The following is a 115,343-nucleotide window of genomic DNA, read 5'->3' as shown; positions in this document are numbered from 1 at the left end:
TCCGGAGGCGGCAGCGAATCGTATCGCCGCCGTCAACGCCGACGACGGAGTTCTGCGAACGTACGGGTATGGTCTCCCCGACGCCGAACTCGCTTTCGAATCGGGAGATCGCCGGGCTACGTTGATTGCACAGGGGAGAATTCAGATCGACACGCTCCTCCTCTACGAAATACCCATTCCGACGGTGCTCCGCGCCGCGCCAGGCGGGAAGAGGATCATCGTTTCTCTAGCGTTCGACCCGCCCGTGAGGCGCCGGCGTGCGGATTACCTCGGAGTGGAGATGGGAATGCACCTCTTCCGCGGAAAGACCCCGGAGGAAATAGTAGCGGCTTATCGTTTCGTGACGAAAGGGGAGCGGAAGACGGCTCCAAAGTCGCTTCAGAGCCCGTTCAAGTGCCCGCTCGAGCCAAATGCAGAGGTAGTTGAGACCAGCACGTTGCAGCGCCGGGAGTGGGCATTCAGGACTACCGCCGACAGATACGGCGAAACGTATTACCTCATGGTCCAGGCCAGAAGAAACTGGGCGCCGGAAGAAATTGGCCATCAGGACTTTGGCATCGCCGTAACCGTGACCGCGGACGAGCCGCGTCTGTACAATCAGGTGCAGCAGCGCGTGCGCGCTCGTGAGCGAGTACGCAGGCGGGTCTAGTGAAATCAGTTTTCACGCCGGCACCCTCGTTGCTGAAGGGGAAAAGGGACGTCCTGGTCTGTCACTCTCGATTTGCCTACATTTATTTCCAGACCATACACTCCAGTATTCGGCTCGGTGCGACCACTTCCGATTACACTGTCTCCGCCTCATTCACGATCTGGTTCTCACTACCTCAGCGAGCCTCGCCGTGGCCGGCTGTCCGGACACCTTCGCCCAAAGCATCGCCGCTGGTGCTGGCATTTCCTCCCGAAACGCCTAATCCCCAAACGGCTGACCAGAGTATGTCGCACGGCGCAGTGCGTTTACTCGCCTTCCATTTCCGGTCCATTCAACAAGCCCGCCGAGGCTGAAGCGGCGCCCGCCGTGCGCCAGAACGACATGCCCGCAATCCGCGAGGGATCCTCCCCTGACAGATGAGCCTCAGCGCTGGACCATTCGTGGCACCGCGGGTCTTTCACTAAGCCGGCCCAATAGGGCTCACTTCCACCTGCCCCAACGCCGCCCACAGACGCGATGCGCCCAACGGGCATGCAGTGAACCGGTTCTGCTCAAGGTGCCCACAACATCCCCGGCGATCGTTCAAATACTGTGCGTGCCGGCCATGCACATGCTGCATCACTTCGGCCAGGACCGGTACCTCGGCACGGCAATCAGATGGATATCATTGGACATAAGGCAGTAAGTCAGAATCGGGAATTTGCTGGCGGCAGCCTGTTCGCGTAACAAGCGCAGGTATGTCAGCAGGTCACGGCGGGGCTGGAACACCGATTGGCGGTCGGCACCAGGTTGGGCAGTGTGATGCGCTACACCTGACGCAATGAGTCGAGCGGACCGAGGCATTCTAGTCAATCTATTCGCTATAGAATGATTTGTGCTCACCCAAATGCGAGAGTGACGTGCCAGGACGTCCACCTGTCATTCTGAAAAGAATACTATTCGGGATCTTCGTTGCGCTGGCCAGGCACTTCTCCAGCTAAGATAAGAACGATGCCAATGCTGTGGAGAACGCGATTTGAATGGCTCCAAAAACTAGGCCTCGTTTCTTTGGTCGGGATGGTTCTATTGATAGCGGCTGCATTGGCAAGCGACCGCGTTCAGGGAATCCTGCTCCTTATCGGGATACTGACAACCTTGCCTGGTTTTTTCTATCTTTTTATTTGTACGATTTGGCACTGGAAGAGCCGCTATCGCGGGAGCCATAGCGACCTCTGGGGAGCGTTGCTGCTGATCGAGGCCTCTGGGTGGTTCAAGTTGGTCTACCTGTTCCGCCACATCATACCGGATGCGCGCCAAGTTGGCCGCTACGGGGCTGACAATGCAACTCCACGTCCGTCAATGGACGATTCACGGCCGCGCCAATCATAGCATCGGATTGTTCACATTCGATAGGATTCCAGAGCACTGGATCGGACTTTGTGCTTCTGATAGTGCTGGAATCCCGGGAGAGGACTGCGTCTTCCATGAGCAAAACGAAGTTCATCCATGTGGGGACGGGAGACCACGTGTCTGATCTGCCCGGATTTGCGGCCCTCTCGATGGATTACTCCCGAGAAACGCCCTTATGTCCTGGAATGCCCCTGGCCGGTTAGTCGGCATCTCGTAAAAGGTCCCGCTTCGGGCGAGTCACGCGCCATCCGGAAGTTGAGTCAGTCCGGTTCACGTCAACGCACTCGTCAACACCAGTCATTTGCCAGCTTTTCCCAGCCGTCGCTCCGATTGGGAACGATGATCGCCCACTTCGCCCCCCGGCACCTGAACGCCTGCCTTCGACGGCGTGACGGTCCACAACCCAGGCGAGGACACATGAGTGCCACGCCAGTTCGATGTCGAAATCGAACGGGACTCAGATGGCAACTACGTCGCCTCGGTTCTCCAACTGCCCGGATGCCACACGCAAGCGAGGTCCCTCGATGAGGTCACCGAGCGGATCCGCGAAGCGATAGAGCACTGTCTGGAAGGGGAAGGCGCTCCGGAGGGAGATTTGGAGTTCGTTGGCATTCAGCGCGTGACAATCGCGGCATGAGCCGGAGCCACCCGCATCACCGGCACAGATCTCACTGCCGCCCTCGCCCATGCCGGTTCCCGCGCTCTCCGTGTCAAAGGCAGCCATCATTTGATGCGCAACGAGGATGGGCGAGGCACGGTGCTACCCGGACACGCAGGTGGGATCCCCAGTCCGGGCCTCCTTCACAAGATCCTTCGGGATTCCCAAATGACTGGAGACCTGCCAGAGTACGCGCACTCGGCCGCCCTTATGCTCTCGTGATGAGAGGGACTCCGGATGATATGGCTGTCCGAGCCATACGGCACGCTGAGCCATTTGTGCGCGTCAGTCACCAGGGAGTCACCGGGATAGCCCCGGCTGCCCGCTCCGGCCTGCGCTCCCCACCTTTCGCCGGGTAAACCTCGGACTCGTCACGGCCAGTCCGGATTTATTTCTCTTTTTATCTCAATTATTTAGCGCCCAAGCCCCCAGCCTCCCCCGGCTCGCCATGCATCCTGGGGCCGACGGAGCAGGCGATCACCCCGCACGCTCCTCTTGATCTTTGACTCGAAAACCGCCTCCCGCTGCGGCCGCGCCTTCTCCCGCGGCCGCCACTGTTCGTGTGTGCCGCGCCTCCACATCTATATAAGGAGGAGCAGCCAATCGCAATCCACCGCGCTTGAGCGATCAAACCCAAGTCTTCGCCCAGGGGCGAAAGTTCCCTTTCCTCTCCCACTGAGCGCTCAAACCCAACTCTTCGCCCCCAGGCGGAAGTCCTCTTTCCTCTCTCCTTGAGCGATCAAACCCACTTCTTCGCCCCAAGGCGAAAGTCGCCTTTCCTCTCTCACTGAGCGATCAAACCCAACCCTTCGCCTCCAGGCGAAACTTCCCTTTCCTCTCTCACTGAGTGATCAAACCCGACTCTTCGCCTCCAGGCGAAAGTCCCCCGATCCTCGCCTTTTGAGCGATCAAACCCAACTCTTCGCCTCCAGGCGAAAGTCCGCAGCACCGCCGCAACAGCAACCACCGCCCCCCCCAGCATTACCCCCGGCGCCAGCCGGGGGCCCATCCCAACATCAACGGCACCCCAGCCAACCAGCACCCGCCCCCAGAACAAGCCACCCCAACCCGGCAAACCGGTCCGCCGCTCCCCCCTTGACTCCGCCCGCCCTCAGGCGTAACCCATTACCAGCCATCTAGCTCATTCGAAAGGCTGCGTCATGGTATCCGCCAAACTGATCCACCAGATCGAAGACCATTGGGAAGCCATCAGCGGCCGGTTCCTGCGGCTCCTCCGCTCCAGCCACGGCCTCTCCCACATCAGCCAACTCCCTGAATCCGAGATCACCGAAACCTGCCGGCGCCTCCTCCACAACCTCGGCAGTTACCTCGTCTCCGCCCAGCACGAAGACGAACTCGGCCTCCACTACGAAAAAGTCGGCCGCGACCGCTACCACGCCGGAGTCCCCCTCAGCCAGGCCCTCCGCACGGTACAATTGATGAAGGACGCCACTCTCGATTTCACCCGGGACGAGATGGACGTTCTGTCCGGCGTGGATCTCTACGCCGAAGAGGAGCTCGAACACCGGCTCGGCCGGTTCTTCGACCTGCTCATCTACCATCTCGCGCGCGGCTACGAAGAAGCGTGCGGCCGGAAGTAGTCACACGAACTGTGCTACTCTGAAATGGTACAGAAAACGAACGTAATGATGAGGAGTGTGTTTTAAATAATGGCACTGGCGGCTGAAGCCAAAACAAATACGATTACCAAGTATCGCGTCCACAAGACGGATACGGGGTCGCCGGAAGTGCAGATCGCTCTTCTGAGCCAGAACATTCTGCTGCTCACTGAGCACTTTAAGACCCACAAGAAGGACCACCACAGCCGCCGCGGCCTGTTCATCATGATTGCTCGCCGCCGCCGCCTGCTGGACTATCTGAAGAGCCGGAACCCCGAGCGCTACAAATCTCTGATTCTCAGCCTCGGTATCCGCCGCTAACTTCAGGCTCCTTCTGCGGTCTACCCCGCCTTCCCGGTGGGGCTCCGCACTGCGGACCTTCCCGACATGGCACGAGCCTTTCGGTTGGACGTCTCTCCACGGGAGACGTTCGTCCGAAAGGCTCTGCGCATTCCCACGGTCTGCCCCGCGATGATGCCCCGCCCCTTCTCAAGTTCCTACCAAATCAAAAATCGAATGGCTCGCCGGCCTGAGATGCCGGCAGCCCTGGGAGAATTGTAATGACTCATTCCGTTGAAATCGACCTGGGTGGTCGACTCCTGACCCTGGAAACAGGCAAACTCGCTAAGCAAGCTCACGGCGCTGTTGTCGTGAAGTCCGGTGATACAGTGGTGCTCTGCACCGCGTGCTCCAATTCTGAACCGAAGCCGAACGCGGCTTTCTTCCCCCTCACGGTCGACTACCGCGAGTACACCTATGCGGCCGGCCGGATTCCTGGCGGCTACCTCAAACGCGAGGGCCGTCCCAGTGATCGCGAAATCCTCACCTCTCGCCTCATCGATCGCCCCATCCGTCCGCTGTTCCCCGAAGGCTACACCTGCGAAACCCAGGTCATCGGCATGGTCCTGTCGGCCGCGCCGGATACTGACCCGGCTACCATGGCCATCACCGGCGCCGCCGCCGCCCTCGCCATCTCCAACATCCCCTTCGAACACGTCCTGGCCGGCCTCCGCGTCGCCAATGTGAACGGCGAGTTCATCCCTTACCCCTCCTACGAACAGCAGAAGGCCGCCAAGCTCAACATCGTCGTCGCCGGCACTGAATCCGGCATCGTCATGGTCGAAGCCGGCGCCACCGAAGCCTCCGAAGAGGAAGTCCTCGCCGCCATCGAGTTCGGCCACGACTGCTGCCGCAAGATCATCGCCGGCATCAAGGAACTCGTCTCCAAGTGCGGCCAGACCAAGCGCGTCTTCACCCCGGCCGCCCGCAACGCCGAGGTCTACTCCAAGATCGAAGCCCTCGTGAAGGATCGCCTCTCCGACGCCCTCGATACCAAGAAGTACGGCAAAACCGAGAGCTACTCCAAGATCCACGACCTCGCCGCCGAAGCCATCGGCCTCTTCACCGAGGACGCCGAGAAGTCGGAAGCCAAGATCTGCTTCGAGACCCTCCGCGAGAAGATCTTCCGCTACGAGATGCTCGAACTCCGCCAGCGGCCCGACCGCCGCGCCATGGACGAGATCCGCAACATCTATATCGAAGTCGGTGTCCTGCCCCGCGTTCACGGCTCCGCGCTCTTCACCCGTGGTGAAACCCAGGCCCTGGTCAACACCACCCTCGGCACCAAGGAAGACGAACAGCGCATGGAGAGCCTGAACCTCCAGGAAACCTCCAAGAAGCTGATGCTCCACTACAACTTCCCCCCGTTCAGCGTGGGCGAAGTCGGCTTCATGCGCGGCCCCGGCCGCCGCGAAGTCGGTCACGGCGCATTGGCCGAACGCTCCATCATCCCAGTCATCCCCGCTGAAGCCGACTTCCCCTACACCCTCCGCATCGTCAGTGACATCCTGGAATCCAACGGCTCCAGCTCGATGGCCACCGTCTGCGGCGCGTCCCTCTCCCTGATGGACGCCGGCGTCAAGCTCAAGGCCCCAGTGGCCGGCATCGCCATGGGTCTGGTCAAGGAAGACGAGAAGTACGCCATCCTCACCGACATCGCCGGTGCAGAAGACCACTACGGCGACATGGACTTCAAGGTCGCTGGTACGCGCGCCGGCATCACCGGCCTCCAGATGGATATCAAGGTGCCCAACGTCAGCACCGCCATCATGAAGGAAGCGCTCGCCCAGGCCCGCGAAGCCCGCCTGTTCATCCTCGGCAAGATGGAAGAGGCTCTGCCGGAGCCCCGCTCCGAGATGAGCATCTACGCTCCTCGCATCTACACCGTCACCGTGCCCACCGACAAGATCCGCGAGATCATCGGACCGGGCGGCAAGGTCATCCGCGGCATCATCGAGCAGACCGGCGTCAAGATCGACGTCCACGACGATGGCACCGTCAACATCTTCGCCTCCGACGGTGAGTCCGCCAAAAAGGCCATCCAGATGGTCACCGATATCGCCGCCGTGGCCGAAATCGGCAAGACCTACCTCGGCAAAGTCGTTCGCATCGCGGAGTTCGGCGCCTTCGTCGAAATCTTCCCCGGCACCGACGGCCTGCTCCACATCAGCGAGATCAGCGAAAATCGCGTCGCCAACGTCCGCGACGAGCTCAACGAGGGCGACCAGATCCTCGTCAAAGTGCTCGCCCAGGAAGGCAACAAGATCAAGCTCAGCCGCAAAGCCGTACTTCGCGAACAGCGCGAAAAGCTCAAGGGCCCCGGCGCTGATGGCGCCGCACCCGCCGCTGAAGGCGCTCCCGTCGCGGCCGCTCCTTCCGGCGACCGTCCGCCCCGCACAGACCGTGGTGGTGACCGTGGCGATCGCGGCCCTCGCCGCGACCGTGGCGACCGCCGCCGCTAACTCGCTAAACTACAACTGACTTGAGGAATAAGGCCCGGCCCCCAAGCCGGGCCTTATCTTATCTATGCCAACTTCACCCAAGCTCACCAGGCGCCACTGCCTCGCCGGCCTTCTGGCCGCCCCTGCCCTCACTGCCGCCCCTGACCCCATCGCCAAGACCACGGTCTTCCAGGCGGGTGACGATGGCTACAACACCTTCCGCATCCCTGCCCTGCTCGCCACCCGCAAAGGCACCCTCCTCGCCTTCGCCGAAGGCCGCAAAGGCGGTCGCGGTGATAGCGGAGACATCGATATCGTCCTCAAGCGCAGCACCGATCAGGGCCGCACCTGGTCCGGTCTCGAACTCGTCGCCGATCGCGGCCCCGACACCGTCGGCAACCCCTGCCCCGTTCAGGACGCCAAAACCGGCCGCATCTTCCTGCCGCTCACCGTCAACCCCGGCAATGTCACCGAACGCCAGATGATCGACCGTACCGTCCCCGACCGCCGCACCGTCTTCATGACCACCAGCGACGACGACGGCCTCACCTGGGCCATCCTCAACGAGATCACCAGCTTTACCCGCAAGGACAATTGGACCTGGTACGCCACCGGCCCCGGCGTCGGCATCCAAACCCATACCGGCCGCCTCATCATTCCCTGTGACCACGCCGTCGAAGGCACCCGCGCTACCCTCTCCCACGTCATCTATAGCGACGACCACGGCCGCACCTGGCAGATCGGCGGCTCCTCCGAACCCGGCACCAACGAGTGCCAGGTCGTCGAACTCCGCAACGGCTCCCTCATGCTCAACATGCGGAACTACCACAAGCAGAACCGCCGCGCCGTCAGCATCAGCCGCGATGCCGGCCTCACCTGGGACCCCATTACCCACGACCCCGCCCTCATCGAATCCGTCTGCCAGGCCAGCCTCATCGCCCGCGACGGCATCCTCTACTTCTCCAACCCCGCCTCCACCCAGCGCGAAAAACTCACCGTCCGCGCCTCCCGCGATAACGGCCGAACCTGGTCCGCCGGCCAGGTTCTTCACCCCGGCTACGCCGCCTACTCCTGCCTCGCTCCCCTCAAACGGGAACGCATCGGCTGCCTCTACGAATGCGGCGAAGCCTCACCCTACGACCGCATCGCCTTCGCCAGCTTGCCTCAATCTTCATTGACTTCGTCGTAAGGTATTAGACCGACGAAAACCTGACGAATCCACCTGAGAGTCATCCGATTTCTGACGCTTGCCCCGTCCCAGATACCTGTTTGGGCGCATAGTTGGAATGGCGACCCACGTGCTAAGCAGTATCAGGAACGTTATGTTTACGACGTTGTTGATCAGCTCCAGCCCGGCCAGATGCGAGTCTTTGAACAAGCTCGCCGTGGAATGCGGCAAGCTCACGATCGCTCGCCAAACCACCGGCTACCCCGCAATACAGTGGCTGGGTAGCGCATGCCGCCAGTTCGAGCCCGACCTCGTTCTGATGGATCTCGAAGACTCGGTTTCGGCCCTCGCCTGCCTCCGCGAAGTGCAGGCCCGCTGCCCTCTCACGCCAATCATTGGCGCTGGGGGCACCTCAGCCCAGCAGGAGCTCTTCCGGTCCCACGGCATCACCCAGTTCCTCATCTACCCGCCGCAGCGCGAAGCCCTCGAAATCGCCATCGTTACCGCCATCCGCGGCCGCGATCACCAGCCCATCGCCAATCTCTTCTGCTTCGTGCCGGCCAAAGCCGGTTCGGGCGCCAGTACTCTTGCTCTGGGCACGGCCACCGTGCTCGCCGCCGCTCCTTCCCAGCGGGTCCTGTGCCTGGAGGCCGATCTCCGCTCCGGCATGCTCGGCGAAATGGCTGGCGTCCCGGCTCGCGGCAGTACGCAGAGCGCCCTCGCTCACTCGTCCGAACTCGACCCCCTGCGCTGGCACAACTTCGTTTCGCGCCGCCATGGAGTCGACTTCCTCCTGGCCTCGGCCGAACTGCACGCCAAGCTGCCGCAGTGGACTCACTACTACCTGCTGCTGCGCTTCCTCCAGACCCGCTACGAGAGCATCGTCGTCGATCTGCCGGAACTCGTGAACGACGCCACTGAAGAGGTGCTGCGCCGCGCCCAGGCCGTCTTCGTCGTCACCACCCAGGAACCCTGCGCCCTGCAGCTCGCCAAACGCCGCTGCCAGGAGATGGCGCGCCGCGGCGTCGAGCCCGGCAAGATCAAAACCATCGTCAACTCGTGGAACCGCAACGACCTCAGCCTGGAAGATATCAAGCAATATCTCGGCACCGGCGTCGTCGCCAACATTCCCGAGGACCAGCGCGGAATCCGCGCGGCGATGACCGACTATAAGTTCCCCTTCCCTGCCTCAATGGCGGCAGGACGTGCCATACGGCACTTTGCCGAACGCCTGGCGTCGGGCAATCCGGATCACGCGGCCAATTTGGAAGCGCCACGTTGGTCAGGACTGCGCCGCCTCCTGGCGCACGGTGCCTAAAAAAGAGGCTTAGCGTGCCCACGCCAAGCCTCTTATTCTTTAACGGACTTCTACGCCAACTACTTCCGCGCGGCCTGGATCTCGGCCACACGCGCCTGGAAATGCCGCGTCAGGTGCGGCACAATCCCGATCATCCGCTGCATCAGCATCAACTGGCCCCGGTGGTGCATCTCGTGCTCCTTGGTGCTCAGCAGCATCTCAAAACGGGTCTTGAACGCCGGCTCCATGCCGGGCGGATACGTGATCGTCTCCGCCAGCACTTCGTCCGTCACGCCATCCAGCAGCTGCGCAAAGCGCTCGCCGTTCACCGTCAGCATCTCGATGATCTCGGCCTTCGTCCGCGGCACCTTCTCCTCGGCATAATGGGCGCCCATCACACCGAAGAAGTCGAAGCCCACGAACGTGTCGATCTTGTCGTTGAAGTGGATCCGCTCGCCGAATGTCGGGATCACCGCCATGTGAACGAGCGTCTCGGCCACGCTGCGCGTGTCAGGCGTCGCCCGGAATCCGTACTGCTCTTCCGGAATCTCCTGGGCCGTGATGATCGTGTTCTTGCGAACCGTACGAAAACTTCTAGCCAGCTCGCTGGCTCCGTAAATAGACATAGGAAAACCTCCTCTGTTGGTGCTTTCCAGTGTAGCGGGCCGGGCGCCGGAACGCCCGCTTTTCCCAGTAAAAGTGATGTTTGTCGCCGTCGCGTGAACCTCCCCTACTTCTGTGACATGATCTTTCGGATAAACTCCGTCTCTTCTGGCCTATAGGGCGTTCCGTCGGTCTTGAATACCTCGTGGAACCAGATCGCCGGCTCGCGGCCCACATACGGCTTCTGCCACGAATCCCACGGCAGGAATGTCTGCGACTTGCCCGCCACCAGGCCCCAGTTCATGGCCGCCACCTTATACTTCTTCGCCACCGGCAGCGTGCCCTGGAACGTGCTGCCATTGCCTCTCGCCATGTACTCCGTGCACAGGATGGGCCGGTTCAGCGGCTTCAGCCACTGGATCCGCTTCTCAAACTCGGCCGGGCCGTCGTAGTTGTGGAACGAGATCACGTCCGACAGCTCCAACTGCGCCTTGGCCATCGGCGTCAGCTTGGCGGCCACCGACCAGTCGCCCTGCCAGACACCGGCCGTCAGCGGCTGCTTCGGATGCACCGCCCGCGCCCAGGCGAACGACTGCTTCATCAGCGGCAGCACCAGGTCCACCTTGTTGGCCGGCTCCAGCTTGCCGTAGCTCGACCCGTTCGTGTTGTCCGGCTCGTTCCAGATATCCCAGGCCAGCACGCGGTCATCGTTCGCAAAAGCGCCCACCACGCCCTTCACATACGCTTCCAGCCGCGCCGCCTGCTTCGGATCCTGCAAGGCCGCCGCACCCGGGCTCTGCATCCAGCCCGAGTTGTGGACGCCCGGCTTCGGCGCCCGCTGCTTGCCCAGCTTGGGAGCCGGATCCCAGCACGAATCGAACAGCACAAACATGGGGCGAATATTGTGTTTGGCCGCGATCGCCAGAAACTGGTCCAGCCTCTGCTTGTACCCCGCCGGATCCTGCTGCCACGGTAGATCGTGCAGGAAGACGCGCATCGTATTCATGCCGATGCCCTGCGCCCACCCCAGCTCCAGGTCGATGCGAGCCGGGTCGAACGTCTCCTTCTGCCACATCTCCAGCTCGTTGATGGCGTTGGCGGGATTGTAGTTCGCCCCCACCAGCCAGGGCTGCTTCGCATACCAGTCATTCGCCTGCTTCTCAGACCAGCGGGCGGGCTGGGCCAAGGCGGCGGCGGCCATCAGTGAGACAAGGAAAAGTCGTTTCATGGAACTCCCGGAAGCGACCATCCTATCCGACCCGCGCCCGCCGCCGCCAGCCTCGGTCAAGCTACGACTCTGACGGTCTTCTCCTCGCTCTTCGAGGTAGCGCTGTTGACGACCACAACCTTAAGCTCGTCGCCCACCTGCTTCGCCGGGTCCAGCACAGCCGAAAGCTCAGTGGCGCTGACGACGGTGGTCGCCTGCGCGGTCCCATTCAGGTGCAGCTTCGAGGCGGCGGTGAAGTTCTGTCCGGTCACCACGACCTTGCCGCTGGCCAGGGAGGCCACCACCGCTTTGATGATTGGGGCCGGAGGCGCCGCGGCCGTCGCATCCTCGTGCTTCATCTTATCCATGCGCGGCTCCGACATCTGGAGGAACCGGTCCACGAAGTCCTTCAGCTTGCCCAGCACATCATCGGCGAACAGGCCCACGATGCCCCCGATGAAAGCCGCATTGGCCGGGTCCATCGGATTCGAGTCGACCGCCTGGTTGAACGCGCCCATCCTGTACCCGAAGTGAACCAGCAGCGCGAGGCCGGCTCCAAAAATGGGCCGCGACAGGTAGAAAATGCCCCAACTGGAGACGAACTTGCGATTGCCCACAAACCCGACCAACGACCGCAGCGCGCCCAGCAGGGCGCCCAGCCCGCCCATCAGGAAGGCGATCCACATACCCGCCACATTGCGATCCTCCGCCCGCGACGCATTCACGCTTCCGCCGTTCAGGATCACCACGGCACTCGCCTTCCGCATGGGTTTCTCCGGATCGAGCGCTGTCACCACCGCGCGCCCCGAGGCCGATTGCGCCGGAACCGTCAGGACCCCGCTCCTGGCATCGATCACGCCCTCCGTCGTCATCCATGTGAGCCCGGCCACCGGTTTTTCTCCATTGCCACGCGCCTCCAGCTTCAGGTTGGAACCGGCAGCCATGTGCGCCGCCGGCACCACGGACCGCGTCATCACCAACTGCTCCGGCGCACCGGTCACCTGCGCCACCGCACTCTGCTTGCCGTCGGCCGCGCGCGTCGCCGTGATCGTGACAGTGGCGTCCGTTTTCAGGTCGGTGGGCGCCGTAAACAACCCCGCCGGCGTAATGCTGCCCGCCGAAGACGTCCACGTCACGGCCTGCCCCGGCACGCCCGAGATGGTGGCTTCGAACTGCAGCGCCTTGCCCGGCGACAAAGTGACGGCCGGAGGAAACACCTCCACCGCGATCGGCGCCGGCGGCGGCGGCCAGACCCAGAACAGCAGGCCAATCGCCAGGCCGAACATCGCCACATAGACGATGCTCAGGGCCAGCAGCCAATTCGGAGTCGCCGACAGAGTGATGATAGCCTCCCCTCCGGCGTGCTCGTCATCCTTCACTTTCGCCGTCAATTTCACATCCATGCTGCTCCAATGGAACAGCGGCGCCTTATAAACGGCCTTACCCGGATGCCGGGCCACTTTGACGATGCGGCCCAACGCCGGTTCCAGGGACCACTCCACCGCCCCCTGGCTTTCCACCTCGAACTCCTGCTCCCCCCGCGGAAGCACAACTGCCGATTCAGGCTTAACCATGGAATCATCCTCCAAGAGCGGCTGCCGAACGATACAGCGCTCAATCCTCCTAGCGGAATCGGCCGGGGGGAGGGGACAAAGACCGGTCGCTTCCCCCCGTAAACCGGCTCCGGCTCAATTGCCCGGCCAGGGCTGGAATGCCATCCCAAAATGCCGCCTTCGATGGTGACACTTCGCGCGGCCAATGCAAGGCCATTTACGCAACAATGTTCAGGAGGGGGTGCGCCATTGAGTGATCTATTGCCGGCGGAATCGACAGCCCAGGAGTGCGCCGCGGCCGACCCGGCCCGCGTCCTCGAGACCTATCCGGCCCACGAGACGGACCTGGGCCGCATCCGCATCCGCCGCATCCTGCCCGTGCGCCAGCGGCGCCTGATTGGCCCATGGTGTTTCCTCGACCGCTATGGCCCGTTGAGCTTCACGAATGAGAAGCCCATGGATGTCGCTCCGCACCCGCACATCGGCCTGCAGACTGTCTCGTGGCTGCTCTCCGGCGAGATCGTTCATCACGACAGCCTGGGCACCGAGGCCCTGCTGCGGCCCGGACAACTTGGCGTCATGACGGCCGGCGGCGGGATCACGCACACCGAGGAGACTCCGGTCGAGAACAGCGGCCAGCTGAGTGGAGTGCAGCTCTGGGTCGCCCTACCGGAAGCCCAGCGCAACGGGCCGCCGGCTTTCGGCCACCACCCCGCGCCGCCGGTGCTGGAAGAGCCAGGCGCGCTGATTCGCGTCATCCTCGGAGATTGGATGGGACGCCGCTCGGACGGCGCGGCTTACTCGCCCATGGTGGGCGCCCAGCTCACCCTGCACGCCGGCACCAGCACGGCGCTGCCGTTGCGGCCGGAGTACGAGCATGGCCTCGTCGTACTCTCCGGCGACGCCGTCTTCGAAGGGCAGGAGATGCAGCCCGACACGCTCTACTACCTGGGCGCCCTGCGCGGCGAGATGCAGCTCACCACGCGCGCCGGCGCCCAGATTCTGTTGATCGGCGGAGCGCCCTTCGGCGAAACCATCCTGATGTGGTGGAACTTCGTCGCCCGCACGCAGGAAGAGATCGCCGCCGCCCGCTCCGATTGGGAGCAGCACCTGCGCTTCGACGACGTGCGCGCCTACCAGGGCGCACGCCTGCGGGCTCCGCAGCTCATCGGACGGCCGATCGTCCGTTGAACCCTTCGGCCGCCGCACCCATCTAATGGATGTGACGACAGCTCAAATCCCCATCGCGGCCGCGACCACAGTCGGAGCTGTATCACTGACGGTCGCCTCGCTGAGCCAGGCAGTGGATTTCTACACCAGCCGGCTCGGCCTGCACGTGCTGAAACAGCAAGGCGAAACCGTCCACTTGGGAGTGGGCCCAGAAGAGCTGCTGGTGCTGCATGGCAACCTGGGCGCGCGCCGTGTGCCACGCACGGCCGGCCTCTATCATTTCGCCTTATTAGTGCCCACCAGGCGTGCCTTGGGGGCAGCCCTGAAACATCTGATCGACTCTGGAGTCCCTTTGCAGGGGGCAGCAGATCACCTCGTCAGCGAGGCCATCTACCTGGCCGACCCCGAAGGCAACGGCATCGAGATCTATCGCGACCGCGATCGCGCCGAGTGGAAGCTGCTGGGCGAGGAGATCCAGATGGCCACCGACCCGCTGGATGCGCAGGGCGTGCTGGCGGCCGCCATTGGCGCCCCTACGGATCACGGTTTGCCGGAGGGCACGCGCATGGGGCACGTCCATCTGCATGTCGGCGACATCGCAGAGGCCGAGGCTTTCTACAACGGCTTGCTGGGCTTCGATATCACGCTGCGTTACGGCCGTTCCGCCACCTTTCTGTCGGCCGGCGGCTACCATCACCACATCGCCGTGAACACCTGGGCCGGCGTGGGGGCGAAGCCGAATCCGGAAGGTGCGATGGGCTTGAGGGAATTCACCGTCGTGGTGCCGGATGCGGCCGAGCTACGCAGAATCGCCGCCATCACCTCGCCGGTCGAGGACAATGGCGGCGATATATTGCTGCGAGACCCGTCGGGCAACGCGTTGCGGATCAAGGCCGGAGCGTAAGTTAAACTACAGGCCGCGCCACGGCTTGCTGTAGTGCGTGTTCCAGTCGACGAGGTCGATATTCAGCAGGCGATGGCTCTGCTTCTTCGTATCCGCCTCGACGATCAGGTAAGCATTGGGATCGTAGCGCGTGGCCGCGATCACCTGGTGCAGCGGCCCGTACGACCGCCCGAACTCAAACCAGCGGTGCCAGTGACCTGACACCACCAACTGGACCGTATCCTTGTGCTTCTTCAACAGCGGGTGCAGGCCGAGGTCTGCTTTCTCTTTGGGCGCCACAATCGACAGAGGGAAGTGGATGAAGACGAACGTGGGCTGGTGCGCCTGCAGCTTCGCTTCCAGCCACGTCAACTGCTCTTCACCCAGGCTGCCCACCTTTTTGTCGTACTTGGCATGGCCGGGCTGCCAGGTGTCGCCCAGGAAGTTGTTCAGGTGAATGAACTGGAAACCCTTGTGGTCCACCGAGTAGTAGGGCTGCAGCCCCAATTTGCGGCGGAACAGCTCGTGCGAAACGGCGTGGGAAACCTTCGGCACCCCATAGTCGTGATTGCCGTAGCCCACATGCACGGGCATCGCAAAACCATCGGTAATCGACTTCGCCACGTCGATCCGCGTCTTGTTCTGGAAGTAGAAGTCGACGTCGGGCGAGGGGTAGTTGTGGAAGTAGTCGCCCACCAGGAACGTCAGGTCCAGCTTCGGCTGCAGCTTGTTCAGGTAATCGCGCGTTTGCGTGAGGCGTTCAGTGGTCTTGAAGATGGACTCGGTGTCCTCGGGGCTGCCCTCGGGCCCCTTGTAGAAGTCGTCAATGATGTGGGAGTCGGCGATGATGGCGAAATAGAACTTGCCGGACCCCGGATCGGCATCGAGCAGGCGCGGCGCGGCGAGGGACAGAAGTCCCCCGCCGGCCACCTGCAGGAACTGCTTCCTGTGCATTGTCATGTGTGGTGTTTAGAACAGAACCTTCAGGCCGAACTGCAACTGGCGGGCCGGATAGGTGCTGGTGATGGTGCCGAAGTTGGTGTTCGAGATGTTCGCGTTCGGCGGTCCGAAGTTCGTCCTGTTGAACAGGTTGAACGCTTCGGCGCGGAACGAGACCTTGAACCGCTCGGTGATGGGGAAGTCCTTGTGGAGGCCCAGGTCGAGCTGGAAGAGCGACGGAGCGCGCGCGATGTTGCGGCCCGCATTGCCGAAGGGCTGCGTGCGGTCCGTAGGCGCGCTGACAGTGGCCGGATTCAGCCAGTGCAGGCGGTCGCGCTGCGCTTCGGGCATCATCGGATCGCCGGTGACGTTGGGCCGGTAAGTGGGTGAACCGCTCACCGAGAAGTCCGACGCCGGGCTGTAGCTGAGGTTGACCGGATTGCCGCTGGCCATCGTGTTGATGCCGGTGACGCGCCAGCCGCCCAGAACATAGTCAGTGGGCTTGTTCCAGCTGGAACCGAACTGCTTGTTGGCGCCGAACGGCAGGTCGTAGACCACCGTGGTCGTGTTGTTGAAGGGTTGGTCGTAGCCGGAGACGCCGCGCTCGTTGCGCAGGTTGCGGAAGTTCACGCGGGAGTTGTCGCCGTTGCTCGCTTCCAGGTGGCCGCTGGCGTTGTCGATGGCCTTCGACCAGGTGAACGCGTTCAACAGGTAGAAGCCGCCGCTGAAACGCTTCTCGAGCTTGGCCTGGAAGGCATGATAGTTCAGATTGCCGCCGCCGAAGGCGATCTGGATGAGACCGAACGCCGGATTGGGGCGGCGCGCCTGCAGGCTGGTGTTGTCGGAGTTGACCCGCGCCTGGTTGTAGTCGCCCAGAATCATCAGGCCGACGCCGCGCGTGCCGACATAGCCGAGATCGAGAACGAAGTCCTTGGCGAGTTCCTGCTGGATGGTGAAGTGCCAGTTCTGGGTGTAGCTGGTGCGGTAGTCCGCCGGGATGTAGTTGGCGCGCACATTGATCTGCTTCACGTTCGAGAGCTGCAGGAAGTTGTCCGGATAGCCCATTTCGGTGGTCCGGAAACAGGTGCCGGGCGCCTGCGTGTTGCTGGTGCAGAGCGCGAGCGGCGCCGAGGCGGCCGTGCTGGGCGCCTGGTCGATGGACGGATTCAGGATGTTCGGCAGGTTGTAGGACAACAGATTCTCACCACCCATACGGTTGAAGTGGATGAAGCTGATGCCGTAGGCCGAGCGGAGGACCGTTTTCTGCCGCAGCGTGTAGGCAACGCCCAGGCGCGGGGCAAAGTTGTTGCGGTCCGGATGCACCAGCGAGCGGCTGTAGATGTCGCCGTCCTGTGCCTGGATGAGCTTGTTCGAGATGGGGTCGAAGTTCGACAGGATGTTGTTGTCCGCCCACTGCGGCGTGCCGAACTCATAGCGGAGACCGGCATTGACCACCAGTTTGGGGCTCACCTTCCAGTCGTCCTGCACATAGAAGAAGTGCATCCGCTGCTGCAACTTCACGATGGTCGCGCTGTTGAGCTGATAGTTGCTGCGCGCGCCGAACAGGAAGTCGGCCAGATACTGTTCGTTGTTGTTGGCCGTACCGGCCACCTTGCTGAAGCGGCCGCCGTAGCTATCGGTGCCGGACTTCGGATTGAAGTCGTCGATCTCGGTGGCGACGCTCTGGTACTCATAGCCCGCCTTCAGCGTGTGGCGGCCCATGATGCGCGAATAGTTCACCTTGGGGTTGATCAGGAAGGGATTCTGGAACTGGGGGTTGCTGCCCTGCACACCGAGCTGCGCATAACCGGTGATGTTCTGCGGATACAGGCCGCCCGTGAAGCGCTTGTCGGTGGGGTAGTTGGGCAGCCCGAGCTGCGTCGCCACGCTGGGCTGGCCCGCGAACCAGGGGGTCTTGCCGCCCTCGGTCTTGCCGATGCCGATGCGGAACTCGATCACCGAGGTGGGGCTCATCGTGTAGGTGATGCCGCCCGCCGTCTGGTAGTTCAGCACGCGCACGTCGCCGTTGCTGTTGCCGCCCGACAGACCCGGAATCGCCGCCGGCACCTGCTGCTGCGAGAGACGGTGGCTGTAGCGGACGAAAGCCGTCAGTTTCGACCCGAAGTACTGATCGTAGCGGCCGTCGCCCTTGTCCACATTCGTCGGCTGGGTGGGCAGCGACTGGTAGTTGTTCGAAAGGCCCGGCAGGTTGGGCGCCGGCAGCGCGCCGAACACCGTGCTGGCGAACTTGCTGATCTGTGCCGAGGGCAACTGGCCCGGGCTGTAAATGGCGCCGGTGAAGGGGTTCTGCACCGCAGTGGAGAAGATTCCGTTCTTCTGGTCCACCGTGGGAATCGTGGCGAACATGATCGTCTTTTCCACGCGGCGGTAGCCTTCGAAATCGGCGAAGAAGAATGCCTTATCTTTCTTAATGGCGCCGCCAAACGCTCCGCCGTACTGATTCTGGATCAGCACCGGCTTGGTGTTCTGTACCGGCTTGATGAAACCCGTCGCATTCAGCGACGTGTTGCGCAGGAACTCATAAATGGCGCCGTGGTAGTCGTTGGAACCGCTCTTGACGCTGACGTTCACAATCGCGCCGCCGGCCCGGCCGAACTCGGCGCTGTAGTTGCTGGTCTCGACGCGGAACTCCTGGACAGCGTCGGGCGAAGGCTGCACCACCTGATTGGAGAAGCCCTGGTTCGAGGTGCCGTAGGCGTTGTTGTCCACGCCGTCCACGACAAAGTTATTCTGCGAGCTGCGCATGCCGTTCACGTTGAACGAGGCATCGCGCGGCGTGCTGCCGTTGGCCAGGTCCGACTTGCGGACACCGGGCACCAGCAGCGCCAGGTCGGCGTAAGCACGGCCGTTGAGCGGCAGGTTCACGATCTGCTGGTTGCCGACCACCGTACCGCGGGAGCTGGTATCGGTTTCGAGCTGCGCAGCGGCGGCCGTGACGTCCACCGTCTCGGTGACCGTGCCGACGGGCAGTTCCAGATCCACGCGCTGGCGGGCGTTCACGTTTACCGTGAACTGCGTCGCTGAGACACGCTTGAAGCCTTTGGCCTCGGCGGACACCGTGTAGGTTCCGGCCTTGAGGTTGAAAAATTGATAGTCACCCGACTCGTTCGTCTCCGCCGTTTGGGAGACACCGGTTTGCGTGTTCGTCACCGTCACCGTGCTGCCTTGCACCGGCAGCCGCGATGTATCGCGAATGGTGCCAAGAACGGTGGCGGTGTCGAACTGAGCCAGTAGGGTAGCTGACAGTAGGATTGCCGCGAGCGCGGCAGTCAGCGCTGTTTTGAGAGAGACCTTGAGTGTGTTCATGATCAACAAAGAAATCCGGACTACATGGTCATCGAGAATGAACGCGCGAAGCACACTTCGCACCCCTGACGACCTGAAGCCGCAACCAGGAATAGCAGTTCACGATGAACATTCGATGAATCCCCAGTCACATTCAGATCGCGATTAAGGAATCGTACCTCAGTTCCGGCATCGCAACATAGCGGAAAGTTGCTATCTGACGGAGCGGACAAAAGATTCAGCTGTCGTAAAGTCCACACACCCGCCAGAGGGGTGAAGGATTTTACAGCAGTCGCCCAGATCTAGGGCCGGACGCCTTCCGGGCGAGCCGGGCAGCACGTTTCTGCAGGGCTTCGCTGTCCTCGATCACCTGCGCCGCGAGGGTCATCTCAAACGCCATGGCGAGGTTCTTCTCGCGCCGTTCGTAGTGGATAGCGAGCCGCTCGAATGCCCTCGCCTGCCAGGGGTTGCGAATGCTGGAGAGTTCGGTCCAGACCTCCACGGCGGCAGCGTGGCGTTCCAGTTTGCGCTCCATGTCGGCCACATGCCACAGGGTCTCGTAGAGCAGCGAGTCGTGCAGCGTCCGCTTGAGTGCCTGGCGCATGAGCATCAGCGCGTCCTCGGCCCGGCCCTCGTTGCGGAACCAGCGCGCCAGGGCCACCATCTCGGCGCCGGAGGTGAGCCGCTGCGGTTCGCGGAAAGCAACCGGCACGATGGCCGTCAGGCAGGCCAACGAGAGGATGTCGACGGCGTTGTGCGAGATGACAGGCCGCAGCGGAGCGAAATTGCCGGTCCTTAGATACTCGAAGTACAGATTGGGGATGAACTGGCCATCGACATCGCCGTGGCGTTCGACGCCCAGGATGCGCTGTTCCAGTTCCTGCAGCCGGCAGCTTTCCAGCGCCAGCCGCCACAACCGGCGGGCGGAGTAGAGCAGGTCGACGTGTTTCAGCCGCGGAAACGGCTCGCGGATGCGCAGCAGGCGGTAGCGGGTTTCGAGCAGCGGTTGGTCGAACGAGCGGCCGTTGTAGGTGACCAGCAGGTCGAACTGGTCGAGATAGGCCGAAAGTGCCTTCAGCATCGACGGCTCCTCGCCGTGGTCGCGCATGAAGAACTGCTTCAAAACAAAGCCGTTGGCGGTGATCCCCCCGACGCCGACGAGGAACGCGAAGGCGCCGGAACCGCCGGAGAGGCCGCTGGTTTCGGTATCGAGAAACGCCCAGCGCTCGGGCGGCACGGTGACACCCTCTTCGTTGACGAGAGCGGCCAGCAGGTCCTGCGGCAACTCACTTAGTGCGCCCACATCGGCGGTCCCGTGGCGGTGATGGGCCGGCCAGTGGCGGTCGATCTCCCAATGGGTGCCGTCTTCGGTGCGGACCTCCACGCCGTCTGGCAGCGCGCGGCTCTCCGGCAGCGGCTCCGTCTGGTACCGCGCGTCGATCTTCTGGAGACGGGCTCGCAGAATCTCGAGTTGGGCCTTCAGGGGATCCATGCCGGACCTACTTGGCGTCCCTCCAATTGGAACCGTGGCCGGTCTCGACCAGCAGCGGCACCTTCAGCTTCACCACCGACTCCATGGTGGATTTGACCAGCCGGGTGGCCTCATCCAGCTCCGACGGAGGGCACTCGAGCACCAGTTCGTCGTGTACCTGCAATAACATACGCGCCTGCAGCTTGCGTTTGGCGAGCTCCGCGTCAACACGGATCATGGCCAGCTTGATGAGGTCAGCGGCCGTACCCTGCAGAGGGGTATTGACCGCGGTACGCTCAGCAAACGAGCGGGCGTTGGGATTCTTGGCGGCAATGTCAGGGATGGGGCGGCGGCGTCCGTCGAGCGTGAGAGTGTAGCCTCTTTGACGCACTTCGGCGATAGTCGCCTCAATCCACTTCTTCACCCCGGCATACCGTTCGAAGTAGTTGCGAATGTAGAGATCGGCCTCGTCGCGGCCGATGCCCAGCTGCGCGGCCAGCCCGAAGGCCGTCTGTCCATAGACGATGCCGAAGTTCACCGCCTTGGCGTTGCGGCGCATCTCCGGCGTGACCATCAACTGCGGTACGCCAAAGACCTCCGAGGCCGTGCGGGTGTGGATGTCCTCATTGCGGCGGAAGGAGTCCACCAGCAGGGTATCGCCCGAGTAGTGGGCGAGCAGGCGTAACTCGATTTGGGAGTAGTCGGCGACGATCAGGGTCCAGCCGGGATCGGGGATGAAGGCGGCGCGGATCTCGCGGCCCAACTCCGTGCGAACAGGGATGTTCTGCAGGTTCGGGTTGGAGGACGACAGGCGCCCGGTGGCCGCCCCGGCGGGGTTGAAGGTGGTGTGCAGGCGGTGGTCGGCGGGCGACAGCAACATGGGCAGCGCGTCGACATAGGTACCCTTCAACTTGGCCAACTGCCGGTATTCCAGGATCTTCTGGGCGATGGGGTGCTCCAGCGCCAGCGTTTCCAGGACGTCGGCCGCGGTGGAGTACGCCTTGGTCTTGCCGGTCTTGCCCTGCGTGGGCAGCTTCAGGTCTTCGAACAGGATCTCGCCTAACTGCTTGGGCGAGTTGAGGTTGAACGGCTTGCCGGCGAGGCCGAAGATGTCGTCGGTGAGTTTGCCGATCTCGGCTTCCATGCGGCTGGACAACGCGGAAAGCTGGTCTGTGGCGACCAGGATGCCGGTGCGTTCCATGCGTGCCAGGACGGGCGCCAGCGGCAGGTCGAGCTCGTCGTAAAGCTTTCTCAGCTCAGGAGTTATCTGCGGCCGAAGCTTGGCGGCCAGCAGCTTGAGGGTCTCCTCCTGGGTGGCGCCGGGGCGCTCCAGGTACCGCATCACCAACGGCTCCAACAGGCAGGCCGACGGATCGGCCAGGACGAGGAATGAGTACAAAAGGATGTCTTCGACGGGCCCGTCCAGCGGCGGATTCCCGGCCGAGAGGTGCGCCTTGTAGTCGAAGATGACGGTGGAATCAAAGGCTTCGGCGGGTGTCTCTTCGACGGCGGGCGGCGCGTCGACGTTCAGGTCTTTGAGGAAGCTGTAGAACTCATACTCGCGGTAGAACTCGGCCAGGGTGGGTACGTCGGGGCCCTGGATGGCGAGGTCCTGCAGGTGGAACTCGAACGGCGCTTCCGTCTCGATGGTGGCCAGCTTGCGGCTGAACAGGATCTGGTCGCGGTTGTTGAGAAGACTTTCGCGATAGGCTTTGCGGGTGACTTCCGGCGCCTTGTCGAGCAGTGCCTGCAGCGAGCCGAACTGCTCCAGTAGTTGGACCGCGCCCTTGTCGCCGATGCCTGGCGCACCCGGAATATTGTCGACCGTGTCGCCCACCAGGGCCAGCAGGTCGGGAATCTGCTCCGGCGTTACACCCTTGAATTCCTTGACCTTAGCTGGATCGTAAAGGGTGTCGTTCTTCATCGCGTCCAGCATCCGGACATGGTCGTTGACCAGTTGGAGCATGTCCTTGTCGGAGGAGATGACCCAGACTTCCAGATCGGGCGACGCGGTCTTCCAGGCGACTGTGCCGATGATGTCGTCGGCTTCGAAGCCCTTCAGTTTCAGCACGGGGATACGCATGGCGGCCAGCATGCGCTCGATGGCGGGCAGCTGCTCGATGAGCTCCGGCGGAGTCTCGGTGCGGGTGGCTTTGTAGGCGGCAAAGGCCTCGTCGCGGAAGGTGGGCCCCTCGGACTCGTAGACGGCGGCCAGGTAGTCCGGCTGGTACTGCTTCACCAGGCGCCGCAGCATGTTGTGAAAGATATAGATGGCTTCAGTGGACGAGCCGCGGGAGTTGCGCATGGGCGGGGCATTCATGCGCTGGCGGGCATGGAAGGCCCGGAAGATGAAGTTGAAGGAGTCGACGAGGAACAGCCGGGGCATGAGTTTCATGATACTCCCAGGGGTGGGAAACCTACCCCGATCGTGGCATCCAGGCAACAGCGGAGCGGTCGATTGTGGTCATATTACCACATTCCAAAATTTGTAAATCCAGAGAGACAAAGTACTTACCGGCCGGTTTTAACTCTGTTAGGATGAGACTGGAGTCGCTATTGAAATTTGAGACCACTATCCAGCGCCCGGTGTCAGCTTCGGGCGTAGGGTTGCACAGCGGGGTTCCGGTGAACATCCGCATCGTGCCGGCGTCGCCCGGAACGGGCATCGTTTTTCGCCGTACGGACCTCGACAACTTCGAGATCCCGGCCAGTTGGAAGTATGTGCAGCGCGTGAGCTACGCGACCAGCCTGATGCGGCAGGGCGTCCTGATCTCGACGACCGAGCATCTGCTTAGCACGTTGTACAGCATGGGCATCGACAACGCCTATGTGGAGATCGACAACCTGGAAGTGCCCATCCTGGATGGCAGCGGCCTGCCCTTTGTGGAGTTGCTGCGCGAGGCGGGGATCAAGCATTCCCGGCGGCGGCGGCGGTTCCTCAGCGTGCTGCGTCCGGTGAGCCTGGAAGGCCAGGGGAAACGGATCTCGATCCTGCCGGCCGAGACATTTCAGCTCACCTGCCACGTCTATTTCAAGCATCCGATGGTGAGCGGGCAGTCGCTGGAGATGGAAGTGACTCCGGAGACCTACGCGCGCGAACTGGCTCCGGCGCGCACGTTCGGTTTTGCGCCCGAACTCGACCAGATGCGGAACATGGGCCTGATCCGCGGCGCCACGCTCGATTCCGCCGTCTGCTTTACGGAAGACGACGTGATGAATCCCGGCGGGCTGCGCTTCCCGGATGAGCCGTGCCGGCACAAGGCGCTGGACCTGATTGGCGACCTAGCCCTGATTGGCCGTTCGCTGCGCGGTCATGTGATCGCGGAGCGGGCCGGCCACGCCATGCACGTGGCGCTGGTGGCCAAGATCATGTCCGATCCTTCGTTGTATGAGATCGTCACGGGCGACGAGAGTTCAGTGAATCTGGTGCATGCGGCGTCGTTCTGATGCGGTATCTGCCGAACACCATCACTATTCTCAGAATCCTGTTTACTCCTTTGATTGGCGTGTTTCTGGCGCGCCACGATGCCCGCGGCGCGTTTCCCCTGATGTTCGTGGCCGGTTTCTCGGACATGCTGGACGGCTACCTGGCGCGCAGGTTCCAATGGCAGTCGAAGCTGGGTGGGATGTTGGACCCGATTGCCGACAAAGTGCTGGCGATCACGGTATACCTGGGCCTGGCCTTCGGCGGATCGATGCCGTGGTGGCTGGTGTGGCTGGTGCTGGGGCGCGACGCCCTGATCCTGCTATTTTCCGCCGCCGCCCTACTTTTTACAAAAATCCGCGCCCTGCCGCCCAGCATTTGGGGTAAGTTCAGCACTTTCTTTCAGTTAGGACTGGCGGGCTGGATCATCATGGATTTGGCCTGGCCCGGCTATCCACCACATTGGGTGATTACGTCCTTTATTTGGCTATCGGCGGCTGGGACTGTGGTGAGCGGCTTGCATTATATGTACACCGGAGCAAGGTTACTGCGTGAAGCTTAAATTGACGGCTACTTCGCGGGGGTTTACGCTGGAGATGTGGGGCAAGGCATGATTCGTTTTACCCCGGCGCGTACCTACCTGACCGCGGCGGCAGTGGCTCTCGGGCTGGCTGCTTTCTCCGGTTGGTGCGCCCTCTCCTGGCTGCCGGCTGCCATCCCGGCGGTGTTGCTCCTGGCCAGCGCACTCTTTGTGCTGTGGCTGGGCCTGCACCCGACGGTTGAGGTCACCGACACACATCTCAAGTCCGGCAAGAAGCTCATCCCATGGGCTTCGGTCCGGCGCATCGATCAGACCGGCTGGGTCGCCCCGATGGTGGTGGACCTGACGCTGGCAGATTCCTCCAAGATCCGGCTGATCTATCCTGGCGAAACAGAGAACGCGAACCACCTGCTGCGCATCATTCAGCAGCGTTCCACGCTGTCCCTCATCAATGGGGTGCCGCATAGCCAGATCTTCGGCGAGATCTCCCAGCCGCAGGCCCAGGCGAAGGAAGCGATTCCTGCTCCGCGCTATCCGCTGCTGACGCCGGACGACGAGGCGGAAGTGGAACGGCTTTACCAGAGGCTCCGGACGGCGGGCCGGCTCGATCCTGAAAAGTAAGAGGGCATGCCTTACCCGCATTGCCGCCGCCGCGGATTCGCTTATCTCCCCATTCTCGGCTTTCTGGCAGTCTGCGGACTGCTTTGGTGGCAGCGCGCGGCGATTCTCGGTTCGGCCGGCGATTTCCTGGATGTAGGCGAAGCGCCGCAGAAGGCCGATGCCGCCGTGGTGCTGGCCGGAGGCTGGGGCGGCGAACGGGTGCTGAAAGGGGGCCAACTGGCGCGTGCGGGCTTCGTCCCCCTGGTCCTGCTCAGCGGCCCGCAGTCGGCGTTCGGCGAGAGCGAATGCGTGCCCGCCAAGGCTTATGCCATCCGTCAGGGCTTCGAGGCAGCCTGGTTCCAGTGCATCCCCAACGACAGCTATAGCACCAAGGGCGAAGCCTTGTCGGTGGTGCAGGACCTGACGCGGCGGGGCATCAAGAAGGTCCTCATCGTCAGCGTCGCCAGCCACCTGCGGCGCGCCCGGCGGCTCTACCTCGAAAACGCCGTACCGGGGCTGGAAATGCACTTCGTGGCGGCAGACCCGCCCGGCTTCACCCTCCACGAGTGGTATAAATCCCGAGAGGGCCGCAAGGCCATCCTATTGGAATGGACAAAGGTCGTCACTTCGCCCTTTGGCCTCTGAAACAACCATGACTAGCGCGTTCCGGTCAACCTGGCCATATCTGAAGAAGTACCGCCGAGGCATCCTGCTCGGTTTGGGCGCCCTCGTCCTGAAGGATGTCGCCGGCGCCGGCATCCCGCTGCTGGTGCGCTCCGGCATCGATGCGGTGACGAACAAGCAGCCGCTGGCCACTCTCTACTGGTTTTGCCTGGCGCTGGTGGCCGTCTCGCTGTTCAAAGGCATCTTCCAATACTGGATGCGCGTGATCCTTGTCGGCATCTCGCGCGACGTCGAGTATGACATGCGGAACGACATCTTCCGCAACCTGGTCCGGCTGAACCACGATTTCTACTCGCGCTACCGCACCGGCGACGTAATGGCGCGCGCCACCAACGACCTGAACGCGGTCCGCATGATGCTGGGTCCGGCCGTCATGTACTGGACCGAGACCACGCTCACCTTCATCCTGGCTCTGAGCATCATGTTCACGGTCGACTGGCAGTTGACCCTCTGGGCGCTCACCCCGGCTCCGGTGGTCTCGGTCGTCGTGATGCTCTTCGGCAAGCGCATCCACGACCGCTTCGAAGCCATTCAGGAGCTCTTCTCCGACATCAGCAGCCGCGTGCAGGAGAACCTGGCCGGTGTGCGCGTAGTCCGCGCGTATGTCCAGGAAGACTCCGAGATCGCGCGGTTCGAGGAGCTCAACAAGCGTTTCATCGCCCAGAACCTGAAGCTGGCGACGCTGTCGGGTCTGTTCATGCCGCTGCTGCAGGCCCTCATCGGCCTGACGTTCATGCTGGTGCTGGGCGTGGGCGGCCTGCGCCTGATGCAGGGCAAGATCTCGCTGGGCAGCTTCGTCATGTTCAATACCTTCATGGGCATGCTGGTGTGGCCCATGATCGCCTTCGGCTGGGTGGTGAACCTGATGCAGCGCGGCAAGGCGTCGATGAGCCGCATTCAGGAGTATCTGCAACAGGAGCCTTCGATCACGGCTCCGCCGAATCCCAAGGCCATGCCGGAGACCGCGGACATCGAGTTCCGCTCGGCCGGCCTCAGCTTCGAGGGACGCGCCGTGCTGGATGGCCTGTCGTTACAGATCCCGGCCGGGCAGACCATCGCCATTGTCGGCCGCACCGGCAGCGGCAAGAGTTCTCTGGTGCAGCTGATTCCGCGCCTTTACGACGTGACGTCCGGCGCCGTGCTGATCGGCGGTGTCGATGTGCGCGAACTGGATCCGGCGGACCTGCGCCGGCAGATCGGCTTCGTCCCCCAGGAGACGTTTCTGTTCAGCTCGACCATCGCGGAGAACATCGCGTTTGGCGTGGAAACTGCGACCGACGAAGAAGTACGCGAGGCGGCCGCCATCGCCGGGCTGGCGCAGGATATCGAGGAGTTTCCGGAAGGGTTCCAGACCAAAGTGGGCGAGCGCGGCATCACGCTCTCCGGCGGCCAGAAGCAGCGCACCGCGATTGCGCGGGCATTGCTGCGGCAGCCGAAAATCCTGATCCTGGACGACGCGCTGTCGGCCGTCGATACGATTACGGAAGAGCGCATCCTGCACGGCCTGCGCACGCAAAGCGGCAGCCGCACGACCATCCTCATCTCGCACCGCGTATCGACCGTGCGCGACGCCGACTGCATCTATGTCCTGGACGAAGGACGCGTGGTGGAACAAGGCAATCACGCGGCACTGATCGCGGCCGGCGGCTACTACGCCGAACTGCACCAGAAGCAGTTGCTGGAAGAAGAGCTCGAGCAGATCTGACGGCGCGCTACGCCTCTCAAATTCTCTATCGACCGGCAATACCGGACTTCCTTAACTGATATATCATCGGAGCATGTTCTCCGAATCCAGCCGCCGATCTTTTCTTCAGGGAGTCCCTGCCGCCATGGCCGCGGCCTCCGCAGTCCCCGTCTTGAATGCCGCCGTTGACCCTGTCCCCGGCGATGTCCGAATCGGTGTAGCCAGCTACTCCTTCCGTGAATTCAGCCGTTCCCTGTGCATCAAGGGTACGAAGGCGCTCAACACCCCGTACCTCTGCATCAAGGAGTTTCACGCGCTCTATCGTTCCACGCCCCAGGAACTGGACAAGGCCAAAGCCGACTTCCAGAAGGCCGGCCTGACGCTGACCGGCGGCGGCACGGTCTACATGCTGAAGGACGACATGGCCGACATCAAGACGTACTTCGAGTACGCCAAGCGGCTGGGCATGCCCATGATGAACATCGGCGCCACGGCCAAGTCGCTGCCGATGATTGAGAAGACCCTGAAGGATTACGATATCCAGATCGCGGTCCACAACCATGGTCCGGAGGACAAGCACTTCCCCGCCCCGTCCGACGCGCTGAAGCTGATGAAGGACATGGATCCGCGCATGGGCGTCTGCATCGACGTCGGCCACACGACGCGCACCGGCAAGAACGTCCTCGAAGAGATCCAGGCCGCCGGACCCCGCCTGCTCGACATGCATATCAAGGATTTGAGCGACCTGATGAATCGCGACAGCCAGGTGGATGTCGGCGACGGCCAGATGCCGGTTGTGGCCATTTTCAAGCAATTGAAGAAGATGAACTACAAGGGCATCGTGCATCTCGAGTACGAGATCAATGCCGACAACCCGCTGCCCGGCATGCAGAAGAGCTTTGCGTATATGCGTGGCGTCAACGCAGCCCTGCGGGCGTAGACAATTCGATCCACATCAAGACCGGAGCCATCGCCGTGGCTCCGGTCGTTTCGTGTCAGGACCCCTGTTTATTCGCGGGCCGTCTGGACGCTGCGAACCAGCCCGTCGATAAGATCCCGCGCGCGTGTGCGGGCGAAGCTCAGCACGAAATGGCGATGATTAGGAAATCCGTTTCCCATGCGCGCTTTTGTTCGCCCTTGGAGAATTGTCCAATTTGTCATCACAAAACCTGCTTGGCAAACATCCGCCCTATGCTAAAATTGCACAACTGCGTCAAGTTTGATAATCCTTCGCGGATTCACAACTATTAGATCGAGTCGGCAAGGGGCATCCGGGGTGAGATGTTGAGCTAACCTGCTCTCGACGATTAGATGGCATTACAGCTGGACGTACGCCGGCGCAGTACTTGAAATCTGGAGGATCAATGAGAAACCGCATCGTACCCGTTTGGGCCGCTGCTTTGATGACGGTAGCTCTTTCGGGCTCCGCATCTGCCGTGAGTATTACGGCAGATTATTCGTTGCTCGGCACTGTCTACCAGGATGGCTCTGGCCAACTTCACGACACCTTCGCACCCGGCTACACGGATGTGACCGGCCTCTTCAAGACCAATGTCTCTACGGCAATCAGCTACTGGCAGAACGCGATACTGCTGCCGTGGAGCACCACCGTGACATTTACGCTTTTCGACCTGACAGGCGCCGGAGCTGTCGGGGACAACCTGATCACCAGCACGGATGCGAATGGCCGTCCCACGAGTTCCAACCTTCGTGTCGACGACGGGTCAATCCAGTTTTTCCTCGATCCGACGCCCGCCGATAACTCTGAGTACACAATGGGATCGACCGACGCCGCCCTGGGCGGTGGCACGGTGAATGTCGGGCGGCTTGGCAATGCACTGGCTGGACCAGCCAGCGGCAAATGGGACCTGCTCTCCCTGCTTTTGCACGAGCTGGAACACGGCCTGGGCTTTTCCGCCTCGCTGCCGCGCTTTCAAAACGTCACCACCGCGACCAACATGACCATCCCGACCGCGCTTTCGTTGCTGCCCAGCACCTTCGATATTCCCCTCGACGGGACGCATGTGGATGGTGTTGCCTCTGGCGGTTTGTTTAACGACACCAGCATTGCGCTTCCGGGATTTACCGACGGCCAGCGCGCGCTCCTCACGGCAGCCGATATTCTTGCGATCTGCAATGTCGAAGGCTGCGCCTCGAACCAATACAACACCAACCCCTCCGCCGCCGTCCCTGAACCGGGCACATTGCTCATGCTCAGCCTCGCGGCTCCGCTGCTCATCGGGCTGTCACGCCGGCGAAATAGGAACAAGGCCTGAAGATCGCACTGAAATGGAACCTCCTGCTGCTCGCTTCCGTGTCCTCATGCATGGTGCTACAAGCGAATAGCTCTCAAGTTTCCATCCAGGTTATGAACCCGGATGCTTCCACAAGCATCCGGGTTTTTCTGGATCGTAAATTGATCTATGAGGGGACGCCCGCCCGGCCCGTGGGCGGACAGGACCAGACAGCGCCCATTCTGGCGGGCACCTTCCCCCTCGACACCCGAGCCAAACACGTCGTCACCGCCGAAGCCGCCTCCACCCACACCAAAGCCCAGATCGAGTGGACACCTCAGCTGGACGGAAGCACCTGGTTGGTCATCCGCTATTACGCCGGCCGGCACGAACCCGGCGAACCTGCCTTCTTCACTTTCCAACTGCAGTCCTCACCCGCCAAAGTGAAGTAAAGGCGAATCAGCCCATCGCGCGGAAGGCGCCGCTTTTGAGCGCGCCGCTGGCTTCCATAAGGGCATCGCGCACACAGACAATCCCGGCCACCCGCTGTCCGGGTGCCAAATGAAGACCGGAGCCATCACCGTGGCTCCGGTCTTTTCGTGTCAAGCCCCTTACTTCTTCTTTGGCCGGCTGGACGGAGCGAACCAGCCCGTCGAGGGCGTGCCGTTCCACGCGGCAGCCATCTCCACACGCGCGATGATCTGGATCTCCGTGTCCGGCACCTTCTCCAGCAGCGGCTCGGCCGCCAGGCCCAATGAGCGCGCAGCTCGATGGAACAGCAGCTTGAACAGCTGTGTCGACGTCCAGACCGCCTTGGTATATGGATTCGGGTCGTCCGGATTCGCCTCCTGCTTGTAGACCACGCGCGCGTCGGCGATGCCCTTTTCCAGCGCCTTCAGCGCCAGTTCCGTGTCCTGGATCTTGGCGGCCGACACTGCCACCGCGCCCCAGCCGTTTGCCCGCCAATCTGGAGATTTGATCGCCTCCAGCGTCTCCACGCATTTGCCCAGCAGGATGCGCGCTTCCGCCGGATCCTTCGACCCGGCCATCATGGCCACCATCTCGATCACCCGTGCCTGCAGTTGCGGTGAGGGCAGCTGCGCGGCCACCTCCAGGGTCCTGGCCGGATCCTTATTGATGTAGCGCATGGCCTCGGTCATTTTCTGCGTCTCAAAGGCCAGCACCTGCGCGCGCTGCTCGATGTCGGCCTGGGACTGGCCGGACCGGATCGTGCCTCGCGTCGTCACGGTCTCGCCCTTTCCGGTGTCGATGGACGCCTTCCCGCGCGGATAGCGTTCCAGCACCGCCTGCAGGCCCGGCCGTTTCGCGATCTCCCTGGCCCAGGCCGGATCGACATCGGCAATGAGATCGAGCGCGTTGAAGATCTCGACGTCCTTCGGGTCCGTCAGGGTCACCGTGCCGCTGGGCCCCACCATCGTCTGGCTGTGCGGCTCCGGCAGTCCTTTGCCGTCGAGCACCGTCTTCCCCAACTGGCGTACAGCCTGCTGGAACGTCTGTTCCGGCATCTCCTTGCGGAAGGTGCGGATGAAACGTTCGAACGGTTCTGTCTGCGGACGCTGTTGGAAGCCGACCAGCGCCTGCGAGAAGAGCAACTGGTGGTGTTCGTCGCCCGGCGGCTGGGCCTTGATGACCAGCGTGATGGCGTCGAAGGGGTACGCTCCGCCCACCACCATCTGGTCGAGGAACTCAGCCGCGCGATCCAGCCGCTTTTGCGCCAGCAACTGGCGCGTGATCTCAGACAGGGCGCCGGAGCGCGGATCCGCATCGCCGGCCGCGGGCGGGGTCATGCCAGCGATGAGGCTGATGGCGCGCTCCACATCCACTTTGGCGACGTGCCCGGCCAGCCTCGACTGGAACTCCTCGCGCAAACGGTAGCCGGCCTGCGTCGGCAGGACCGCACTGGCGGCGAATGCCTGTTCATACAATTCCAGTGCTTTTTTCGGGTTATTTCCCGCAGTGACGATGCCTATTTGCAGCAGCGCTCCTGCCTGGAAATCGGGGGGTGTGGCGGCGATCATGCCGGCGGCGGCATCCAGGTAGAGCCTGGCTTTCGCGGATAGTTCGGAGGGCTCCGGCGGACCGGCACAGACAGAGGAACAGACGGCCGCGGCGAGACAGAGGCATAGCTTCATGGCTACTCCCATTCCTTGCTCACATCGCCGGGATGGCCCGGCGCGCGGAGAAGCGTCGAAGGCGCAATGGGCTCGAGTCCACACGAATGTGAGACGCGACGCGCCACGCAGCGATCCCTGATCCTCCGCTCAGCTATCTAAGACGGCATTTCAGACCTGATTGTTCCTGTTGTGGGAGAGGAATGCGCGCGGGCGACTAACTCATTGCACTGAAGGGACCTGCCTTGGATCGCGGTGTCGGTTTCTTCGATAGCGATCGGGGATCCAGAAGGTGCAGGGGCTTGAAGCTGTTCCTGGACCACTTGCAGCCGGCTTCGAATTGAATGCCGACGAAGTAGCCGATTTCGCGGAACTGGCAATAGCGCACCAGTCCGGCAAACTCGCCCTTCGGATAGGAGATGCGAACGAGGGTGCCGATGGGGATCTGCATGTCCAACTGGACGCAAGCTCCCGACAGGGAGATATCCTCCAGGTTGGCCACCGCTCTCCTGCTACGGTTGGCTCTGTCCCTCCAACGGACATCCACCAGGTCCGCACACAGCATTCTCGGTTCTGCGCGCCGCTCAATCATACATTCAATTGATCGGCATCCCAACGCATTTGATGCATGAGGAATGCCCGTACAATTTCGCCCTAATCGGGTCTAGGTAAAGGAGCTAAGGTAGCGCCCACGCCACCCCAACCAGCCCCATCGTAACCCAAGGTACTGGGTTTGGTACTGGAAAATTCATCGTTCCATTACCCCTAGTACTGCCTCTTCCACTCCTCACGTGTCGCCAGGGGATGCTGACCCTCCGCACGATCCACCGCCAGGATGCCATCCAGATGATCCATCTCATGCTGGATCAGTTCAGAAAGCGCGCCCTCCGCCCCCAGTTCGATCCATGCGCCCGCTGCATCCTGGTAGCGGATGCGAATCTCCTGATGCCGCCGCAGGTGTACCATCAGGTCCGGAAACGAGAAGCAGTCGTCCCACAGTGGGAACATCTGATCGCTCTGCCAGGTGTACTCGGGGTTGATGAGCTCGTAACGTACGTCATCCACCTTAAGGAAGATGAGCCGGACCGCGGCCCCGATCTGGATCGCGCTGATGCCTCGCCCGAAGCCGTGCGTCCGCCGGAATTCGGCCAGCGTGTCCTCCAGGTCCTGCATCACCTCGCGGGTATGGGCGGGATCGGCCGGAGTAGAGATAGTACGTAAGATGGGGTCGCCCAGCTGGAGAATACGGCGAACTGGCATATTACTTATGGTAGTGCTGCCGGAGCAGGTGATCCGCTAAGCTAGACCTGATGCAAGTCTTCGCAAAATCACCCTGCCGTGTGGATCTGGCCGGTGGCACCCTCGACATTTGGCCGCTGTACCTCTACCACCCGAATGCCGTCACACTGAATTTCGCGGTGAGCGTGTACACCAGTTGCCGGATCATGCCGCACGAGGGAAACGCGATCACCTTGCGGTCGCAGGACCAGGACATGGAAGAGACGTTCGACTCGCTCTCCACGCTGATGGCCGCGCCCAAGGTGCGCAACGTCCTCGCCGCCATGGTGGTGAAGCACTTCAAGCCGGCCGGCGGCATGGTGGTGGAGACCAATTCCGAGTCGCCCCAGGGCGCCGGCATCTCCGGCTCCTCGGCCCTGCTCATCTCCACCGTGAGCGCCTTTAATAAGTTCTGCAATACCCGCCACAACATCGAGCGCGTCCGTGAGATCGCCCAGAATATCGAAGCCCAGGTGGTGAACGTGCCCACCGGCTGCCAGGACTACTACCCGGCGATGTACGGCGGCGTCAGCGCCATCGACCTGACCGTGGCCGGCATCCAGCGCAACAACATGCCTGTCGACTTGGCCGAATTGAACAGCCGCTTCGTGCTGGCGTACACCGGCAAGCCGCGCAACTCCGGCATCAACAATTGGGAAGTGATGAAGCTCCACATCGATGGAGATAAGAAGGTCCTGAAAAACTTCGCCCGCATCGCCGAGATCGCCCACGGGATGCGCGGCGCCCTGGCCAGCCGGGATTGGAACGAGACCGCGCGGCTGCTGCGCGAAGAGTGGTCGCATCGCAAGAAGAATGCCCCCGGCATCTCGACCCCGCTGATCGATCACCTGATCGCTTCGACGAAAAAGTCCGGAGCCCGGGCCGCCAAAGTATGCGGAGCGGGCGGCGGCGGCTGCGTCGTATTTCTGTGTGAACCGGATGCACGTGAACGCGTGGCCCAGGCCATCGAGACCGAGGGCGCCGGGCAGGGCGTGAAGGTGCTGCCGGTGGAAGTCGCTCCGAAAGGCGTTGTAGTCAAGACCCTGTCCTGAGCGGACAAAGGCGCGGATGCCGGACGCAACTCCTTATTCCAAGCCGGGGCTATTCGGACTGCTGCTGCGCGGCGGCCTGTTCCTGCTGTTCATCCGCTATGCCGGCGGCTTGATCGGCTGGCTGCTGAGCGGTTCCAGTATTCTCGTAGCCGCGGCCATGAGCCTGTTTATCGCCGCCACGCTGGCCAGCCTGTTCGTGGTCCGCACCTTTGAGCGCGGCCGGCTGGAAGACATCGGCATGGCCTGGAGCGCCTCCAGCCTGCGCCACCTCTGGCTGGGCGTCGGCGGCGGCATCATCGCCGCTCTGCTCACCCTGCTGGTCCCACTGGGGCTCCATCTGGCGGCCCTCGAGCGCTCCACTGATCCGGCCAACGCCTTCACTCCGGGGAAACTTCTTCTCGTCTCGGTCGTCCTACTCTTCGGAGCCGTCGGAGAGGAGATGATGTTTCGCGGCTACGCCTTCCAGATCCTGCTGCGCGCCTACGGACCCTGGTGGGTGATTCCGCCATTCGGCGTCCTGTTCGCGCTGGCGCACCTGGACAACATGGGCACCAACCAGTTGGGCATCCTGAACACCGGCCTGTGGGGCATTGTGTTCGGCTACGCGTTCTACCGCAGCGGCGACCTCTGGCTGCCCATCGGCCTCCACTTCGGCTGGAACTGGACCCTGCCCCTGTTCGGCGTGAACCTCAGCGGGTTTACCATGGGATTGTCGGGCTATACGTTGCAATGGAAGGCTGGACCGCTGTGGAGCGGAGGAGCCTACGGCGCCGAGGGCAGCATCCTGGCGACGATCAGCGTACTGCTGCTGGCCGCCTGGTTGTGGCGGGCGCCGCTGGAACGCCAGACCGCGCCGCTGCTGGATGCGGAGCCGCCGGAACCGGAATCCGAGCCCCGAGAGGAGTTGTGAGGACATGAAACGCTTCCCGCTCCTGCTGATTCTCCTGGGAATCACCGCCTCCCTCGCGCCCGCGCAATCGGGCAAGGCGGATCCTGTCCGCAAGCTCACCGACGAGGAGAAGGTGGAATTGATCCGCGGCCTCACGGCCGAATACGCCACCGTCAAGGCCTATCTGCCGAGATCCAAGAAGGCCGTACCCTTCCCCAGTGATGGCAAGTACGACAAGAAGGGCTGGCTGGCCATCGGCGACGAATACGGACCCGTGGCGCGCGTCGGGGAACTGGTCCAGGTGACCAAAATCGACTTCGACGACGACAAGCTCCTCCTGCAGATCAACAACGGCCTGAACGTGAAGGGCAAATGGTATGAGCGCATCGAGGGCGGCGTGGGCGGCGGGCAGTCTACCGTACCCATGAGCCGCAATCAGTCCCGCAGCGCCGGCACCACCATCGCCGTCGTCTTCCCGGGCCGCATGCCGGCCATGAAACCCGCCGAGATCAAGACGATTCTCGCGCCCGTGCTCGACTTCGAAAAGCGTAGCGCCACGGAAAACTACTTCGACACCCTGCCGCCCGAGATTCAGGAGGCGATCAAGGCCAAACGGGCCGAGATCGGCATGAACCGGGATCAGGTGCGCATGGCCATGGGGCAGCCGCGCGACCGCCTCCGCGAGAGCAAGGACGGCCTGGAGTCGGAGGATTGGATCTACGGCTTCCCGCCCGGCAAGATCACCTTCGTGACCTTCGCCAACGGCAAGGTGACCAAGGTGAAAGACAGCTACGCGGGCTTGGGCGGAGCCACGGCGCCGCAGCCCAAACCGCAGCAGTAAGGGAACACCCCGAGTACAGAGCCGCGAGCGTCAGCGAGTCGGTGGGGCAATCGCACTCCCCCACCCAATCGACGGCACCTGCCCCAGCGCGTCCAGGCCCCCTCCGCCTAACCCCTGAGCGCCATAAACTCGAAGTTCAGGGGATTCAGCCCCCGAGCCGTCAACTGCCGCGCGCACTCCACCACATTTCGGCCCGCGGCTTCAATCCGCCGCAGCGGCAGGGTTTCCGGGGTGTACAGTTCCAGGGCGACCCACAGTCCGGCGAAATCACGGCGCTCGACCAGCGACAAGCGCTCAGGCGAACGGCCAATCAACCCAGATATGTCCATCTAGGAAGCATCTTAGCGCAGTGAGCGCAGCGAAGCCTGTAGCAGCGAGCGGAGCGAAGCCTATCGCAGTGAGCGCAGTTGCTGGACCACCGCGTCGAGCCCCTTGCGGCGATACAACTCGGCCAGGCGCCGTTCTTCCCCCGAAGCCGGCAGCGCCGCCGCCAGCCGCGGATCCTTCAACGCGGCATACGAAGGCACCCACAAATCACCATCGGAGAACTCCACCGCCGACGGGAAGGCCGTCAACCCATTCACGGGTTTCGCGAAGCGGAGCGTATTCTCCTTGCGGATGGTGGAATGCTGTCCCGGCGGCAGATTCACGTCGGCCGGCAGCGTCCCGGCCATGAATTCCCGGCCCTGTTCGTCCTTGGCCAGCCAGCCGAGCTCGACAAACCGGATCGCCCGTTTTGCCTTGCTCTGCAGTTCAATCCTCGGCGCGCGCGCCTCGGTCCCGGTCATGCGCACATCACCGGAGAGCAGCTCCACCGGCGCGTCGGGGAATTGCAGGAAGGCGAATTCGACGCTGCGGCCGGCTTCCACGTTGGTGGCGGGCATCGCCCGGGCCACCTGCATCCCCATCACCAGGTTATCGGAGGGCCGGGCCAGCACCGCCAGCAATTGTTTGCGCAAGATCTCGGGTCCACCCTGTGTGAGTGCGGCCAGCATCGCTTTCCGGTCGCGCCGCGCGCTGAGCTCCCACGAGAGCATGTCTCTCCGCGCGTTCAGCCGGTTCGGCCCATAGAACGTGAGATCTTCAAAAAGCACGCCATCCAGCCCCACCTGCACCAGGGCGCCGGTGCCCGTGTTGAGCGGCCGCATCAGGCGCAGATCCACACGGATGGGGAACACTTCCCCGGGCTGTACATCGAGGCTCGGCACCGTGACCGACGCCTTGCCGCCCGGTGTCACCTCCTGGGCCAGCACCAGCAGCGACACGCCCCGGATGGGCCGTGGAGACGCGTTCTTGAACACCAGCGTGGAATGCAGGTCGACCAGCATTGCGCCGCCACGGGCCGTGGCCCGCGTGCGGCCCCAGTCCGCCGAAACCAGCGCCAGCGGGCCGTCCCCCGGCAGGTTTACCTGGAACGAGTTGCTGGGGTCGACGGGCACTTCCGGCCCCTGCGCACACAGCGCGGCCGTCATGCCCAGAACCAGGACCGGGAGCAGCAGGATACGAATGCGCGGATTACTATTGCGCGGAGACATGGTGGATGGTCACCTGACCGGTTTCTGAGTCGACAAAGCTGGCCCGGGCGCCGCCGTCCCAACTGACGGTAGTCACCGCGGGCTGTTCCGAATGGTTCAAAAGCGTGAGCGCGGCGCCGCGATTCTGCAACGCCAGGCCGTCCGGACGAGCCTCGGACAGTACGGCCGCCGCCGGATCGGTCATCGTCCGCAGATTGTCTGGATTCCGCAGCCACCAGCCAGCCACTGCCACAAAGGAGAGCGAAGCCAGGACCACCGCCAGGCGCCAGCCGGCCGCTTCCGGCTGCGGAGTGTCCTCCACTACCGCGGGCCGGTCCACAATCGCCCCGGCCGAAAGGCCCAGGCGGATGTTGGCACTCATCTCGGCTTCCAGCGAACTCCAGTCGAGCTCTTCGGGCAGTTCGCCCGCCCGCCGCCGCAACTCCTGCCGGGCCAACCGTAGTGCTGCCGCTTCGGCGGCGCAACGCGCGCATCCATATAGGTGGATTCGCACCTGGAGCGCACCTGGCAAGGACAGGTCGTTGCCGGCATACAGCGCGAGTTGTTCCGGCCCAGGATGGTTCTTCATGGGCGTTTCAACTCCTGTCGGTTCCGCTCCAGATACTTACGGAGCTTGGTTCGGGCATTGGCGATGTGCGACCGGACGGTCGCCTTGCCACAATTCAGCCGCCGGGCCACTTCCTCCGCCGGCAAATCCTCGACATCCCGCAGGATCAGCGCCGTGCGCTCCCGGGCTGTCAAACGGCTGAGCCCTTCGGCCAGATAATCCTGGTGCTCCGATCGCAAGACCAGCGATTCGGGACTGCGCTCCGGAGCTGTCATCAGCGGATCGGAGATTTCGTCAATCTCGGTGAAGTTCGCCCGGCCCTGCCGGCGCAGAAAGTCGATCGCCGTATTCGAGGCAATGCGCGACAGCCAGTGGGCGGCCTTGTCCAGGTCTTTCAACTGGTCCTGCCGCTGCAGCGCCTTGATAAATGCTTCCTGCGTAAGGTCTTGCGCGTCAGCCACATTGCCGACAATGCGGTAGATGATCAGGAACACGCGCCGCATGTTGGCCTGCACGAACTGGTCCTGCTTTTCCCGCCATTCGGGGGAAACCGCCGGACACAAGGGCAGTTCTCGTGGCTCGTTCATTGCCAGACCAAGACTGAGGGCCGGTATCTGCATGGGCTCCGCTGAAATGTCTGACGCTGCGAGCCCGCCGGCCGTGCAAGCCTTTCTATCGGCGCTATTCTGTGATTGTATGAGACCGGCCACGCCGAGGGAAGCGCCCTGTTTGACGCTCCTCGCTCCGCCAGGCCTCGTTCTTACTTATCCATTTCGCTTATCCGGCCCCTGTCCGGCCGGACAAGAAAGGCGCATTCATGAAGTTAGCATCGAGCATGACGCGGATCGGCACCGAAACCGCGTTCGAAGTCCTTGTGCGGGCCCGGGGCCTCGAAGCCCAGGGACGGCACATCGTCCATCTCGAAATTGGAGAACCCGATTTCGCGACGCCCAGCCATATCGTCGACGCGGCCAAACAGGCGCTCGATGAGGGCTGGACTCATTACGGCCCCACGCAGGGCCAGCCGGAATTGCGTACCGCCATCGCCAGCTATGTGGCCCGCACCCGCGGCATCGACGTCGGCCCGGAACGGGTCTGTGTCGTACCTGGCGGAAAACCCATTATCTTCTTTCCCATGATGGCTTTGATCGACCCGGGTGACGAGGTGATCTACCCCAACCCCTCCTTCCCGATCTACGAATCGATGATCAACTACCTGGGCGGCGTCGCCGTGCCCATGCCCCTCATCGAGAGCCGCGGCTTCAGTTTCAACCTCGACCTCTTTCGGGAGAAACTGTCCGACCGCACCAAAATGGTGATCCTGAACTCACCGGCGAATCCGACCGGCGGCGTCATCCCCAAGGAAGACATCGCCGCCATCGCCGAAATGCTGCGGGACCGCGACGTCGTCGTCCTCTCGGACGAGATCTACTCCCGGATGAGCTACGGCCGCGAAGTCGTTTCCATCTCCACCTTCCCCGGCATGCTGGACAAAACCATCATCCTGGATGGGTTCTCCAAAACCTACGCCATGACCGGTTGGCGCATGGGCTACGGAGTAATGCCCCCCATGCTCGTCGACGCCGTGAACAAGCTGATGGTGAATTCAAATTCCTGCACCGCCAGTTTCACCCAACGCGCCGGCATCGCCGCCTTGAATGGTCCGCAGGAGCCCGCCGAGGAGATGATCGCCGAGTTCCGGCGCCGCCGCGACGTCTTCGTTGAGGAGCTGAATACCATTCCCGGATTCCGCTGCCCCATGCCCGAAGGCGCCTTCTACGCATTCCCCAATATCGAGGCGACAGGGTGGAAGTCCAAGCCTCTGGCCGACGCCCTGCTCGAACAAGCCGGGGTCGCCTGCCTCAGCGGAACCGCCTTCGGAGCCTTCGGCGAGGGTTACATTCGCTTCAGCTACGCCAACTCCATGGATAACCTCCGAGAGGCTGCTGCTAGGATTCGTAGTTTCTTTGCCTCCCGATAGACGAAGAAATGCGAATTCACATGTTAACTATGTCCCAAACCGAGACATTTCTGCGCTAATACAGGCGTGGAACTCCTCGGATTGGTGCTCATCGGCCTTGACGGTCACATTTCGGCAATGAACTCCCTGGCGCGGGATCTCCTTGCCACACCGGACGGTATTTATATCGAACGGAGAATTCTCAGTCTGCCTGACTCGGAGGATGGAGCGGGCCGTTTGGTTCAAATCGAACGGTCCGCCGGCCAGGCGCCCCTGCTGGCGTGGGTCACCCCTATGGTCAACGGTGCACCTACTCCCAAGTTTCGGGCAGTCGCCCTGGTGGATCCGGCCCGCCGTCAGCTGACAGCGTCCGCGACCCTCGAAGCGACTTTCCGTTTCACGAAGGCGGAGATGAGGTTGGCTGAACAGATGATGAACGGAAAATCCCCGGCCGAAGCGGCGCAGGCGCTGGGCATTACCATTCATACTGTTCGGACTTACCTGAAGCGGCTTTATCACAAAGCAGGGGTCCGGACCCAGGCTACGCTGGTGCGGCGGTTGTTGCAGGCTGCCCAGGCGCTGCCGGCCTGAAGCTCGCGGCTCTGACCACCTGAGCTTCGCCGCCCGGCATGCCCGGATCTGCGCCTACAGGAATTCCTTGTGCAGCGACTTCAAGGCACTCGGCGTGACCAGGTGGAAGCGGATGTGAAGCCGCGTAAAGCGCTGCAGCGAAACGTGCATCTCATCGCTGGGGATGCGCGGAGAGGCTACGTCCAGGGCGCCATCCTGGATCCGGAACGGCAATACGCCCCACTCCCGCATCACTCTCTGCGGCAGCGAACGGGCAACCCGCGCCGTCACCACGGCGAAGCCGATCTCGGCCGTCGGCAGGCACTGCTGGATGCCCAGCACCTGATAAAGCCTTGCCTCGGTCAGTAACCCCAATTCCACCAGATAGTTACCCAGCAGCGTACCGGGCGGCCTCGCAGCCAGCGCCTGGTCTATCTCCAACTGGGAACAATCGCCCATGCTCACCAGCAACTCGCCCAGGCGGCGTTTGTGGGGCATCAGCGCCTCCCGGCTGGGATAACAGTGCTCCGTCTTCAGCCACCGCAACGGCTCATGCTTCCAGTAGTGCCGCAGCCACAGCCGCAGGGCCGCCAGGGTCGCGCGGGTATTGATCCAGTTCCCCCACAGCATGCGGAGCGGTACGCCTAAAGCAAACAAAATGCCGTAGATCCTGGCAACCGCCGAGGTTCTCACCACCAGGCGGGCGGTCAGCAAAGAAGCGTTCACCAGCAGCAGCCCCAGCATGCCCGGTGTGGAGTGAACCAGTGTGCGCAGCGGCCACTCGCGATGGGCCGACGTGTTGACGCACCACGACACCACGCCGTACAGCAGGATCAGATTGCATAACAAACTCAACGGGTTGCCCCAGATCCCCTTGCGATCACGCCACAGGAACCAGCGCTGTACCCAGGGGCTGGGCAAATCCTGCCCCCAGCCGAATCGTTCCCAGGCCTGCAGGGCATTCCCAGTCACCCAGCGGCTGCGCTGCCGCATCGCCTGGGCCGCCCGCCGGGGGAAGTATTCCCTGGTCGCCACCAGACTACCTCCGGCCGTCTCCAGCGGCAGCATGGCCTGTCTGCAGCCCATCCGGAACATCCGTAGTCCGTTGTCGTAGTCCTCGGTCAACGAGCCCGGGTTGAAAATACAGTTCTGGCTCGCCTCGGCCAATTGATCCAACGCCTCCCGGCGGAAAGCAGTCCCCACGCCGCAGCCCGGCAGGAAGCCGCCCAGCTGGACGCGAGTCTCCAGGTCCTTTCCCTGGCTCTCGGCGAAGTCGTCGCAGTAGACACCGTGCGTCCACTCGCGCAAGGCGGTGGGCAGCGCCAGCACCGGAACCTGGATCATGTCGTACACGGTCGAGTATTGGCTGATGCGATGAAACGACTGAGGATGGATGAGATCCTCCGCATCGTGCATCACCACCACGTCAAACTTCAGGTCGTGCTGGTCCTCGTGCAGCAGCATCCGCTGCCGGATCCAGTTCAGGCAATCCGCTTTCGAGGTGGGACCGTCGTGCGGCACTTCCGCGAGGTGGACCCGCGCATGCCGCCGCGCCAAAGCCAGCACGGCGCCGCGCGTGGCGGCATCGTTCTGGTATACCCCCACGAATACCTCATAGTCGCGGTAGTCGATCGCCGACAGGTTGTGGTCCAGCATTGGACCAATCACCTCCGCTTCCTGCCACAGAGGAATGTAGACGGCAATCGTCGCAGTTGGGGAATCGGAGGAGAGGGACGGAGGGCAGCGCCGCAGTTTGCGCCAGAGCCAGCAGACATCCAGGACCATGTCGTCCAGACCGCTGGCCAGCAGATAAAGCCCCAGCGGAAGCAGGGTGGCGGCGGCGAGACGGGCCAGGCTCTGATCGGCAGCGCCCAGCCACACTTTGAGAATCTCCAGCACTTCTCCCAACTAGTGCCGGGAGCGCCGGAATTCTCTTACCTATTTCACAGCCGCCACTCGAATCACAAAACTACTTGGCGGCCGGAGCGCCTTCCAAGGTCTTCTTCTCGTGATAGTACTTGCCGACTTCCGTCAGGGCAGGAGCGTCCTTCGTCGGCTTCGCACCCTTCTCATGACAGGTCGCGCAGGGCTTCTTTTCTTTCTTCTGGTAGGCCGGTGTAGCGGAAGAGACGCCCATGGTGGCAAAGATGGCGGCCACAAGCGTGGCTGCCGGCAGAATCAGACGGAGTGCTTTCATATTTTCTCCAATGCGTGGCCGAACTTAGCGGTCCACGCGGATTTTAACATTTCGCCCAAGGCCGATTCAGCCGGCCATCCTCATCAGGCAGCGGTCCGTTACTTCTTCGGTGCACCCTCGAGGGTCTTCTTTTCCTTGTAGAATTTTCCGACCTCGTTCAGAAGCGGAGCTTCCTTCGTCGGAGCCTTGCCCTTCTCGTGACACGTGAAGCAGGGCTTCTTTTCCTTGCTGCCCATCTCTTTCGTCGCGAACGAGAGCCCGCTGGTGGCGAGGAAGGCAGCCACAAGCGTGGCGGCCGGCAAAATCAATCGAATAGCCTTCATAGACCTGAATCTCCTTAATAGTGCCGCTGGTCGCAGCATCCCCAATATATCACCGCTTTACAAGATGCATCCCAGGCCAAACGCGTTACTAGTCCAGTTTCGGGGGATCCAGCATCCCCCGCGAAAGGTATGACTGTTTTCTCAACAGTCGACCCCTACAGCCGCGGCGGAGTGGTCACCACGATCGCCGTCGCCGGCTCACTCCCCATCGCCCGGTACCCGTGCGGCTGCGACCCATCGAAGTACGCACTGTCACCCTGCTTCATCTCGATCTCTTCTTCCGCGTACGTAATCGCCACCGCGCCGTTCAACACGTAGAGGAACTCGGCCCCGTCGTGGACATGGTCACTCACTTCCTCGCGCCGCCGCGGCTCAATCGTCGCCAGGTACGCCTGCATGCTCTTCTCCTGCGTCGAGAAAGCCAGGCATTCAAAGAACCATGCCGGCGACGGCGCATCCGCCCGGTCTGGAAATCGCATCCGCTCCGCCGCCCGGATCACCGAACACAACGACCGCTTCGTCCGGTTCGTAAAGAAATGATCCAGCCCCACATCGAACACCATCGCAATCCGCGCCAGCGTCGGCAGCGTCGGCACCAGTTTGCCGTTCTCCAACTGCGACAGCATCGAGGCCGACAGGCCGGTGTGCTTGCCCAGGTCCACAAGCCCGATCTTCTTCCTCAAACGCAGGTGCCGCAGCTTGCGGCCAAGATCATACGAGGAGAGTACTCGCTGCACCGTTTCCGGGCCCGTCTCCTGTGTCACTGAATCTTGTTTTAACTGAACTGAATCCGACGGGCTGCTATTTATTTGCACTGAAGTTCATTTTATCCAGACATACAATCGTTGCGCAACTCCTGTTAGTTTAGAGTTGGCGGCCGGGCTGCTGTTCCACCCTGACCCGCCAGACAAGAGGGCTCCAGCTTGGATCGAATCTACAATCCCGTCTATGCAGGCGTTCCCGACAGCCACTTGGTCTCGCTCGCCCAGCGCGGCGATAACGAAGCCTTTGGTGAATTGATTGAACGGCATACAGCCATGGCCAAGCGCATGGCTTACTCCGTCCTGCGCGACGAGACCAATGCCGAGGACGAGGTCCAGAACGCTTTCTGGAAGGCCTATGAGCATATCGGTCAGTTTCAACAGGACGCGAAGTTTTCCACCTGGCTGTCGCGCATTGTCGTGAACGAATGCCTGATGCGCCTGCGCAAGGATCGCCGCGTGCGCCTCACTTACCTGGACGACGGCCTGGACGGGGAGGAGACCGTGACGCTCGACCTGCCGGACCTGGCCCCGACGCCGGAATCGGCCGTCGCCAAGACCCAGGTGGGCGCCGTCCTGCGCGAGGAGATCCGCAAGATCCCCACCCTCCTGCGCGACGTCTTCATCCTGCGGGAAATGCAGGAGTTGCCCATGCAGGAGGTGGCCGGCAAACTGGGCATCACGGTCGCCGCCGCCAAGAGCCGCCTGCTGCGCGCCCGGCTGGAACTGCGGGCCCGGCTGGATCGCCACTGCGGCCGGCAGGGCGCCGCCACGCTCACCGCCTAGTCTCGCGGATGTTGTTGAGTCCGCACCCCCGGAGCGGCGCCAAAGTCGAACGCGCCGCTCCTGGAATTACTGGATAGTGCTATATTGGGGCAGAATGCCAGTCCGGGCCTTGCGCGGAGCCTTCCGCATCCTTCGATGAAAGCCCGCGTCCCCCTCATCCGCGGCCTCGAGTCCTTTTTTGGTACCCGAGACGAGAACATCCGTCTACTGGAGTCGGGCCTCTCCGTCACCACGCGCCTCACCCACGATGCCTTTGAGATCGAAGGCGACGACGCTCAGGTTGGGCGTGCCGAACAGATCATTAAGGAATACGTGGCGCTGATGGAAGGCGGCACGAAACTGTCCGGCGAGGACGTCAACAGTTTCCTCAAGATTCTGGTCTCCGACCCGACGGCCAGCCTCAAGCTGCTCTCCGAGAGCGGCAAGTCCCGCAACTTCGGCAAGAAACGCATCAATCCGAAAACCCCGAACCAGCGCGCTTATCTGGACATGATTGAGCGCAATGACCTGGTGTTCGGGATCGGACCGGCCGGCACGGGCAAGACTTACCTGGCCGTGGCCATGGCCGTCTCGGCCCTGCTCAATAAACAGGTTACGCGCATCATTCTCACCCGGCCGGCGGTCGAAGCCGGGGAACGCCTGGGCTTCCTGCCCGGCACGCTGCAGGAGAAGATCGACCCCTACCTGCGCCCGCTCTACGACGCCCTGTTCGACATGCTGGATACGGAACGCGTGGAAAAGTCGCTGGAGCGCAACGTGATCGAGGTCGCTCCGCTGGCCTTCATGCGCGGCCGTACGTTAAATGACAGTTTCATCATCCTGGACGAAGCCCAGAACTGCACTGCGGAACAAATGAAGATGTTTCTCACGCGGCAGGGTTTCAATTCCAAGATGGTAGTCACCGGGGACCTGACCCAGATCGACCTGCCAGTGGGCCGCCGCTGCGGTCTGAGCGAAGCCCTGGAAGTGCTCCGCGGACTCGACGGAGCCGGTTTTCTGTATTTCGACGAGCGCGACGTGGTGCGGAACCCCCTGGTGCAGCGCATCGTGAAAGCATACGAAAAGTACGGTGAACAGAATGGTACGGGCCGTCAATTGTCCCTGAAGCTGGCTGACGGTCAAGTGCCGCCCGAAGAGCCGAAACCCGGCGCATGAGCCCTGAGCCTTTACTGATCTTCGAGACGCGGACGCGCGGCCTCAAGCGCCGTGAACTCCAGAAGTACGCATGGGAACTGCTGCGGAACCTGGCGCCCGGACGCTCGTATTGCGCGCTGGTCACCGGTGACGAGGAACTGCGGCGGCTCAACAACGAGTTCCGCGGCCAGGACTACGCCACCGACGTTCTCTCTTTTCCCTCCGATAGCCCGGCCGGGTCGCTGGGCGATATCGCCATCTCCGTTGACCGCGCCGCCGCCCAGGCCGCCGAACACGGACACGATACACCCACCGAGATCCAAATCCTGCTGCTGCACGGCCTGCTCCACCTGCTGGGCCACGACCATGAAACCGATAAGGGTCTTATGCGTCGCCTGGAAGCAAAGTGGCGCCGGAAACTCGGCCTGCCGACTGGCCTCATCGAACGCTCCGGCCGCAAAAGGGGAAAGCAGTGATCTTCCTGCTGGCCTTCATCCTCTCCTGCGTACTCTGCCTGGTGAGCTTCATCCAGGTGCTCTACCTGGAATCGCTGCGCCTGCGGACGCGGGAATTCGAGGCGCTGGGCTATTTCAAAGACACGCTGCAGGAGAAACTGGGCTACGAGACGGAGCAGGGCGCGTTCGTTTATTCCCTGATCAAGCACAGCCTGCTGGTCTTCGCCGGGTCGGCCTTCGTCGCCGCCGCTGCCACGCGCGGCGAGGACTGGAAAGGGCTGCTGGAAGGCTTCGTCGTCGGCTGGCTGGTCATGATGATCGCCAGCTACATCATTCCGCAGGCGCTCTACCGCCGTTCTTCCGGCCATTGGGCCCTGCCGCTGGTGCCGCTGCTGCTCTTCCTGGCGCTGCTGTTTAAACCGCTGACGGCCTTCCTCGGCTTCCTGCAATCCGTCTTCGAACTCAGCGAGCCCGGCTCGGACGAGGAGAAGCAGGACCCGTCGGAAGAGATCGAGGCCCTCATCACGGCCGGCGAGGAAGAAGGCATCATCGAGAAGGAAGATTCGCGGCTCATCCAGAACGTCGTCGCCTTCGGCGACAAGAAAGTGCTGGAAGTGATGACCCCGCGCCGCGAAATCGTCGCCATCGAAGCCAACGAACCGCTGCAGGCCCTGCGCAAACTGGTCAAGGAGCAGCAGTTCTCCCGCATTCCTGTCTTCGAAGGCGACATCGACCACATCAGCGGCTTCATCCACGTTCGCGATCTGTACGAACTGGACGACGAGCAGCGCAAGACAAAGTCCCTCAACGATCTCATCCGGCCCATCCAGCCGGTCCCCGAGATGAAGCCCGTGCCGAAACTGCTGCGCGAGATGCAGGAACGCGGCATCCATATTGTTTATGTCGTCGACGAGTACGGCAGCGTCGCCGGCCTGGCCACCATGGAAGACCTCGTCGAAGAGGTCTTCGGCGAGATTCGCGACGAACACGAACCGCAGCACGACGTGTTGCGCGGCAACGACGGCTCCATCACGGTCTCCGGCTCGTTCGACGTCGATCACCTGCAGGAACTCTTCGGCTACCGGCCCGGCGAGGACATCCAGTCGACCACCGTCGGTGGCCTGGCCAGCGAATGGTACGGAGCCGTACCCGCGGTGGGCACTATAGTGGAACAGGATGGGCTGAAGATCGAAATCCTGGCCGCGGACGATTTCCGGGTCGACAAAGTCAGGATCAGGGCCGCGGATCCGATCTCGGATCCCGAAGTGGAAACCGCCTGAAACAGCCTCCTGTGTGCGAGGCAGAGATTGCATGAGTAAGAACAGAAGTAAGAGCAAACAGAAACACCGTTCGGGCTTTGTGTCGATCCTGGGCCGGCCCAATGCCGGCAAGTCGACCCTGCTGAATGCCCTGCTGGGCACAAAACTTTCGATTGTCGCCGATAAGCCGCAGACCACCCGCACCACGGTGCAGGGCGTGCTGACGCAGCCCGAGGCGCAGATCGTCTTCGTCGACACCCCTGGCATTCACGACGCGGACACCATCTTCAACCGCCGCATGATGGAGTCGATCAAAGAGGCGCTGGAAGAACGCGACCTGCTGCTCTACCTCATCGACGGTACGCGCCGTCCGGGCCCCGAAGACGAAAAGTCGCTGGAACTCATCAAGGACACCGGCACCAAGGTCTTCGCCCTCTTCAACAAGATCGACCTCATCGACAAGAAGAACGACCTGCTGCCTGTGATCGAGGCGTTCAGCAAACTGCGCGAGTTCACTGAGTACTTCCCCATCTCCGCCGAAACCGGCGAGGGGCTGGAAGTGCTGCGCGCCGCCATTCTGGAGCAGATGCCCGTCGGCCCGGCCTATTACCCGGAAGACTACATCACCGATCAGCCGGAGCGGTTCATGGCCGCCGAGATCATTCGCGAGAAGATCCTGCTCACCACCCGGCAGGAGGTTCCGCACTCCGTCGCGGTGCTCGTCGACGAGTGGAAGGAAGAGGGCCGGCTGACGCGCATCACGGCCACCATCCACGTGGAGCGGCCCGGACAGAAAGCCATCATTCTGGGCGCCCGCGGAGCGCTCATGAAACAGATCGGCACCGAAGCGCGGCTCGAGATCGAAAAGTTGCTGGAGAAGAAGGTCTTCCTCACACTGTTCGTAAAGGTGAATCCCAAGTGGCGCGAAAACGAGTCGTTCCTCAGGGAGCTCGACTGGCGCGCAATGATCGGAGGAGAGGCCTCCACTGCAGCCGATTCAGAGGATAATAAGGGGGAGTAGCGACATGCGAATCCTATCCCTGTTTCTCGTCTTTTTCTTCCTTTTCCAGACGGTCGCCGTCTTTGCTGACGACAAGGTCACCGACGACATGGTCTACAACGCGGTCCTTCGCAAGCTGGCGAACGATCCTGATGTGAAGGGCGGCACGCTGGTGGTGGAAGTGAAGGAAGGGACCGTCACGATCAAAGGCTCAGTCGAAAGCGACAAGCTGAAGGCCAAGGCCGAACGCATCACTAAGAAGGTGAAGGGCGTCAAAGGCGTGGTGAACGAGCTGGTCGTCAAACCTCGCGGAGCTTAGCGTGAGTGTTGAGTTTGCTGTCCGCCCCGTGGGCTATGTCCGGTCGGAAGTCCTCGACAGGAAAGCCATGCCCACCTGGGGCGCCACGGCCGCCGTCGAAATCCTGCCTGAATTTGCCGATGCCCTGCTGAAGATCGAGAAGCACTCGCATCTCTGGATCTTCGGCTGGCTGGGCCAGGGCCGGGACGAACGGCATGTCCTGCAGGTGATCCCGCGCGGTTATGTCGATCGCAGCCCCAGCGGCCTGCACGGTGTGTTTGCCGTGCGCTCGCCCGCGCGGCCCAATCCCATCGGCCTCACCGCCGCCCGCGTCATCGCCCTCGATGGCTTGACCATCCGGCTGGACCGTCTCGACTTCATGGACGGCACCCCCGTGCTGGACATCAAACCCTACCTCGCCACCCGCGACATCATCTTCTCAACGAATTACGGCCAGTTGGGCCAGGCCCGCACCCGCGAGGACCTGCGCAATTCGCTGATGACCCAGGCCGTACAGTTCCACGGCCAGCGCAAAGGCGACCTGGCGCTGGCAGTCCGGATTATCGAGCACTACCGGGCCACGCGCTTTGAACTGGGCGATCCGGGCCACTACCCCGTCACCGCACCCATCGACCGGCCAGTCCTGCTGGACGGGCTGATGGGCATCACACGCTCGACACCCGGCCGCGGCAACCTGCACTTCGGCCCGTCCGGCCTGGTCCAGCTGGGCGGCATCACCTACCGGTTGATCGTTCCTGACACGGCTGATGCGGAGAAAGTGCTGCACGCACCCGAAGAAACTCTGTTCGACGCTTCTTGACCCGTTTTTCCGGTTAACATTCAGTTGATGCGCTACGAGGAGCACCGGCCCAGTCCGGCCCTGGCTGCCGCCGTGGACTGCTACTGGACCCTGGCCGGCGCCGGGGATGGATCCGTACAGCCCATCCTGCCCGATGGCCATTGCGAAGCCGTGCTCCATCTGGCCGACCCTCCACGCCGGCTGCTCCCCGATGGAACGGCCCTCCACCAACCGCGCGGACTCTGGATCGGCCAGATGGAGTCGACCGTCCTGCTGCAGCCCGCCGCTCGCCTCAACGTGTTTGGCATCCGCTTCCGGCCCGCCGGAGCCTGGATGCTCACCGGTTGGCGCCAGGCGGAAACCACCGGACGAATCCTGCCACTGGACGAAATCTGGGGCTCGCCGTTGGGTGAGCAACTGGGCAATGCGCGCGGCACGGCGGAACGGATCTTAGTAGTGGACCGCTTCCTGATGGGGCGCCTTCGAAAACCGGCCGCTTCGGCGATAGAGGCGGCGCTCCGCCAACCGCGCCTGCGGGTGGAAGAGCTCGCCCGCCAGTCCGGGTGCAGCCGCAGGCAGTTGGAACGGTTGTTTCAGGACCAGGTGGGGTTGAGTCCGAAGAGTTGGTCCCGGATCCGCCGGATGCAGCACAGCCTGCACTTGCGGCGGCTGCATCCGAGGTGGAACTGGGCGCGCATCGCGGTCGAAGCCGGTTACTTCGACCAGGCCCACATGAACAGTGATTATCTGTCCCTGGCGGGCGCGCCTCCTGCCCGGCTGGTCGGGAGCCTCCCCGGTATGGGAGAACATCTCGCCCGGCCGGACCGCTGAAAATGTCGCATTTCTCCAATGCGCTCGCGGTCTGTGCGGCTAGACTACTGCTTATGCGAAAACTACTGCTGCTTCTACTGCCCGCCGCCCTGCTCGGCGCCGATGCCAATCAACTCGACTGGATGGCCGGCTGCTGGACCTCGCAGGGCGGCCCCGTGCGGGTCGACGAACAATGGAGCCTGCCCGTGGGCGGCATGATGTTGGGGTTATCGCGAACCGTGAAGCAGGACAAAGCCGTGTTTCACGAGTTCATGAGGATCGAAACCAAACAGGGTGTGATCACTTACACGCCGCGCATCGGCTCTTCCCAGGCACCGGTGGCGTTTACATTGATCAAACAATCAGGGGATGAGGTGGTGTTCGAAAATCTGGCCCACGATTTCCCCCAGCGGATTCTCTACCGCCGGACCGCCGATGGCCTGGCCGCCCGGATTGAAGGCTCCCGGAACGGCAAGGAACAAGCCGTCGACTTTCCCATGCAGCGCACGCGCTGCGAGGCGCGTTAGCCCAGCCCAAGAACCTTGGAGATGACCCAGCCACTCAGCAGTCCGCCGATGGCCGAGACAATCACGAGGTCCCGAATCATCTCTTTCATGGTGCTCATTTCCCTACTCTCCTCTTGACGCTCACTTAGATATGCGCGTTCCAATTTGGAAAGAGATCAGGAGCTCATGAAAAAAGATTTACAGGCGCGAATTGACTAGCGCTTGCAACGGATTCGGGCATTCCCAGGCTACGCGAGAGCCTTTTTGACCACCTCGCCCTCGACGTCGGTGAGCCGGAAATCGCGGCCCATGTGGCGGAAGGTCAGCTTGGTATGATCGAAGCCCAGGCGATTCAGGATGGTCGCCTGCAGGTCGTGGACATGCACCTTGTCCTCCACGATGTTGAAGCCGATGTCGTCCGTCTTGCCAATCACCTGCCCGCCCTTGATGCCGCCGCCCGCCATGAACATGGAGTAGGCCAGAGGATGGTGGTCGCGGCCGGCGTTCTCTGGATCCTGCGTATTGCGGATCTCCACCATCGGCGTCCGTCCGAATTCCCCGCCCCACACAATCAGCGTCGAATCCAGCAAACCGCGCTGCTTCAGGTCCTTGATGAGGGCGGCCGTGGGCTTGTCTGAGATGTCGCAGTTCTTCTTGAGGTCGCGGTTCAGGTAAGTGTGCTGATCCCACGAGGCGTGCATCATCAGCACGAAGCGCACCCCACGCTCCACTAAGCGGCGAGCCATCAGGCAGTTGGTGCCAAACTGCTTCGTCTTGGGATCATCGATGCCGTACATCTCGCGGATGTGGGCGGGTTCCTTCGACAGGTCGGCCATCTCCGGAGCCGCGCTCTGCATGCGGTAGCCCAGCTCATAGCTGGCGATGCGCGAGGCGATCTCCGGATCCCCGGTCTCGGCCATGTGCTCCTGGTTCAGGTCGCGGATCGCGTCCAGCGTGGCGCGCTGCGTCTGGGCCGCCACGCCTTCCGGATTCGACAGATACAACACCGGATCGCCCGAGTTGCGCAGCACGGTGCCCTGGTAGTGCGAAGGCAGGAATCCGCTGGAGAAGTTCGATGCGCCGCCGCTGGTGCCTACGCCCGAGGTCAGCACCACGAAACCAGGCAGGTTCTTCGACTCGCTGCCCAGGCCGTAGAGCGACCACGCCCCAATCGTCGGGCGGCCAATCTGGATCGAACCCGTGAACAGCAGCAACTGGCCCGGATGGTGGTTGAACGCCTCGGTGTACATCGACCGCACCAGGCAGATGTCGTCGGCGCAGGAAGCGATGTTCGGGATGTAGTCGGAGTACTCGATGCCCGACTGGCCGTACGGCTTGAACGTGCGCGGGCTGGCCAGCACCTTGGCGTCTTTCTTGATGAACGCCAGGCGCAGTTGCGAGGTGAGCGACTCCGGCAGGGTCTGGCCACTGATCTTCTGCAGGCCCGGCTTGGGATCGAACAGATCCATCTGGCTGGGCGCGCCTTCCATGAACATGAAGATCACGTTCTTGGCTTTGGCGGGCAGCGGCGGCAGCTTGGGCAACAGCGGATTGTCCGCCGGACCCGAGGCCGCGCGGCCTTCCGCCCCCAGCAGGTGGGCCAAGCCCATCGTGCCAATCCCACACCCGACCTCACGCAGGAATCGCCGGCGGTCGCGCAGGGCTCGAAAATCGTTTTCGTCGCGAATCATGGTGGCTACTCCCTGGTAATGAATTCTTCGAGATTCAGCACAGCTCGGGCGGCCGTCGTCCAGGCGGCGTTCTGCGGCTTCAGCGGCAGCAGCGCCGCGGCCTGTGCCTGGTCTTTGGCCATCGAGGTGGCCTGCTGGTCGATCAGCTTCTGCACGCGTTCCCGTTCCCGGGAGGAAGGATCGCGGCCCAGCGTGAGCTCGAACAGGTAGTCGATGCGGCGTTCCGGCTGCGCCTCCTGGTTGACGCGCAGCGCCAGCGCCTGGGCGGCCTCGTAGAACACGGGGTCGTTCATCAGGTTCAGCGCCTGCAGCGGCGAGTTCGACTGGCGGCGGCGCGAGCAGGAGACGTTCGAATCCGGCCGGTCGAAGTTCATCAGCATCGGGTAAGGCGTCGTGCGCTGGAAGTGGATGTAAAGGCCGCGCCGGTAGCGCTTCGCGTCCTCATCGTTCGTCCACTTCACACTGCCGGCATAGCCGAGTTCGGCCACGCCCTTGGGCTGCGGCGGATGCACGCTGGGGCCGCCGATGTCGGGGTTCAGCAGCCCGCTGGCCGCCAGGGCGGAATCACGGATGCTCTCCGCTTCCAGCCGGACCCGCGACTGCCGGGCCAGCAGGACGTTCTCCGGATCCTTCTCCTTCAACTCGGGCCGCACACGGGAACTCTGCCGGTAAGTGGCCGAGGTCACGATCGTCCGCAAGGCGTGCTTGACGCTCCAGCCGTTGTCCCGGAAGTCGCTGGCCAGCCAGTCGAGCAGTTCGGGATGCGACGGCTTGTCGCCCTGGGTACCGAAGTCCTCTGAGGTCTTCACGATGCCGCGGCCGAACAGGTCCTGCCAGAGGCGGTTGACGGTGACGCGCGCCGTGAGCGGATTGTCTTTGGAGACCAGCCAGCGGGCCAGCGTCAAACGGTTCTTCGGAGCGCCGGCCGGCATGGGCGGCAGCGCGGCCAGGGTCCCGGGCTCCACTTCAACGCCGGGGGAACGGTAGTCGCCCTTGATGGCGACGTGAGCCGGCTGCGGCGCGGCCAGTTCGGCCATCACGTTCGCCTCAGTCAGTTTGGGCTGGCGTTCGTCCAGCCGGGCGATGCGGCGGCGCAGGTCGCGGATGCCCATCAGGCGGTCGCGATCGCGATCCTTCAGCGGTCCGGTGTTGGCGATGAACCAGTGGAAAACGGCATCGGCATCGCGCTCTGAGCGTTGGTCCGGAGGCGTCTTCAGGATCTCCTGGAAACGGTCGAACATGGTGATGACGGCCGAGAGCGAGAAATCCCATTCGAGATCCTTGCCGGGGGTGTCCATGGCCGCCCGCATATAGTTCTCCCACTCGGTCTGCAGTTCGTCGACGTCGTACAGCTTTTTCAGCGACGCCACCTCTTCCAGATAGGCCGGACGCGAGCGCATCCAGGGGCCGGTCTCGCCCGGCATCGGCGCGTTGATGTCGACTTCATCCGAGCGGTTGAAGAAGGCGAACATCGAGTAATACTCTTTCTGGCTGATGGCGTCGTACTTGTGGTCATGGCACTGCGCGCAGCCCATGGTCAGCCCCAGCCACACGGTGCTGGCCGTGTTGGTGCGGTTGATGAGCTGGTCGAAGCGGTTCTCCTTGCGGTCGACGCCGCCCTCGCGATTGGTGAGCGAGTTGCGCTGGAAGCCGGTGGCCACCAGTTGCTCAGTCTGCGCCTGGGGCAGCAGGTCGCCGGCGAGTTGCTCGATGGTGAACTGGTCGAACGGCGTATCGCGGTTGAAGGAGTCGATGACGTAATTGCGCCAGCGCCAGGCGTAGGGGCGGACCACGTCTTTCTCATAGCCGTCGCTGTCGGCATAGCGGGCCAAGTCCAGCCATTTCTTGGCGCGCTCCTCGCCGTAGTGGGAGGAGGCCAGCAGGCGGTCCACCTGGCGCTCATAGGCGTCGGGACGGTTGTCGGCCAGAAACGCCTTCACTTCGTCGGGCGTGGGCGGCAGGCCGGTGAGGTCCAGCGACACGCGGCGCAGCAGGCTGGTTTTGGAGGCTTCGGGGGAAGGCGTGAGGTTTTCCGCCTCCAGCCGGGCTAAAACGAAGCTATCGATCGGGTTGCGGGCCCAGCTCTTGTTGCGCACGTCCGGAGAGTCAGGATGGCGAATAGGCTGGTAAGCCCAGTGGGCGGGACGGGCGGCCTTGGCGGTCTTCTCCGCGCGAGGCCAGTTGGCGCCGGCATCGATCCAGGCTTTGATGGAAGCGGTTTCGGCTTCGCTGAGCGGCGCCCCGACGGGCGGCATCATGAAGCCTTTTTTGGTACTCGTGATGCGCTGGAACAGCTTGGATTCATTGCTCTTTCCGGGCACGATGACGGGACCCGAGTAGCCTCCGGCCAGGGCCGCGTCGCCATCGTCCAGGCGCACGCCGTTCTGCGCCGATTTGCCGTTGTGGCACATCAGGCACTTGCGGGCAAAGAGCGGTTGGATGTCCGCTGAGAAATCGGGCTTCGTCTGGGCAGACGCAGCACCAGCCGCCACAATGGCGGCCCATAGTATACGGGCGCCCCTCATATGCTCTGTATTCTATACCCGGAGCGCTTGAAGGTCAGGCCCCATGCAAGGCTATGATGACTTCATGTGTCTCTTCCGACATGCGGCTCTGATAGTCCTTACCAGCCTCCTGGCGATGGGACAGGGGCCGGGCATCGAGGGCAGTTGGGAAGGACCGGTACAGACAGGCCGCGGCGCTGTGCGGCTGCGCGTGCACGTCACCCGGGCGGCCGACGGCTCATTGGCCGCGAAGATGGATGTCCCCGAACAGGGCGCGTTCGGCCTGCCGCTGAGCGAGGTGACGTTCACCAACGGCCGCTTTCATTGGGAGATGACGGCGATCAATGCCGGCTTCGACGGCCAGATGAACGAGGCGGGCGACGAGATCGCGGGCACCTTTCTGCAGGGCAAGGAGCAACCGGTGACGCTGAAGCGGACGCAGGCTCCCTCCGGACGCCCGCAGGAGCCCAAGCCGCCGCTGCCTTACAAGAGTGAAGACGTGACCTTCCCCAGCAAAGCGGAAGGCGTGACGATGGCCGGAACGCTCACGGTGCCGCCGGGCAAGGGGCCTTTTCCGGCGGTGATCCTGATCACCGGCTCGGGCCCGCAGGACCGCGACGAAGCGCTGATGGGGCACAAGCCGTTCCTGGTGCTGTCGGACTATCTGACGCGCCACGGCATCGCCGTGCTGCGCTACGACGACCGAGGGGTGGGCCAGTCCACCGGTAAGTTCGCCGGCTCGACCACTACCGACTTCTCGCGGGACGCCGAAGGGGCGCTCGACTACCTGCGCAAGCGGCCGGAACTGAATGCCGCCCGCATCGGCCTGGTCGGCCATAGTGAAGGCGGCATCGTGGCCCCGATGGTGGCGGCGCGCCGGCCGGAAGTGGCGTTTGTCGTATTGATGGCCGGCACCGGCGTACCCGGGCAGGCCGTGATGCTGTTGCAGGCCGCGCGGATCAATGCGGCGTCCGGCGTGTCCAAGGAAGTGAGCGATCGCAACGCCGATTACCAGGCCAAGATCTTTGCCGTGCTGGCCGAGGAGAAGGACGATGCCGCCGCCGAAACCAAGCTGAAGGCAGTGCTGGCGGGCATCCCCGGAGCCGAGTCGCAGGCGCGCGGTTTTGCCTCCGCCTGGATGCGCGAGTTCGCTTTCTACGATCCCGCGCCCACGCTGCAGAAGCTGCGCTGCCCGGTGCTGGTGCTGAACGGCGAGAAAGACCTGCAGGTGATCGCCGATCAGAACGTCCCGCCCATCGAAGCCGCGCTCAAAAAGGGCGGCAACAAAGACTTCCGCATTGTGCGCCTGCCCGGACTCAATCATCTGTTCCAGACCGCCCAAACGGGCCTGGTGCAGGAGTACGGCCAGATCGACGAGACGCTGGCGCCCGTCTTTCTGGAGACAATCACAACCTGGATTCGCCGGCATACCGGACTGGAGAAATAGTCATGAGAACCGTCCTTGCCCTGCTCGCCTGCGCCGCCTGCGCCCAAGGCGCGATGAGCAGGCCTGTGGCCAGCTACGACATCAAGGCCACGCTCGACACCAAGTCACACATCATCACCGGGCATGAGGTGCTGACGTGGCTGAACGACTCGCCGGACACCGTGCCGGCGCTGCGCTTTCACCTTTACATGAACGGGTTCAGCAACTCGAAGAGCACGTTCTTCAAGGAGTCCGGCGGACAGTTGCGGGGCGACAAGTTCAAGGGCGACGAATGGGGCTGGATCGACATCAGGAAGATGGAGCAGGGGGGTGCGGACCTCACCAGCGCGATCCGCTTCATTCATCCCGATGACAATAACGCCGACGACCGGACGGTGATCGAGGTCCAACTGCCGAAGCCGGTGAAACCGGGCGAGACGATCCAGGTCAACATCTCGTTTGAGACGAAGATGCCCATGGTGTTCGCGCGAACGGGTTTCCACAAGGACTTTTACCTGGGTGGGCAGTGGTTCCCCAAGCTCGGCGTGTGGGAGACGGCGGGCTTCCGCTACTCCACGGCGGGCGCCTGGAACTGCCATCAGTTTCATGCCAACAGCGAGTTTTTCGCCAACTTCGGGCGGTATCATGTCGAGCTCACCGTGCCCTCGGAGATGGTGGTGGGCGCCACCGGCGAGTTGAAGGGTAAGACGGAGAGCCGCGGCCGGACCACCTATACGTTCGAGCAGGAAGACGTCACCGATTTCGCCTGGACCGCGCAGCCGACCTATTTGCGGGAAGAACGCATGTTCGTCGCCAGTAAGGAGACCACGCCGCAGGAGGTGGCCGCCGTGGCGAAGCTGCACGGCATCCCGGAGAGCGAAGCGCAGCTCAGCGACGTAAAGATGATCGCGCTGGTCCAGCCGGAGCATCGCGAGCAGATGGAGCGGCACTTCGCTTCGCTGCGGGCGGCGCTGAAGTGGTTTGGCCTGTGGTACGGCCGGTATCCCTATAAGACGATCACGGTGGTGGATCCGCCGGCCAATGCGGCAGGCTCCGGCGGCATGGAGTATCCGACTTTCATCACGGCCGGCACGACGTGGAAGCTGCCGCCGGAATCGCACCTGCTGGAAGAGGTGACGGTGCACGAGTTCGGGCACCAGTTCTGGATGCAGCTGGTGGCGACGAACGAGTTCGAGGAATCGCCCATGGACGAGGGCTTCAACACGTATTCGACGACGAAGGTGATGGACAAGGTATTCGGCGGCATGGGTGAACTGCCCATCAAGCTGCTGGGCGTGGACATGTGGAAGCTGCTGCGGTTCCCCGGGCTGAGCGACAACTCGCTGACCCGGGCGCAATTCCTGGTCTTCCCGGCCGGCGACAACATGCTGCGCCCGGCCTGGCAGTATTACAACTCGAGCAGCTATAGCATCAACTCCTACCCCAAAATGGGCGTGACGCTGGATTCGCTGGAAGGGTATCTGGGCCACGACACGATGGCGCGCGTCATGCGGACCTACCATCAGCGCTGGCGCTTCCGCCATCCCACGGCGCGCGATTTCCAGAAGGTGGCGAACGAGGTTTCGGGCCAGAACCTGGACTGGTTCTTCGATCAGTTCTTCTTCGGCAACCGGTTGCTGGACTACAGCGTGGGCGATGTGACGAGCAAGGAGCAGAGGAGTCCGCTGGGGGCGCTGGAGCGCAACGGCAAGCGTGTGGTCGTCACCCGCAAGGAAGCCGAGGCGCAGGACGATAAGAACGACGACAACAAGGCCTTCAAGAAGCAGTATGAATGCACGGTAAAGGTGCGGCGGCTGGGCGACGCCACGGTGCCGGTGGAGGTGTGGATCCACTTCAAGGACGGCGGGACCGAGAAACGCACCTGGGACGGGCAATACCGCTGGGTGAAATATACGTTCCTGCGGGGAACAGAGATCGACTGGGTGCAGGTGGATCCGCAACGCAAATACGAGCTGGACGTCAGCTATGCCAACAACAGCTGGCAGGCGGACTATAACAAGCGGCTGAGCACGACCTGGACTATGCAGCTATTGTTCTGGATCCAGAACCTCTCGCTGTGGATGACCTCGCTCGCGTAGGGGGATAGACGTCATGACGGTATTACAGGCAATTTCCGGCGCGGCCGGGCGCGTATCCCTGCGCAAGCGGATGATTGTGGCGTACTGGTTCTTTCACACGCTGATGGCGGCGTTCGTGGCGGTGCCGCTGATGGGCGTCGCGATCTCGAACCTGAGCCACAGCCGGTATGGTTCCGAGCTGGTGAAGGGGTTCGACATCGCCTGGCTGGTGGAGCTCTATTTCTATGTGCAGGGCAGCCCGCTGAGCGCCATCGTGCCGACGCTGCTGCTGGCGGTGTTTCTGCTGTTCATGGGCAGCATCTTTCTGGCCGGCGGCGCGGTAAAGATGCTGGTGTACGACGGTCCTGATTACTCGCCGCGCATGTTCTATGAAGGCTGCGGACGCTACTTCTGGCGGTTCCTGCGGCTGACGCTTTACTCGCTGCTCTTCTATGGCAGCGTGCTGATCCTGCAGCGGATTCTCCGCAAACTCGCCGAGAAGGCGTGGGGCGAGGGGATGGAGGATCACCAGCTGATCATTGCCGGCTGGGTGGTGAGTGGTCTGACGATCGTACTGTGCGGCGTGGTGAGCACGGCGATGGATTACGCCAAGGTGCGGCTGGTGTCGGATGACAGCCGCAAGAGCCTGCGGGCGGCCTTCGGCTCGATGCGCCTGGTGTTGACCCACCTGGGCAAGACGATGGGCGCGTGGCTGGTGCTGATGGTGATCCTGGCCGTATTCGTGGGCCTGTATCTGCCGGTGTCCAACTGGCTGCAGGGCGGCGGCGCGGGCAAGGTCCTGGCGCTGATCGTGGTGCAGCAGTTGTACGTGTTCAGCCGCGTGTGGCTGCGCATGATGGCCTGGGGTACGGCGGCGGAGCTCGATCCGTTTGTGCGGCCCAAGCCGCTGCCTCCGCCGGAGCCGGTGTATGTGCCGGTGGCTGTTGAGCCGGAGCCGCCGGAGTTCGCGGCCGGCGCCGAGGCCGAACCGGAAGTCTAGAATAGAAGCTCCATGAGCATGAAACGACGCTCCTTTCTCGGGGCACTGCCGGTCGCGGCGGCGGCTGCCCCCAGTTCCCTGCCCCTGCTGCGGCCCAAGGTCCTGAAGCCCGGCGACACGGTGGGGCTGATTACGCCGTCGACGTATGTCTCCGATCCGGACCGCCTGCTGCTGGCGCGGCGTACCATCGAGTACTTCGGCCTGAAGGCGAAGTTCGGGCGGGCCGTCGGCAAGCGCGAGGGCTACCTGGGCGGGCCCATTCAGGACCGGGTGGAGGACATCCACCGCATGTTCCAGGATCCGGAGGTGAAGGCGATCTTTTGTATTCGCGGCGGCTATGGCGCGGCGATGCTGCTGGACCGCCTGGACTACGACCTGATCCGCCGCAATCCGAAGATCTTCCTGGGCTACAGCGACATCACGGCGCTGCACCTGGGGATCCATAAGAAGTGCGGGCTGGTGACGTTTCACGGGCCGGTGACGCTGTCGAAGTTCACCGACTACACGCAGGCCAACTTCCGCAAGGCGCTGTTCGAAACGAAGCCGATGGGGAAGCTGACCAATCCGCCGGAGAGCAATACGCTGCGGCCGCGGCATTTCACGCGCACGATGCAAGGCGGGAAGGCGAGCGGCCCGCTGGTGGGCGGCAACCTGTCGCTGATCTGCTCGACGATGGGGACGCCGTTCGAGATCGAAACTGAGGGCAAGATCCTCTTCATCGAGGACGTCGACGAGCAGCCCTACAGCATGGACCGCATGCTGACGCACCTGCGGCTGGCCGGAAAGTTCAGCAGGATCAAAGGACTCGTGATCGGCGAGTGCGCCGACTGCTCGCCGCGCGACTACAAGCCGTCGTTCGATTCCACTTTCTCGCTGGGCGAAGTTTTGGATAACATTCTGGGGGACCTGAAGGTACCCGTGGTGACCGGCCTCACCATTGGCCACACCGAGGATCAGTTGACCCTGCCGCTGGGCATTGCGGCAACGCTGGATGCCGATGCCGCCAGCCTGACGATCGATGAGCCCGCTTTGACCGAATAGGACACTATGCGATTTGTACTGTTGCTCTCCTTTGTATGCTGCGCCGCCTGGGCGCAGGGACCGAAGACGGAACTGCTGTATCCCAATGGAGCTCCGGGCGCGATGGGAACCGAGGCGCTGGACCAGCCTTCGCTGACGGCGTACCTGGCGCCGAATCCGAATGGCGCGGCCGTGATGGTGTGCCCGGGCGGCGGGTATGGCGGTCTTTCGATGGAGAAGGAAGGGTCGGCTGTAGCGGAGTGGTTCAACTCCTTCGGCGTTTCGGCCTTTGTCCTGAAATACCGGCTGGGGCCGAGGTACCACCATCCGGCGATGCTGGATGACGCGCGCCGGGGCATCACGATGATCCGCACGCGAGCGAAGGAGTTTGGAGTGGATCCGGCGAAGATCGGCGTGATGGGCTTCTCGGCCGGCGGCCACCTGGCGTCGACCCTGTCCACTCATTTCCGGGCAGGCGAGCGGCCCGACTTCGCGGTGCTGGTCTATCCGGTGATCTCGTTCACAACGCGCTATACGCACAGCGGCTCAATGTTCAACCTGCTGGGCAATCCGCCGGATCCCACCCAGGTGTGGGATCTTTCGAACGAACTGAAGGTGACGGCGCAGACGCCGCCGACGTTCCTGTTCCACACCAGCGGCGACACGGGTGTGCCGGCGGAGAACAGCATTCTCTATTACCTGGCGCTGCGTTCGGCTGGAGTGCAGGCGGAGTTGCACATCTATCAGAACGGTCCGCATGGCGTAGGTTTGGCGAAGCAGGATCCTGTTCTCTCCACCTGGCCGGCCCGTCTTAAGGATTGGATGATGGTTCGGGGCTTGATCCCGGCGCCCGCCAGATAGAAGATAATGGCGTAACGCGGCTTTCACACGAGCCGTCACTGGAGGTGGGATGGCGCGCGCCTGGATTCTCTATTTCTGTCTGGCGTCGGCTGCCTGCGCCCAGGAGCAACAGCAGCCGGACCCACAGACGACTCAACGGCCCGTCAGGCCCGACGTCAAGGAAGACGACCCGGGCCGGCCAGTTCTGCGCCGCGGCGGTGCGGCGAAGAAGCGCGAAGAGGTGGCGCCGCCGGAATCCACTTCCACCAATCCTCCTCCGGCCGCTCCAGCACCCACGACCGCGCGGCCTCCAGTGCGGGAAGTGGTGGTGGGCGAAGACGGAACGACGGAGACGGTGGTGGCGGATCGCACCCGCCGCAATCCGTCCGATGAACTTGTCGAGAAGGCTCGCGAAGCGGCGTTCGATTTCGACCAGGGTCTGCCCAACTTCATCTGCGACCAGTTGACCAACCGCTACCGCAGCAAGACCCTGAAGCCGGACTGGAAGTATCAGGACCGGGTCCAGGTGGAGCTCGTTTACGTCAACAACCGCGAGGATTACCGCAACATCCGGATCAACGGTAAGGCGGTGAAGAAGGGCAGCCCGGAGGATTCGGGCACATGGTCGTCGGGCGAGTTCGGCACCATCCTGATCGACGTCTTCCATCCGAACACGAAGGCCGTGTTCAAGGTGCGCGGCAGTTCGATGGCGGCCGGCGTCGATGCAAAGGTCTATGACTACTCGGTGCTGCAGGAGAATTCGCACTGGCAGGTGCGCTTCGGGCGTACGGTGAAACCGGCGTATAAAGGCGCGGTGTGGATCGACCCGAAGACGGCGCGGGTGTTGCGGATCGAGATGAACACGCGGCGGCTGCCGTCGGATTACGAGATCGACACGGTGGAGACGGTGGTCGACTACGGCTGGGTGAACATCAGCGGCCAGCGCTTCCTGCTGCCGGTGAAGAGCGAGAACCTGGCCTGCTTCCGGGGCGGCTTCGATTGCGTGAGAAACGAGATCGAGTTCCGGAACTACCGTAAGTTCGCGGTTGAGTCGCAGATCATCACGACGGACAGCGACATCTCGTTCCCAGAGGCGGAGGATCCGAAGAAGGGCACGGGCGGCACGGCTCCGCCGTCGATTACGCCAGAGGCGACCAAGCCCAAGACGGGCGATCCGAAGAAACAGCTCATCAGTTCGGCCTCCGGGCTTCCGCGGACGAAATGACCGGGACCATCCTGCTGCTGGCGGCAATGGCCGCGGCTGAGCCGGGCATCGAGAAGTCGCGCGCGTATGCCTTCGAATGGCTGAAGCAGCTGCCCGACTTCCTATGCGAGCAGTCTGCCCAGCGCATGAAGGGCACGGGGCGGCGGGACGACTGGCGCCTGGTGGACATCCTGGATACGGAGGTGAGCTACTCCGGCGGCCGGGAGCGTTACCGGTTGCTGCGCCGGAACGGTACACCGGTGACTGGGGATCGCATGGTGGGGACGCGCAACATGGGGTCGTCGGGCGAGTTTGCCACGGCGCTGCGTTACCTGTTCTCGCCGGACGTGGCGGCCGAGTTCCGGTTCAAGGGCACGGACAAGGTGCGCAAGCTCAAACTGCTGCGTTTCCAGTACGAGGTGAAGCGGGAGAACTCGCACTGGTCGATTGGGATCCAGTCGATGTATTCGCCTGGCTACACGGGTAGCGTCTGGGTGGAAGAAGAGACGGGCCGGATTCATCGTCTCACCATGGAAACCAAAGACTTCCCGGCCGAATTCCCTGTGCGGTCGTCCTATTTCCAGCTGGATTACACAGAGGCGGAAATCGGGACACAGTCCTACCTCATGCCCAGCATCAGCGTGCTGGAAGCCTGCGACCGGCAGGGGTTTTGTGACCGGAAAGAGATCCGGTTTTCGAACTATCGCAAGTTCAGCGCGGAATCCCAATTGGTGCCGTAAGCGGCGCCTCCGGTTCCGGATTGGACTGCAGCACCGCGGGGGCGTTGCGGCCGCAGCAGCGCTTATATTTCTCACCGGAGCCGCACGGGCAAGGGGCGTTGCGTGGGGTGGAGGACTCGGAATTGGGTTCGTCCGTTCGATTCGGCCGCAGCACAACGACCTTGGGTGGGTTCTGCTTCGCCACCTGGGCCCTCAATTTACGCAGCCCCTCGCAGGCGCGTTCGTACTGGCGTTCGAATCTGGCTTCGTACGTCAAAAACCGGTTGAAGGCCGCTTCAGAGTGGAGCGCTTCGAAGGCCAGGGCCTGCAGCAGGCGGGGCGAGGCGTCGGGACGGGTCTCGGCAATCTTCGCAATGCGTTCGCACAGCAGCAGTTCCTGGTGCAGGCGGACGCGGCGCAGGCGCCATTCGGCGTCGGCCATTTCGCGGACATAGCGTGCGGACGAAAGATCGTCGACGGCGAAGTGGCCGGAGAGTTCGGCCAGCAGGCCGGCGAATTCGACGGGGTCGTCGCCGGGCAGCAGCACGGATTGTGAGCGGAATCCGAAGCGCAGGTTGTTGCGGGCAGAGCGGGCCTTGCCCTCTTCCGAGCGGGGCCCGGTGGAATGAAGCGCGTTTTCGCGGTTCGCGTCGATCTGAGCATTGGTAGCCATCAGTCAGTCCTCAATCAGTCGAATGGAGTATTTGGGCGGCGTACAGCCTCCCATACATCCATTTTTCCGGACGGGCACCAAGGCTATTCCGGCAAGTAGCTGAAACTAAACCACTACTGTGATGAACTGAACTGCCGCTCAGCGCCAGTTTCCGCGCAATGTGTGGTAATACCAGCGTGCCTGTTCCCCTCGGCTCGCCTCGTGATACCGAATAATTTTGACCTCGAACTCGTCGCCGGGACTGAATTCCTGCACGAGCCCGAGCACATCGCCCGTTCTTGACAGCAGATTTCCGTTGATGGAGAAGAGGAGGTCTCCGGGCGCTATGCCCAGTTGTCCAGCTGAGCTGCCGGGCACAACAGACAGAACCAGCACTCTGGCGGAGCCGGCGCGAAGGCCCATGCCTGCCAGTTCCTGATCGTCGACCTGGCGGATATTGACGCCGAGCCTGGGTGGCGGACTTGGGGGTGGGGGTTGGCGCCATTGGGTCCGGCCGGACTGGAATGCGGCGTCGACACCCTGCGCGGGTGCTCCGGCCTGCGCTTCGTCCGGTACAAGTTGGCGGCGCGCATCAGCCGGCATACGGGACACCGCGGTCTCGATCAGATTGCGCAACGGTTGATCCAATTCCCCCGTCACACGGACTGCGGCCGTGTGGAGTTGGGGGTCGACGGAGTAGGATTGGCGGGCCGAGTTCGGCAGCTGGGTAATGAGCCCTCGCAAGTTCTGCAGGCGAGTGGGAGTGAGCGGGTGATCCCGCTCCAGTCCTTCCAGTGAACTGGCACGGGGTTCATTTTGCGCTCGCCGGGCAAAGAAATTGTAGGAATCGATCACGTTGTAGCCGGCCGCAGCCGCGAGGTTGACGCCATAGCGGTCCGCCTCATTCTCCTGATCCCGGTTGTACTTGGCTTGCGCGAGATAGTTGCCGAATTTGGCGCCGGCGGAGGCGAGTCCACGCAATTGGGAGTTGGAATCGAGCTTAGTGGCGAGGATGGAGTCCAAAAGGGAGAACAGCGCAGTGGTTGTTGTGCTTTTCACGGAGGGCTTCGAGTGATTGAGCTCGATATGGCCGACCTCATGCGCCATGACTCCAGCCAGTTCAGCCTCGGTGCGGGCGAACTGCAGCAGTTCGGTATGAACCATGATGATTCCAGCGCCGGATGGCTGGCGTGCCGCGCACGCCTGGAAGTCGCCTGCCACGAGCATCACCCTGGTGGGCACGCGGGCGCCAGGCCGGGCGGCGAAGAGGCGGTTGGCCACGACCTGGAGGTAGCTCTGGAGCGGCTGGTAAGGCACCAGGGTGGAGACCTGGCCGCTGCAGTTCCGGAAAAGCGGCAGTTCCTCCGCGGCCGAAAGTGCACTGGGCGCCAACCAAGCGGCGGCCAGCAGAAGACAGGAGAGGGGATGGACGCCAGGCGGCTTTAGTGACATACGATCCTTTCCCAACTGGACGTGTGGAAGAGGCCGCCGGCGACCCGACCGCCGGATCTGACTTGCCGGCGGCCCCTCCAGGCTTAGCGCAAGGCAGGCAGGGCGGTGAACGCGGTGCCCTCAAAAAGCAGTCCTATGCCGGCAATGTCGCCGTTGGAGGAATTTACTTCAATTGAGCCGATGCCGCCTGCCGCGGCAGGAATCAGCGTGTCGATGGTGGTTGCGAAGTGCGCCATCGGGGGCATGGTGAAGCTGGTCTGCCCGGCGACGTCGCCATTGTAGTCCCGGAATACGATGGACACACTGCGGGACTGAGTCGAACTCGGATTGGCAAGAGCCAGGCCGACGGTGCCGTTGCGCTGGTCGAGCGGGACCCAGAATTGCGAAACGTTGCTGGGGAAGAAGGGCACGCTGGCCTCCTGCGCGATTCGGCCGGCCCCGTCGACGGTCTGGCGGAAGATCGCCAACCCTGCAAAGTCGCCGGCTCGGGCGGCGGAGAGCCAGCCGACGGAGGTGCCAGCCTCGCTGCCCGCTGTTTTCAGCGCGAGCATATTCTGGCCAATGAGCGATTCAACGGTGGAGCGAGTCCCCAGGCTGTCGTAGGTCACGGGCCAGGCTGCACCTGAGCCGGTCCACTTCGGTGCGAAGCCTTCGAAGGCGGTTCCGGTTCCCTGGTAGCTGGCCAGTTTCAGCACTCCGGAGGCGGCCCGATCACGAGAGAACGCGAACAGTTCGGTCGACCATCCACCCCCGTTGGCGATGTGGGGTACGAAGTAGTACTGATCGCTGGGCGGAGCAATCGAACCAGGCACAGTGGCCGTCGTCGAGAGCGCCGCCGGGGCAAGCGAGGTGAAGGCGCCCTGCGGCGAGAAGCGCAGACCGACCACTCCGATGCTGACACCGGCGCCAGCGCGGATCTGGACCAGACCGCGTTTATTGGCGGTGGCGGGCAGTTGATCAGTGAGAACAAAGGCCATGTGGCCGTTCGGATTGAGAGTGATGGTCCGGCTTTCCAATGGCCCCCCATTGGCGTCGCTGGAGTCCAAGGTGAAAGCGGTCGCCGTGCTGGCCAATGCGGTGATCGCCAATCCACTCAAGTATCCATTCTGGTTGTCGAAGGGCAGAATCCAGGCGTTGCTGCCGGTGGGGACGGAAAGAACACTGGCTGCCTGTTGGCCGCGTTGACCCGGAACCTCAGCGGAACGGAAGACGAGCATTCCGCTGACGCCCTGAGGGGCAATGAGGATATTGGAGCCCTGCCAGAGCGGATCCTCTGGCCGCAGCGTGCTGGTCACTCCAGCCAGTCCGTGGGGCGCGATTGCTCCTTCGTAGACACTGCCATCGAGCCCATCGGAGCTGCGGGTCCAGAGTTTGAACTTGACAGGCAGGTCGTTGTTGTTAAGAAACATCATCGTGCTGCTCCAGCCGGCGCCCTCGGCGTAGTGGGGGAAGAGGCTGGAGACCGCGGGTGGTCCGGGGCAGGCGCCCTGGCATTCGAGGGAGACGGTACCACGAGAGGAGTAGACGGCGGAGTCCTGCAGAATCAGCGAGTAGACACCGGTTGCCGGCACGACATAACCGCTGCCGATGAGGCGGGCCGCTCCCAACGAGTCGACCAGCATGGCTTCCTGTGTGCCGCTGCCATGCGTACGGGCAAATCGAAAGCGGAGGACGTCTCCCGCCTCCACGTTGAGCTTATAGAGATCGCGGTCGCCGGGAGGCTCGATGGAGGAGGCGAATTGCAGGCCGAGAGGCATGTACGGCGCCGACGCCGTCGGCACTCCGACGCGCTCAAAGGACATGGTGTAGGTATAGGGATCGAAGGAACCGGCAGTCCGGCCCTCGGTAAAGGTCATGCGGTAGCGGCCGCGGGAAGTGGTGCGAACGAGAGAAGCCAGTTGCAGGGAAGTGTCGGCGGTAACGATCTGGGTTCCGCTGGGGTCAAAGACGGTCACAACCGGATGCGAGCCGCCGCCGGCAGTTTCGAGCAACCCAATGGAGTAAAGCTCGGACGCCTGGGCGTCGAAGGTCCATTCGTGGCCGGAGACGGCAGTCACCGAGCAGGTGACGAGTTCGCCGGCAACCAGTGAGTTGGAACCCGACGGGCTAGGGCACACTCGTGGCGTTTCCTGCCCGCGCACGGCGGCCGAAAGAAGCAGGAGGAAGATGCCGGGCCAGGAGGCGCGGCGGGCGATGGCCAGGGCGGATGGAAATCTCAATGCGGATGACCGGAGCATGAATGCACCTAACTTTCGAAATGGGTTGAATCGGTTGCTCCACAAGGCAGAGTCCCTGCTAGGGAGGGAGGCAGGCAGGAGAATCTCGAGCGCGCATCGGTACAACGCCTCGCGGTCCGGAACGGACCATGACAACGCGACACATGGAGCGGTAGTAAGGAGCGTGCCAATCAGGAGCAAGTTTGTCGTCAGCTATCCACCTAAGGAGACAACACGATCCGCAGGGGTCATTAATTCCAATTCATGAAATGAGCGAGGAGACCGGACAGGCGTGCCCCGGGGTGGCTCGAGCCAGGAGAGCGGGGCCGCCTCACGAGCAGGTCCGATGTAGGGTAGGGCGGAGTGAACTGGACTAATCAGCCGCAGGAGCCGTGGCAGTCGCAGCCTTTGCCTTGCAGGGCCTGGATGCCTTCGCGGGCGATGATGGGGACCATGACCAGGCCGGCTACGGGGTCGGCCCACCACCAGCCGGCTACGGCGTTTAGGACCAGGCCGCCCAGGAGGATGGCGGAGAGATAGCTGCAGAGTTGGGTTTGGCGGGAGTCGGCCACCATGGCGGCGCTGTTCAGGTTGAGGCCGACGCGGCGTTTCATGCGGGCCATGACGGGCATGATGATGAACGAGGCGAGGGCTAGCAGGATGCCGGGGATGGAGCGCTGGGGCGCTTCGCGGGTCCACAGGCTCGCGGCCGATTCGTAGGCGACGTAGGCGGCGAGCAGCAGGAAGGAGATGCCAATCCAGCGCAGGGAGGTCTGCTCGATGGACTCGCGCAGGGGATGGTCGTCGTGGCGCAGGCGCCAATGCATGACGAGGCTGGAGAAGGTTTCGATGGAGCTGTCGACGCCGAAGCCGATGAGGGCGATGCTGGAGGCAGCTCCGCCGGAGGCCAGGGCGATGATCGCTTCCAGGAAGTTATAGCCAACATTGCAGTACTCCAGCCGGAGTCCTTTTTGCACTTCGGCGCCACGGAGGGTGACTGCGTCCATGGAGTTCATTCTCGCCGATTGAGGGAAGATTGGGTATCAGGCGGACGGCATGTAGACCTTGAGTTTGCGGCTTAAGGTGCGGGAGGAGATGCCGAGGATGGAGGCGGCTTTTTCCTGGTGCCAGTTGGTTTCGGTGAGGGTGCGCAGGATGAGGCTGCGTTCCATGGCTTCGAGCAGGCCTCCGCCGGGCTCAGCCTCCGAATCGGGCGCCGAGACCGCCGAGGAGAGATTGCGGAGCGAGTTGTCGAGCATCAGGGAACCGCCGGCGGCGCGGATTTCATCGGGCAAGTCGGCAAACTGTACCTGGCCGTCCATGGACATGGCGCCGGCCGAGATGATGGCGTTGCGAAGTTCGCGGACATTGCCGGGCCAGTCCCACTGGCGGATGGCGTGCAGGGCGGCGGTGGAGAAGACGGCGTCGGGGCAGTGGCGCTGGCGGAAGAATTCGGCTAGGGCGCCGACATCCTCCGGTCTGCTGCGCAGTGGCGGGACGGTGAGGCGAAGCTGCGCCAGGCGGTGGTAGAGATCTTTACGGAAGCGGCCTTCGGCGACCATTTTGGCGAGGTCCTGGTTGGTGGCGGTGAGGATGCGGACATTCACCTTGACCTTTTTGGTGCCGCCCAGCCGGTAGTATTCGCCGGAGTCGAGGACGCGCAGGAGTTTCACCTGAAGACGGAGGTCGAGTTCCCCGATCTCGTCGAGGAAGAGGGTGCCGCCGTCGGCGATCTCGAAGAGGCCCTCCTTGGCCTGGTCGGCTCCGGAGAAGGCGCCTTTGTGGAACCCGAAGAGCTCACTTTCCATGAGCGTATCGGGTAGGGCTCCGCAACTGACATCGACCCAGACCAGGTTGGAGCGTTTGGAGTAGTGGCAAAGGGCGCGGGCCACGATCTCCTTGCCTGTGCCGCTTTCCCCGCAAATCAGGACGCTGGCGTCAGTCAGAGCAAAACGGCGCACGCGGTCCATGAGGTTGAGCATTTCCTGGCTGGCGAAGACCGCGTCCATCCCAAGAAATGACTCCCGCTGTACCGTGGGGGCAATACACATGCTTTCACAGCGTACTGGGAATTGACGGCGGCTACAATTTGGTGGGAGTCCTAGCTGTCATAAGGATTGTACCGAGATCAGAATGAGACAGTTACCCCTATAGCGGTCTAAGCGAATCTACGTAACATGAAGTTCAAAGTCTTTGTATTTCAGTCGATAAGGCTGGGTTGGGGTGTCGTTTCGAGGGCTGGATGGCTGAGAGATCAGCTCATTTGGATACAAAGAGGCCGGCAACCTATTTGGGAGGCGCCGGCCTTTGGAGTGAGGATTACGGACTTCGCTTGAATTCTATTGCCGGGGGGTGGCCGGCGGCTTAGTTGTCTCCGGTGGCAGAGGTGGACTCGGAGAACGGATTAGCGGTACCCCAGACGACTCCGGTGCCCCACACGACTCCGGTGCCCGCTGGAGTGGCGGTACCCCAGACGACTCCGGTGCCCCAGACCACGCCGGTGCTGCTGACCGCCGTGCCCCAGACCACGCCTGTACCCCAGACGACTCCGGTGCCCCACACGACTCCGAGGCCGGAGGTATCGGAGGTGTCGTAAGCGAAGGTGACTGAGCCGTTCTGGTAGACGGCTTTGGGTGACTTAGCCGTTTGGGTTGTCGAGATTTTGTCGCTGCTGCTGAGGGCGGCCACGACGTCGAGATAGCCGGCGCCTACGGTGAAGGCATCGGCCCGCATGGTGTAGGACTGGCCGGTGGTGGGATCGACGCCAGTGCTGGTAGAGGGCAGAGCCTTGCTGGCGGTCTTCATCAGGCGCGCTTTGACCTGATCGGGGGTGAGGGTGGAGTCCTTCTGCAGGAGCAGGGCGGCCGCGCCGCTCACCATGGGGGCAGCCATGCTGGTGCCGCTGAGGGTGAAGTAGGCTTCGTAGGGAACCCCACGGAACCAGTCGCCGGGGATGGTGTTGCCGGGGTAGTGGGACTGGAAGTAGCCGGTATTGGGCTTGACGGAGATGACGCGATTGCCGGGCGCCACGAGATCCGGCTTGACGATCTGGTCGCGCAGCGTCGGACCTTTGGAGCTGAACGATGTCATCTGGTCGTCGGACTTGGAGGGGGTCTGTTTATCGTTCATCGCGCCCACGGTGATCACGAAAGGATCGTTTCCCGGAGAGGTGATGGTGGAATAGCCCTGGGTCTTCATGGAATTGTCGCGGCCGTTGTTGCCGGCGGCGACCACGACGACGATGCCGGCCTTCCAGGCGCGTTCGACAGCCTGGCAGAGGGGATCGAGCTTATAGGATTCGACGACAACGCGTCCCAGTGAGAGATTGATGACGCGGATGTTGTAGGTGCGCTTTACGCTGATGGCGTAGTCGATGGCTGCGATGACTGAGCTGTCGCGGCCGACGCCGGTGCTGTCGAGGGCGCGCAGGGCGATGAGCTTCGTAGCCGGTGCTACGCCGGGGATGCCGTTGTAGAGAATTGACTGCGATTTGGCGGCGCAGAACCCGTTGCCGCCGACGATGCCCGCCACGTGGGTGCCGTGGCCGAAGGGATCCCAACCGCTGGGCTCCCAGGTGACGAAGTCTTTCTTATGGACGATGCGGGTGCTGAGGCAGAGGCCGTCCAGGAGATCGCGCTGTTCAGAGCCGATGCCGCTATCGATGATGGCGACGCCGATGCCGCGGCCATCGTAGCCATAGTTCTGGGCCGTGACAGCGCCCACTGTGGAGATGGAGTAGTCCAACTGGCCGGTGGCGCGCAGTTCGCGATCGGGGGTAATGTAGGCGACATTGGGGTTCTCGGCCAGCCGCAGTGCCTGATTGCGGGTCATGCGTACGTGGCCGGTGCGGCCCTCGCGCTGCATTTGGTGGATTTCCGCGCCGGCGATCTGGGCCTGGGCGACGTCTTCGTCGGTGACATCACCGACGTATTGGACGATCATGTCCTGGAGTTCGGAATCGGCATCAGCGATACGGCCCTGTGCCCCTTGACGGCCCCAAGCGGAGGGGTTACGGGTGTCGTCAGAGAGTTTGGACTGGGCCGGCACAGCAACGCGGCTGCCGTTTTGTTCACTAACCTGGGGCTCTGCCATAACGACCGTCATCGAGTGAGCCGTGAGCACGGCGAGGACGGCCAGACAGCGAACCAGCGATTTCGGGTATTTGTGCATTTGGATCAATTCCATGAACGGGGACACCGATTTATAGGCAATCGGCGGGCCACTGCGGGCGAACTCTTAAGTTGCTGAGGAATTGGGACCTTTCGATAGAGCCCGGAGCCGCGCCAGACATTTTGTCGGAGATGGCGGACAGGACGCCGGACGAAGTGTCTGGAAAGTCGCAGGCCGGCAGATGGGGCCGGACACGAGTTCCCGCGGCGTGAACGGACCGGTAGTCCTAGAGCCGTCAGGGCTTGGGTTGTGGTTGCTGGGACTGGCTGGGCATTCGAAACGATGGCCCGGGCCAACGGTCATTAAACTGCATCCATATTGAGCGCCGGAGCCTGATGGTGAGGACGAGGGCCAGGACGACCTGTAGGAAACCGAGGGGTTTCCCTTATGCAGGCACTCGAAAGAACCGTCGAAGGGTAAGGCAGACGCCGGTGTCTCTACATGTCTATAGAAACTGGTGACGGGAAAGATCGCGCATGACCACGCGGGCCAGGATCTACATCGCCGCTGTGCTGGCGACCGGGCTGGTGGTGATGGTGCAGGCCCTGGCCACCTGGCGGCCGGAGAACCTGGTGCGGCTGGGCTTGTATGTGGCGATCACGCTGGTGGCATCGGGCATGAAGCTGCGGCTGCCGGGTGTGACGGGCACGATCTCGCTGCACTTCCTATTCCTGCTGATTGGCGTGGTGAACCGGACTTTGCCGGAGGTTCTGATCGCGGGCGCCGGGGCGACGCTGGTGCAGTGCTTCTGGAATGCGATGAAGCGGCCGACGGCGATCCAGGTGGCGTTCAACGTGTGTGCGACGGCCGTGGCGGTGGGGGCGACGGACTTTGTGTATCACGCCGCGTCGCTGCAGGATCCGAGTCTTTGGGCGGTACGCCTGGGGGCGTCATCGGGCGTATTCTTTTTCGCGAACACGGCTCCGGTGGCGCTGGTGATCGGACTGACGGAGCAGCGCTCGCCGGCAGCGATCTGGCGGGAGTGTTACTTCTGGTGCTTTCCTTATTATCTGGTGGGCGCCACGCTGGCGGCCTCATTTGGATTCCTGAGCCGGTCGATGGGCGAATTGACGGCTCTGTTGTGCCTGCCGGTGGTGTATATCGTTTTCCGCGCTTACGGCCTGTACCTGGAGAAGCTGGAGTCGGAGAAGGATCATGCGAAGGAAATGGCTTCGCTGCACCTGCGAACGATTGAGGCGTTGGCGCTGGCGATCGACGCCAAGGATCATGCGACGAACGGGCATCTGCACCGGGTGCAGGTGTACGCCATTGAGCTTGGGCGGGAGATGGGCCTGCCGAAATCCGATCTGGAAGCGTTGCGGGCAGCGGCGTTGTTGCACGACATCGGGAAACTCGCCGTGCCGGAGCACATCATTTCGAAGCCGGGGAAGTTGACCTTCGAGGAGTTCGAGAAGATGAAGGTCCATCCGGAGGTAGGCGCGGAGATCCTGGAGCGGGTGAAGTTTCCCTATCCGGTCGTGCCGATTGTCCGGTCGCATCATGAGAAATGGGATGGAACGGGCTACCCCAACGGGCTGAAGGGGGAAGAGATTCCGCTGGCGGCCCGGATCCTGGCGACGGTAGATTGTCTGGATGCGCTGGCGAGCGAACGGCAGTACCGCAGGGCGCTGCCATTGACCGAGGCATTGCAGGTGGTGATCTCGGAGTCGGGGAAGAGCTACGATCCGGCGGTGGTGGAACTGCTGGCCCGCAGGATGAATGAACTGGAAGCGAAGGTGCAGGGGGCGGCGCCCATTTTCGCAACTGAGCCGATTCAGGCGGAAACACAGCAGGATCGCAGCGAGCCTTCGACGCCGGGAGAGAATGCGGAGCAGGCCAGCGTGCCCGCCGGCGGCCGCCAGCAGGATTTCCTCACCTCGATTGCGGCAGCCCGGCAGGAGGCGCAGGCGATCTACGAACTGGCGCAGAACCTGGGCAACTCGCTGAGTTTGAAGGAGACGATGTCGGTGATGGCGGGCCGCCTGAAGCGCATGGTGCCGTACGACGGAATGGCCGTCTATGTCCTGCGGGGCAAGGTCCTGCTGCCGGAGTATGTCAGCGGGGAGGACGCCAAGGTCTTCAGCTCACTGACGATTCCGATGGGCCAGGGGCTGTCGGGGTGGGTGGCGGAGAACCGCAAGCCGATTCTGAATGGCAACCCTTCGGTGGAACCGGGCTACCTGAACGACCCGAAGGTTTTCAGCATTTTGAACTCGGCGCTGGCGGTGCCGCTGGAGACAGCGGAAGGGGTGTTGGGTGTGCTGGCGCTGTACAAGTCGGGTCGGGATTCGTTCTCGAAGGACCATTTGCGGGTGCTGATGGCCGTGAGTTCGAAGATCTCGGGGGCCGTCGAGAATGCGATCAAGTACAAGGAAGCCGAGTCGTCGGCCACGACGGATTACCTGACGGGGCTGCCCAATGCGCGCTCGCTATTCGTGCACCTGGACCAGGAGATGACCAGGGTGGGGGCATCGAACGCAGGGCTTGCGGTGCTGGTTTGCGACATCGACGGCTTCAAGCAGGTGAACGATCTGTACGGACACCTGGCCGGCAACCAGGTGCTGAGCCAGGTGGCGGCGCGATTCCGGGCAATGTGCCGGGATACGGACTATGTAGCGCGCATGGGCGGTGACGAATTTGTGGTGGTTGCGCCGGGCCTGTCGACTGAGGCAGCCATCAAGAAGATTCTCGCCCTGGACCAGGCGACTGCGGCGGCAGGCGTCGAGGCATGCGGCTGCAAGTTCATCGGGTTGAGCGTGGGTGCGGCGTTCTTCCCGGCCGATGGCCAGAATGCGGAAGAGTTGCTGGCGGAAGCGGACCGCCGGATGTACCGCGCGAAACAGACGCGCAAGAAGCTGCGCGCGGAGGGTGCGAGCGCGGAGAGCATCGTACCGAGCATGGCGCGGCACGCGATTCACTAACAGGCAATCCTTGGGCTGGCGATCGCCGGATTGTCCCGTTCAGGGCGACGCGGCGTGTAGCATGGATAGGAGATGCCCACGAACATCGTCCAAGCCTTGCTAGATGTCCTGATTTTCTGGCTGCTCACCACACCCCATGAATTCGCGCATGCGTGGGTAGCCGACCGGCTTGGTGACGACACTCCGCGCCTGGAGGGCCGGGTGACGTTGAATCCGCTGGCGCATGTGGATTGGATCGGCACTGTCGTGGTGCCGTTGATTTCCTCAATTTTCGGCGGCATTTTCTTTGGCTGGGGGCGGGCCGTCAATACGAACCCGAGCAAGCTGAAGGGCGGGTACAATGGCCTGCTGATGGTGGCCCTGGCGGGGCCGGGCAGCAATGTGATTTTTGCATTAGTCCTGGCACTGGTGGGTTCATTCTGGCATGCGGGCACGGAGATCCTGTTCCGGGCCGCTTACCTGAGCCTGTTTCTGGCGCTGTTCAACATGATCCCGATTCCACCGCTGGATGGCTCGAAGTTTTTGCTGGCGGCGCGCATCCCTGCTTTCTGGTATATCGAGCTGAGCCGTTTTGGGTTTATTTTATTGCTGGTGCTGATGTCGTCGACTGGTTTGGGCCGGTGGATGTCGGAGACCAGCATGCTGAGTGCGTTAAAGATGTTTGCCCTATTTAGAGCGTAGAGGAGCCATGAGACTGAGAAGTGTACTTCTGATGGCGGCGATGCCGCTGGTGTTGATGGCGCAAGCCCGCAGGAATGCCCCACCGGCGGAGACGCCCGCGGCGGCGGCGGCCAGCACGCCGGAGCAGCGGCGCGCGTATATCCGCGAGCATTATACAAAGGCGGAATATCTGATCCCGATGCGGGACGGGGTGAAGTTGTTCACCTCGGTCTACACGCCGAAGGACCACAGCCAGAAGTATCCGATCCTGCTCATGCGGACTCCTTATACGGTGGGGCCATACGGGTCTGAGAACTACAGCACGCGCCTGGGGCCGGCCAGCGAGAAGTTCGTGAAAGAAGGGTTCATTTTCGTAGGGCAGGACGTGCGCGGCAAGGGCCGGAGCGAAGGGAAGTACATGGACATCCGTCCGGTGAATCCCAACAAGCGGGGCCCGAAGGATGTGGACGAGCCGAGCGACACGTACGACACGATTGAGTGGCTGGTGAAGAACATCCCGGACAACAACGAGCGGGTGGGCATGTACGGGATCTCATATCCGGGCTTTTACGCGGCGATGGGGGCGGTGGAGTCGCATCCAGCTCTGAAGGCGACTTCGCCGCAGGCTCCGGTGATCAACTGGTTCATCGGGGACGATTTCCATCACAACGGAGTGCTGTTCCTGGCGCATGCGTTCAATTTCTTTTCGGGCTTCGGCCGTTCGCATCCGCCGGACGGGCCGAATCTGGAGCGGGTGGAGATGAAGACTCCGGACTCGTATGATTTCCACCTGCGCACGGGTGCGCTGGCGAATTACGACGAGAAGTATTTCCACGGCCAGACCGAGTTCTGGAAAGAGCTGACGCAGAACGATACATATAACGAATTCTGGAAGTCGCGTGATTTGCGGCAGTATGTGAAGAACCTGAAGCCGGCGATGATGAGCGTGGGCGGGTGGTTCGATGCCGAGGATGTATTTGGTCCGCTGAACCTGTATAAGACGTCGGAGGCGCAGAATCCGGGCGCGAAGAACATGCTGGTGGAGGGGCCGTGGTCGCATGGCGGGTGGGCGCGTACGGACGGCACGAAGCTGGGCAATATCAGCTTTGCGTCGAACACCTCGAAGTTCTTCCAGGACGAGATCGAGTATCCGTTTTTCCTGTATCACCTGAAGGGGAAGGGCGAGGGCGACAAGCTGCCGGAGGCGTATGTCTTCGAGACAGGGCGCAATGAGTGGCACAAGTTCGACGCCTGGCCGCCCAAGGAAGCCAAGTGGAAGACGATGTATTTCCAGGCGGGCGGCAAGCTGGGCCCGGTTCAGCCGGCGGACAAGACCGAAGCCTTTGACGAGTATGTCAGCGATCCGGCCAAGCCGGTGCCGTTTACGCCGTACATCACGAACGGCATGTCGTATGCGTACATGACCGATGATCAGCGTTTCGCGGCGGCGCGTCCGGATGTGCTGGTGTACCAGACGGAACCGCTGGAAGGCGATGTGCGGGTGGCTGGTCCGCTGAAGGCGTCGCTGTTTGTGTCGACGACGGGCACGGATTCGGATTGGGTGGTGAAGCTGATCGACGTATTCCCGAACGATACGGCGGATCCGCAGCCGAACCCGGAGAATATCCGCATGGGCGGCTACCAGATGCTGGTGCGCGGCGAGCCGTTCCGGGGCAAGTTCCGGAAGGGGTTCGACAAGCCGGAGGCGTTCACGCCGGGCAAGATGGCGGAAGTGGCGTTCGAGTTGCCGGACATTTTCCATACATTCCGCACAGGGCACCGGATCATGGTGCAGGTGCAGAGCTCGTGGTATCCGCTGGGCGACCGGAATCCGCAGAAGTTCATGAAGATCCAGGATGCGAAGGCCGAGGATTTTGTGAAGGCGACGCAGCGGGTATTCCGGATGAATACGGCTCCGTCGGCGATTCAGCTTTCGACGATCGAGTAGCCTGCGGGACCAGTTGCTGAGAGGCCTGGTCCCGGCCCCCGCCGCTCCCGGCGAGACGTTATATTGGTTTGTCGGCGCACTGGAGGGTCACGTGCGCCGCAAATCAAAATATCGGGTGGGGTTTGTGCGTTCCAACAAACGATCAACAATTGCCTTCGGAGTCCTTGGACAGGCGGCGGCTTGGGCTGCGCTCTTACTTTGCGGGAGCGCCGGGCCACTGGCGGCGCAGAACGGTCCGCTGGCGTGTACGGCCAGCACATCAACGACGCGGCCTATCCGGGCCAGCGAGATTGCGGCGCTGATCGGAGAGATTGAGATTACCTGCACGGGCGGGACGCCGACGGCAGCAGGCAGTCCTGTGCCGACGGTGGACGTGCAGGTGCACTTCAACACGGACTACACAGGGCGCATTCTGGGGACGTTCACGGAATCGCTGCTGCTGATCGACCGGCCGGCTCCGGCGAGCCAGGTAGCCTGTACATCGAATCCGACGCAGTGCGGATGGACTGGCGGGACCAAGGGTCCGAACGTGTTTCCATCGCAGTCTCCGGCGTTGAATGCGATTGCGTTCTACAGCATTCCTCTGGATCCGCCGGGCAATGGCGGGACGCGGCGCTTCACGATCCGGAATGTGCGGCTGGATGTGTCGGCGATTGCGGTGCCCACTCCGCCCGCGGGCGTGCCGATTACGGCGAATGTGAGCATGACCACGGTTTCGGTGCAGAACCCGAACCTGGTGGTGGGGAACGCGGCGGCGGCAGTGACGGTGCAGGTGATGGACGCGACGAGTTCGGCTCCGGTAGACGGAACGACGGGTGCGGGGCTGCCGACGTGTACGGGTGGCACGCAGCAGCGGATTGCGAACCTGCGGGTGACGCCGATTGGCCCTTCGCTGCTGGCGCGGACGATCGCAGCGTTTACGGCTACGGATGTCTCGTCGACGCCGGCGGCGCAGAACCTGGTGAATACGGTCTACAGCTCAGACTCGGATTTCTACAATCCGAACTTCCCGGCTACGGGCAATATGAACATGGCGGGTTTGGCGCAGTATGGAACGCGGATCCAGGCGACACTCAGCCAACTGCCGACGGGTGTGACGGTCTATGTGGGTACGGTGCCGGTGACCTATTCGCAGGGCAACCCGGTGGCGAACGGCGCGGGACAGGTGCGGGCGCGGCTGGTGACGACGGACCGGTGGGCGTTCGCTCCGCAGCCGGCGACAACGATCATCGACGGGATCCCGGTGACGGCGCTGACGATCACGAACGGCAATGCGACCGCGGTGTGGGAGATCCAGTTCGCGGGCAATACTCCGACGAGCGTGGACTTCCCGGTGTGGATTTCGTACCTGGCGAATGTCTCGACGCTGAACCCGGCGCAGGTGCGGCTGCAACTCGCTCCGGTGTCAGCCGACCGTACCTCGAGCGACGACGCGCCGATTCCGCGTTTTGTGGACGACGGCACGACGCAGCCGCTGTTCAGCCTGCAGCCGACATGCGCGAACGGGGCCTATACGGTGGGTCCATCGACGACGGGTAACGGGGTGCGCTTCAGTGTGGATGGCTATGTTTACACGACGGCGCAGAAGTTCAACTGGGCGACGGGCAGTTCGCACGTGTTGAGTATGAGCACACCGGCAGCGGGCGCCAATACGAGGGCGGTGGCGCTGGGCTGGAGCGATGGCGGCGCGCTGACGCACACGATTAGCGCTCCCGGGACACCGACGACGTATACGGCGCTTTTCAAGACACAGCACAAGCTGACGGCGACGGCCACTCCGGCGCAGTATGGCGGGGTGTCGGCCAGCCCATCATCCGCGGACGGATTTTATGACGCGAATACGAACGTCCAGGTCACGGCGGCGGCCAATTCGGGGTACAAGTTCCTGGGCTTCAAGGGGAGTTTGACGGGCAGCACGAATCCGCAGACGCTGCAGCTCTCAGCCCCGGCGACGGTGACGGCTGAGTTTGCGGTTCTCCTGCCGCTGACCTCCACGGTGAGCGTGACGCCGGCGACGGGGTCGGGCTCGAGCCCGACGTTCCAGGCTGTTTACCAGGGGTCCCTGGGCTACCAGTCGTTGAAGTGGGTGCAGATGCTGGTGGCGACGGCGACGGACGGCGGCGGGCAGCCTTACTGCCTGGTGCACTATGACGTGAAGGGCCAGGCGTTCTGGCTGTACTCCGACACGTTTGGGTTCTTCGCGGGTCCGATTGCGGCGGGCGCGCACTCGGCCGACCTGGCGGGCACCGATTGTGCCCTGAGCACGCTGCAATCGACGGCGACGGGCAACGGGCTGACGCTGCAGTTGAATCTGCGCACGGAATTCAAGATTGCCGGCAACCGGAATGTCTACCTGCGGGCGTATGACGACCTTGGAACGGACACCGGGTGGGTGCAGCGCGGCACGTGGACGCAGGCGGCTTCGCCGGCACAGCAGTTCGGGGTGGCGCAGGCGACTCCGGCCGGATCGTCGCAGACATTTACATTGGATTATGTCGATCCGGCAGGGTTCACGGGGATCTCGAAGGGCTGGTATCAGTTCCTGATCGCGGCCGATAGTACGGGCGGCGGACTGCCGTTCTGCTATGTGCACTATGACCGGGCGGCGAACACCTTCTGGATGTACTCAGGCGATGTCGGATTCTTTGTGGGTCCGGTGGCGCCGGGCACGGCGTCGAACCTGTTGAGCAGTTCGGCCTGCTCGCTGGATGTGGCCAATGCGACGGCCACTCAGTTGGCGGACCGGCTGCAGGAGAAGGTTCCGGTGGTGTTGAAGGCACCGATGAGCGGGGCCAAGAAGATGTTCATGCATTCGCTGGACGTGCTTGGCCGTGATTCGGGCTGGGTGCAGGTGGGGACTTACCAGGTTCCTTAACGGGCCAAGGCGCAACTGCGCAAGGGGGCGGATTTCCGGTTCGAGAGCAGAGTGCCTTTGCCGGCTGGGCGGGGCGATGCTCGACCGGGGGTCCGCCCCTTTTTTGTGGCACATAAGCAATTCCCGGGCCAGGATGGACGAAATGCGGAATGGGATTTAGACGTAGTCGATGGAGATGCATTAGATTCCGCCTATGTGGATGGATGGCACTGACTTACCGCAAAGTAAGCAGGCTGGGGATGGAATTCACAATTATGGGGGGCGGGGGGGCGGAGCGCAATAAAGCACCTTGCGATTGCACAAAATCAGCCTCTCAAACGAGCGGTGATTCAACCCCAAGGAGTATATTAGTTCTTCGGTCATCCGCCAATCGGCGGACTTACTGTTTTTCATTTCCTGTGGGGGATATGCCGACACGAATTCCGATCCCCGGTGCGCGCCTCGCGTGGACACCCGGATTCGCCAGTGTTTTGTTTCTTTTGATGGCGAGTTCGCTGCCTGTCCGATCCCAGACTTTTCCGCTTTCCTGTTGGAGCTCAGTGGGACCGTCACGGACGATTCGTGCGACGGAGATCACGGCTGCCGTGGCCGATGTCATGGTGACGTGCCAGCACGGAACGCCTACGGCGGCGGGGGCACCAGTTCCGACTGTAGATTTGCAACTGTATTTCAATACGGATGTGACTGTGCGGACGTCTGGGGCGGTGGCGGAGGCCCTGCTGCTGGTGGACGACCCGGCGCCGCAGAATCAGCAGGTTTGTCCGGGCGATCCGGTTTCGTGCGGCTGGACCGGGGGCGCGAAGGGCGCGAATGTGTTCCAGGGGAAAGTGCTAGGGCGGAGTGCGATTGCGTTTCAAGGGGTGCCGTTGGATCCTCCGGGCGACGGGAAGTCGCGCACATTCCGGATGACGAATTTGCGGGTGGACGCGTCGGGACTCAGCCCGCAGGTGATCTCGGGCGGGCAGGTACTGGCATCGGTGACGATGACCGGGCCCAACAGTGTTTCAGGGACCTTGCTGGTGGCGGACGTGCAGCCACCGATCAGCACAACTGTACTGGAAACGACAGGGCGATTCCCGCTGAATGCGACAGGGGGCCTCTGGCTGCAGAACTGCACTAGCGTGTCGCAACGGGCGTTGGGCGTGCTGCAGTTCACGGCCCTGCTTGGAGGTACGTTTCGAACCAGGACGAATTCGGTTTTTGTAGATACGGAGACTGTGCCGCCACCGGTGGCGCAGAATGTGGCGGGCTTGCTGTCCGGGTCGGAATCGATGTTTTTTGCTCCGGCCTTCCCGGCGGTGAACAGGCTAAATACGGCGGGATTGGCCGATGCCGGCACCCGGTTGAGAGCTGTGTTTCCGGATGTTCCGCCGGGCGTCACGCTCTATGTATCGACGGTCCCTGTGACCTATACGAATGGGGTTCCAGCGGTGAACGGCGCCGGGCAATTCCAGGCGCGCCTGGTGACCACGGAGAATGGGGTGTTTGTTCCGGCGGCGCCGACGACCACGATTGGGGGAATACCGGTGGCCGCGCTGGCGGTGAACCAGGGTACGGCCGTGGCGGTATGGGAAGTGCTTGCCTCGAATGGTTTGGCGGGGGAGAAGGCACAATTCGCACTCTGGCTGTCGTTTACGGCCAGCAGCGCCGTGGCGGGTACGTCGACGGTACAGCTGCAACTGGGGCCGGTGTCGAGTGTGCGGTCGGCGGATGATGTGGCATCGATTCCACGGTTTGTGGACGACGGAGCGGCGCTGAATCTGTTTACCGTGGGACCGGCGTGCACGGGCGGCGCGTATGTGGTGAGACCGTATACTCCCATATTCACCAACTTCGAGGTAGACGGCATCCGTTACAACACGTCCGCGTACTTCAATTGGCAACCGGGCAGCACCCACACGTTGAAGGGGATTCTTCCGCCGCAGACGACTGACCCGACAAGACGCCAGCGGATCGTGTGGAGCGACGGGGGCGCACCGACGCATACGATTACGGTGCCTGCCGCGCCAACCACCTATGTAGTGGATGTGCCGACCGACTATCAATTGGATCTGGCGGTGATTCCCGCCGGTGGCGGCAGTATTCAGGCGAGCCCGGTGTCAGCGGACGGCTTTTACCCGTCGGGCAACAATTCACAGGTTACCTTGCAGGCGGTGCCGAGCCCCGGATATACGTTTGTGGGTTTCGCGGGGGACCTGAGCGGGACGCAGAGTCCGCAGCAGGTGACCATGCAGGCGGCGCGGAAGGTGAATGCGATCTTTGCGCGGAACGGCAAGACGCCGGTGGTGCCCGCGCTGGCTGAGAGTTTTATGAGCGGGGCATGGGTGACGCTAAAGGCGTCGTTCCAGGCGGCGCAGGGTTACCGGTCGATCAGCGCCGTGCAGGTGTTGTCGGCGGCGGCTCCGGATGGCGGCGGGGCGCCGTTCTGCTTCATTCACTATGACGTGGCGGGCGGCGCTTTCTGGCTTTACTCCGACGTGTACGGGTTCTTCATGGGGCCGGTGAAGCCGGGCGTGGCTTCGAGTGAGTTACAGGGCTCGGCCTGTGCGTTGGGTACGGCTCAATCGAGCGTCCAGGCGAGCGGACAGATGCTGGAACTGACCCTGGCCGTCACTTCCAAGATCGCGGCCGAGCGGAATGTGTACTTGAGGGCGATGGAGACCGACGCTTCCGACACCGGGTGGGTGCGGCAGGGCCGATGGGTGCAGGGGGCACCGGTCGAGAGTCACCTCAGTGCATACCCGAATTTCGGGGCGGGCTCCCAGCAGACTTTTTCGCTCTCCATCTCGGGTGCGGGGGCGATCGGCGACTTCGACAAGGGTTGGGCGCAGTTCCTGGTGGCGGCGGACAGCACGGGCGGCGGGCAGCCGTTCTGTTTCGTCCACTATGACAAGGCCGGGCATCAGTTGTGGATGTATTCGTCAGACGTGGGCTTCTTCCTGGGTCCGGTGGCGCCGCAGGTGGCTTCCGCGCAGTTGAATAGTTCCGCGTGCTGGCTGGACACGTTGGCGAGTGTGGCGACTCCTCAGTCCTCTGGTTTAAACCTGACGCTGCCGCTGACGATGAAAGCGCCCATGCGCGGATTGAAGAAGCTGTACATGCGGACGCTGGATGCGTTGGGGATCGACTCGGGCTGGCGGCAGGTGGGGACGTACATGGTGCCGTAGGGGGTGCGACTCCGGGGCAGATCTGGAACGACATGAGGCACGCATGAGCTTGATGAGAGATGGCAAGGGTTTGTGGGTGGCGGGGTTCGTAATGGCTGTTGCGACGATGGCGCCGGTCTGGGCGCAGTCGACGCCGGTGCAGTGCGTGGGCAATCACAGCATATGGTTGCCCTTGCGAGCCACCGAGATTACCGCGCGAATCGGCGACATCCTCATTACGTGCACGGGCGGAACTCCCACGCCGGCAGGCCAAGCCGTGCCTACGGTGGACATACTGGTGTTTCTGAATGGTACCTACACGGGTCGAACCAAGGGTGACCTTACAGAATCGCTGCTACTGATCGACGAGCCGCCGGCAGCAGCTCAGGTGCCGTGTACCACCGATGTGAGCCTGTGCGGCTGGACCGGCGGGAGCAAGGGGCCGAATGTCTTTCAGGGCAGAGTGCTGGCGCCGAATGCAGTCGTCTTCCATGGGGTGCCGAGAGACCCGACCGGTAGTTCGGCGGCCAGGGTGTTCCGCATCACCAACCTCCGTGTAGATGCCACGGGTTATCTGCAACCGGATTCTCCGGTGCCGGCGCCTGTGAATGCCTACATTAGTATGGACGGCTTCGTCCCGGCTGGTTATCCCTTGCAGGTGGGCTATGTTCAGCTGCCGATGCAGGCGTCATTGCGCAGCGCCGGCGGAGGTTGGACGATCTACAACCCCAACGGGATCGAGTTCTCGAACTGCACCGCGGTGACGAAGCACCGAGTGGCGAACCTACGGTTCTCTGAGCGGTTCAACTCCGCGTTCCAGAAACCGAACTGGACCTACGACGCCGTGACGGGGGTCGCCGGCGCGCCCGATGGGCAGGCTGCGCTGGGGGTGCAGTACTACACGGAGTCCGGGTTCTTCAATCCGAGCTTCCCGGCGACGAACAACCTGAACAAAGCGGGTCTGGCGGACTTTGGCACGCGGTTCCGGGCGGACTTTTCCAGCCTGCCGGCGGGGGCGACGATCTATGTGTCGACGGTGGCGGTGGTCTACACCAACGGAATGCCGGCACCGGCAGCGAACGGACAGCACCAGGCACGGTTGACGGCCTCCGAGGCGGGCGTCTTCGCGCCTGTGGCGGCAACGGAGATCCTGGAGGGAATTCCGGTGGTGGCGCTGCCAGTGACACAAGGGACGGCAAAGGCGGTATGGGAGTTTGTGGGGCGCGATGCGAATTCGAACGCCGACGTCGACTTCCCGGTCTGGAATTCGTTCCCCGGAAAGACCGTGGGACTGGGGACAGCGAGTGTGAGGATGCGCCTGGGGCCGGTTTCGACGGAGACGAACGCGAGCGACACGGCTCCGGTGGCGCGCTATGCAGACGCACCGGTGACGCTGCCGCTAGTGACGATTCTGGACGCCTGCCCCGGCACGCAGTACCTGGTGACCACGTCACCGGCGTTGCTGCCCGTGGTGGTAGACGGGCAGACGTACACGTCGCCGAAGGCATTCCCGTGGCAGCCCGGAAGCACACACACCATCGAAGTGGCGGAGGCGGTCCCTACCGCACCGGGGGTGCGCCTGTCGTTCATGTACTGGAGCGACAACGGGGCACGGGGACACAGGATTACCGTGCCTGACTGGCCAACCGCGTTCACGGCTGAGTATAGGATGCAGTATCTGCTGAACCTGCAAGTGGTGCCGGCAGACGGTGGCAGCGTGAAGACAACGCCCATTCCCATGGAAGGCTATGTCGAACCGGATACCTGGGTGCAGTTGGCGGCCACGATCAACCCTGGCTTCAGCTTCGGAGGGTTCTCGGGCGATGTGGTGACGAACGAGTTGTCGGGTTGGGTTTTCATGGAGCGGCCGCGGAGTGTCAAGACCACGTTTATCCGCGCGGGGCCAGTCTCTTCCACAATCGGGATCTCTCCAGCGTCGGGTTCCAGCCCGGTGGTCCAGTTTGTGGCGACTTACGAAGGGTCGAAGCTGGCTTCGGACCTGAAGTGGGCGCAGGTGCTGCTGGCCGCGGCTGCGGATGGTGGCGGACAGCCGTTCTGCTTCGTGCACTACGACGTGCAAGGCAACGCGTTTTGGCTGTATTCGGACACATATGGGTTCTTCCGCGGTCCGGTGGCACCGGGGCAGGTGTCGGCGAAACTGCAGGGCTCAGCGTGTGGATTGGATGCGATCTATGCGCGGACGAGCACAAATGGAGCGCGGCTTACGGTCCTAATTGCGCTGTTGTTCAAGACAGCAGGTGCACGAAACATTTACCTGCGGACTATGGACCAGGTGGGCGTGGATACGGGGTGGGTTCAGCACGGCACCTTCAATCAAGAGGTGTACTGGGCGCTGCCGATGTCAGTCTCTCCGGCCAGCGGCAGCGCCACGGACCAGCTGTTCGCCTTGACCTTCACTAATCAATATGCGTCTGACTTTTTCCGGCAGCCCCTGGGGTGGCAGCAGTTCCTGATCGGCGCCGATCCGACGGGCGGAGGGCAGCCGTTCTGCTTTGTCCACTATGACCGGGCGGGCAATGGGCTGTGGATGTACTCCTCCGACGTAGGGTTCTTCCTGGGCCCGGTGACGCCGCGGTTAGGTTCGAACCTGCTGGACAGCTCGGCGTGCTCAGTCAATACGGCGCTTTCGGGCCTTGGCAACACCCCGTCGACTAACGGCAACCTGGACGTGACGCTCAAGCTGAAGCCGGCGATGCAGGGCCTCAAGAAGATGTACATGCGCACGTTGGATCCGCTGCAGATTGATACGGGGTGGGTGCAGGTGGGGACGTACCAGGTGCCGTAGGGGGCACCGTGGGTCCGTTTGGACTGAACACGCTGGCGGTGACGATTCATTTGAGAAAAGGCATCTATTCATGACTGGTGGACAGAGGTTTGTTCGACGGCCAGACAGAGTGTGGGCGGGTCTACTGGGCCTGCTGCTGTGCACGGCCGCGACGGCATTCGGACAGTCGACGCCGATGCAGTGCATCGCCAATGCGGCGTATTCTCTGCCCCTGCGCGCTTCCGAGATCTCCGCCCGAATCGGAGAGATCGTGGTGACCTGCTCGGGCGGGACGCCGACACCGGCCGGGCAGGCAGTGCCTACCGTGGACTTCCAGGTGTACTTCAATGCAAATTACACGGGGCGGATCGCGGGGGCTCTCACGGAGTCGCTGCTGCTGATCGATGCGCCCGGGCCACTGGCGCAGGTTCCTTGCACTGGCGATCCCAGTACTTGCGGCTGGACGGGCGGCAGTCCGGGGGTGAATGTCTTCCAGGGCAAGGTGCTGGCTCCGAATGCGATCGCGTTTTATGGAGTCCCGGTGGATCCGCCGGGCGATTTCAAGCTGAGGGCATTCCAGTTCGCGAATATGCGCATCAACGCATCGGAGCTGCCGGTTTCCGCCACTCTGATTCCGACAATCGCTACAGCCTCCGTCACGGCTACGGGGCTGACCGTGAAGCAGGGTGCGGAGTTGATTATCGGCTATGCCCAGACGGCCATCCGGGCCGCAGTGCGAAATGCGGCCGGCGATACGACAGTGAACAGTCCGACGGGGGTGGAATTCCCGAACTGCACCACGGTGACCAAGCAGCGCTTTGCGAATCTGCGGTTTTCCGAACAGTTCGGGACAGCGCTGCAGGCACCGAACTGGACGTATGATCCGGTGACTGGCGCCGCGGGTACGCCGAACCGGCAGGCTACGGTCGGGGAGATCTATAGCGGTGAATCGGGCTTCTACAATCCGAACTTTCCCGCGACCAACAACCTCAATAAAGCCGGTTTGGCGGACTCCGGGACGCGCGTGCAGGCGACCTTCAGCGGGCTGCCGGCCGGGGCGACGATTTACGTTTCTACCGTGGCTTTCACGTATACCGATGGCGTGCCGGCCCCGAGCTCGGGTAATGCCGAGGAGGCGCGGCTGATCACGAGTGCCACGGGCGCATTTGCACCGGTGGCGGCGAGCGAGACCCTAGATGGGATCCCGGTAGCGGCGTTGCCGATCACGCAGGGATCGGCAATCGCAGTTTGGGAGATTGTGAAAGGGAATCGGGGCGCGATGGCGGACCTCGATTTCCCGGTTTGGATTTCCCTCCCGGGCAATAGTGTGGGGTTGGGCACGGCCAGCGTCACCATGCGGCTGGGTCCGGTTTCGAGTGAGACGGGCGTGAGTGACACGGCCTGGCTGCCCCGGTTTGTGGACGCGTCTACCACGCTGCCGTTGATGACGACGTTGAACATGTGTCCGGCGACGCAGTACCTGCTGACCACTTCGCCGGCGTTTCTGCCCGTATCGGTGGACGGGCTGACCTACACATCGCCGAAAGCGTTTCCCTGGCAGCCCGGCAGCACTCATACGATCAGCGTGGCGGCGACGGTTCCGGTGGGTACCGGAGTGCGGCGGAGTTTCCTGGGGTGGAGCGACGGAGGGGCGCTGACGCATACCATCACGGTGCCGCCGAACCCTGCCACCTTTACGGCGGTATTCAAATTGCAGTATCTGCTGGACCTGACGGTGACGCCTGCGGCGGGCGGCACGGGGACGTTGACTCCGCCTTCCACGGACCGCTATTACGATCCGGAAACGAGTGTCCAGATCACGGCCAGCTTGAATCCGCTGTACAGCTTCACGGGCTTCTCAGGGGACGTGAACACGAGCTACTACGATCAGTCTTTGCGTATGTCGGGGCCGAAGCGGGTGACAGCCACGTTTGTGAAGGCTGGAGAGGTTTCATCCACTGTGGGCGTATCGCCGGCCTCGGGTGCCGGCCCTGCTGTAGATTTTTCGGCGACATATGAAGGCTCGCAGGGCGCGGACAGTCTGAGGTGGGTGCAATTGCTGCTGGCCGCGGCGCCGGACGGGGGCGGGCAGCCGTTCTGCTTCGTCCACTACGATGTGCAGGGCAGGATGTTCTGGATGTACTCGGACGTGGAGGGGTTCTTCCGCGGCCCGGTGCCTGCGAGCTACTCCACAGAGGGTTTGCAGAGCTCTTCCTGCGCCATGGATCGTCTCAACTACACGTACGTGTATAGTAACGGGCCGAGGTTGACCGTGCCGGTGAAACTGCTGTTCAAGACAGCCGGACCGAGGAATGTGTATCTGCGGGCGCTGGACATGGCGGGAGTGGACACGGGCTGGGTCCAGCGAGGCACCTGGACCCAAGAGGTCCTGCCGGCCCCGTTCATGAGTCTCAATGGACGTGCGGGGGGAGCAGCCACACCGTCCTTCGAACTGGGTATGTCGGACCCGTTCAGCTTGGACTGGAGATCCGCGCCGCTGGGGTGGGTGCAGTTTCTAATGGCGGCCGACTCCACAGGGGGAGGGCAACCCTTCTGCTTTGTTCACTACGACCGGGCCGGCGATGGGCTGTGGATGTACTCTTCCGACGTTGGGTTCTTCCTGGGGCCGGTGAAGCCACGGACGTATTCGACTCTGCTGGACAGTTCCGCGTGCTCAGTGGATACGGCCCAATCGCGCCCGTCCGATTATTCCTGGATGGGCTTCCAACTCGATCTGCAGCTTTCACTGAAGCAGCCGATGCAGGGGCTGAAGAAGCTGTACATGCGATCGATGGATGGGCTGCAACTGGATTCGGGGTGGCAGTTTGTCGGGACGCACCAGGTGCCGTAGACGGGCAGGCCGGGGTGGCCGTCTGTGCGGGCGCCGCGGCAGAAGGATTCCATGAATTCCGAGAAGAGGTTTGGGTTGGGAAGGCCGGGCTGGCGAGCGGTGCTGCCGTGCCTGGTAGCCGCGATGATGGGTCCAGCGTTCGGGCAGTTTACTCCGCTGGGATGCCTGGCCATGCCCGACCCTGTTCCTCGACTGCGGGCCTCAGAGATTGCCGCGCGGGTGGGCGACTTCGCAATTCTGTGCTCCGGCGGCACGCCCACGCCGGCGGGTGAGGCCGTGCCGACTCGAGACATCCTGTTGTACTTCAATGCGGACCAGACGGGCCGCCGGACGGGCGACCTGACCGAAACCTTACTGCTGATTGACGATCCGGAGCCGCCAGCACAAGTACCTTGCATGACCGATGTGAGCCTGTGCGGCTGGACTGGCGGCAGCAAGGGCGCGAATGTGTTTCAGGGGCGGGTGCTGGCGCCGAATGCGATTGCGTTCTACGGAGTCCCCCTGGATCCACCTGGAGATTTCGCGCAACGGGTGTTTCGTATTGTGAACGCGCGCGTGAATGTTACCACTCTGGCGCCGCCCGGCAGCCTGGACCAGAAGGCGGTCACAGTGAACATTTCGCTATCCGGCATCACGGTGAAGGGCGGCACAGGTTTGCTGACCGGCGTCACACAGCCGGCCATGCGAGCGCAGATTCGCAGCTCGAATGGCGATGCCCTGGTGAGCAGTCCTACCGGCATCGAGTTTCCAAACTGTACGTCGGTGACCAGGCAGCGCTTTGCGAACCTGCGGTTTTCCGAGCTGTTCGCGACTGCCTTTCAAGGGCCGAACTGGACGTACGACGCGGTGACCGGTGCGCCCGGCGCTCCGGCCTCCCAGGCGGCGCCGCGCACCGTTTATCACACAGAATCGGGCTTCTACAACCCGGAGTTTCCTTCGACTCATGGTCTGAACAAGGCCGGGCTGGCGGACTTCGGAACCCGTGTACAAGCAACCTTCACAGGGTTGCCGGCAGGGGTTACGATCTACGTTTCCACGCTGGCCGTGACTTATGACCATGGGGCGCCGGCGGCGAACGCCAATAGCGTTGAGCAGGCTCGTTTGACCGCGAGCGCGACGGGTGCATTCGCCGCTGTGCCGGCAACCGAGACGCTGGATGGCTTGCCGGCGGCGGCTCTGACGGTCAGCCAGGGTAGGGCCACGGCGGTCTGGGAGGTGCTGAACGGCGCGCCTGCGGCCATGGGGAACCTCGATTTCCCGGTTTGGATCTCCTTCCCTGGCAATGTAGCCGGGTTGGGTACAGCCAACGTCACACTTCGCCTGGCGCCGGTGTCCGACGAGACGAGCGCCAGCGAGACTGCACCGCTGCCGCGCTTTGCAGAGGACTCCGCGACGCTGCCCCTGCTGACGATCCTGGACATGTGCCCAAGCACGCAATACCTGGTCACGACATCACCCGCTTTCCAACCGGTGACGGTGGACGGGCTGACCTATACTTCGCCCAAGCCGTTCCCCTGGCAACCGGGCAGCACACACGCGATCAGCGTGGCCGGAGCAATCCCCGCCGGCCCAGGTGTACGGCAGTCGTTCCTTGGCTGGAGCGATGGAGGTGCGCTGACGCACACGATAACCGTCCCGGTGACTCCGACGACCTACACGGCCGCGTTCCAGCAGCAGTTTCTGTTGGATGTGAAGGTGACTCCAGCGGGCGGGGGTACGGTGACGCGGACGCCCGCCTCGGCGGACGGGTACTACGACCCCGGAAAAATGGTGACGCTGGTGGCGAAGACGAATCCGCTTTACAGTTTCAGCGGCTATACGACGGAGGGCTCGAAGCCGCTGGAATCGACCACGCTGACGATGTGGCAGGCGTACAGCGTCGCGGCGGAGTTCGTCAAGGCGGGCCCGGTGTCCTCGACGATCGGCGTGTCGCCCGCTTCCGGTTCCGGGCCGGAGGCGAACTTCCTGGCTACCTACGAGGGTTCAGGTGGCGCCCAGAGCCTGAGCTGGGTACAACTGCTGATCGCCGCGGCGCCCGATGGCGGGGGCCAGCCTTTCTGTTTCGTTCACTATGACGTGCAGGGCGGCGGGTTCTGGTTGTACTCCGACATCGATGGATTCTTCCAAGGGCCTGTCGCGCCAGGGGACCAGGGGGCCGCGTTGCAGGGGTCTTCGTGCGCCCTGGATCCAAGCCTCTCTTATCCGTCGGTGAATGGCGCGAGATTGACCGTACATGCAAGCGTGCTCTTCAAGACGCCGGGCGCCAGGAACGTCTACCTGCGCACGATGGACGCGTCGGGGGCGGATACGGGGTGGGTGCAGCAAGGCTCGTGGACCCAGGAGGCGATGCCGCCGCCCACGATGCTTGTCTCGCCGACCAGTGGATTGGGGGCCGAGCCGTTGTTCCGGTTGAGCTTCTATAACCCGTATCACGCTTCGGTTTATTTCGCGCCGGTTGGATGGCAGCAGTTGCTGGTCGCGGCCGACCCGTCCGGCGGTGGGGAGCCGTTCTGTTTTGTGCATTATGACCGCGCGGGCGATGAGCTATGGATGTACTCCTCCGACGTTGGATTCTTCCTGGGACCGGTCAAGCCCTGGACGTCTTCGACGGTGCTGGACAGTTCGGCATGCTCGGTGGGCACGGCGCTTTCGGGCCCAGTGTTGGCGGGGAGAAAGCTCCAGGGGTTGGAGCTACAACTTTCGCTGAAGTCCGTCATGCGGGGATTGAAGAAGGTATACATGCGGGCGCTGGATCCGCTGCAACTCGATTCGGGGTGGCAGTTCGTCGGGACGCACCAGGTTCCGTAGAAGGAAGGTTTTTCCATATATGCGTGCGAATCAGTTCTTCAGAATTGCCGGGTGGATCGGGATTGCCTTGGTGGCGTTGGGGTTGCCCGCGGCGGCTCAGACACAGGGCGTGAGTTGTTCGGTGGAGAGTCCCGCTGGAACTAACCTGACGACTAGCAATTATGCGGCTCTCGCTGGTGATTTGGTCATTGCCTGCAGCGGGGGGACTCCGACCGCGGCCGGGCGTCCCGTTCCGAACGTGGTGGTCCAGGTGTCGTTTTACACGAACTATACGGGGCGGACGGTGGGTGGCGTTACCGAATCGCTGCTGCTGATCGATGAGCCGGCTCCGGCGAATCAGGTAGCCTGCGCTACGGATGCGGCGCTGTGCGGGTGGATCGCAGGGAGTCCGGGACCGAACGTATTTGCGGGCACCTTGCAGTCGCCGACCACGCTGGTGTTCCAGAACGTGCCGTTGGATCCTCCGGGCAACGGCGGGGTGCGGCGATTCCGGATCACGAATATCCGGGTGGATGCAGTGCACTTTCCGCCGCCGCGCCCGATGTCTGCGTTTGGACTCGTGACGGCGGTGGTGTCGATGACTGGCGTGACGATGAATCCCATCAGCGCCACGATCGGCTATGCCTTCACGGACATCCAAACGTCGGTGCTGGGAGCCAACGGGGAATCCCCAGCAGACGCGGCGGCGGGCACTGTGCTGCCGAACTGCACCGGCACCGCGAACCAGAGGATTTCGACGCTGCGGTTCACGCAGTCGAGGCCAGGGCTATTCCAGCCTCGCAGCCAGGCACCGTTCATCAATGCCGATACGTCGCCTGCTCCTGTGGCGCAAGACATTCCGGGCACTGTCTTCTCTTCGGAGAGCGGTTTCTACAATCCGGGATTTCCGGTTGGAAACCAGTTGAACCGGGCGGGTCTGGCCGATAGCGGGACCAGGCTGCAGGCCGTTCTTTCGGGCATGCCGGCGGGCGTGACTGTTTATGTGGCTACGGTGCCGGTGACGTTCACGAATGGAGTACCGGCGCCGAATGCGAATACAGGGATCCAGGCGCGGCTGATCTCCTCGGCTACCGGGGCTTTCAACCCGGTGCCGGCCACTGCCACTTTGGATGGGATACCGGTGGCCGCGCTGAATATCGTGAACGGCAGCGCGGTGGCGGTTTGGGAGATTCTGGCGAGTCCGCGCTATGCGCCGATGAATGCGGATTTTCCGGTTTGGATCTCCTATGCGACTGGAACGCTGCCGGGCGCGGTGACTGTGCGCGCGCAGCCGGGTCCGTCGTCGACAGTGAATACGGCCAGTGATACAGCGCCGATTCCCCGGTTTGTGGACGATACGACGGCGAAGGGACTGTTTGCGATCCGGCCGACGTGCGCTGCCGGACCGTACTTTGTCACGACCAGCCTGGCGGGCCAGGGCTACAGCGTCGACGGGGTGGAGTACAAGACACCTCAGGGGTTCAACTGGACTCCGGGCTCCAGCCACACGTTGAGCGCTATTCCCGCGGCCCAAGTGCTACCTTCCTATCGCTATGTCGCGCGGAGTTGGAGCGATGGGGGCGCGCCTACGCATGCCATCGTGGTCCCTGGCGTGGGCACCACGTATACAGCGAATTTCCAGCAGCAGTTCAAGCTGGACATTGCTTCGTCGCCCGTCGATTGGGGTACGGTGCAGACGGTGCCAGCGGCGGCTGACGGGTACTTCGATTCCGGGTCGGATGTGCAGATCAGGAGTATTGCGAACGCAGGGTATGTCTTCGCTGATTTCCAGGGTGCGTTGAGCGGCAGCGGGAATCCGCAGACGCTGCATGTGACGGGTGCGAGCAAAGTGGTGGCTGAGTTCGCGACGCTGGTGCCGTCGACGAGTGCTTTGAGTGTGACGCCGGCCAGCGGATCCAGCACGGCGGGTCTGTTTCAGTCTGTGTATCGCGGTGCGCGCGGAGCACAGTCGCTGCTGTGGGTAGAGTTCCTGATGGCTACGGCTCCGGATGGCGGCGGGCAGCCCTTCTGTTTCGTCCACTATGACGTGCGGGGGCAGGCGTTTTGGCTCTATTCCGATGTGTATGGGTTCTTCGTGGGCCCGCTGAAGGCCGGCGTGAACTCCAGCGATTTGACGGGGTCGGACTGCACGCTGAGCACGGCGCTGTCGAGCGTGGATGTCAGCGGAGACCGGCTGCAGTTGAATGCGCAGGTGCGATTCAAGGTGACTGGAGACAGAAATCTGTATTTGCGCGCGATGGACGACGGCAACTTCGATACGGGCTGGGTGCAGCGGGGCGTTTTCAATCAGCATGCGCTGCCAGTGTTTTATCCAGGTTTGACCCAGCAGTCGGGGGCCGGTTCGGTTGAGACATTCCGCATGACGGAGACGGATCCGGAGGGCTTCGGCGGGTTGAAGAAAGGCTGGGAGCAGTTGCTGGTGGCGGTGGACCAGACGGGCGGCGAGCAGCCGTTCTGCTTCGTCCACTATGACCGGGCCGCAAGCCAGTTCTGGATGTACTCCTCCGACGTAGGATTCTTCCTGGGTCCGGTGGCTCCGGGCACGCCGTCGAATGCACTGGATAGTACGGCGTGTACGGTGGACACGGCTGCCTCGTTGGTGACTGAGAGGGCCGACGGGCTGGACCTGGAGATCAAGGTGACGATGAAGCCGGCGATGAGCGGCTTTCAGCGGCTGCATACGAGGATCCAGGATGTCACGGGACGCATGTCGGTGTGGGGCGTCCATGGCACGCGTCAGGTTCCTTGAGTTCACGGCCGGGGAACGGTCTGATACGATACCCATTCCTTCCCCATGCCATTCAAAATTACCCGCAGGGCCGTGTTCCCTCTTACCGCTGCCACGGCCTTGTTGCAGGCCCAATCGCGCCAGAGCGCGGATGTCGTGATCTATGGAGCTACGCCTGGAGGCATCGGCGCCGCCGTGGCCGCCGCCCGTTTGGGACGCTCCGTCATCCTGAGCGAGTATGCCGACCATATCGGCGGGATCGTCTCCAATGGATTGACCAACGCCGATATCGGGAAGCGGCAGGCCGTGGGTGGGCTCTTTTACGAGTTCACGCGGCGCGTGCTGGAGACCTACACCGCGCAGGACAAGGCGAATCCGGCGCTGCAGAACGTGAAGCTGTGCAAGGACGGGTACTGGTATGAGGCCAGCCTGGCGGAGAAGATCTTCCACGACATGATCGGTGGAGAGGGCGGGCGGATCAAGCTGCTGCTGAGCCATGAGCTGAAGCGGGCTACGGTGCGCTCGAACAGGCTGACCTCGATCTGTCTGGAAGACCGGGCGACGCCGGGCGCGATGGTGGAGTTGACGGCGGCCGTGTTTATCGATGCGACGTATGAAGGCGACCTGGCGGCGATGGCCGGGGTTCCGTTCAAGACCGGCCGGGAGAGCCGGGCGGAGTATAACGAGCCGCACGCGGGGCGGATCTACATGAAGTTCCGCGAGAACACGCCGCTGCCGGGGTCGACTGGCGAGGCGGACGAAGCCACGCAGGCGTACTGCTTCCGGATGCATGTGACGAATGTGCCGGAGAAGCGGATCCCGATCGAGAAGCCGGCGAGCTACAACCGGGATGAATACGCGCTGACGCTGGAGGATATCCGGGCCGGCCGCATTACCAAGTTCCGGGAGGTGATCCAGGTTTATGCGATGCCGAACGGGCGGTTTGAGCTGAACAGCGACCACGTGCATCCGGACACTGGGATTCCGCGCGAGTCTCTGGACCTGGCGGAGGAGTGCTGGCCCTGGCCGACGGCGACTCCGGCGCAGCGGCAGAAGATCTACCAGCGGTATCTGGACCACAACGTAGGGATGATCTGGCTACTGCAGAACGATTCGGAGGTGCCGGAGGCTTTGCGGAAGGACGCAAGCCAGTACGGCTGGCACCGGGATGAGTGGGTGAATAACCGGAATAGGCCGCGGCAGGTGTATGTCCGGCAGGGCCGGCGGATCCTGGGGGAGTATGTCCTGACGGAGAACGACGGGACAGTGGATCCGGAGTTGAAGCGGACGAAGGTGCAGCCGACGTCGATCGGGGTGATCGAGTGGGCGTTCGATCCGCACGGGCATCACAAGTATGATCCGGCGCATCCGGGCGTGCGGGAGGGGTACTTTTTCGTCGATCATGAGCCGTTCCAGGTCCCTTATGGGGTGGTGGTGCCGCGCAAGATCGATGGACTGCTGGTGCCGGTGGCGTGCTCGTGCAGCCATGTGGCTTACAACGCGCTTCGAATGGAGCCGGTGTTCATTGTGCTGGGCGAGGCTTGCGGAGTGGCGGCGCATCTGTCGATCGAGCACAAGGTGCCGGTGCGGCGGGTTCCGACACGGCGGTTGCAGGCGATTCTGGCGGAACGGCGCGGAGTGCTGACGTTCTATGAGGATTTGCCGTTCACCGATGCGGACTTCCCTGCCCTGCAGTGGTTGGGGGCACGGGGACTGAATGCGGGGTACCGGGCGGAGAAGACGCAGAAGTTGACGCGAGGGGATGGGGCGGCTCAGCTGGCTCGGGTCTTACAGCACGAAGGCAGGAAGGCGGCCGGACCGGCGGAAGGGGCGGATTTGCCATTGACGGCGGAGGTTCTGGCGGGCTGGTTGAAGACGGCGGGGTATGCGGCAGGTAATGAACCGGACGGACCCTTGGATGTGGCCGGGTTTGGGCGGATGGTGTATGCGGCCCTGCGGCCCAAGATGTAGCGGATCAGTTGGCGGGCAGGTAGCGGTGGGTGATGTAGCTGGAGGTACGGACGCGGTTGTTTTTGCCTTCCACCCGGATGAGCACCTGGAAGTAGGGGCTCTTTTTGCCGCGCGGGCCATTGGGCGGATCCTGATCGATGCGGCGTTGGAGGTCAAGGAGGCGATCCCTGTCGATGGCGTAATTGGCCGCGCCCTGGGTGGCCCAGGTTTCAATGCCCGACAGGTAGATCATGCGGGTATGCGGCTGACGGCCGGGCCAGAGGCTGAGTACGGCATAGCTGGTGCTGACGCCGACGGTGCCGGTGGGCCGGTAGACGGGCAGTTCGCCGGGTAGGGGATTCGGGACGGAAAAGCCGCTGCCGGGGCCATCGTTCCCGGGATCAAAGGGGAAAAGGTCGGGCCGCTTCATTTGCTGGAGCAGGGTCTGGAAGCGCGCGGACGAGATCACGACGAGGTTCTTGTCTTCGATATCGGAGAGTCCCAGGTAATTTGAGTTGGCGACGGTGGTGTGGACGCCGCGCTCCTGCAGCCAGGTGGCGACGTAGTGGGTGCCTATGGCGTCACCGATACCGGTATAGACGTCTTCCTGGGGCCGGAAGGTATAGCCGAAGGCGTCGAAGAGGTGCTTGAGGCGGCCCGTATCCTCGGTGACCGTGTTCACGGCGGTGTCGCGGACAAAGAAACCCATACCTCCGGAGAAGAAAAGGGGTACCCCGAAGCTGACGACGGTTTCGGCCTTGGAGTCGATGACGGAGCCCCAGAGCGCGGGCGACTCCGGCTTGCGAGGCCAGCGGTCGCGGGTCAGCCAGAGCACGGGCAGGGCCAGCAGTAACGCACCCAACGCCATGCCAGTGAGTAGAGTGGGCCAGTAACGTCCCCGGACAAGTTGTTGAACAGGCGGCTCTTCGGCCACAGGTAACGCCGCCGGCAGGAGTTTCAAGCTGGCATCGGTAGCGTCGATGAAGCGCACGGCATAGCCGCCGCGCGGTAACTCGATGTGGAGGGCGGAGTCGCGGCCTTCGTGCTCGTAGTAGTCGGCGAGGCGTTTACGAAGCAGGCTGGCCTGGACGCGGACAATGGCGTCGTTGCGGGGGTCGTAATCGGGCGGGCGATTGAATACCTGAAGGCCCAGAATGTACTCTTTGAGGCCATCTTCGCGTCCGGCGAGGGTTTCGTGGACGGCGTGAGAGAGCAAGGCGCACAACTGCTTCGACTCACGCAGAAACCGGCTCTGGAGAATCCGGTCGAGTTCCGCGAGGGCTACCGAGTGCCATGCAGGGGCTTCGGAAGTACTTGGAATCATTAGCCCATAACCGTTAATTGACCTGAAATTAGCCTAAGCGGGACCGCGTCTCCGCGTAGACTTGGCCCCGAGGAGCTGAATCTATGTTTCGATCAACCCACCTGGTTCTGGCTACCATATTACTATCCGCGTCGCTATCTGCCCAGACGGCCCTGGGCACCATCACGGGTACCATCTCGGATCCGCAGAATTCGGGAGTCCCGAATGTCACGGTCACGGCGACGGCTGTAGCTACGAATCTGAAGTACACGGGCACCAGTTCGTCCGATGGCACTTATTCCATTTCCCAACTGCCCGTAGGACGGTTTGAGCTGACAGCCACCGCCCCCGGTTTCAAGACCTTCAACCAAACCAATATCACTATTGAAGTGTCGCAACGCCTGCGTGTGGACATCGCGCTGGAGGTCGGCGCGCTGACCGAAAGCGTGAATATCACGGCTGAGATCCCGCGAGTCCAGACAGAGGACTCGAGCCTGGGCGCGACCGTGGAGCGCAAGCGCATTGAGGAGCTGCCGCTGAACGGCCGGCACGTATTCAACCTGGTAAAGATTGTGGCGGGCGTGCAGCCGCGCACGGCTTCTACCGACGGTTTTGCCGAGGTCAACAACCAGACGTTCTCGCAGATTCGCATTAACGGCGGCCCGGCGTATGGCAACCAGTTCCTACTGGATGGCAGCGTCAACTCGGCGCCGGTGCACAACGAGATCGCGGTGGTGCCGATGTCGGACTCGGTGGAAGAGTTCCGTGTCGAGACCAATGCGTTGAAGGCGGAGTACGGCCAGACTTCGGGCGGCGTGATCAACGTCGTGACGAAGATGGGCGGCAACGAGTTTCACGGGTCGGCTTATGAGTTTCTGAGGAACGATGCGTTTGACGCGCGCAACGCGTTTTCGACGCAGCCGGATCCTCGTACGGGGCGCATCAAGCAGGTGCTGCGGTACAACCAGTACGGCGGGACGGTGGGCGGTCCGGTGTGGATCCCGAAGCTTTATGACGGGCGCAACCGGACGTTTTTCTTTGCCGGGTATGAGCAGTGGAAATGGCGGTCGACAGGCGCGCCGAGGCTGGGCACGGTCGCCAAGCCCGAATGGCGCGAGGGCGATTTCTCGAACCTGCGCAACGGTTCCGGTGCGCTGATCCCCCTGTTCGATCCTGCGACGACGCGTGCGAATCCGAATGGCTCAGGCTATGTGCGTGATCCGCTCCCGGGCAACATTGTGCCGGCCAACCGCGTTGATCCTTTGTCGAAAAGGGTTCTGGCTTACATGCCGGCGGCGAACGCCACGGCGACCGATCCTTACACAGGGGCCAACAACTTCATCGCGCTGATCCCGTCGAGCTCCGACCAGGGCGTGACGACGGCTCGAGTCGACCACCGCATGTCGGACAAGGACATGTTGTTCTTCCGTTATTCGGGAACGCGCAACACGTTGCGCAATCGCGGGTATGGGCTGGAAGAGGCCGATTCCGTGGCGCGCGACGACCAGCGTGACAACCACAACGCGATCTTCAGCTACACGCGTGTCGTGTCGCCTTCGATCGTGAACGACTTCCGCCTGGCGGGTTCACGGCAGTGGCTGCCTTTCAAGCACCCCAGCTTTGACCAGGGATGGCCCGCCAAGCTCGGCTACCCCTCGCAGATTCCGCAGGACCAGTTCCCGCCGGTGCAGATCTCCGGCCTGATGACCATCGGTCAACCGAGCTTTTCGGCCGGCCTGCGCGCGCAGCAGTACGTGCAGATCGTCGACAGCGTCACGCTCATCCGCGGCAAGCATAACTTCAAGACTGGCTTCGACCTGCGCTGGTCGCGGCTGAGCTTCATCAACCGGTCGAATCCCTCGGGCCGCTTCGACTTCAGCGCTTCGCTGACAGGCAATCCGCTGGTTCCGGCCAACACGGGCTTCGGCATGGCCTCGTATCTGCTGGGTGAAGTTGGCGGCGGCCAGATTGGTTTCCGCCCGTTCTTCCAATACCGGTCGCTGCCGCTGGGCATTTACTTCCAGGACGATTGGAAGATCACACGGCGGCTCACGCTGAACCTTGGGCTGCGCTACGACGTGAGCGGCGGACCGACTGAGTTGCACGACCGGCATTCGAGCTTCGATCCGTTCGTGATGAATCCCGAGACGAAGATGCCGGGCATCATGACCTACAGCGGTGTGAATGGGGTTCCGTCCAGCTATGTAGACCTGGACAAGAACAACCTCGGACCGCGCATTGGTTTCGCGTGGGATCCGAAGGGCGACGGCAAGACGGCGATCCGCGGCGGGTACGGGATCATCTACACGATCTCCGAGATCGGCCACACGCAGGGTGACAACTCGAATGCGCTGGGGTTCTCGATCGATACCCCGTTCACGAGTTCGGGCAGCGTGCCGGTGAAGGCGTTCCAGTTCAGCCAGGGTCCGTCGACGATCCTGCAGCCGTCCGGCGCCAAGGGCGGCCCTTCGGCCTTCCGCGGCTTCAATGGGCAGTATCAGGACCGGCACGGGCTGACGCCATATGTGGAGTCGTGGAACTTCACGATTCAGCGTTCGCTGTTCGCAGGCTGGACGGCCAGCGCCGTCTATGCCGGCAGCCGCGGCGTCAAGCTGTTTGGCGGCAACTACAACCTGAATCAGCTGGATCCGAAGTACTTCGCGATGGGTCTGGACCTGCAGACGACAGTGCAGAATCCCTTCTTCGGGCAGATCACGTCGGGCGCGCTTTCGGGCGCCACGGTACAGAAGCAGGTGCTGCTGCGGGCGTTCCCCGACTACCAGTCGGTGACGACGTTTGCGGCGAACAATGCCAGCTCCACTTATCACTCGTTGCAGGTGCTGGTGGAGAAGCGTTTCTCGTCCGGCATTTCGGCCCTGGCCAGCTACACGAAGAGCAAGCTGATGTCCGACACGATCAGCATCGGCGGCGGCGGCAACGGCACTTCGGCGGCGGACTTCCGCATCGGCGCGTACAACCGCCGGCTGGATCGCGCCATCGACCAGGATGACGTTTCACAACGCCTGGTCACCAGCGGCGTGGTGGAACTGCCTTTCGGCCGCGGCAAGAAGTTCGGCAGCGGCATGAACCGGGTGGTGGATGCGGCGCTGGGCGGGTGGCAGCTGAACGGCATTGCCACCATCCAGAGCGGCACTCCGCTGGTGGTACGCGGCAGCAACAACTTCACGGGTATCAACTATCCGGACCTGGTGGCGGATCCTTCGCTGCCCAGCGGCTCGCAGACGGCGAACAAGTGGTTCAATACCGACGCCTTCCGCAATCCCGCCAACTTCGTGATTGGCAATGCGCCGCGCACGCTGCCCAGCACGCGGACGCCGGGCCTGCTGGACGTCAGCTTCTCCATCTTCAAGACCTATCAGTTTATGGAGCGCTACCGTCTGGAAACCCGCTGGGAGATGTTCAACGCCCTGAATGCCGTCAACCTGAACGGCCCGGACACGAACTTCTCGCCGAACGCCGCGGGCGTGAACACCAATGCCAACTTCGGCCGCATCTTCAGTTCGCTGGAAGCGCGCCGCATGCAGCTTGGCATGCGCCTGACGTTCTAATAACCTGAGCGAGGATCCAATCCATGAGAATGTTCCTTGTTCTCCTGCTGGCAGCGGCTTCGGCCGCTGCCCAGCAGCAATATGACCTAGTCGTCTATGGCGGCACAGCCGCCGGATTTGCCACCGCCGTCTCTGGAGCTCGCCAGGGCCTGAAGACAGCGCTACTGGAACCCAAAAACCACATCGGCGGCATGATCAGTGGAGGCCTGTCGGGCACAGACGTCGGCCGCCGTGAAGTGATTGGCGGACTGTCGCTGGAGTTCTACTTTCGCGCGGGCCAGCGCTACCAGATGGACCGGCACCTGCAGGAACTCTCCTGGATGCCGGAGCCGGGCGTCGCTGAGAAGCTGATGCGCGACATGCTGAAGGAAGTCGGCGTCACCCTGCTGGAGCATCACCGGCTGCGTGAGAAAGATGGCGTGAAGCGCGAGGGTTCGCGCGTGACCGAGATCGTGATGGAGAACGGCGCGCGGTTCCGGGCCAAGGTCTTCGCCGACGCCACCTATGAAGGCGACCTGATGGCGCAGTCGAAGGTCACCTACACCTATGGCCGCGAAGGCATCAGTCAATATGGCGAATCGCTGGCCGGTGTGCGTGCGGTGACGGAGAGCCACCAGTTCGCGGTGGACATCCCGGCGCGCGACGAGCAGGGCAAGCTGTTGCCGGAAGTATCGGCGGAGCCGCGCGGTGAACCGGGCACGGCCGACAAACGGATCCAGGCCTACAACTTCCGGGTGATCGCCACAAACGTAGCGGAGAACCGGCTGCCTTGGCCGAAGCCCGACGGCTACGATCCGAAGCGGTATGAGTTGCTGGCGAAATATCTCACCGCGATGACCAAGTATATGGGCCGGCCGGTCAATTTCAATGAAGTGGGGCTGTTCCGCATCATCCCGAATGGCAAGCTCGATCTCAACAATCGCGGCGGTTTCTCGACGGATTACATCGGCAAGAACTACGGCTATCCGGAAGGCACGTATGCCGAGCGCGAGAAGATCTGGAAGGATCACGAAGACTACCAGAAGGGCTTCTATTACTTCCTGGCGCACGATCCGCGGGTGCCGAAGGAGTTGCAGGAGGAGGTCCTGAGCTACGGCCTGCCGAAGGACGAGTTCGCGGATACAGACCATTGGCCGAACCAGCTGTACGTGCGCGAAGCGCGGCGGATGGTGGGCGAGTTTGTGTCGACACAGAAGGACCTGCAAACTGAGCGGACGAAGCCCGATGTTATCGGCATGGGCAGCTACAACTCGGATTCGCACAACCTGCAGCGGTTTGTGAACGCGAAGGGCTTTGTGGAGAACGAGGGCAACGTCGAGGTGCCGGTGCAGCCGTACCAGATCCCTTACCGTGTGCTGGTGCCCAAGAAGAGTGAAGTGGCAAACCTGCTGGTGCCGGTATGTTTTTCGGCCAGCCATATCGCATACTCCAGCATGCGCATGGAGCCGCAATATATGATTCTGGGCCATGCGGCGGGCATCGCCGCGGCACTGGCGATCCGCGCGGGATCCACGCTGCAGGACATCAACATCCCGGAGCTGCAGAAGAAGTTGAAGGATGAAGGCGCGGTGTTCGAGGCGGGCATTGAGTTCCAGAACCAGGGCCTGGCCGCGATCAGGAAGCGCTATGCCCCGGCTGCCAGAAAAGGACCCGTGCCGTGGGGGCGCCGGGCGGCGAAGTAGTAAATCAAGGATCAACCCATGACGAAGAAACTACTGCGTCGCGGATTCGCGGCAATGCTGGCGCCTATCCTGGCGCTGACTGCTATTTCGTGTAGCGGCAACGGACCGGAAACAGACATCCTCATTTACGGCGCAACGTCGGGCGGGCTGGCCGCGGCCATCCAGGCGAGGCGCATGGGCAAGTCGGTGGTCGTACTGGACCCGGGCACACACATCGGCGGCCTGACGACAGGTGGTTTGAGCTGGACAGACATCGGCAACAAGATCGTGGTGGGCGGCATCGCTCGCGAGTTCTACCAGCGCATCAAGAAGAAGTACGAAGAGCCGAAGTTGTGGACATCGGAGACGCGCGACCAGTACTTCGACCGGCGGAAAGGCCAGAACGCCAAGGATGAGGACGCGATGTGGACGTTCGAACCCAAAGTGGCCAGCGCGCTGTACTCGGAGATGCTGGCCGAAGCCGGCGTAAAGGTGATCCAGAAGGCCCGGCTGGACCTGAGCCCGGGCAAGGGCGTGGTCAAGGAGAACGGCCGCATCAAGGCGATCGTACTGGAGAATGGTACGCGCTATGAGGCGAAGGTCTTCATCGATGCCACGTATGAAGGCGACCTGATGGCGATGGCCGGTGTGTCGTATGCCGTGGGCCGGGAGAACAACTCCGACTACAAGGAGACCTGGAATGGTTCGCAGCCGAATCATTTCCACTACCATCAGTTCCCGGAAGGGGCGAATGTCGATCCGTACGTTGTGAAGGGCAAGCCCGACAGCGGCCTGCTGCCGATCATCGATCCGACAGGACCAGGGGAAGAGGGCAAGGGCGACAAGCGGATCCAGGCTTACTGCTACCGCATGTGCCTGACGAACGATCCGAAGAACCGGCTGCCGATCGAGAAGCCGGCGGGCTATGACGAGAAGGATCACGAGCTGCTGCTGCGGTTCGCCGAGACGGGCAAGTACCACGAGCCGTCCAGCAAGTACGATCCGATTCCCAACATGAAGACCGATACAAACAACCATGGTGCGGTCTCCACGGATTACATGGGTGCGGATTGGAACTACCCCGAGGCCGGCTATGCGGAGCGGGAGAAGATCAACAAGCGGCACGAGGTGTATCAGAAGGGCTACATGTGGACCCTGCAGAACAACCCGCGCGTGCCGGCGAAGCTGCGTGAGTACTACCAGCAGTGGGGGCTGCCGAAGGACGAATTCCTGGAGAACGGCGGCTGGCCGACGCAGCTCTACATTCGCGAAGCGCGGCGCATGGTGGGCGCGCTGGTAATGACCGAGCATCACGTGATGGCGCGGGAAATTGTGGAAGACTCCGTGGGCATGGGCGCCTACGGCATGGATTCTCACAACGTCCAGCGCTATGTGACGAAGGCGGGTTTTGTGCGGAACGAAGGCAATGTCCAGGTGGGCGGTTTCCCGCCTTACCCGGTGGGCTACCGCGCGATCACTCCGAAGAAGGAACAGGCGTCGAACCTGCTGGTGCCGGTGGCGTTGTCGGCGACGCATATCGCCTACGGATCCATCCGCATGGAGCCGGTATTCATGGTGCTGGGCCAGTCGGCTGCGACGGCGGCCGTCATGGCGATCGACAGCGGGCTGGCGGTGCAGGATGTTCCCTATGCGAAGCTGCGCGAGCGGCTGCTGGCGGACAAGCAGGTGCTGGAGGCTCCGGCGGCTCTCAGCAAGGGCGACATCGATCCGCGGCAGTTGGAAGGGACCGTAATCGACAGCCAGTTCGCCGAATTGACTCCGGCCTGGAAGGGGAGCCGCGCTCACAAGCCGAGGCTGGGTCCTTCCTACTTCGACGACATGGATGCGCGGGACGGCAAAGCCCGGGCGCAGTTCACGGTGAAGATGGAGAAGGCAGGGCGCTACCGCGTCAAGCTGCTGTATCCGCCCTTCGCCAAGCAGGCGTCGAATGTACCGGTGGAGATCTCCGGCGCTGGCAAGAAGTATCAGGCCACGGTGAACCAGCGGCAGCCGGCCGACTGGATGGGGACGTACGACCTGCCGGCCGAGTTCACAGTCACGGTGACCAACCAGGGCACCAACGGCGCAGTGGCGGTGGACGGGCTGCAGATCGTTCCGGAAAAGTAAGGACTACCCTTCAGAACGAAAGGCCCCGGGGCGCGATCCCCGGGGCCTTTTCCTATTTCGGCCAGGAATCAGTCGCAGCGCAGGGCATTCGTTGGATTCACCCGGAGCGCGCGGCGCGCGGGGATCAGCGCAGCCAGGACCACGGTGGCGACGAACAGCGCCGTGGCGGCGAGGTAGGAGACAGGGTCCAGCGGGCTGATGCCGAACAACTGCCGGCGCAGCAGGTCAGAGAGTGCGGCGGCGCCCCCGATGCCGACGACCAGGCCGGCAGCCACCGGTCGTGAGAACTGCATCAGCACCAGCGAGAGAATATGGCTGGGCCGGGCGCCCAACGCCATGCGGATGCCGATCTCCTTCATCTTGCGGGAGACGGCGTAGGCGACGAGACCGACGATGCCGAGACAGGCCAGCAGCAGGGCGCTGGCGCCCAGGACGGCGGCGGCGGCGGTCCCCCGCTCGATGCCTTCCATCTTCTGGCGGAAGGCGCCTTTGAGTGTCTGGACCCGCGGATGAACCTGCGGATCAATGGACCGCGCTATGGAGGAAACAGCCGGCACAATCGACTCCAGCGAGCCGGACATGCGCACCACAACGGCCATCTTCGTCAGATCTTCCTTGCCGGGCAACATGTACGCATCCACGGCGTCCGGATCTTCCATCGCATCCATCCGCGCATCCCGGGTGATTCCGATCACTGTGTACGGCACTTGCGCGCCAGCCGCGTCTTCTCCGGAAAGAAAGTGCTTCCCCAGCGGGTTCTCGTTGGGCCACGACTTCCGGGCCAGGCTCTCGCTGATGAGAATCCCAGCCGCATCGGAGGACGTCAGCGTCCGCCCGGCGCGGATCGGAATCTTCATCGTCTCCAGAAACCCGGGATCGACGCGATTCCAGTGAACATCCATGTGCCGTCCATCGATGGTGACGCCCACCACCATCACATTGCTGCCGGCCAGCGGCGGTGTCGCCGTGGCGGAGACCGAAGCCACCCCTGGCAGTTCCCGTATGCGGTCCTTCAACGCGTCGACATAGGCTCGCGACTGTTCCGGTGTATAGCCATGTGAGCCCAGGCCGGGCATCACCGCAATGGCCTGTTCGTATTCAAAGCCCGGACTCGCAGATAACGCGTGGTCCAAGGCGCGGATCAGCAGGCCCGCCACGATGAGCAGGACGCAACTGGCCGCCACCTGCGCCCCGATCAGCACCTGCTTCGAGAACGTGGACCGGTGCCGCTGCCGGGCCACCTGGATGGCGGGCGCGAGTCCGAAGAGGATCGCGGACACGAAGCCGATACCGGTCGCGAAAGCAGTCACAGGCCAGTCCGGACTCGGGTCCAGCCAGTCGGGCGCCCCGGTCCAGGCAATCATGAGCTTCAACACGACAAAGCCGAGAGCCAAGCCAGCGGCCGAGCCCAGTAGTCCCAGCACCACACTCTCCGTGAACAACTGCCGGATCAGCCGGCCCGTCCCGGCGCCAATGGCCGTACGAATCGAGATCTCCCGTTCGCGCGAAACTCCGCGCGCCAGCAACAGCCCACCCAGGTTGCTGCAGGCGGCCGCGAGAATGAGGAAGACCAGCGACCCGATCAGCACCGCCAGCGGATATAGTTTGTCGGACGGTTCCGTACCGGTGCCGCTGCGGTCGCCGATCATCAGGCTCTTTGCATAGCCGCCGGGCTGGCTGGCCAGAGATTCCTTCTCCCAGATCTCGGCCGGATGCTGCTGCCGGAACTCCGCGATGATGTAGCGCAATTCCTGCTCCACGCCCTGGGGTGTGACGCCCGGCTGCATGCGGCCCCAGGTCCGCACCCCGACACCCTCTTTCAACTCGGTGAGCAGGTGGCTGCCCGTGACGATCTGGGGTTGCTGGACGAGCGGAGCCCACAGATCCGGCTTATCCATGCTGAGGCCGCTGAACTCCTCCGCGGCGACGCCGACGATCGCCAGCAGCCTGCCGTTCAGGCGAACGGTCCGGCCCACGACAGAGGGATCGGAGCCGAACTGGCTGCGCCAGAAGCCGTAGCTCAGCACCGCCACCAGCGGCGCATCCGAAGCGTCGTCGCGGGCCGCGTCCAGCAGCCGGCCGAACTTCGGCGCCGCGCCCAGTTCACTGAAGAAATTCGTGGTGACGAAGTGGACCGAGGCCGGGCCTTCCTTGCCTTCCATGGTCAATCGCGCCGTGTTGAGGGCCATCATCGCGGACAGAGTTTTGGCGTGGCTGCGGACGAAGGCCATTTCCTGATAAGGCAGGGAGTAGGCATAGCGCTCCGGCGCGCTGCGCTTAAAGCGCAAGAGCGTATCCGGATCGCGCACTGGCAGCGGCTTCAACACGATGAGATTGAAGAAGCCGAAAGCCGCGACATTCACTCCGATGCCCAGCGCGAGCATCAGGACCGCCGCCAGGGTGAACCCGGGCGCGTTGCGCAGCACGCGGAAGGCGTAGCGCAGATCCTGGCCGAGACGGTCGATCCACATCCAGCCCCAGGCTTCACGGGCATCCTCGCGCAGGCGCAGCGTGTCGCCGAAGTTGTGGCGGCCACCACGCTGGGCCATTTCGCGGTGGAACTCCATATCGCCGGCCAGTTCGGCGTCCATCCGGCGGCGGTTCAGCAGGTAGCGGATACGGCGGAAGAAGTCGCTCATGGGTCCCTCGGTCAGGCGGTCTTCAGGACGGATTGGATGGCTTCGGCCACGCGGCTGTAATCGGCGAGCTCGGCTTCGAGTTGCTGGCGGCCGGCGGGGGTCAGATTGTAGAAGCGGACCTTCCGGTTGGTCTCGGAAAGGCCCCATTCGGAAGTCGCCCAGCCCTTCAGCAGGATCTTCTGCAGCGCGGGGTAGAGTGAGCCTTCCTCCACGTGGAGAACTTCCGAGGAGAGCACGTAGATTTTCTGGGCGATGGCATAGCCGTGCACGGGGCCGGACTGGAGCACGCGCAGGATGAGCAGGATCAATGCGCCGGCAGGCATTTCTTTCTTAGGCATAGATATTATAGGGGTATCATACCGATGCCTGAGGGTGAGAGCAAGCCTCAACCGCGTTTTGACGAAGTCGTTACAAGAGTTGACGGGCGGCGCTTAGTGGATGGTGTACGGGGCGCGTAGCGCGAACGGGGCGATGACAATGTCGAACTGTTCGCCGTTCGTGCGCGTGATCTGGTAAGTACCGTGCATGCGGCCGGTGGGGGTCTTCAGCGGGCACCAGGAGGAGTATTTGAACGACTCGCCGGGTGCGAGCACGGGCTGTTTGCCGACGACACCGGGTCCGATGACGGATTCAGTATTCTCCAGAGCATCGGTAATGATCCAGTGACGGCTGACAAGTTGGACTGTCTCGGCGCTCTCATTTGTGATGCGCACGGTGTATTGAAACACCCATTTGCCCTGGATGGGCTGGGAGTGTTCCGGGGTGTGGCGCGCGATGACTTCCACGCGGATGCCGCTGGTCACCGCTTCGGACACCGGATAGAACACGGGGGATGGATCGGGCATTGGGTATCCATCAGGATACCAAGCCAATCTGTACGGCCCACTCCTTATTGAGTGGAAAGGCTGCGGCCGAGCCCAAAAAGGAACATGTCGATCTTCGGGGCGCTGTTCGGGGGAGCGTCTTCGCGCCGGACCATTTCGTAGATTTCCAGGGACTGGTCGCGGAGTTGAACGCGGCGAAAGCGGCCAGGGTTCGCGCGTACGGTGTGATCGAGCAGCACGGAGTGGGGCATGGACCGCGGAGTCAGGGGGGAGAGTACGACCAGGTCGATGGGTACGGAATCCAGCGACCGCAGGACCTCATCCTCGGTGTTTGCCTTGGGCAGGTAGACATCCGAGGCCCACGAGGAGACAGAGAGAAGCTTTGAGGCGCGTACGACGTAACGGCTGGGGCGTTGACGGTCGCAATCGGCCACAGCGGCGGTGATGGAGCCTTCCAGGGCGCCGCTGCCGGAGACAAGGATGGCCGGGTATTTCGCGGATGAACTGGAGGCGATCCAGGCGGCGGCTTCTCCGGCGGGATGGCCGACGGGCCGGTGTCCGGCGTGCAGGTTGTAGCCGCCGGTACAAATCAGCAGGGCTGCCAGGACGGCCGAGGCATGAGGGAACGAGAAGTAGGCGCGGCCTGCCCAGACGAAGCAGAGACAGGGCGCCAGCAGCGGGATGAGCATGCGAGGCTCCCAGGCCGCCGACACCAGAACGAAGCGAAATACGAGGTAGGCGAGGAGCAAGCCGGCCACCGCCAGGGCATCCGCATCACCCAGGCGCGCCGATCGCCAGATGCCGAGAAGAGAGAGCAGCAGAACGGGCCCCAGCCATCGGAACAGAAGCGGAACGGCGCGCAGGGAACGCTCAGCCCGGTAGGCCAATTCGGTGAGGTGAATGGGCAGGCCGCGCTGCTCCGCCGCGTCAGACGCGACCCTGGCCGGTGGGTTCACACCCAGCAGGCCGGCGAATTTGTGTCCACTCGCTTCATGGCGGGCGCCAGGCGCCAGAAAGTACCAAGGCGCCACCGCCGCGGCTACGAGGCAGCCGCTGAGAATCAGCGAAGGCTTCAGAAGGAGGTTCCTGCGGCTGGCCAGCAGGAGGGCGGCGGGCGGGAGAAACGCGAGTCCGGCGCCCAGGGCTTTGGTTAGCAGGGCGAGGGAGGACCAGAGGCTGAAGCCCACTCCGCGTGCGATGGTTGGCGCCTGCATCCAGCGGGAAAAGGCCAACCATGCTTCCAGCACCAGCCAGGCCAGCACCAGTTCGGACATCAACTGGATGAAGGATGAGTAAACAGGGGAGAGGGTGAGAAACAGCAGGCCGACGAGCCAGGCCGCCCACTCCGGCGCATCGCGCTTCACATATAGGAAGATCCGGGTGGTCAAGCCGGCGGTGGTGACGGCGAGGAGTGCGAAGAGTGATCCGGATCCGAAGGGGAAGGCGAGCAGCCACAAGCCGTTCAACAGGTAAAAAACCGGCGGCCAGTGCCCCAAGGCGATCTTCGGGTAATGGAGGTAGTAGTTTTCAGCGTAACGAAGGGGATGCCAGGAGAGACCACCGGCCAGGTAATCGCGTACGAGCAGGGAGGTCAGGTAATGGGAAGCCTCGTCATGGCTGCCATCCAGCAGCTTTCCGTAGACACCGGTTAGCCACTGGCAAAGAATGACGACCAACAGAAACACGGCGAAGGGCCGTGCTAGCCGAAACAAAGTCACAATCGGCCAGTATAGCGCGGTGGCGAATGTAGCGAAGCCTTCACAGCCGGGCCTGCACGAGGATGCTGGAAGCCGGCGGGCGGGGAGCGCGGACGCCGCAGCCGCCGGGCAATCCGCATCATAAAAAACAGTTTAAGGATGCTCCGTTTAAAACTACCCAGGGTACATTGTGTTGCGGGCACGACGCTTCCTGGGTTAACTTGGGACGTTCTCTGCGGAAGGAAGAATCCGGCCGAGTGTCGTTCCAGTCGCGAATCACCGCGAACTCCTCGGACAGATCGGCGGAACGGATTTCGGGCGGACTGCCGCCTGGAATTTCGGATGCGGGGTCCTTATCGCAGGCGTACGGAGGAGATTGTGGAGCAGTTCGCGACGCAAGTTGGCGTTGTGCCGGGCACGGTGTGCATCCTCACGCCGGTCAAGGACGCGGCTGCACATATTGACCAATACTTCCAGTGCCTGCGGCGGCTGGATTACCCGCGCAACCTGCTTTCGCTGGGCTTATTGGAAGGCGACAGTTCCGACGGGACGTACGAATTGCTGGAGTCGCGCCTGCCTGAGATTCGAAGTGAGTTTGCCTCGGCGCGGATCTGGAAGCGCGACTTCGGATTCCGGCTCCCTGACGGGGTCCCGCGCTGGGCGCCCAGCTATCAACGGCCACGGAGAGAGGCCTTGGCCCGCAGCCGCAACTACCTGGCCAGCATGGCGCTGGGCAATGCGGAATGGGCATTGTGGATCGACGTGGATCTCATCGACTACCCGGCCGACGTCCTGCAGCGCATGCTGGCTACCGGCAAGGACATCGTCCATCCGCATTGCGTGAAAGAGTATGGCGGCCGCAGCTTCGACTGGAATGCCTGGAAAGACCAGCAGCGGCTGCTGATGCACGACCTGCGCGGCGGAGCTGACCTGGTGGAGTTGGATTCAGTGGGCGGCACCATGCTCCTGGTGAAGGCTGATCTGCACCGGGAAGGTCTGGTATTCCCGCCGTTCCCCTATGGCCGGCTGCACCCGAGAGCGCGCCGCCGTGGCGGCAAGGCCCTGCAATGGCTGGCTGGACTGGCGCGACACATGGTGGCCGGCGAGATCGAGACTGAGGGGTTCGCGATGATGGCCCACGACATGGGAGTCGAATGCTGGGGCATGCCGAACCTGGAGGTGCGCCATAAGGACGGCTGACTCTTGCCGGACCCGGGTCGCTGTGGTGATCCCGGTCTGGAACGGCGAATTGTTTCTGGCGGATTGCCTGCGCCACGCCCTGGCCGCAGCGGAAGGACTGGCCGAAGTGATTGTCGTCGACGATGGTTCGACCGACAACACGCGGGCGATTGCCCAGCAGTTCCCGGTCCAACTGCTGGCCCTACCTGGGCGTAGCGGCCCTTCTCACGCCCGCAACGCTGGTGCGGCCGCCTGCCCGGGCGAAATCCTGTTCTTCCTTGATGCCGACGTCAATATTCCCCCGGACTTCATCCGGTCGGCCGTGCAGTACCTGGACCGCAATCCGGATTGGTCCGCGCTGTTCGCCTCCTATCAGCGCGACAGCCTGCCCACCAACTTCTGCTCCCGCTATAAGAATCTGGTCCACCATCACACACACCAGCAGGCCCTGCCGGAAGCCATCACCTTCTGCGGAGGCTATGGCTTTGTGCGGCGGCATGTCTTCGAGGAATGCGGTGGCTTCGACGAGTCGCTGCACGCACTGGAAGACATCGACCTGGGCTACCGGATGCACAAGGCGGGTCATCGCATCAGGCTCTGCAAGGACCTGCAAGCCAGCCATGCGAAGTACTACACGCTACGCGGACTGCTGGTGTCCGATCTGCAAAACCGGGCGATCCCGTGGACCGAACTGATGATCCGGCATCGCATTTTCCGCGCCGACCTGAATACCGGCTACCGCAACGTGCTGAGTGTCCCGATCAGTTTCCTGTTGGTGGCAAGCGTCGCCAATCCAATCCTGCTCGCCGCGCTGGCGTTGGTTTTCCTGCTTCTCAATTGGGCTCTGCTGCGGCTGGCAGGCCGTACGCACGGGCTTTGGTTCGCAGTGCGGACAGCCCTGATGCATTGGCTGATCTACTGCCTGTCCGGCATCGGCCTGATCCTGGGTTTGAGCCACGCTGCCTCGCAGGAACTCCGTTCGCGTGAGGTGCGGCCGGCGTGAAGGTTCTGGCAGTGACCTACGGTCTGCCCTTCCCGCTTTCCGAGGGGTGTAAGATTCGTGATCACAATCTGCTGCGCGCCCTGGCTGCCGAGGCTGAGGTCCATCTGCTGTGTTTCTGCAAGGACGACCGGTTTCCCGACGACGTGGGTCCGCTGCCAGGTTTCTGCAGCTCAATTGAAACCTACCCGGTCCCTGATCGCCAGCCGCCACTGGCCGTATTCCAGCACCTGATAGCCGGACGGCCCCTGGCTACGTTCCCGTTCTACTTCCCTGAATTCGCCCGGCGGATCGCGGAGCTGGCGCGGAAACACAAAGTGGATGTCGTTCAATTGGAGCATTCCTTTCTGGCTCCCTACGTCGCAGCGATCCCGCCGGGCTGCCTCCGGATCCAATCGCTGCACAACATCGGCGAGCAGCAGTATGCCAGCATGGCGCGTATGAAGCGGACCAGCCCTGCCGCCTGGCTGAAGGCGATTGCCATGCGCGGCTGGGAGGCGGAGTGGACCCGCCGCTTCGACGGGGTTGTCTCGGTGTCCCAACCCGAAGCGGAGTGGGTGCGACGGCGAGCACCACAGCCTCCCGTGTGCGTCATTCCGAACGGTGTGGACTGCGCGTCACTGCGGCCCCTGCCTGAGCCGGAAGCGGGCAACGATCTCCTGTTCATCGGCACCCTGGGCTATCCGCCCAACACGGACGCGGTCCGCTGGATGGTGGAGGCGATTCTGCCGAAGGTCCGCGCGCAGGTCCCGGACATCCGGTTCGTGGTGGTGGGCCGCAACCCTGGTGCCGGCATTCGGGCATTGGCCGCAACCGGAGCATTCGAACTCCACGCCGACGTGCCCGACATTCTGCCGTATTACCGCCGCTGCCGCCTGAGCGTGGTACCCCTGCGGGCGGGCGGCGGCACCCGCCTGAAGATCCTCGAGTCCATGGCCCTGGAGAGGCCAGTTGTTTCCACGGCCATCGGTTGCGAAGGGCTGGAGGTGGTTCATGGAGAACATTTGCTGATTGGCGACACCCCAGAGGCGCTCTCGGGCCAGATTGTTTCCGTCCTCACGGGTGAAGTTTTGCGGCAGGATCTCGTCAGGAACGCCAGGCGATTTGTAGAACTGAATCACGATTGGCCCGCCCTTGGCAGCCGACTATGCAGTTTCTACAATCAACTGATGACCGCACGCAGGCAGGCAACGTCATGAAGAAGCGCCTCCTGCTGTTCAGCGAGGAATTTGGTCCCGGTGGTGGCGGCTATGGTGTGAGCGCCCACGTACTTCAGACTCTTTCCGCGCACTATGACGTAACACTGATGAGCTATTCGCAGCCGCAACTCGAGGCCATCGACCTGTCCTTCGGTACTCGCCTGGTAGACTGCCAGTGGCGCTACGAGGGGCCCACGCTGGCGGAACGGTTGCTGGTCAGCGCCATTCCCGACACATCGCGGTTTCAGCGTGTGAATGTCCTGATGAAGCGCGCGCGACGGCTTTCCGAACAGTTCGATGTGACCTTCGCGTGTTGCTCATTGGAATCCGATCTGGGCCGCCCCGCGATTCAATACATCCACTACCCCTACATGGGCCATTCCGACTGGCGGAATCAGGTTCCAGGCAGTGCGCCGTGGCCGAAGCTGGCACTGGCGGTGCTTCGCGGCCAGACACCACGCTGGATGACGGTTTCCCGTTACTCGTTCGATCGCATGCGCCGGAATCTCACATTGACCAATTCGCGGTGGACCAGCGGCAGGATCCGTGAACTCTTCGACATGCCAAGCTCAGTTCTCTATCCGCCCGCCGCCGGGTGCAACCATCCCATTTCGTGGGCGAAAAGGCGGAATGGCTTCGTTGCGATCGGGCGGATGGAACCCGCTAAACGCTTCGATTGGATGGTCGAAATCCTGGCACTGGTCCGCACACGGGTTCCAGACGTGAAGTTGCACATCTGCGCGCCTCGCGATGGGATGGCGTCCACCCAGGCACTCGCAAACGGCCTGGAGGAGATGGCGCGCAAGGCCGGCCCCTGGGTCCAGGTGCACTTCAACCTGTCCCGCGAAGAGTTGAACGGTTTGCTGGCAGAAAATCGGTACGGGCTGCACGCCAGGATCGACGAACATTTCGGAATGGCGCCCGCCGAGATGGCGCGCGCCGGTTGTATTCCTTTCGTCCACGATAGTGGTGGACAAGTCGAGATTGTCGAGGGCGATCCTCGTCTTTGTTATAGTTCGACCGAAGATGCGGCGGCGAAGATGCTAGCCGTGATGGGAGATGCTGCGCTGCAGGACGAGCTGCGCGACAAGGTCTCCCGGCACGCGGAGCTCTTTTCGCCGGAGTCCTTTGCCCGGGGACTGCTGAACCATGTGGAGAATTTCCTGACGCACGGCCCCGCTGGGCCTTCCAAGGAGCATTTACATTGAGCCTGTTGAGTGTAGCCACTAACATCAGCGCCTACTTCCAGTGGGATCTGGCTTACCGCTTCCTGATGCGCATGCCCGCGCTCAACCGTCGCGAACTCGCGTGGCGCATCCTCCAAAGGGAGCACACCGACTCGGCTTCATTTCGCGTCGACGGATTCGTTTGGAACGCACCTGTCACTCTGGGGGTTCCGCTCGTACTCTTCCGTTCCGGGTGCTTCCAGGGAGAGGAAGTCTGCGCGATGATCGACTGGATCCGGCACCAGGAATTGCTTCAGCCTGGCCGCGATACCATCATCGACGTC

At 62.8% G+C, this 115,343-nt stretch carries 89 protein-coding genes (2 of these 89 only partly in view); 58 read left to right on the top strand and 31 right to left on the bottom strand.

All coding sequences use genetic code 11. The features are described from left to right. From ACR9Y2_RS28055 to ACR9Y2_RS28015, 9 genes are all read left to right on the top strand, one after another. Window positions 1–649: the 3' portion of a S8 family peptidase gene (locus tag ACR9Y2_RS28055; RefSeq protein ID WP_435045187.1), read on the top strand. Its footprint begins 1,592 nt before the window's first position; the window shows 649 of its 2,241 coding nt (coding positions 1,593–2,241); its start codon lies off the left edge, out of view; it ends in the stop codon at window positions 647–649. A gap of 990 nt (window positions 650–1,639) precedes the next feature. After that, on the top strand, window positions 1,640–2,017 hold the full coding sequence (locus tag ACR9Y2_RS28050) for a hypothetical protein (RefSeq protein WP_435045186.1): 378 nt from the start codon (window positions 1,640–1,642) through the stop codon (window positions 2,015–2,017). 442 nt (window positions 2,018–2,459) lie between these two features. Continuing rightward, window positions 2,460–2,675 (top strand): type II toxin-antitoxin system HicB family antitoxin, encoded by a 216-nt coding sequence (locus tag ACR9Y2_RS28045; RefSeq protein ID WP_435045185.1) that lies wholly within the window; start codon window positions 2,460–2,462, stop codon window positions 2,673–2,675. Window positions 2,676–2,690: 15 nt separating this feature from the next. Next, a complete protein-coding gene (locus ACR9Y2_RS28040; protein WP_435046336.1) occupies window positions 2,691–2,918 on the top strand; it encodes a type II toxin-antitoxin system HicA family toxin in 228 nt (75 codons plus the stop codon). A gap of 938 nt (window positions 2,919–3,856) precedes the next feature. After that, the gene (locus ACR9Y2_RS28035; RefSeq protein ID WP_435045184.1) at window positions 3,857–4,297 is read left to right on the top strand and encodes a hypothetical protein; all 441 of its coding nucleotides are present in this window, start codon (window positions 3,857–3,859) and stop codon (window positions 4,295–4,297) included. Window positions 4,298–4,366: 69 nt separating this feature from the next. Next, window positions 4,367–4,636, top strand: a complete 270-nt coding sequence (rpsO, locus tag ACR9Y2_RS28030) for a 30S ribosomal protein S15 (RefSeq protein WP_435045183.1) — start codon at window positions 4,367–4,369, stop codon at window positions 4,634–4,636. A gap of 239 nt (window positions 4,637–4,875) precedes the next feature. Next, window positions 4,876–7,116, top strand: a complete 2,241-nt coding sequence (pnp, locus tag ACR9Y2_RS28025; protein ID WP_435045182.1) for a polyribonucleotide nucleotidyltransferase — start codon at window positions 4,876–4,878, stop codon at window positions 7,114–7,116. Window positions 7,117–7,180: 64 nt separating this feature from the next. Beyond that, window positions 7,181–8,284 (top strand): sialidase family protein, encoded by a 1,104-nt coding sequence (locus tag ACR9Y2_RS28020; protein ID WP_435045181.1) that lies wholly within the window; start codon window positions 7,181–7,183, stop codon window positions 8,282–8,284. A gap of 181 nt (window positions 8,285–8,465) precedes the next feature. Beyond that, a complete protein-coding gene (locus tag ACR9Y2_RS28015; protein WP_435045180.1) occupies window positions 8,466–9,581 on the top strand; it encodes an AAA family ATPase in 1,116 nt (371 codons plus the stop codon). A 59-nt stretch (window positions 9,582–9,640) separates the two neighbouring features. Here ACR9Y2_RS28015 and ACR9Y2_RS28010 read toward each other — a convergent pair whose 3' ends face one another. The 3 genes from ACR9Y2_RS28010 to ACR9Y2_RS28000 all read right to left on the bottom strand — a co-directional run bounded on the left by ACR9Y2_RS28010 (window position 9,641) and on the right by ACR9Y2_RS28000 (window position 12,944). Next, complete coding sequence (locus ACR9Y2_RS28010; RefSeq protein ID WP_435045179.1) at window positions 9,641–10,186, bottom strand: DinB family protein; 546 nt, start codon at window positions 10,184–10,186, stop codon at window positions 9,641–9,643. Window positions 10,187–10,290: 104 nt separating this feature from the next. Beyond that, entirely contained in the window at window positions 10,291–11,391 is a 1,101-nt protein-coding gene (locus tag ACR9Y2_RS28005; protein WP_435045178.1) for a cellulase family glycosylhydrolase, read from the bottom strand. A gap of 56 nt (window positions 11,392–11,447) precedes the next feature. Beyond that, window positions 11,448–12,944, bottom strand: a complete 1,497-nt coding sequence (locus ACR9Y2_RS28000; protein ID WP_435045177.1) for an Ig-like domain-containing protein — start codon at window positions 12,942–12,944, stop codon at window positions 11,448–11,450. A gap of 228 nt (window positions 12,945–13,172) precedes the next feature. On the opposite strand from ACR9Y2_RS28000, the gene ACR9Y2_RS27995 reads away from it, so the two are divergent. Then, the gene (locus ACR9Y2_RS27995) at window positions 13,173–14,114 is read left to right on the top strand and encodes a pirin family protein (protein WP_435045176.1); all 942 of its coding nucleotides are present in this window, start codon (window positions 13,173–13,175) and stop codon (window positions 14,112–14,114) included. Between the two features lie 31 nt (window positions 14,115–14,145). After that, window positions 14,146–14,997 (top strand): VOC family protein, encoded by an 852-nt coding sequence (locus ACR9Y2_RS27990; protein WP_435045175.1) that lies wholly within the window; start codon window positions 14,146–14,148, stop codon window positions 14,995–14,997. Between the two features lie 6 nt (window positions 14,998–15,003). Here ACR9Y2_RS27990 and ACR9Y2_RS27985 read toward each other — a convergent pair whose 3' ends face one another. The 4 genes from ACR9Y2_RS27985 to polA all read right to left on the bottom strand — a co-directional run bounded on the left by ACR9Y2_RS27985 (window position 15,004) and on the right by polA (window position 23,087). Beyond that, window positions 15,004–15,936, bottom strand: coding sequence for a metallophosphoesterase family protein (locus ACR9Y2_RS27985; protein WP_435045174.1), 933 nt, complete (start codon window positions 15,934–15,936; stop codon window positions 15,004–15,006). A gap of 9 nt (window positions 15,937–15,945) precedes the next feature. Further along, on the bottom strand, window positions 15,946–19,242 hold the full coding sequence (locus ACR9Y2_RS27980) for a carboxypeptidase regulatory-like domain-containing protein (RefSeq protein WP_435045173.1): 3,297 nt from the start codon (window positions 19,240–19,242) through the stop codon (window positions 15,946–15,948). Window positions 19,243–19,504: 262 nt separating this feature from the next. After that, window positions 19,505–20,713: a ribonuclease H-like domain-containing protein gene (locus tag ACR9Y2_RS27975; protein ID WP_435045172.1), complete on the bottom strand. Its 1,209-nt coding sequence runs from the start codon at window positions 20,711–20,713 to the stop codon at window positions 19,505–19,507. A 7-nt stretch (window positions 20,714–20,720) separates the two neighbouring features. Beyond that, window positions 20,721–23,087 carry a DNA polymerase I gene (gene polA / locus ACR9Y2_RS27970; protein ID WP_435045171.1) on the bottom strand — a complete coding sequence of 789 codons (2,367 nt, stop codon included), beginning with the start codon at window positions 23,085–23,087 and terminating at the stop codon, window positions 20,721–20,723. A 161-nt stretch (window positions 23,088–23,248) separates the two neighbouring features. Here polA and lpxC point away from each other — a divergent pair, with 161 nt between their 5' ends. The 8 genes from lpxC (at window position 23,249) to ACR9Y2_RS27930 (ending at window position 30,311) form a co-directional block, all read left to right on the top strand. Beyond that, complete coding sequence (gene lpxC / locus ACR9Y2_RS27965) at window positions 23,249–24,139, top strand: UDP-3-O-acyl-N-acetylglucosamine deacetylase (RefSeq protein WP_435045170.1); 891 nt, start codon at window positions 23,249–23,251, stop codon at window positions 24,137–24,139. Beyond that, window positions 24,139–24,678: a CDP-alcohol phosphatidyltransferase family protein gene (locus ACR9Y2_RS27960; RefSeq protein ID WP_435045169.1), complete on the top strand. Its 540-nt coding sequence runs from the start codon at window positions 24,139–24,141 to the stop codon at window positions 24,676–24,678. The genes lpxC and ACR9Y2_RS27960 overlap by 1 nt, the downstream gene beginning before the upstream one ends. Before the next feature lie 48 nt (window positions 24,679–24,726). Next, complete coding sequence (locus tag ACR9Y2_RS27955) at window positions 24,727–25,278, top strand: DUF3093 family protein (protein ID WP_435045168.1); 552 nt, start codon at window positions 24,727–24,729, stop codon at window positions 25,276–25,278. A gap of 6 nt (window positions 25,279–25,284) precedes the next feature. Beyond that, window positions 25,285–25,902 (top strand): YdcF family protein, encoded by a 618-nt coding sequence (locus ACR9Y2_RS27950; protein WP_435045167.1) that lies wholly within the window; start codon window positions 25,285–25,287, stop codon window positions 25,900–25,902. Window positions 25,903–25,909: 7 nt separating this feature from the next. Continuing rightward, a complete protein-coding gene (locus tag ACR9Y2_RS27945; RefSeq protein WP_435045166.1) occupies window positions 25,910–27,646 on the top strand; it encodes an ABC transporter ATP-binding protein in 1,737 nt (578 codons plus the stop codon). Window positions 27,647–27,770: 124 nt separating this feature from the next. Next, window positions 27,771–28,565, top strand: coding sequence for a sugar phosphate isomerase/epimerase family protein (locus ACR9Y2_RS27940; protein ID WP_435045165.1), 795 nt, complete (start codon window positions 27,771–27,773; stop codon window positions 28,563–28,565). Window positions 28,566–28,989: 424 nt separating this feature from the next. After that, window positions 28,990–29,901 carry a PEP-CTERM sorting domain-containing protein gene (locus ACR9Y2_RS27935; protein ID WP_435045164.1) on the top strand — a complete coding sequence of 304 codons (912 nt, stop codon included), beginning with the start codon at window positions 28,990–28,992 and terminating at the stop codon, window positions 29,899–29,901. A 140-nt stretch (window positions 29,902–30,041) separates the two neighbouring features. Further along, window positions 30,042–30,311 (top strand): hypothetical protein, encoded by a 270-nt coding sequence (locus ACR9Y2_RS27930; protein ID WP_435045163.1) that lies wholly within the window; start codon window positions 30,042–30,044, stop codon window positions 30,309–30,311. 159 nt (window positions 30,312–30,470) lie between these two features. On the opposite strand, the gene ACR9Y2_RS27925 is transcribed toward ACR9Y2_RS27930, so the two are convergent. The 3 genes from ACR9Y2_RS27925 to ACR9Y2_RS27915 all read right to left on the bottom strand — a co-directional run bounded on the left by ACR9Y2_RS27925 (window position 30,471) and on the right by ACR9Y2_RS27915 (window position 33,251). Then, the gene (locus ACR9Y2_RS27925; protein ID WP_435045162.1) at window positions 30,471–32,012 is read right to left on the bottom strand and encodes a hypothetical protein; all 1,542 of its coding nucleotides are present in this window, start codon (window positions 32,010–32,012) and stop codon (window positions 30,471–30,473) included. Between the two features lie 196 nt (window positions 32,013–32,208). Next, on the bottom strand, window positions 32,209–32,583 hold the full coding sequence (locus ACR9Y2_RS27920) for a PilZ domain-containing protein (protein WP_435045161.1): 375 nt from the start codon (window positions 32,581–32,583) through the stop codon (window positions 32,209–32,211). A gap of 173 nt (window positions 32,584–32,756) precedes the next feature. Further along, window positions 32,757–33,251 carry a peptide deformylase gene (locus tag ACR9Y2_RS27915; RefSeq protein ID WP_435045160.1) on the bottom strand — a complete coding sequence of 165 codons (495 nt, stop codon included), beginning with the start codon at window positions 33,249–33,251 and terminating at the stop codon, window positions 32,757–32,759. 50 nt (window positions 33,252–33,301) lie between these two features. On the opposite strand from ACR9Y2_RS27915, the gene ACR9Y2_RS27910 reads away from it, so the two are divergent. Genes ACR9Y2_RS27910 through ACR9Y2_RS27900 form a run of 3 tightly spaced genes read left to right on the top strand, consistent with a single transcriptional unit; the run spans window position 33,302 to window position 36,051 of the window. Continuing rightward, window positions 33,302–34,321, top strand: coding sequence for a GHMP family kinase ATP-binding protein (locus ACR9Y2_RS27910; protein ID WP_435045159.1), 1,020 nt, complete (start codon window positions 33,302–33,304; stop codon window positions 34,319–34,321). Window positions 34,322–34,337: 16 nt separating this feature from the next. Further along, window positions 34,338–35,231, top strand: coding sequence for a CPBP family intramembrane glutamic endopeptidase (locus ACR9Y2_RS27905; protein ID WP_435045158.1), 894 nt, complete (start codon window positions 34,338–34,340; stop codon window positions 35,229–35,231). Between the two features lie 4 nt (window positions 35,232–35,235). Next, window positions 35,236–36,051, top strand: a complete 816-nt coding sequence (locus ACR9Y2_RS27900; protein ID WP_435045157.1) for a hypothetical protein — start codon at window positions 35,236–35,238, stop codon at window positions 36,049–36,051. A gap of 107 nt (window positions 36,052–36,158) precedes the next feature. Here ACR9Y2_RS27900 and ACR9Y2_RS27895 read toward each other — a convergent pair whose 3' ends face one another. The 4 genes from ACR9Y2_RS27895 to ACR9Y2_RS27880 are packed head-to-tail and all read right to left on the bottom strand — an operon-like array spanning window position 36,159 to window position 38,720. After that, the gene (locus ACR9Y2_RS27895) at window positions 36,159–36,380 is read right to left on the bottom strand and encodes a hypothetical protein (RefSeq protein ID WP_435045156.1); all 222 of its coding nucleotides are present in this window, start codon (window positions 36,378–36,380) and stop codon (window positions 36,159–36,161) included. A gap of 60 nt (window positions 36,381–36,440) precedes the next feature. Then, complete coding sequence (locus ACR9Y2_RS27890; protein ID WP_435045155.1) at window positions 36,441–37,586, bottom strand: hypothetical protein; 1,146 nt, start codon at window positions 37,584–37,586, stop codon at window positions 36,441–36,443. Further along, window positions 37,570–38,154, bottom strand: coding sequence for a hypothetical protein (locus tag ACR9Y2_RS27885; RefSeq protein WP_435045154.1), 585 nt, complete (start codon window positions 38,152–38,154; stop codon window positions 37,570–37,572). Before ACR9Y2_RS27885 ends, ACR9Y2_RS27890 begins: the two co-directional genes overlap by 17 nt. Further along, on the bottom strand, window positions 38,151–38,720 hold the full coding sequence (locus ACR9Y2_RS27880) for an RNA polymerase sigma factor (RefSeq protein WP_435045153.1): 570 nt from the start codon (window positions 38,718–38,720) through the stop codon (window positions 38,151–38,153). Before ACR9Y2_RS27880 ends, ACR9Y2_RS27885 begins: the two co-directional genes overlap by 4 nt. A 230-nt stretch (window positions 38,721–38,950) precedes the next feature. Between ACR9Y2_RS27880 and ACR9Y2_RS27875 the strand changes: the two genes are divergently transcribed. Then, complete coding sequence (locus tag ACR9Y2_RS27875) at window positions 38,951–40,114, top strand: pyridoxal phosphate-dependent aminotransferase (protein ID WP_435045152.1); 1,164 nt, start codon at window positions 38,951–38,953, stop codon at window positions 40,112–40,114. A 216-nt stretch (window positions 40,115–40,330) separates the two neighbouring features. Then, the gene (locus ACR9Y2_RS27870) at window positions 40,331–40,684 is read left to right on the top strand and encodes a helix-turn-helix transcriptional regulator (RefSeq protein ID WP_435045151.1); all 354 of its coding nucleotides are present in this window, start codon (window positions 40,331–40,333) and stop codon (window positions 40,682–40,684) included. 54 nt (window positions 40,685–40,738) lie between these two features. On the opposite strand, the gene ACR9Y2_RS27865 is transcribed toward ACR9Y2_RS27870, so the two are convergent. From ACR9Y2_RS27865 to ACR9Y2_RS27850, 4 genes are all read right to left on the bottom strand, one after another. Next, the gene (locus ACR9Y2_RS27865; protein WP_435045150.1) at window positions 40,739–42,562 is read right to left on the bottom strand and encodes a glycosyl transferase family protein; all 1,824 of its coding nucleotides are present in this window, start codon (window positions 42,560–42,562) and stop codon (window positions 40,739–40,741) included. A 70-nt stretch (window positions 42,563–42,632) separates the two neighbouring features. After that, entirely contained in the window at window positions 42,633–42,860 is a 228-nt protein-coding gene (locus ACR9Y2_RS27860) for a hypothetical protein (protein WP_435045149.1), read from the bottom strand. A gap of 98 nt (window positions 42,861–42,958) precedes the next feature. Continuing rightward, window positions 42,959–43,183, bottom strand: coding sequence for a hypothetical protein (locus ACR9Y2_RS27855; protein ID WP_435045148.1), 225 nt, complete (start codon window positions 43,181–43,183; stop codon window positions 42,959–42,961). 155 nt (window positions 43,184–43,338) lie between these two features. Next, window positions 43,339–43,920: a helix-turn-helix domain-containing protein gene (locus ACR9Y2_RS27850; RefSeq protein WP_435045147.1), complete on the bottom strand. Its 582-nt coding sequence runs from the start codon at window positions 43,918–43,920 to the stop codon at window positions 43,339–43,341. A gap of 186 nt (window positions 43,921–44,106) precedes the next feature. Between ACR9Y2_RS27850 and ACR9Y2_RS27845 the strand changes: the two genes are divergently transcribed. The 9 genes from ACR9Y2_RS27845 (at window position 44,107) to ACR9Y2_RS27805 (ending at window position 51,012) form a co-directional block, all read left to right on the top strand. Then, window positions 44,107–44,730 (top strand): sigma-70 family RNA polymerase sigma factor, encoded by a 624-nt coding sequence (locus tag ACR9Y2_RS27845; protein ID WP_435045146.1) that lies wholly within the window; start codon window positions 44,107–44,109, stop codon window positions 44,728–44,730. Window positions 44,731–44,865: 135 nt separating this feature from the next. Further along, window positions 44,866–45,885, top strand: coding sequence for a PhoH family protein (locus tag ACR9Y2_RS27840; protein ID WP_435045145.1), 1,020 nt, complete (start codon window positions 44,866–44,868; stop codon window positions 45,883–45,885). Next, window positions 45,882–46,340 (top strand): rRNA maturation RNase YbeY, encoded by a 459-nt coding sequence (gene ybeY / locus ACR9Y2_RS27835; protein ID WP_435045144.1) that lies wholly within the window; start codon window positions 45,882–45,884, stop codon window positions 46,338–46,340. The genes ACR9Y2_RS27840 and ybeY overlap by 4 nt, the downstream gene beginning before the upstream one ends. Further along, window positions 46,337–47,599, top strand: a complete 1,263-nt coding sequence (locus tag ACR9Y2_RS27830; protein WP_435045143.1) for a hemolysin family protein — start codon at window positions 46,337–46,339, stop codon at window positions 47,597–47,599. Before ybeY ends, ACR9Y2_RS27830 begins: the two co-directional genes overlap by 4 nt. A 31-nt stretch (window positions 47,600–47,630) precedes the next feature. Further along, complete coding sequence (era, locus tag ACR9Y2_RS27825; RefSeq protein WP_435045142.1) at window positions 47,631–48,599, top strand: GTPase Era; 969 nt, start codon at window positions 47,631–47,633, stop codon at window positions 48,597–48,599. A 4-nt stretch (window positions 48,600–48,603) separates the two neighbouring features. Further along, complete coding sequence (locus ACR9Y2_RS27820; protein ID WP_435045141.1) at window positions 48,604–48,897, top strand: BON domain-containing protein; 294 nt, start codon at window positions 48,604–48,606, stop codon at window positions 48,895–48,897. 1 nt (window position 48,898) lies between these two features. Next, complete coding sequence (gene tsaA / locus ACR9Y2_RS27815) at window positions 48,899–49,696, top strand: tRNA (N6-threonylcarbamoyladenosine(37)-N6)-methyltransferase TrmO (RefSeq protein ID WP_435045140.1); 798 nt, start codon at window positions 48,899–48,901, stop codon at window positions 49,694–49,696. Between the two features lie 27 nt (window positions 49,697–49,723). Continuing rightward, complete coding sequence (locus ACR9Y2_RS27810) at window positions 49,724–50,506, top strand: DUF6597 domain-containing transcriptional factor (RefSeq protein ID WP_435045139.1); 783 nt, start codon at window positions 49,724–49,726, stop codon at window positions 50,504–50,506. A 53-nt stretch (window positions 50,507–50,559) separates the two neighbouring features. Further along, the gene (locus ACR9Y2_RS27805; protein ID WP_435045138.1) at window positions 50,560–51,012 is read left to right on the top strand and encodes a DUF6265 family protein; all 453 of its coding nucleotides are present in this window, start codon (window positions 50,560–50,562) and stop codon (window positions 51,010–51,012) included. Between the two features lie 227 nt (window positions 51,013–51,239). On the opposite strand, the gene ACR9Y2_RS27800 is transcribed toward ACR9Y2_RS27805, so the two are convergent. Together ACR9Y2_RS27800 and ACR9Y2_RS27795 are read right to left on the bottom strand one after the other, a co-directional pair. After that, window positions 51,240–52,682: a DUF1501 domain-containing protein gene (locus ACR9Y2_RS27800; protein WP_435045137.1), complete on the bottom strand. Its 1,443-nt coding sequence runs from the start codon at window positions 52,680–52,682 to the stop codon at window positions 51,240–51,242. Between the two features lie 5 nt (window positions 52,683–52,687). Next, entirely contained in the window at window positions 52,688–55,207 is a 2,520-nt protein-coding gene (locus tag ACR9Y2_RS27795) for a PSD1 and planctomycete cytochrome C domain-containing protein (protein ID WP_435045136.1), read from the bottom strand. A gap of 43 nt (window positions 55,208–55,250) precedes the next feature. Between ACR9Y2_RS27795 and ACR9Y2_RS27790 the strand changes: the two genes are divergently transcribed. Genes ACR9Y2_RS27790 through ACR9Y2_RS27760 form a run of 7 tightly spaced genes read left to right on the top strand, consistent with a single transcriptional unit; the run spans window position 55,251 to window position 63,494 of the window. Beyond that, entirely contained in the window at window positions 55,251–56,633 is a 1,383-nt protein-coding gene (locus tag ACR9Y2_RS27790; RefSeq protein ID WP_435045135.1) for an alpha/beta hydrolase family protein, read from the top strand. A 2-nt stretch (window positions 56,634–56,635) separates the two neighbouring features. Further along, window positions 56,636–58,711, top strand: a complete 2,076-nt coding sequence (locus ACR9Y2_RS27785) for a M1 family metallopeptidase (RefSeq protein ID WP_435045134.1) — start codon at window positions 56,636–56,638, stop codon at window positions 58,709–58,711. A 13-nt stretch (window positions 58,712–58,724) separates the two neighbouring features. Further along, on the top strand, window positions 58,725–59,690 hold the full coding sequence (locus tag ACR9Y2_RS27780; protein ID WP_435045133.1) for a hypothetical protein: 966 nt from the start codon (window positions 58,725–58,727) through the stop codon (window positions 59,688–59,690). An 18-nt stretch (window positions 59,691–59,708) separates the two neighbouring features. Further along, on the top strand, window positions 59,709–60,731 hold the full coding sequence (locus tag ACR9Y2_RS27775) for a S66 peptidase family protein (protein WP_435045132.1): 1,023 nt from the start codon (window positions 59,709–59,711) through the stop codon (window positions 60,729–60,731). A 6-nt stretch (window positions 60,732–60,737) separates the two neighbouring features. Then, window positions 60,738–61,571 carry an alpha/beta hydrolase gene (locus ACR9Y2_RS27770; protein WP_435045131.1) on the top strand — a complete coding sequence of 278 codons (834 nt, stop codon included), beginning with the start codon at window positions 60,738–60,740 and terminating at the stop codon, window positions 61,569–61,571. Between the two features lie 49 nt (window positions 61,572–61,620). After that, window positions 61,621–62,775: a hypothetical protein gene (locus tag ACR9Y2_RS27765; protein WP_435045130.1), complete on the top strand. Its 1,155-nt coding sequence runs from the start codon at window positions 61,621–61,623 to the stop codon at window positions 62,773–62,775. Next, the gene (locus tag ACR9Y2_RS27760) at window positions 62,772–63,494 is read left to right on the top strand and encodes a hypothetical protein (RefSeq protein ID WP_435045129.1); all 723 of its coding nucleotides are present in this window, start codon (window positions 62,772–62,774) and stop codon (window positions 63,492–63,494) included. The genes ACR9Y2_RS27765 and ACR9Y2_RS27760 overlap by 4 nt, the downstream gene beginning before the upstream one ends. Here ACR9Y2_RS27760 and ACR9Y2_RS27755 read toward each other — a convergent pair. The 6 genes from ACR9Y2_RS27755 to ACR9Y2_RS27730 all read right to left on the bottom strand — a co-directional run bounded on the left by ACR9Y2_RS27755 (window position 63,466) and on the right by ACR9Y2_RS27730 (window position 71,963). Further along, window positions 63,466–64,146 carry an SEC-C metal-binding domain-containing protein gene (locus tag ACR9Y2_RS27755; protein ID WP_435045128.1) on the bottom strand — a complete coding sequence of 227 codons (681 nt, stop codon included), beginning with the start codon at window positions 64,144–64,146 and terminating at the stop codon, window positions 63,466–63,468. The two genes, ACR9Y2_RS27760 and ACR9Y2_RS27755, sit on opposite strands and share 29 nt — an antisense overlap. A gap of 138 nt (window positions 64,147–64,284) precedes the next feature. Continuing rightward, window positions 64,285–65,577: a M48 family metalloprotease gene (locus tag ACR9Y2_RS27750; RefSeq protein WP_435045127.1), complete on the bottom strand. Its 1,293-nt coding sequence runs from the start codon at window positions 65,575–65,577 to the stop codon at window positions 64,285–64,287. 83 nt (window positions 65,578–65,660) lie between these two features. After that, window positions 65,661–67,814 carry a hypothetical protein gene (locus ACR9Y2_RS27745; RefSeq protein WP_435045126.1) on the bottom strand — a complete coding sequence of 718 codons (2,154 nt, stop codon included), beginning with the start codon at window positions 67,812–67,814 and terminating at the stop codon, window positions 65,661–65,663. A gap of 356 nt (window positions 67,815–68,170) precedes the next feature. Further along, the gene (locus tag ACR9Y2_RS27740) at window positions 68,171–68,800 is read right to left on the bottom strand and encodes a cation transporter (protein ID WP_435045125.1); all 630 of its coding nucleotides are present in this window, start codon (window positions 68,798–68,800) and stop codon (window positions 68,171–68,173) included. 36 nt (window positions 68,801–68,836) lie between these two features. Beyond that, complete coding sequence (locus ACR9Y2_RS27735; RefSeq protein ID WP_435045124.1) at window positions 68,837–69,802, bottom strand: sigma-54 interaction domain-containing protein; 966 nt, start codon at window positions 69,800–69,802, stop codon at window positions 68,837–68,839. A 355-nt stretch (window positions 69,803–70,157) separates the two neighbouring features. Then, complete coding sequence (locus ACR9Y2_RS27730; RefSeq protein ID WP_435045123.1) at window positions 70,158–71,963, bottom strand: S8 family peptidase; 1,806 nt, start codon at window positions 71,961–71,963, stop codon at window positions 70,158–70,160. Between the two features lie 476 nt (window positions 71,964–72,439). Between ACR9Y2_RS27730 and ACR9Y2_RS27725 the strand changes: the two genes are divergently transcribed. The 10 genes from ACR9Y2_RS27725 (at window position 72,440) to ACR9Y2_RS27680 (ending at window position 96,656) form a co-directional block, all read left to right on the top strand. Then, on the top strand, window positions 72,440–74,884 hold the full coding sequence (locus ACR9Y2_RS27725) for an HD domain-containing phosphohydrolase (RefSeq protein WP_435045122.1): 2,445 nt from the start codon (window positions 72,440–72,442) through the stop codon (window positions 74,882–74,884). Between the two features lie 72 nt (window positions 74,885–74,956). Beyond that, window positions 74,957–75,565 carry a site-2 protease family protein gene (locus ACR9Y2_RS27720; RefSeq protein ID WP_435045121.1) on the top strand — a complete coding sequence of 203 codons (609 nt, stop codon included), beginning with the start codon at window positions 74,957–74,959 and terminating at the stop codon, window positions 75,563–75,565. A 7-nt stretch (window positions 75,566–75,572) separates the two neighbouring features. Further along, on the top strand, window positions 75,573–77,492 hold the full coding sequence (locus ACR9Y2_RS27715) for a CocE/NonD family hydrolase (protein WP_435045120.1): 1,920 nt from the start codon (window positions 75,573–75,575) through the stop codon (window positions 77,490–77,492). A gap of 91 nt (window positions 77,493–77,583) precedes the next feature. Continuing rightward, window positions 77,584–80,367, top strand: a complete 2,784-nt coding sequence (locus ACR9Y2_RS27710) for an InlB B-repeat-containing protein (protein WP_435045119.1) — start codon at window positions 77,584–77,586, stop codon at window positions 80,365–80,367. 539 nt (window positions 80,368–80,906) lie between these two features. After that, the gene (locus ACR9Y2_RS27705; RefSeq protein WP_435045118.1) at window positions 80,907–83,534 is read left to right on the top strand and encodes an InlB B-repeat-containing protein; all 2,628 of its coding nucleotides are present in this window, start codon (window positions 80,907–80,909) and stop codon (window positions 83,532–83,534) included. A 43-nt stretch (window positions 83,535–83,577) separates the two neighbouring features. Next, window positions 83,578–86,319 (top strand): hypothetical protein, encoded by a 2,742-nt coding sequence (locus ACR9Y2_RS27700; RefSeq protein ID WP_435045117.1) that lies wholly within the window; start codon window positions 83,578–83,580, stop codon window positions 86,317–86,319. A gap of 70 nt (window positions 86,320–86,389) precedes the next feature. Beyond that, window positions 86,390–89,149, top strand: coding sequence for an InlB B-repeat-containing protein (locus ACR9Y2_RS27695; protein ID WP_435045116.1), 2,760 nt, complete (start codon window positions 86,390–86,392; stop codon window positions 89,147–89,149). 51 nt (window positions 89,150–89,200) lie between these two features. Then, the gene (locus tag ACR9Y2_RS27690) at window positions 89,201–91,957 is read left to right on the top strand and encodes an InlB B-repeat-containing protein (protein ID WP_435045115.1); all 2,757 of its coding nucleotides are present in this window, start codon (window positions 89,201–89,203) and stop codon (window positions 91,955–91,957) included. Between the two features lie 19 nt (window positions 91,958–91,976). Next, complete coding sequence (locus ACR9Y2_RS27685; RefSeq protein WP_435045114.1) at window positions 91,977–94,706, top strand: hypothetical protein; 2,730 nt, start codon at window positions 91,977–91,979, stop codon at window positions 94,704–94,706. A gap of 45 nt (window positions 94,707–94,751) precedes the next feature. Continuing rightward, a complete protein-coding gene (locus ACR9Y2_RS27680; RefSeq protein WP_435045113.1) occupies window positions 94,752–96,656 on the top strand; it encodes an FAD-dependent oxidoreductase in 1,905 nt (634 codons plus the stop codon). 4 nt (window positions 96,657–96,660) lie between these two features. Here the strand turns inward: ACR9Y2_RS27680 and ACR9Y2_RS27675 are convergent, their stop codons facing one another. Beyond that, complete coding sequence (locus ACR9Y2_RS27675) at window positions 96,661–97,959, bottom strand: hypothetical protein (RefSeq protein ID WP_435045112.1); 1,299 nt, start codon at window positions 97,957–97,959, stop codon at window positions 96,661–96,663. A gap of 83 nt (window positions 97,960–98,042) precedes the next feature. Between ACR9Y2_RS27675 and ACR9Y2_RS27670 the strand changes: the two genes are divergently transcribed. Genes ACR9Y2_RS27670 through ACR9Y2_RS27660 form a run of 3 tightly spaced genes read left to right on the top strand, consistent with a single transcriptional unit; the run spans window position 98,043 to window position 105,295 of the window. Then, window positions 98,043–101,507 carry a carboxypeptidase regulatory-like domain-containing protein gene (locus ACR9Y2_RS27670; RefSeq protein WP_435045111.1) on the top strand — a complete coding sequence of 1,155 codons (3,465 nt, stop codon included), beginning with the start codon at window positions 98,043–98,045 and terminating at the stop codon, window positions 101,505–101,507. A 23-nt stretch (window positions 101,508–101,530) separates the two neighbouring features. Continuing rightward, entirely contained in the window at window positions 101,531–103,189 is a 1,659-nt protein-coding gene (locus tag ACR9Y2_RS27665) for an FAD-dependent oxidoreductase (protein ID WP_435045110.1), read from the top strand. 18 nt (window positions 103,190–103,207) lie between these two features. Next, window positions 103,208–105,295, top strand: coding sequence for an FAD-dependent oxidoreductase (locus ACR9Y2_RS27660; protein ID WP_435045109.1), 2,088 nt, complete (start codon window positions 103,208–103,210; stop codon window positions 105,293–105,295). Window positions 105,296–105,363: 68 nt separating this feature from the next. On the opposite strand, the gene ACR9Y2_RS27655 is transcribed toward ACR9Y2_RS27660, so the two are convergent. From ACR9Y2_RS27655 to ACR9Y2_RS27640, 4 genes are all read right to left on the bottom strand, one after another. Beyond that, window positions 105,364–107,934 (bottom strand): ABC transporter permease, encoded by a 2,571-nt coding sequence (locus tag ACR9Y2_RS27655; protein WP_435045108.1) that lies wholly within the window; start codon window positions 107,932–107,934, stop codon window positions 105,364–105,366. Between the two features lie 11 nt (window positions 107,935–107,945). Further along, entirely contained in the window at window positions 107,946–108,272 is a 327-nt protein-coding gene (locus ACR9Y2_RS27650) for a PadR family transcriptional regulator (protein WP_435045107.1), read from the bottom strand. 93 nt (window positions 108,273–108,365) lie between these two features. Then, entirely contained in the window at window positions 108,366–108,779 is a 414-nt protein-coding gene (gene apaG, locus ACR9Y2_RS27645) for a Co2+/Mg2+ efflux protein ApaG (protein WP_435045106.1), read from the bottom strand. Between the two features lie 44 nt (window positions 108,780–108,823). Beyond that, on the bottom strand, window positions 108,824–110,470 hold the full coding sequence (locus ACR9Y2_RS27640) for an ArnT family glycosyltransferase (protein WP_435045105.1): 1,647 nt from the start codon (window positions 110,468–110,470) through the stop codon (window positions 108,824–108,826). 327 nt (window positions 110,471–110,797) lie between these two features. Here ACR9Y2_RS27640 and ACR9Y2_RS27635 point away from each other — a divergent pair, with 327 nt between their 5' ends. The 5 genes in view from ACR9Y2_RS27635 to ACR9Y2_RS27615 are tightly spaced (at most 22 nt apart) and all read left to right on the top strand, a layout consistent with a single transcriptional unit that may run on beyond the window. Further along, window positions 110,798–111,655, top strand: a complete 858-nt coding sequence (locus tag ACR9Y2_RS27635; protein WP_435045104.1) for a hypothetical protein — start codon at window positions 110,798–110,800, stop codon at window positions 111,653–111,655. A gap of 22 nt (window positions 111,656–111,677) precedes the next feature. Then, a complete protein-coding gene (locus ACR9Y2_RS27630; RefSeq protein ID WP_435045103.1) occupies window positions 111,678–112,637 on the top strand; it encodes a glycosyltransferase in 960 nt (319 codons plus the stop codon). Further along, window positions 112,634–113,833 carry a glycosyltransferase family 4 protein gene (locus ACR9Y2_RS27625; RefSeq protein WP_435045102.1) on the top strand — a complete coding sequence of 400 codons (1,200 nt, stop codon included), beginning with the start codon at window positions 112,634–112,636 and terminating at the stop codon, window positions 113,831–113,833. Before ACR9Y2_RS27630 ends, ACR9Y2_RS27625 begins: the two co-directional genes overlap by 4 nt. Next, a complete protein-coding gene (locus tag ACR9Y2_RS27620; protein WP_435045101.1) occupies window positions 113,830–115,041 on the top strand; it encodes a glycosyltransferase in 1,212 nt (403 codons plus the stop codon). Before ACR9Y2_RS27625 ends, ACR9Y2_RS27620 begins: the two co-directional genes overlap by 4 nt. Next, a protein-coding gene (locus ACR9Y2_RS27615) for an FkbM family methyltransferase (RefSeq protein WP_435045100.1) crosses the window boundary here: on the top strand, window positions 115,038–115,343 show its 5' end (the start). The gene runs 648 nt beyond the window's last position; the window shows 306 of its 954 coding nt (coding positions 1–306); it begins with the start codon at window positions 115,038–115,040; its stop codon lies beyond the right edge, outside the window. Before ACR9Y2_RS27620 ends, ACR9Y2_RS27615 begins: the two co-directional genes overlap by 4 nt.

Source organism: Paludibaculum fermentans (assembly GCF_051172195.1).
In the GTDB taxonomy this organism is placed as follows: Bacteria; Acidobacteriota; Terriglobia; order Bryobacterales; family Bryobacteraceae; genus Paludibaculum; species Paludibaculum fermentans_A.
This window is presented reverse-complemented; position numbering and strand designations above follow the sequence as displayed.

Excerpts from the sequence above, each read along its gene's own strand:
- ACR9Y2_RS27780 (WP_435045133.1), top strand. The coding sequence starts at position 58,725 with ATGACGGTATTACAGGCAATTTCCGGCGCGGCCGGGCGCGTATCCCTG.
- ACR9Y2_RS28000 (WP_435045177.1), bottom strand. The coding sequence starts at position 12,944 with ATGGTTAAGCCTGAATCGGCAGTTGTGCTTCCGCGGGGGGAGCAGGAG.
- ACR9Y2_RS27755 (WP_435045128.1), bottom strand. The coding sequence starts at position 64,146 with ATGGCTACCAATGCTCAGATCGACGCGAACCGCGAAAACGCGCTTCAT.
- ACR9Y2_RS27910 (WP_435045159.1), top strand. The coding sequence starts at position 33,302 with ATGCAAGTCTTCGCAAAATCACCCTGCCGTGTGGATCTGGCCGGTGGC.
- ACR9Y2_RS27650 (WP_435045107.1), bottom strand. The coding sequence starts at position 108,272 with ATGCCTAAGAAAGAAATGCCTGCCGGCGCATTGATCCTGCTCATCCTG.
- ACR9Y2_RS27720 (WP_435045121.1), top strand. The coding sequence starts at position 74,957 with ATGCCCACGAACATCGTCCAAGCCTTGCTAGATGTCCTGATTTTCTGG.
- ACR9Y2_RS27805 (WP_435045138.1), top strand. The coding sequence starts at position 50,560 with ATGCGAAAACTACTGCTGCTTCTACTGCCCGCCGCCCTGCTCGGCGCC.
- ACR9Y2_RS27975 (WP_435045172.1), bottom strand. The coding sequence starts at position 20,713 with ATGGATCCCCTGAAGGCCCAACTCGAGATTCTGCGAGCCCGTCTCCAG.
- ACR9Y2_RS27675 (WP_435045112.1), bottom strand. The coding sequence starts at position 97,959 with ATGATTCCAAGTACTTCCGAAGCCCCTGCATGGCACTCGGTAGCCCTC.
- ACR9Y2_RS27620 (WP_435045101.1), top strand. The coding sequence starts at position 113,830 with ATGAAGAAGCGCCTCCTGCTGTTCAGCGAGGAATTTGGTCCCGGTGGT.
- ACR9Y2_RS27875 (WP_435045152.1), top strand. The coding sequence starts at position 38,951 with ATGAAGTTAGCATCGAGCATGACGCGGATCGGCACCGAAACCGCGTTC.
- ACR9Y2_RS27660 (WP_435045109.1), top strand. The coding sequence starts at position 103,208 with ATGACGAAGAAACTACTGCGTCGCGGATTCGCGGCAATGCTGGCGCCT.
- ACR9Y2_RS27900 (WP_435045157.1), top strand. The coding sequence starts at position 35,236 with ATGAAACGCTTCCCGCTCCTGCTGATTCTCCTGGGAATCACCGCCTCC.
- ACR9Y2_RS27730 (WP_435045123.1), bottom strand. The coding sequence starts at position 71,963 with ATGCACAAATACCCGAAATCGCTGGTTCGCTGTCTGGCCGTCCTCGCC.
- ACR9Y2_RS27765 (WP_435045130.1), top strand. The coding sequence starts at position 61,621 with ATGGCGCGCGCCTGGATTCTCTATTTCTGTCTGGCGTCGGCTGCCTGC.
- ACR9Y2_RS27955 (WP_435045168.1), top strand. The coding sequence starts at position 24,727 with ATGATTCGTTTTACCCCGGCGCGTACCTACCTGACCGCGGCGGCAGTG.
- ACR9Y2_RS28020 (WP_435045181.1), top strand. The coding sequence starts at position 7,181 with ATGCCAACTTCACCCAAGCTCACCAGGCGCCACTGCCTCGCCGGCCTT.
- ACR9Y2_RS27810 (WP_435045139.1), top strand. The coding sequence starts at position 49,724 with ATGCGCTACGAGGAGCACCGGCCCAGTCCGGCCCTGGCTGCCGCCGTG.
- ACR9Y2_RS28050 (WP_435045186.1), top strand. The coding sequence starts at position 1,640 with ATGCCAATGCTGTGGAGAACGCGATTTGAATGGCTCCAAAAACTAGGC.
- ACR9Y2_RS27790 (WP_435045135.1), top strand. The coding sequence starts at position 55,251 with ATGCAAGGCTATGATGACTTCATGTGTCTCTTCCGACATGCGGCTCTG.
- ACR9Y2_RS27760 (WP_435045129.1), top strand. The coding sequence starts at position 62,772 with ATGACCGGGACCATCCTGCTGCTGGCGGCAATGGCCGCGGCTGAGCCG.
- ACR9Y2_RS27985 (WP_435045174.1), bottom strand. The coding sequence starts at position 15,936 with ATGACAATGCACAGGAAGCAGTTCCTGCAGGTGGCCGGCGGGGGACTT.
- ACR9Y2_RS27670 (WP_435045111.1), top strand. The coding sequence starts at position 98,043 with ATGTTTCGATCAACCCACCTGGTTCTGGCTACCATATTACTATCCGCG.
- ACR9Y2_RS28010 (WP_435045179.1), bottom strand. The coding sequence starts at position 10,186 with ATGTCTATTTACGGAGCCAGCGAGCTGGCTAGAAGTTTTCGTACGGTT.
- ACR9Y2_RS27855 (WP_435045148.1), bottom strand. The coding sequence starts at position 43,183 with ATGAAGGCTATTCGATTGATTTTGCCGGCCGCCACGCTTGTGGCTGCC.
- ACR9Y2_RS27795 (WP_435045136.1), bottom strand. The coding sequence starts at position 55,207 with ATGAGGGGCGCCCGTATACTATGGGCCGCCATTGTGGCGGCTGGTGCT.
- ACR9Y2_RS27820 (WP_435045141.1), top strand. The coding sequence starts at position 48,604 with ATGCGAATCCTATCCCTGTTTCTCGTCTTTTTCTTCCTTTTCCAGACG.
- ACR9Y2_RS27915 (WP_435045160.1), bottom strand. The coding sequence starts at position 33,251 with ATGCCAGTTCGCCGTATTCTCCAGCTGGGCGACCCCATCTTACGTACT.
- ACR9Y2_RS27885 (WP_435045154.1), bottom strand. The coding sequence starts at position 38,154 with ATGAAGAACCATCCTGGGCCGGAACAACTCGCGCTGTATGCCGGCAAC.
- ACR9Y2_RS27635 (WP_435045104.1), top strand. The coding sequence starts at position 110,798 with ATGCGGGGTCCTTATCGCAGGCGTACGGAGGAGATTGTGGAGCAGTTC.
- ACR9Y2_RS27890 (WP_435045155.1), bottom strand. The coding sequence starts at position 37,586 with ATGTCTCCGCGCAATAGTAATCCGCGCATTCGTATCCTGCTGCTCCCG.
- rpsO (WP_435045183.1), top strand. The coding sequence starts at position 4,367 with ATGGCACTGGCGGCTGAAGCCAAAACAAATACGATTACCAAGTATCGC.
- ACR9Y2_RS27735 (WP_435045124.1), bottom strand. The coding sequence starts at position 69,802 with ATGGACGCGGTCTTCGCCAGCCAGGAAATGCTCAACCTCATGGACCGC.
- ACR9Y2_RS27665 (WP_435045110.1), top strand. The coding sequence starts at position 101,531 with ATGAGAATGTTCCTTGTTCTCCTGCTGGCAGCGGCTTCGGCCGCTGCC.
- ACR9Y2_RS27800 (WP_435045137.1), bottom strand. The coding sequence starts at position 52,682 with ATGATTCGCGACGAAAACGATTTTCGAGCCCTGCGCGACCGCCGGCGA.
- ACR9Y2_RS27960 (WP_435045169.1), top strand. The coding sequence starts at position 24,139 with ATGCGGTATCTGCCGAACACCATCACTATTCTCAGAATCCTGTTTACT.
- ACR9Y2_RS27685 (WP_435045114.1), top strand. The coding sequence starts at position 91,977 with ATGCGTGCGAATCAGTTCTTCAGAATTGCCGGGTGGATCGGGATTGCC.
- ACR9Y2_RS27860 (WP_435045149.1), bottom strand. The coding sequence starts at position 42,860 with ATGAAAGCACTCCGTCTGATTCTGCCGGCAGCCACGCTTGTGGCCGCC.
- ACR9Y2_RS27950 (WP_435045167.1), top strand. The coding sequence starts at position 25,285 with ATGCCTTACCCGCATTGCCGCCGCCGCGGATTCGCTTATCTCCCCATT.
- ACR9Y2_RS27745 (WP_435045126.1), bottom strand. The coding sequence starts at position 67,814 with ATGCTCCGGTCATCCGCATTGAGATTTCCATCCGCCCTGGCCATCGCC.
- ACR9Y2_RS27715 (WP_435045120.1), top strand. The coding sequence starts at position 75,573 with ATGAGACTGAGAAGTGTACTTCTGATGGCGGCGATGCCGCTGGTGTTG.
- ACR9Y2_RS27695 (WP_435045116.1), top strand. The coding sequence starts at position 86,390 with ATGACTGGTGGACAGAGGTTTGTTCGACGGCCAGACAGAGTGTGGGCG.
- ACR9Y2_RS27740 (WP_435045125.1), bottom strand. The coding sequence starts at position 68,800 with ATGGACGCAGTCACCCTCCGTGGCGCCGAAGTGCAAAAAGGACTCCGG.
- ACR9Y2_RS27880 (WP_435045153.1), bottom strand. The coding sequence starts at position 38,720 with ATGAACGAGCCACGAGAACTGCCCTTGTGTCCGGCGGTTTCCCCCGAA.
- era (WP_435045142.1), top strand. The coding sequence starts at position 47,631 with ATGAGTAAGAACAGAAGTAAGAGCAAACAGAAACACCGTTCGGGCTTT.
- ACR9Y2_RS27935 (WP_435045164.1), top strand. The coding sequence starts at position 28,990 with ATGAGAAACCGCATCGTACCCGTTTGGGCCGCTGCTTTGATGACGGTA.
- ACR9Y2_RS28005 (WP_435045178.1), bottom strand. The coding sequence starts at position 11,391 with ATGAAACGACTTTTCCTTGTCTCACTGATGGCCGCCGCCGCCTTGGCC.
- ACR9Y2_RS27700 (WP_435045117.1), top strand. The coding sequence starts at position 83,578 with ATGAGCTTGATGAGAGATGGCAAGGGTTTGTGGGTGGCGGGGTTCGTA.
- ybeY (WP_435045144.1), top strand. The coding sequence starts at position 45,882 with ATGAGCCCTGAGCCTTTACTGATCTTCGAGACGCGGACGCGCGGCCTC.
- ACR9Y2_RS27895 (WP_435045156.1), bottom strand. The coding sequence starts at position 36,380 with ATGGACATATCTGGGTTGATTGGCCGTTCGCCTGAGCGCTTGTCGCTG.
- polA (WP_435045171.1), bottom strand. The coding sequence starts at position 23,087 with ATGAAACTCATGCCCCGGCTGTTCCTCGTCGACTCCTTCAACTTCATC.
- ACR9Y2_RS27920 (WP_435045161.1), bottom strand. The coding sequence starts at position 32,583 with ATGATTGAGCGGCGCGCAGAACCGAGAATGCTGTGTGCGGACCTGGTG.
- ACR9Y2_RS27840 (WP_435045145.1), top strand. The coding sequence starts at position 44,866 with ATGAAAGCCCGCGTCCCCCTCATCCGCGGCCTCGAGTCCTTTTTTGGT.
- ACR9Y2_RS27785 (WP_435045134.1), top strand. The coding sequence starts at position 56,636 with ATGAGAACCGTCCTTGCCCTGCTCGCCTGCGCCGCCTGCGCCCAAGGC.
- ACR9Y2_RS27980 (WP_435045173.1), bottom strand. The coding sequence starts at position 19,242 with ATGAACACACTCAAGGTCTCTCTCAAAACAGCGCTGACTGCCGCGCTC.
- ACR9Y2_RS27925 (WP_435045162.1), bottom strand. The coding sequence starts at position 32,012 with ATGAAGCTATGCCTCTGTCTCGCCGCGGCCGTCTGTTCCTCTGTCTGT.
- ACR9Y2_RS27905 (WP_435045158.1), top strand. The coding sequence starts at position 34,338 with ATGCCGGACGCAACTCCTTATTCCAAGCCGGGGCTATTCGGACTGCTG.
- ACR9Y2_RS27770 (WP_435045131.1), top strand. The coding sequence starts at position 60,738 with ATGCGATTTGTACTGTTGCTCTCCTTTGTATGCTGCGCCGCCTGGGCG.
- ACR9Y2_RS27690 (WP_435045115.1), top strand. The coding sequence starts at position 89,201 with ATGAATTCCGAGAAGAGGTTTGGGTTGGGAAGGCCGGGCTGGCGAGCG.
- ACR9Y2_RS27725 (WP_435045122.1), top strand. The coding sequence starts at position 72,440 with ATGACCACGCGGGCCAGGATCTACATCGCCGCTGTGCTGGCGACCGGG.
- ACR9Y2_RS27655 (WP_435045108.1), bottom strand. The coding sequence starts at position 107,934 with ATGAGCGACTTCTTCCGCCGTATCCGCTACCTGCTGAACCGCCGCCGG.
- ACR9Y2_RS28035 (WP_435045184.1), top strand. The coding sequence starts at position 3,857 with ATGGTATCCGCCAAACTGATCCACCAGATCGAAGACCATTGGGAAGCC.
- pnp (WP_435045182.1), top strand. The coding sequence starts at position 4,876 with ATGACTCATTCCGTTGAAATCGACCTGGGTGGTCGACTCCTGACCCTG.
- apaG (WP_435045106.1), bottom strand. The coding sequence starts at position 108,779 with ATGCCCGATCCATCCCCCGTGTTCTATCCGGTGTCCGAAGCGGTGACC.
- ACR9Y2_RS27945 (WP_435045166.1), top strand. The coding sequence starts at position 25,910 with ATGACTAGCGCGTTCCGGTCAACCTGGCCATATCTGAAGAAGTACCGC.
- ACR9Y2_RS27940 (WP_435045165.1), top strand. The coding sequence starts at position 27,771 with ATGGCCGCGGCCTCCGCAGTCCCCGTCTTGAATGCCGCCGTTGACCCT.
- ACR9Y2_RS27775 (WP_435045132.1), top strand. The coding sequence starts at position 59,709 with ATGAAACGACGCTCCTTTCTCGGGGCACTGCCGGTCGCGGCGGCGGCT.
- ACR9Y2_RS27750 (WP_435045127.1), bottom strand. The coding sequence starts at position 65,577 with ATGTCACTAAAGCCGCCTGGCGTCCATCCCCTCTCCTGTCTTCTGCTG.
- ACR9Y2_RS27680 (WP_435045113.1), top strand. The coding sequence starts at position 94,752 with ATGCCATTCAAAATTACCCGCAGGGCCGTGTTCCCTCTTACCGCTGCC.